The following is a 115,343-nucleotide window of genomic DNA, read 5'->3' on the forward strand; positions in this document are numbered from 1 at the left end:
TGGATCGCCCACGTTCACGCCTACACCATGTACGGCTACTTGGCGCTCACCATCCTCCTTGTCGCTTCCCTATACCTGATGCAAGCGCCGCCTAAGAGCAAGCGTTTCGGGCTTGTGTTGCTGCTCTTCATCATCATCCAAGCCGGCGTTGGCATTATGCAGTACCGCTTAGGCGTCCCACGCTGGACAGTGCCAATCCACATTGGTCTTTGCTCGTTCGTTGTGGCTTTCAGCTCCCTACTGTGGTCCACTGGACTCGTTCGCGAGGGTGGCTCCAATCTGGTTACTGGATCAGTGGAAGGCGACAGAAAGCGTGAGACTATTCTGAAGGAAAAGCAGTCCGCATAGTAGATTCGCTAGTTTTTCTGAGACCGTACAAACCTACGGTCTCTCTTTATTTGCCGCACCCACGTAATTAAAGAGTAATTCACGTCAAATTTGATCACGAGACGTCCGGGAAACCGAGTAATGCTGACAGTCCGGCCTTCAATGCGCCTGTGCCGCCTCAGCTGTTGAATTAGTGCACAATCACGGCTGGAGGCACAAAATCTGCTCATCGCGTCCTCCCCAGCTTTTAGGTGTCGATCAGAGGTTATTAAAGAAGGATCCACCGTGACCTAATCAAGCGTGGAAGCCGTCTTGATGATGACGCCTGATCAAGACAAGCGTACATCTGGCTTCCGTAAACAGGTCCATTCCAAGACGCTATATGCAAGTGGCATTATTTATCCCACCCGGTGGCTCCTATTGATTCTGCAGAGTGTTCTTGATGCAGCCACACCGCCGTTCCATGCTTAAGATTCTGGGATACAAACTTTATCCGTTAAAAGAGCGATTATTTCCTTGACATCCTAGGCACATTCGTAATTTCCGTTGAGCGAAACTTCTCCCTTTAGCTAGATGAACATATGCCTGTCAGCGACGGTCGAAAAGTAGCCCACTTCTGACGGTGGAAAAGTAGCCCAATTGTGCTTGTGGTTTACTTTAGTGCTTTGCCGCGTTCTGCGTTTACGGAAGGCAGGATATCTTCGTGACCGTTGATGCGGTAACTGGTTCCCTTGTGTGTGAGAATCTCTGCGTGGTGGACTACGCGGTCGATCATGGCTGCGGCGATTGTTTGGTCACCGAAGCATTCACCCCATCGCGAAAACGGCAGATTCGAAGTCATAATCAGCGACGCTTTCTCATACCTGGTTGATACCAATTGAAAAAACAGGTTGGCCGCTTCAGCCTCGATGGGAATGTATCCGACTTCATCGACGACAAGAAGATCGTAGCGCCCCAGCTTGGTCAGCAGTTTTGGCAGTTTCCCCGGTCATGCGCCTGGGTAAGTTTCTGCACCCAGCCAGCAGCGGTGTCAAACAAAACCCTGTAGCCCTGCCTGGCAGCGATTACTCCTAGTCCAATTGCTAAGTGGGTCTTGCCGGTACCAGGTGGGCCGAGGAAGATGACATTGTTTGCCTGGCTTATCCATGCTGAGGTTTCTAGGCGCGCAATTTTTGCCCGGTCGATGCTGGGTGGGATGGTGAAATCGAATTCTTCAATCGTCTTCACCTGAGCAAACCCTGCTCGCTTGATTCGTGCATTGGCTCCGGATTCTTGTCGGGCAGAAGTTTCAACAGATAACACCGCAGCTAATTACCCTTCAAAGCTCCACCCATCTTCACGAGCTTGTTCGGCGGTTTCGAAATAGGTAGCGCGAATACGAGGAGCTTTTAACACCTTGGAAATGTGGGATAACTCAGAATCAATCTGGCGATGATCTTTAGTCGTCATGCTGACTGCTCCCATCCTGCAATCTTGTCGTAGATACTCAAGTCAGCAGCTTCAACAGCAATATCGCACGCTCGTGGTTTCGGCGCTGCCAAGCTTTGACGCATCTGTTTAGCCAAGCGTTGATGGTCAGGATCGGTTACTGTGACGTTTTACCCCCACACCCGCTGGTGATCGGCAACAATAACTCCAGCGCTATCGGTGATGACACCCCTATTCCCCCATACACAATCAATCTAATCAAAGAACAAATACCCTTGCCATAACCTGGCGTCGACGGTATCTTCTGAAGTTGTCCACTACCAGCATCATCTGAAGTTGTCCACTACCAGCCCGGAAGGTTCTCAGATGCTCCTAGGTAAAAACGCGGCTCTAACGGCTGCACTAATTTCAACTGTCGTCACTTCTGGCGTCATTTGTGGACCGGAAGCTTTTACCGCCAACGCTAGCGATCTAACCACTCATGCCACAGTAAAAGTTGTGAATGAGACCTTCACAAAAGTCCATATCAAAAAAGCAACCAACAATGGCATGGTATTTTCCGTGGAAAATGGAACTATCACTGAAAATAACGATGGTTCTATCACTATCGCCAATAAAGACGGCAGCGAAGTAAAGCTTCGATCATCGTCCCCGCTTTCTGACGGCTCAGTAGACCAAGTCTCTTACAGGATTGATGGTAAAATCATCACAGCTTCCTATTCTAATTCACTTGTCGAAGGAGTACGTGTTCCTGTTGTTACTCAAGGCGTGGCTGGATGCGTCTTTGGTACAATCGCAACAATTGGCTCGATAGCAAGTATCCCTCTGACGGGTGACGTAAGTGCGTGGCCGGCATTTGCGGTAGCGGGCGGCACTGCGGCGATGGCCTCGTATGAGTGCGCTACGATCGGTAAGAGTTAACCTCAAAGATACCTTTACGATATCTTTTTAAATCTCTAATTTGCACGATATCTTTTTAAATCTCTAATTTCGGAATTGGATGTGAAACGATGACTGCCCAGCAGAAAAGGGACATGACTTTAGCAGTCGCGAGCTTCATTCTTGTTTGTATAGGTTTGGGAGGAATTCTTGCGTCTGAATTTTCGTATGCGACCGTAGTGATTGGTTTAGCTTGGCTAGTAACGACTGTCATAGCCGTTCGTAAAATTCACGAAATCCAGAAAAGCCGGAATTCTACAGACAGCTAAGCAGAGCGGTAAAGTAAAAGCCTAGTAAAAACTGTTACCCTCAAAGGGGTAACAATTTACGGTGTGCTGATGGGTTTTCCGGCTAAACCTGTTTCCGTAGAGGATGTCAGGAAATTTGTGTGTGAGGCTCTGATCCAAAAAGGAGTTTCACCGATAACGACAACGGTGACAACGAAGAAAAACCATGACCAGGACAAGGTCACCGAGATCAGCGAGAAGCTGATGGAAAATCCTGAGCTCGCCAAGCTGATTGGCGGGTTATCGACGTCCACCGATGACGCCAGCGACCTGGTCAAAGGCCTGTTGCAGGCGTCGATTAACGCTGGTCTGCAGGCGGAAATGGATGCCCATTTGGGCTACGGTCATTCCGACCGGAAGATGAAGGCCCAGGTTTAACCAACACAGGGTAGTAACCACCGCAACGAGTCGTACACCAAGACCGTCAATTCTGGGCACGGCGCGTTGGAAGGACCGTGCCCAGGGATCATTCCGGCACGTTTACTCCCCAGATGGTGCCCAAGGGCTCACGCCGGCTGACAGAGCTCGATGACATGATCATCTCGCCGTACGCCGGTGGGATGACAGTGCGTGATATTCAGCACCATCTTGGGTCCACCCTGGGGTAGATATGAGCCCGGATACGATCAGCACGATTACCGATGTCGTCTTAGACGTGGTCATGATCTGGCAGAACCGTCAGCTCGACGAGTTCTACCCAGTAATCTTCCTTGATGCGCTACGCGTGAAGATCCGCGATGGCCACCGTGTAGTCAACAAGGCGTGCTACATGGCGGTGGGCATCGACATGGACGGTATCAAGCAGATCCTGGGCTTGTGGATTGCTGATAATGAAGGTGCCGCCTTGTGGGCATCTGTGTGCGCAGATCTAGCCAACCGTGGCGTCCAGGATGTCTTCATCGTCTGCTGTGATGGGCTTAAAGGCCTACCGGAAGCCGTGGAGGCAACCTGGCCAAATTCGATGGTGCAGACCTGCATCGTGCACCTGATCAGGGCGGCGAACCGGTGGGTCCTATCAGGAGCGAAAACCCGTCTCCAGCGCGCTACGTGCGATCTACACGGCCGCAAACGAAGATACCGCCCGTGCCAGCTTAGATGCGTTCGAAACCTCTGAGCTTGGCCAGAAGTATCCGCAGTCGGTGAAGGTCTGGCGTGATGCGTGGGAACGGTTCGTGCCGTTTCTGCAGTTCCCGCCAGCGGCGCGCAAGGTGTTGTACACCACGAATTCGATCGAGTCACTCAATGCTGAGCTGCGCAAAGCTACCCGAAACCGGGGCCGGTTCCCGAACGATACAGCAGCACTGAAGACGCTTTGGCTGATGATGTGCAACATCGAAGACAAACGCGCTGCCAAACGCGCGAAGCAAGCCGAGCGCGCCGTTGAGTGCAACGGGTATGTTCAAGGAGCGAAGGCCAATGGCTGGAAACAAGCCGTCAACTAACTAGCTGTGGCATACCCAGACCGATTCGCGGACTACGCGTAAACCAACCCCGCACACAAACTATCGGATACTCTCCTCCCTGCCAGACACCGCCCTCGATTTGCAAACGGTGGTACGGGTTCAAGAGCCAATTCAACGCCCATCCTTCAAGCGGAAAATTAGTACTCCAGCAGCACGTGAACAGGCTCAGCTGTAAGAACTTGTAGGAAACTCGTTATCTGGAACTTGGAGGGTTTTCCTCTATAGTAAGTGCTTCTCAGATGGTTTCTACATGGAAGAAGCCACCCCGGAAATGGGATGGCCAAGATCAGGTGCGGAGTGTGGATTAGAAGAGCGTTGCGCTCCATCCAAGCATCGAGCCGATGGTTTCTAGGTTCAATAGCGCGTCTACGGAAAGACCAATAAACAGAGCTGCAAGGTAATTGTTCGAAAGAATGAACAGCTTAAGCGGTTTCACCTTTGCTCCATCCTTCACGCCCTTGTGAAGTTTTACAGCCATGATGAGGAACCAAACACCGGTGATAATCGCAGTTGCGGCGTAGACCCACCCTGCTGCTGGAATCAGGAGGAAAGTGACAATGACGGTAGCTACCGTATACCAAACAATTTGATGAGTTACTTCATGAGGCTTGCGCACTACGGGTAGCATAGGCACACCAGCTCGGGCGTAATCATCTTTGTACTTCATTGCAAGCGCCCAAGTATGGGGTGGAGTCCAGAAGAAAATGATAAGGAAGAGCACGATTGCCTGCCACCACTGATGTGGAACGCCCTCAGGGAGGTTATCAGTAATAACGGCCCAACCAACTACAACCGGCATGCAACCAGCAGCACCGCCCCACACGATATTCATATGCGTACGACGCTTTAATACCTTCGTGTAAACGAAGATGTAAAAAGCGATGGTGGCCATAACGAACAACGCAGCGAGGAGGGAATTGCACAGCAACCAGAGCCACAGGAAACTTATTACGGTCAGAGCCCATGCAAAGATAGTTGCCTGTTTGTTTGTGACAGTGTGGCGGACAAGTGGACGAGCGCGAGTGCGTCCCATCTTCTGGTCGATGTCGGAATCTGCAACCATATTGAATGTGTTAGCGGCAGCAGCCCCCATCCAACCACCGATAACGGTTAGCAGGATGAGCAGAATGTTAGATTCCCCACGCTCGGCTTGAAGCATCGCCGGAATCGTAGCAACGAGAAGAAGCTCAATAACCCGTGGCTTGGTCAATGCTATGTAAGCCTTGATTACATCCAAGGAATTTCCTCCAGTTACTATTTTTCTTTTTCAGCCCGCGGGAAGTAATTCCAGCAGGTGCATATACGCTTACAGACAATAGTCGGTTCAAACCAATCGAAAGTTCCAACGGACTAAACAAAAGTTTGAACAATACCTTCATGGTAGTGATGAGAAAAGCTAAAGCAAAACTCTAACAATCGACATCTAATTCTTAAGCTCCCCCATGTTATCCCCTTAGAGTGGCGATCCCAATTTAGACACTCCCAACCCCACTCACAACTTCTAACTAGGAAAACTGGAAGAAATCGATTATTAATAAGTGGTCGCTACATCGCGGTGAGATCGCCATAAGATGACAAGTAGACGTAGAATGTTCAAAGGAAGCATCTGGTTGTGGCAATAGACCTGCCACTAAACATCACCAGAAAAGACCACAGTTATTCAAGGACGGAATTTCGTGACTTTGACTCCTGAGCTTCAGGCTCTTACTACCCCTAACTACCCAGCGGATTGGACCGAGGTAGACACCAAGGCTGTAAACACCGCTCGCATCTTGGCTGCTGATGCAGTTCAGAAGTGCGGCTCCGGCCACCCAGGCACCGCGATGTCCCTGGCACCACTGGCGTACACCCTGTACCAGCGCGTCATGACTCTCGATCCGAACGATGATATGTGGGCGGGCCGCGACCGTTTCGTATTGTCATGTGGCCACAGCTCCTTGACCCAATACATTCAGCTGTACTTGGGTGGCTTTGGCCTCGAGTTGGACGATCTAAAGGCTCTGCGCACCTGGGGTTCCCTGACTCCTGGCCACCCTGAGTACCGCCACACCAAGGGTGTCGAAATTACAACCGGCCCACTCGGCCAAGGTTTGGCTTCTGCAGTTGGCATGGCAATGGCTGCTCGCCGCGAACGCGCACTCTTCGATCCAGAGACCCCTGCAGGCGAGTCTCCATTCGATCACAACATCTACGTAATCGCTTCCGACGGCGATCTCCAGGAAGGCGTTACCTCCGAGGCTTCCTCGCTTGCGGGCACCCACAAGTTGGGCAACCTGATCGTCTTCTGGGATGACAACCGTATCTCCATTGAAGAGCAGACCGATATCGCGTTCAACGAGGATGTAGTTGCACGCTACAAGGCTTACGGTTGGCAGGTTATTGAGATCGAAGGTGGCGAGGACATCGTTGCCTTCGAGAAAGCAGTAGAGGAAGCTAAGGCTGACACCACTCGCCCAACCTTCATCCGTGTACGCACTATCATCGGTTACCCAGCCCCTAACAAGATGAATTCCGGTTCGGTACACGGCGCTGCGCTTGGTGAGGACGAGGTCGCAGCAACCAAGGAAGCCATCGGATTTGATCCTGCAAAGCACTTCGACGTCGATGACGCAGTGATCGAACACACCCGTAAACTCGGCGAGCGCGCAAAGAAAGTTCGTGCGGAGTGGGATAAGAAGTACGACGCGTGGGCTACCAAGTACCCTGAGCACAAGGAGCTCTTCGAGCGCCTGCGTGACCGCAAGCTTCCAGAGGGTTGGGATGCGGAAGCTCCTACATTCGAACCTGGTGAGTCTGTTGCTACCCGTAAGGCTTCCGAAGCAGCACTGCAGGCATTCGGCAAGACACTCCCTGAACTGTGGGGCGGTTCTGCTGACCTCGCTGGTTCCAACAACACCATTATCAAGGGCGAGAAGTCCTTTGGCCCAGAGGAAATCACCACTGAAACCTGGACCGCTCACCCACACGGTCGAAACATGCACTTCGGCATCCGTGAGCACGCAATGGGCTCCATTATGAACGGAATCGCACTTCATGGTGGCACCCGCCCTTACGGTGGCACCTTCCTGATCTTCTCCGAATACATGCGTCCAGCTGTTCGTTTGGCAGCCCTCATGGAGACTGAGGCTTACTACGTCTGGACCCATGACTCCATTGGTCTTGGTGAAGACGGCCCAACCCACCAACCAGTTGAGCAGCTTGCTGCCCTGCGCGCCATCCCAGGCCTGTCTATCGTTCGCCCAGCGGATGCAAACGAGACCATCGCCGCTTGGCGTGCAGCCATCATGTACAAAGAAGGACCTAAGGGATTGGCATTGACCCGCCAGAACGTTCCTGTTCTAGAGGGTACCAAGGAGAAGGCTACCGAAGGTGTCGTTCGTGGCGCTTACGTACTGGTAGAGGGCTCTAAGCAGACCCCTGACGTAATCCTGATGGCCACCGGATCAGAAGTTCAGTTGGCTGTGGAAGCAGCTAAGAAGCTCGAAGAAGAGGGCACCGCCGCGCGAGTTGTTTCTGTGCCTTGCTTGGATTGGTTCCTTGAGCAAGACGAGGCTTACCGCGAGGAAATCCTCCCAGCAGCAGTCACCGCGCGTGTTTCTGTTGAGGCTGGTATCGCAATGCCTTGGTACCAGCTACTTGGTACCCGAGGTCGTGCAGTTTCTCTCGAGCACTTCGGCGCATCCGCACCATACCAGAAGCTGTTTGATGAGTTCGGAATTACCACGGACGCTGTAATCGCAGCAGCAAAAGAGTCTCTGAACGCTTAATCCGTCAAACCAGGGCCCGCATGAACATCATGCGGGCCCTTTTGTTGTATACATATACCGGCGCATTAAATACGTCATTGTGGATAATGCGCTAGGCTCATTAGGGGTAAACAATGGAGTCACTAACGGTGTCTCATCCCGAAGAATTCACTAATAGAAAGTGGTCTTTTTATATGAATGCAGTAGATTCCTTGGCCAAGGTCGGAACATCAACCTGGTTGGATGACTTGTCCCGCCAACGTCTGGTGTCTGGCAACTTAAAGGAGCTGCTAACCTCCAAGTCCATCGTCGGCGTAACCACCAACCCAGCTATCTTTGCTGGTGCTATGAGCAAGGGCAACGACTACGATGAACAGATTGCGAAGCTGAAGTCTGAAGGCGCCTCCGTTGATGAGGCTGTCTACGCCATGAGCATTGACGATGTACGTGACGCTTGCGATATCCTCGCAGACGCATACGTCGAAAGCAACGGTTACGATGGTCGCGTTTCCATCGAAGTCGATCCACGATTCTCTGAGGATCGTGACGCTACCATCACTCAAGCTCGTGAGCTATGGAAGAAGATTGATCGCCCTAATTTGATGATCAAGATTCCGGCTACTCCTGGCTCCTTGCCTGCAATCACCGACGCTCTTGCAGACGGCATCAGCGTTAACGTCACCCTCATCTTCTCTGTTGCCCGCTACCGTGAAGTTATCTTGGCCTACATTGATGGAATCAACCGCGCAGCCCAAAACGGCCACGATGTATCCAAGATTCACTCTGTAGCTTCCTTCTTTGTCTCTCGACTGGACACGGAAGTAGATCAGCGCCTGGAAGCTATTGGCACTGAAGATGCGCTCTCCCTGCGCGGTAAGGCAGGAGTAGCTAACGCTCGTCGTGCTTACCAAGTTTTCAAGGATATGTTCGCCGATGCAGATCTTCCTGACGGCGCTAATCTGCAGCGTCCACTGTGGGCTTCCACGGGCGTGAAGAACCCTGACTACTCTCCTACCCTGTACGTTTCCGAGCTGGCAGGCCCTAACACGGTCAACACCATGCCGGAAGCCACCATCGACGCACTGCTCGAAGCTGATGACGTCAACGGTGATACTCTCAGCGGCACCAGCGAAGAGGCTGAAAAGGTCTTTGAAGCAATCAGCGCTGTGGGCGTCGATTTCGGTGATGTATTCGCAAAGCTGGAGAAAGAGGGCGTAGATAAGTTCGTTCAGGCCTGGGAGGACCTCCTCGAATCAATGCGCGAGCGCCTAGCTTAAACGTTAAAAACTAAGGACCTAGTTCAAAGAACTAGGTCCTCTTCTCCTACGAAAACAAGAGCCCAACCGCAAACGGTTGGGCTCTTGTTGTCGCCTTATTAAGCGTATGCCTGAATCAGGTTTAGACCAATAATGCACGCCAGCCAGATCAAACCAGCGAAAATGGTTACACGGTCGAGGTTTTTCTCCACAACGGTTGAACCGGAAAGGTTTGACTGAACGCCGCCGCCAAAGAGGCTCGAGAGGCCACCACCCTTACCGCGGTGCAGCAGCACGAAGAGGGTCATGATGATCGATGCGATGACCAGTACGATCTGCAGTGCGAGTGCCATGGTAATCCTTATGTAAGTTACGTTGTAAAAATTCTGAGTGTGTATAGCCAACACAGTGTTACTCCGTGCAGACTATACACGACTTTTGCCCTATTCAGATAACTGCCACGGGCTATCTCGGGAGGTACCCCTCTAGCCGGAGTTACGCAAAGCGGTGGATAGACCGTTCATCGTCAACCGAATATTCTGTCCGACTAGGCGGTCTTCATCACCAGCACGGAACTTACGCAACATTGCAATCTGAATGACGTTTAGGGGCAGTAAGTAAGGGAACCTCGACCTAACTGAACGCTCCAACCGTGGATTATCATCGAGTAACCCTTCGAACCCAGTTATCTTCAGATACATGCTCTTGGTTAGCTCATACTCTTCACGGATCGCTCCGTAAATGCGTTCGGCTACTTCCCGATCTTCAACCAAATGGGAGTACATTTCGGCTAGTTTCAGCTCAACCTTGCTCATCACCTGTGCCATGTTTGATAGAACAGATTTAAAGAAAGGCCAGTTGTTGTGAAGATCGCGGAGCTGATCCAGCTTTCTACCAGAATCCTCGCCTTCACCGATCCAATCAGCTAACGCTGTACCCATGCCGTACCAACCTGGCAACATTACACGGGACTGGGACCAGCTTAGAACCCACGGAATAGCACGCAAATCGGAAATAGTCTTGGTTTGCTTACGTGAACTTGGCCGAGATCCAATGTTCAGTGCGCCGATTTCCGCGAGTGGCGTCGAAGAGGTGAAGTACTCAATAAATCCTGGGTCTTCGTGCATCAACTCGGAATACTTGCGCTGGCTTGTCTTAGCTAACACGCTCATGATCTCGTAGGCCTCATGGCGATCTTCATCGAGAGCATCAACGGGTAGCAATGTAGCCTCCATGGTGGCAGCTACTAGAGCTTCTAGGTTGCGCAAAGCAGAAGGCATTGTTCCGTATTTAGCAGAGATGATTTCACCCTGCTCGGTGATACGTACCGTAGCGTCCACCGCACCATGGGGCTGAGCCAAAATAGCGTCGTAGGAGGGACCGCCACCTCGACCTACAGTTCCACCGCGTCCGTGGAACAAGCGTATTTCGATATTGTTACGTTCGCTCCACTTTACGAGATCTGTTTCTGCAGCGTATAGAGCCCAGTTAGCGGCGAAATAGCCACCATCCTTGTTGGAATCAGAGTATCCCAACATGATCTCCTGCAAGTCTCCGCGCTGCTGGAGGTAATTACGGTACGAAGGAACCTCAAGGAGGTCCTGAAGGATCTGCGCCCCGTTTTCCAGGTCTTCGATAGTTTCAAATAGAGGCGCCACATCCATGTGGCCAGTTGGCTTCTCACCGTTAGCCTCAATCAAACCGAATTCCTTAAGGAGGATCATTGGCTCCAAGATGTCTGAAACGGACTGGCACATGGACACAATGATGTGTGGAATCATACGTGGGCCAAAGGCATCCACTGCTCTTTTGGCTTCTGCAATGAGGTCCAGTTCGCGCTGAGTCGCTTCGCTAAAGTTGAGACCCCGTTTGGGTATTAGCGGGCGCGGGCTAGCAAGCTCAGCTGTAAGGATTTCAATCTTTTCTTCCTCACTGGCGTTGCGATAGTCGCTGTGGACATGAGCCGCGGAAAAGAGTTCCGTGAGAATGTCCTCAAAGCTCTCAGAATTCTGACGCAAGTCCATTGAGTAAAGGTGGAAACCAAAGGCTTGAACGGCAGAACGAAGATCCCTCAAGCGATCATCTGCCAAAAGCTCGTCATGGCTATTACGCAAAGAAGCGTCAACGATGTCTAGGTCCGCCAGGAATTGTTCTGGGGATTCATAAGGATCGTGCTCCTTGTACCACTCACCTACTACGCTGGAATCTCCAATCTTTCGTGCGATGGTCGACATGAGACGGCCACGGATACCGTGAATAGCGCGGCGGTATGGCTCGTCCACGCGACTAGGAACATCGTTTAAGCCTCGGTCTGCGAGCTCTTCCAGCTCAGCAGTAACGCTTGTCATACGGTCCGAAAGACTGAGTTCACTTTCCAGTTCGTGAACGCATTCAACGTAGTACTTGAGGACAGTCTCCGCGGCGCGGCTGGTTGCGTAGTGAAGGGTATCAGCAGTTACGAAAGGATTGCCGTCGTGATCTCCGCCGATCCAGGAACCAGGCTTGATGGCTGCGTTAGAAATGGAGTCGATCCCATAGTTCTCCTTCGCCCCATCGAGGACCTTTGCGTTGATGCGGGGAATAGCTTTAAGCAAGCTGAGATTGTAATAGCGCAATCCAACTTCGATCTCGTCTTCAATACGAGGGCGAGCAACACGAATCAGGGCTGTCTGCCAGAGAATGGTGAGATAACGCAGGATCTCGCGCTCAACCTTATCTAAGCGAGACTTGGTAAGAGCATTTTCATCAGCGTTGAGGATAATCCGGCGTCGCTTCATCAGCGCAGTGATATTTTCCTGCGCATCGAACACCGTGCGCCGACGGGTTTCAGTAGGATGAGCGGTCAGGACTGGAGCGATCTCAGCACGCGACACTACCTCCCTGACTGCCTCGGTTTCCGTACCGTGCTCTTTAAGCAATGACCACGTATGTTCCAAGCTGGCTTCCGATGCAGGTTTGCCAGCCTCAAGATCCTTAACACGTTTTCGTGCATCAGCCATGTCTTCTACCAGATTGGCAAGCAGTGCAAAGTGGCTGAAGGACCGAGCTACGTGATTGGATTCCTGATTGCTCAGGGTATCTAGCATCGTAGCTAGATCCTCCATCTTCGCCTCGCCCTTGGCAACCTTGAATGCCATCTGGCGGGCGCTTTCAACATCATTAAATACGTCTTCGCCTTCTTGATCGCGAATCACGTTGCCTAGAAGCGCGCCTAAGTAACGGATGTCATCTTGGACTATTGCCAAGGAATCATCGATCTGCATTTTTCCTCTTTCCGTCTATAGTCAGTCCCCCAGTATAGTGACACGCCATGTTCCGGTGCCGAACTGCTGGGAACGACTTTGCAACCAAGAAAACCGCCTTGGAACTCCATAGATCCAAGGCGGTTGATTAGTTAAGGTGAAGCATTAGAAAGGGCCACCGGCCGCGTTCGCTGCGAGCTTCGCAAAATCCTCACCATCAAGGGAAGCTCCGCCGACGAGACCGCCGTCTACGTCCTCCTGACCAACAATCTCACCAACGGTGTCTGCCTTAACAGAACCACCGTAAAGGATGCGAATGCCAGCTGCCACGTCTTCCCCAGCGAGCTCTACGATGAGCTTGCGGATTGCCGCACAAACTTCCTGTGCGTCGGCCGCAGAAGCTACCTTACCGGTTCCGATAGCCCACACAGGCTCGTAGGCGATTACCGTGTTGGAGAGGTCCTCGGTGGAGAGGCCGGCGAGTGAGTTGCGAGTTTGCTCGACGACGTAATCGACGTGAGTGCCTTGCTCACGGATTTCCAATGGCTCTCCAACGCAAACGATTGGGCTCATACCCTTGCCCAGTGCGGCCTTAGCCTTGGCGGCAACCAGTTCGTCCGTCTCGTTGTGGTATTCGCGACGTTCGGAGTGTCCTACGACAACCCACGTGCAGCCCAGCTTGGACAGCATCTGTGCGGAAACTTCACCGGTGTATGCACCGGACTCATGAACTGAAACATCTTGTGCACCGTAAGTGATCTCCAGCTTGTCGCCTTCCACTACGGTCTGAACGGAGCGAATATCGGTGAACGGCACAGTTACGGCAACGTCTACCTTCTCGTAGTACTCCTTAGGCAGTGCGAAAGCGAGTTTTTGAACGGTTGCAATTGCCTGCTGGTGATCCAGATTCATCTTCCAGTTACCAGCAATCAGTGGCTTGCGTGCCATAAGTTTGTGTATTCCTTTCAATCGTGGAATCAATACTCATTCCACGGGGTGTGCGAATAAAAGGTATCTCCACGGGTGCTCAGAGCCATCGACTCTAAACACCCGTGGTTTTTAATGAGGGTTTAGGACTCCAGAACCTTAACGCCTGGCAGTTCCTTTCCTTCCAGGTACTCAAGGGATGCGCCACCGCCAGTAGAAATGTGGCTGAAGCCGTCCTCCGGCAGACCAAGAGTGCGGACTGCAGCTGCAGAGTCGCCACCACCTACAACAGAGAATGCCCCATTGGAGGTTGCTTCAATAATTGCTTCTGCTACGCCACGGGTACCTGCAGCGAAGTTCTCGAACTCGAACACGCCCATTGGCCCGTTCCAGAAGATTGTCTTAGCACCCTTAAGCACGTTGGCGAACTCTTCAACGGACTTTGGTCCGATGTCGAGAGACATCCAACCCTCAGGAATTCCATCCAGCTCAACTTCCTTGTGCTCAGCGTCTGCGGCAAAGGAGTCACAAGCGATCAGATCAACCGGCAGTACGAGCTTCTCACCATATTCTTCAAGCAGCTTCTTGCAGTTATCAATTTGCTCCTCCTGGAGCAAAGACTTCTGGACATTAATGCCCTGCGCAGCAAGGAAGGTGTAGCACATGCCACCACCGATGATGATCTTGTCCGCCTTTGTTACCAGTGCTTCAATGACGCCAAGCTTGTCAGAGACCTTAGCTCCACCGAGGACAACAGCGTACGGGCGCTCTGGGTTGTCCACAGCCTTCTTCAAAACTTCAATCTCGGTCTGTACGAGCTTTCCTGCGTAGTGCGGCAAGCGCTTCGCTACGTCGTACACAGAGGTCTGAGCGCGGTGTACAACGCCAAATCCATCAGAAACGAAAGCGCCGTTTTCAGCGGTCAGAGCGACAAGCTGGTCAGCAAACTCTCCACGCTCAGCCTCATCCTTGCTGGTCTCGCGTGGGTCGAATCGAACATTCTCGAGGAGAAGGACATCGCCGTCGTTGAGGCCGTTAGCACGCTCGTGTGCGTCCTCCCCCACGACATCGCCGGCTAGAGCGACGTACTGGTCAAGTTCCTCTGAAAGGGCCTCAGCGACTGGCGCAAGCGAGTACTTCTCATTGACCTCGCCCTTTGGACGACCTAGGTGCGCGGTGAGGATGACGCGTGCGCCTGCTTCAATCAGTGCCTTGATCGTTGGCAGAGATGCCTTAATGCGCCCTGCGTCAGTGATAACGCCGTCATCATTCAGTGGGACATTGAAGTCAGAGCGTACGAGTACGTGGCGACCCTCAACGCCCTCATCGATGAGATCCTGCAAAGTCTTAACGGACATTGTTACCTAGCTTTCATTTCGAATGGGAAACAGGAGTAATGAAGTTTTAACCCTGAGCAAGTTCAGGGCGCGTTTCCAGAGCACACGCTCACGTATTTATTTTAGGCTTCTTTACGCGCGTGTGCAGAGATACTGCAAATAAGGATGGCCCAGCTACCTTGTAAAAAAGATAACTGGGCCAAAGGCTTTACTTACCCTCAGATATTAGAGGCGCTCGCCAACGTACTCGGTGATGGTAACGAGCTGGTTGGAGTAGCCCCACTCATTGTCGTACCAAGAAACAACCTTGACCTGCTGGCCGGAAACCTTGGTCAGGCCAGAGTCGAAGATGGAAGCGTGAGGATCGGTCACGATGTCGGTGGAGACGATTGGATCCTCGGTGTATGCCAGGACGCCCTTCAGTGGGCCCTCAGCTGCTGCCTCCTTGATAGCTGCGTTAACAGCCTCAACAGAAACTTCCTTCTCAGCAACGAAGGTCAGGTCAGTTGCAGAGCCGGTGATGGTAGGAACGCGCAGTGCGTAGCCATCCAGCTTGCCCTCGAGCTCTGGGAGAACGAGTGCAACTGCCTTAGCAGCACCGGTGGAGGTAGGAACGATGTTCTGTGCAGCTGCACGAGCGCGACGCAGGTCCTTGTGAGGAGCATCGTGCAGGCGCTGGTCACCGGTGTATGCGTGAACGGTAGTCATCAGGCCGTTGACGATGCCGAACTTGTCGTTCAGAACCTTAGCCATTGGAGCCAAGCAGTTGGTGGTGCAGGAAGCGTTGGAGATGATGGTGTGCTTCTCTGGATCGTAGTCGGTGTGGTTTACGCCAACAACGAAGGTAGCGTCCTCGTTCTTCGCTGGAGCGGAGATGATGACCTTCTTTGCGCCGGCGTCAATGTGAGCCTTGGCAGCGTTAGCGTCAGTGAAGAAACCGGTGGACTCGATAACGATGTCTACACCGAGCTCGCCCCACTTCAAGTTAGCTGGATCCTTCTCAGCGGTAACGACCATCTTGTGGCCATCAACGGTGATGGACTCATCATCAAACTCAACGTCCTTGCCCAGACGACCCAGGATGGAGTCGTACTTCAGCAGGTGGGACAGAGTCTTGTTGTCAGTCAGATCGTTGATTGCAACAACCTCGATGTCAGCGCCACGCTCAGAGATAGCGCGGAAGAAGTTACGGCCGATGCGACCGAAGCCGTTGATGCCAACCTTAATAGTCACTGTAAAAGTCTCCTCAAAGTAGAGTTCATTTGTAGTTGAGTCCGCGTGTACGCGGCGGGGTGATTTCCCACATCCATGTTGCTTAGCTTGGAAGGGGAAGCTCAATCCTCAACATCGTCTTCTAGTGTACCGGCCATTCTGCGAACCTGCAGGATCAACAAAGTGCCAGTTAAAGTGCACCGTTACAGGAGGTGATCACGTTTGGGGGTACACCCTTCAACTTTTTGAGATTGGTTGCGTTTATGTCCGTTTGTTTCCGCAGGGCATCGAGACCACTCACCCCTTTACGGGGAGATATCCCCACACCAACACCTCACCCCCGCTCCCCTTTTCTTGGCACTATTTTGCAACTGTGGTTTTATTCACAAATCAACGTTTTAGCCCCGTACGCTGGAAACACTCCAGCGTAAGGGGCTAAAACTTAGTGAACTTTGGTCTAAATGTCGTTCAAAATCTCGTCAGTAACCGCCACTTGCGTGTCTGGGATACCCAACTCTTCCGCCCGCTTATCCGCCATAGAAAGCAGTCGGCGAATTCGGCCCGCCACGGCATCCTTGGTCATCTGAGGATCTGCGTAGCGACCAAGTTCTTCCAGGGAAGCTTCACGGTACTGAACACGCAACTGTCCAGCTTCAGCCAAGTGATCAGGTACATCGTCGCCCAAGATGGCCATGGCACGCTCCACGCGCGCAGCCGCTGCAACCGCTGCCCGTGCCGAACGCCTGAGGTTGGCGTCATCGAAGTTCGCCAATCGGTGGTTACCCGAGGTCTTGGTCTCGCGCGACAAACGCTTTTTATCCCACTGCAGACGCGAGGAGTGCGCACCCATACGGGTCAGCAAAGCACCAACGGCGTCCCCATCACGTAGGGTCACTTTCTCCACCCCGCGGGTTTCTTTAGTCTTGGCCGAAAGGCCAAGACGACGGGCGCAGCCCACGAGCGCTAGGGATGCTTCTTGGCACGGGCAGGAAACCTCAAGTCCTGAGGCCCGGCCTGGGTCGGAAAGCTGACCAGCAGCCATAAAGGCACCACGCCAAGCCGCCTCAGCGTCCTCAATAGTGCCGGTGATGATCTGCGGAGGTAGACCAATGACCCGATGGCCGGAGCGGGTCACCAACCCCAACTTTCGCACCAACGTATCCGCACCTTGTGATACTCGAATGAGGTAACGGGGGGACTTCCGCGTAGCTGAAGCACCCAGATCCATGACGGAGCACTCTAGCCCAAACAAGTCCTGTATCTCATTGGACGCCCGTTTCACCACGTCCTCATGATCTAGCTCCATTTCTACGATCAGCTTTTGGGAAGCGACATCCATTTTCCCAGCGAACCGAATAATTGAAGCTAGCTCAGCGTAACGTGCGCTGGTGTGGCCGACCGTAACCTTGGTCAGCTCTTTCTTAACCTGGGTGGTGAGTGAAGAAACGCGCACGTTAAGTATCTATCCTTTGCAGAAACGTCAGAATTTCATTGCCGGCCACTAACAATACTTGATTGGGAGCTAAATTCTGTAAGCAAGAAGCTTATCCGGCCTGTAAGTTAGACAAGCTCCTTTAGGGCCGACGCCAGCTTAACCGGACAATGCCTCTCTGTTGCCATGCCGTTTTCCCGCACCTCGCGCAGATCGTAGAAAGCAATCTCAGCGCCCAAGTTCTTGGCGGAGTTCTCTAAATGGCGACGATCAGAAGAATTGGGGACAGTTTCAGCATCGGCAAGAACAACATCTACCTGCAAATTTTGGGCATGCTGCTGCAAAATGTGAATGTGTCGTTCCGCAGAGAATCCGGAAGTTTCTCCCGGCTCAGCAGAAAGGTTGAGTACCACAATCCGCTTTGCACGAGTCTCCTTGAGAGCGTCAACAATGCCGGGGACCAGCAAGTGCGGAATGACTGATGAAAACCATGAGCCTGGGCCCAGTGTCACCACGTCAGCATCAAGAATCGCTTTACAGACCTCAGGGTGTGGCTGAGGTTGTTCTGGAATCAGCTTGACGCGCCGAACCGTACCGGTAGTGGAAGCCACCGCTACCTGCCCACGGACTTGACGAATAATCCGTGGATCATCATCTAAACCTGCGACATCAGCGGCGATATCTAGGGGCTCATCGCACATTGGTAGAACTCTGCCTTGGGCGCGAATGAGTTTAGCCACAGTGTCAAGCGCTTTAGCTTCGTCTTGGAGAATATCGTAGAGACCTGCGATGAGGAGATTACCCACTGCATGGCCAGCCAACGCACCATGGCCACCAAAGCGGTGCTGCAAAACAGACTCCCACATGCGCCCCTCTTCATCATCGGGTGCCAAGGCGGAGAGCGCCATGCGTAAATCCCCAGGTGGGATTTGTGCTAATTCATGGCGGATACGACCGGATGAACCGCCATCGTCAGCAACGGTTACTACTGCGGTAATTGATTCATGGTCAAGTTTTCTTACCGCGCGCAAGGTCTGAAAGAGGCCGTGTCCGCCTCCCAGACTGACAATCCTATGCAGCCCACCCGAACAGTCAGAGGTTAAGTCCGGTAGTTCGCTTGGAGGTAGATGCTGCACCATTGGTTCAGTGGTGTTGGTGTTCAAAATGGAATCCGTGCCCTTTTTATGACCGCAAGACCTGGATGCGTCTCGCTCAGTGATAGCCCTTAGTGGTGGGAATATAAAGCTTTTATTTTAGAAAACGTTGATATCACGGTGGTTGACAGTGATATCCATTTCGCCTTTTTCACGGAACCTACGGCCAAGCTCTTCTGCAATAGCCACTGAACGATGGTGTCCTCCGGTACAGCCTACGGAAACCGTCACAAACTTCTTGCCCTCGTGTTGAAAGCCAGGGTGCATGTCCTCAAAGAGTCGCTCAAAGTTCGCAAGGAATTTTTCCGCACCTTCCTGCCCCAACACATAATCCGACACCGGCTTGTCTACGCCGCGGAATGGCCGAAGTTCAGGAACCCAGTATGGGTTAGGCAGGAAACGCACATCAAACATCAAATCCGTGTCACTGGGCGTGCCATGCTTGAATCCAAAGGATTGGAAGGTGACATGCATCTTTGAGCTAGCGAGCGTGGAGAAGTTTGGCTCGATTGCCCGCCGCAGATCGTGTACAGACAGGTCCGACGTATCAATGATGACATCCGCAGACTCTTTTACTGAGCCCATGATCGAACGCTCTCGCGTGATGCCGGTGAGTAGGGTTGAACTTCCCTGCAGCGGATGCACTCGGCGAAGGTTGTCAAAGCGCTTAATAAGCACATCATCCCTGGCGTCCAGGAACAGCACGAGTGGCTTAATTCCCTCTTTGCTCAATGAGCTAATTACTGTATCAAGCGTTCCGTGGAATTCGAGGGACCTAACGTCAGAGACTATGGCCACCTTGTCTGTTGGGGCGTCAGCGTTGTTGCACACCTCAACAAAACTCTTGAGAAGCTGCGGTGGAAGATTTTGTACTACGTACCACCCCATATCTTCCAAAACACGGGCTGCAGAGCTGAGGCCAGCGCCAGACAAACCGGTGATGATGACTGTGGGGAACTTCCCATCCCCGTGATTGGAAGTAGCGTCTGCCAGTGCTTCTACGCTGTCTTTCAGAGTCCTGTTCATACCAACCAAGTGTAACGCTGTTTTCCCTCACACGTGGCTGATGTCATTTTTCCTTGTGCAGGCCGTCGAACACCGCTTGCGCGAGGGAGCTGCCAAAGCCCTTTACTTGAGCAATTTCCTCTACGGAGGCCTCCTTGAGGTTCTTTACAGAACCGAAATGCTTAACTAGATCCTTACGCCTAGTTGGCCCTAAGCCCTTGATGGAATCCAGTTCAGATGTGCGCATGCGTTTGGATCGTTGCGCACGGTGGAAGGTAATGGCGAAGCGGTGGGCCTCGTCGCGTAACTGTTGGATGAGGAACAGCGCCTGCGAGTTACGGGGAAGGATCAGAGGATCCTCATCACCAGGAATCCAGACTTCTTCCAGCCTTTTGGCAATACCGATGAGCATCACGTCATTGACGCCCAATTCATCAAATACTTCTTGGGCGGCATTAACCTGCGGAAGTCCACCGTCCACGATGAACAGCTGCGGTGGATAGGCAAAGCGTCTCTTTTCCGTTTTGCTGTTAGTGAGCTCAGCGGACTCGTCACTAAACGTGGAACCATCAAATTCTTCGGCTTCGGGAACCGCTAACTTGTCCTCTTGATGCCTGCTGAATCTACGCCGAACCACTTCCGCAATGGAGGCCACGTCATTCGAGTGGCCGTCTCCAGCTGCTTCCCTGATCTTGTACCTGCGATAATCGCTCTTTTTGGGCAACCCATCTTCAAAGACGACCAAACTGGCAACCACATCCGTTCCCTGGATGTGAGAAATGTCCGTACATTCAATGCGCAGCGGCGCCTCGTCTAGAAACAGCGCGTCTTGCAGCTGCTTTAGTGCTGCTGAGCGTGTGGTTATATCACCAACACGTTTGATCTTGTGCTGACGCAGCGCCTCAGTCGCGTTCTTCTTCACGGTTTCTGATAACGCGCGTTTGTCACCGCGCTGCGGAACACGGACGTCAACGTGCGAGCCCCGCAGCTGGCCGAGCGCCTGGGCGACGTCGTCAATGCTGGTAGGTGCAATATCCACCAGAACCTCTTTAGGAACCACGGACGTAGCACGCGAAGTTAGGCGCGCATCCGTTCCAGCAGGCGCCTTGCCAGAATGGGAGAACTGATCCACACCTCTGCGCTTTACCTCACCCATTGCCTTGACCTCACTAGAGGTAGCCAGGCGCTCCTGCTCAACGGAGTCCGAGTAGAACTGGATAAGGAAATTCTGCAGCAAATCTGCAAGTTCTTCCTCGCTGGAGCCGGTTCTTTCCACCACCCAGCCACGTTGGCCTTTAATTCGACCCGCACGAACGTGGAACATCTGGATTGCAGCTTCTAGCTCGTCCGCTGCTACTGCGACCACATCGGCATCGGTGCCATCGCCCAACACAACTGCTTGCTGCTCTGTGATCTTTTTAACCGCTGCTAGATCGTCCCGCAGGCGTGCCGCACGTTCGAAGTCCAAATCTTCGGCGGCTGCTTCCATTTGTTTGGTCAAATCACGGGTGACTGCGTCGGTGTTCCCCGACATAAAGGAGCAAAAACCATTGACGATCTCGCGATGCTCCGCCTCGCTTACCCTCCCCACGCAGGGAGCTGCGCACTTGTCTATGTATCCAAGAAGGCAAGGACGCCCTAGCTGTTCATGCCTGTTATACACTCCCTTAGAGCAGGTGCGCATAGGAAATACTCGAGTGAGAAGATCGAGCGTTTCCCGCACCGCCCACGCATGGGAATACGGGCCAAAGTACCGAACGGTTTTGCGCCTAGGGCCTCGGTAGAAGAAGGCCCGCGGTATTCGTTCGCCTACACTGACTGCTAAAACTGGGTAAGTTTTATCATCCCGATATTTGACGTTGAACTTGGGGTCAAACTTCTTAATCCAGGTGTATTCAAGCTGCAACGCCTCCACTTCAGAGGACACTACGGTCCACTCCACACTGGAGGCGGTTGTGACCATCTGCCGTGTGCGTGGATGCAGCTGAGACAGGTCTTGGAAGTAGTTCGACAGTCGAGAACGCAGGCTAATTGCTTTGCCCACGTAAATGACTTGTCCCGATGGATCCCGGAATTTATAAACACCTGGATCCGTTGGAATGGTTCCAGGTGCTGGGCGGTAAGTTGTTGGGTCAGCCACGATAAAAAGATTTAATCCTCTGGCATGTACTTTGCTTCAAGTTCACGGAATTTGGCCACAGCCTCAATGGTCTGTTTTCCGTCTGCAGCTTGCAATCCCCACATTGGCACGTACTCGAACTCAGGAAGTTCCAGGCGTGGCATGCGTGCGCCTTCTGGGAAGTAGAGACCGTAAATGACTTGCCATGGGTAGAAGCGCGAACCAATGAAATTGCGGATGTCAACGCCATCTTCATTTGCGCGAACGCGCGGACGAGAGATTCCTAGGTAGAAGACTACGGCCAGCACAATGCCTACACCTAGGTAACCCCACTGGTCAATGCGAGTCACGGTGGTGCCGGTGTCTCCCACGTTAACGACGATCGCTAGGAAAATGTGAACCGCCAGTGTGGCCACAGCCATCAAGATTGCGTATAACTTCATTCTCTTGCTGGTGACATCAATGACCCACGGTTTCGTGGAGGTCATGGCTGCGTCAGCAGCCACGTAAGCATGCATCTCAGCTTCGCTAATACCGCGGGTTGGGTTGCTGTTTTCCATCTCTTTTCCTGCTTATTCGTCGTTTCACCGTTCGACACGGTGGTCAAGCCAACAACTATACGTAAGTTAGATACTAACCCTACGCCTTTAGTTGGTCATATAACGTATCCGTACCGCACCCAAACTGTGTGACAGTAATTACTCAATGCTGCTCAGAACACGAGCAGTGTGCAGCGCGGCGATCATGGATTCTGCACCCTTGTCCTCTACTGACTGCTCGAAGCCAGCTCGATCAATGGCCTGTTGCTCGGTATCGGTAGTTAATACGCCATTACCCACAGGCGTTCCCTCGTCCAAAGCTATTCTGGTTAGCCCAGCGGTAACGGAGTCACACACGTAGTCAAAATGTGGTGTACCACCACGAATAACGCAGCCCAAGGCCACTACGGCATCGTGAGTGCGGGCTAACTTCTGCACAACTACTGGCAGCTCCAGTGCACCAACTACTCGGTAAGATGACACGGTTGCACCATGGCTTTCGCCCGTTTCCACGGCACGACGGTGCAGCTGTTCACAGATGTGTTCATTCCACATGCTCGACACCACCGCCACCTTTAACCCAGTGCCGTCTACATCTGATACCTGTGGTAGTCCCTCTTTGCTCATGAATCGTTGTCCTTCATAGGTTTCAGGATTGGTTAGCGTCGTATTCAGCTACCCACGGTAGCTCATGGTTCATGCGATCGCGTTTCGTGCGTAAATACGCCACATTGTGGCCATTGACAGTTATGGGAACGCTCACCCGATGGCTAACTTCAATCCCCAAAGATTCCATCTGCTCCACCTTAGCTGGGTTGTTAGTCATCAACGCTACCTTCCCAATACCAAGGTCCTTCAAAATCTGTGCAGCCATGGTGTAGTCCCGAGCATCCACTGGATGCCCCAACTGCACGTTAGCATCCACGGTGTCGATGCCGGTGTCTTGGAGAGCGTACGCCTTAAGTTTCGCAGTAATGCCAATTCCGCGCCCCTCCTGACCTCGCATGTACACCAACACGCCTCTTCCAGCCTTCTCAATCTGATTCAGCGCCTCGTTGAGTTGCTGGCCGCAGTCGCACCGTTGGGACGAGAAGACATCACCAGTCAAGCATTCAGAATGGACACGGACGAGCACCTCCTGGCCACCCGTGGCTGCGATATCTCCTTTAACCAAGGCAACATGTTCGATACCATCGAGCGTGGACCTGTAGCCAAACGCACGGAATTCTCCGTGGTCTGTTGGTAGGGATGTTTCCGCCTCTCGGGAGATGAGCTTCTCATTCTCCAACCGCCAGTGGCGCAACTGCTCGATACTGATCATTTTTAACCCATGCTCATTGCTGAACCGGCGCAATTCTGGACTGCGCGCCATGTCTGTTGGGTCGTCCTCACTCACCAGCTCACACAACACACCCACAGGCGCTAACCCAGCCAATCGCGCCAAGTCCACGGCAGCCTCAGTGTGGCCATCACGGGCCAAAACTCCACCGTCGCGTGCACACAAAGGAACCACGTGGCCTGGGCGGGTGAAGTCCTCAGGACCGAAGCTTGGGTCCGCGAGACGGTTCAAGGTTTCAGCACGCGAAGTAGCAGATATGCCCGTCGTCCCCGTTGCCGCATCCACAGTCACGCGATACGCGGTGTCGCGCGCGTCCTCATTCTTGGCCGTCATTGCTGGAAGGCGCAGGCGATCTAGCTCAGACTGCGTTAGCGAGGCGCAAATGTAACCAGAAGAGTAACGGACCATGAAGGCCACCAACTCTGGGGTTGCTTTTTCCGCCGCGAAGATCAGGTCGCCTTCATTCTCGCGGTCTTCATTATCTATAACTACAACAGCCTCGCCTCGGGCTATAGCCTCAACGGCTTCCTCCACGCTGTCTAGTGTGATGTCATTGTCTTGCTCAGGGTTATTCACGCTGTTTTACCTTAGTCCGCTTCCTAGCGGCTCATCATCTTTTCTACATACTTGGCCAAAACGTCCACCTCAACATTGACCTTCTGCCCCACCTCTAGCTCGCCATGAGTGGTATCTCGAAGGGTGGTGGGGATCAGCGACACCTCCAAGTAGTCTTCCCCCACAGCAGATACCGTAAGCGACGTTCCGTTTAATGCTATTGATCCCTTTTCCACTACGTAAGGCGACAGCTTAGGATCGAGGCTAAAACGCAGTACATCCCAGTGTTCAGATGGTGTGCGCGACATCAGCTCTGCGGTACCGTCAACGTGACCTTGCATGATGTGCCCACCTAGGCGGGCCGACGCTAACAAGGCCCGCTCCAAGTTCACCTTCTCACCTGGGGTCAAGGACCCCAGGGAGGTACGGTCCAAAGACTCCTGCATTACGTCAGCACTAAAGGAATCCTCAGTAAACTCTGTCACAGTCAAGCAAACACCGTTGACCGCGATGGAACACCCTAACGTGGCATCGGCGACTACCTTCTTAGCGCCAATCACTAGGCGCACCGAATCCCCCAACTGCTCTAGACGCGAAACGGTACCAATTTCTTCAACGATTCCGGTAAACATTTTCTTACTCACTTCTTCTTCAATCGCCACAAAAAATCTTCACCCAACGAGATCCCATGAAGCGGGGCAAAGCGTTTAATCTGACTGATCGTTGGTGCCAGACTTTTCCCTATTAACGGTACTCCCGCACCTAGCACTGCAGGGGCATGGTAATCATCAATAAAGTCAACAAGCCCCTCCTCAAACAAGGAAGCAAAGAGTGTGGAACCACCCTCAACCACCACGTCGCGCGCTCCCAGACGCCACAAGGTAGACAACGCTCCATCTACAGTCGCACATTGAATCACTGCACCACTACCCAGCTGAACCTCATCTGGGTCAACCATAGCGTGCGTCAAGAAAGAATCCTCGTGAAGGTTGCGCGTACCTACTACAACGCGCAGCGGCTGGTGGGCGTATTCTCCACCATTGGGCGTGCGCGCGTTCAGCCGCGGATTGTCTTCTAGAGCCGTTCCCGTACCCACGATGACAGCATCGCGCCGGGCACGATCGTAGTGAACGAACTCCCGCGCTACCTCGCCGGTTATCCATTTGCTTGTTCTATCTTGGGCAGCGATGAACCCATCTAAAGTGTGCGCCCACTTCACCGTCACTGCTGGGCGTTCGTGAGCAAGTGCAACCAACCACGGTTCCAATGCGGCAGGAGTAATCTGTGCGCAGTGCACTTCCACTCCGTGATCCTTGAGAAACTCTGCACCACCAGTAGCTTGCGGGTTTGGGTCTCCGGTGAGGTAAAAGACCCGAGCTACACCAGCGTCAATCAGCGCCTGAGAACATGGCCCCGTTCGGCCGGTGTGATTGCATGGCTCCAAGGTCACCACGGCAGTCCCGCCTCGCGCCTTATCCCCTGCGGCGCGAAGCGCCATCACCTCCGCATGAGGGCCACCGGCAGGCTGGGTAGCACCGACCGCGGCTACGGTGCGGGAGGTCCCACCAAGCAATACGCACGCGCCGACGGGTGGATTCGGGCTCGTTCTCCCCTTCACTGCGTGTCCCGCTGTTAGCGCCGCGATAGCCGCGAAATACACATCCTCGCCAAAATCGGATCGTATTCTCTGCAGATTCTCTTGATAATCACGGCCGACTAAGTATTCCAGACCTGCGTGCTCTATCCCAGACAAATAATCCGGCACGTCTATGAAAGGCGTGCCGGAGTGATCCGCGTAGAGCCTATTGATGAGCTCTAAACTCACAATTAGTCCACAGTAGCTAGACGACGAAGCTCATCTACCGCATCACGTGGAACGTCCGCACCGTAAACGGCAGAGCCTGCTACGAAGGCGTCACAACCAGCTTCAGCCGCCTCTTTGATGGTCGACGCGGAGATGCCGCCGTCGATCTCAATCAGCACGTCCAAGTTGTTGTCGTCAATGTATTTGCGTAAGGTGCGCACCTTCTCCAGCTGGTCAGACATGAACTTTTGTCCGCCAAAGCCCGGTTCAACACTCATCACCAAAGCCAGGTCAAACTCATGGAGATCCTCTAGGTAGGGCTCAATCGGGGTGCCAGGCTTGAGGGAGAAACCAGCTCGCACGCCCTTCTCGCGCAAGTAGCGCGCTAGTTCAACATGCTTGTCAGTTGCCTCGACATGGAAGATTACGCAGGAAGCACCAGCCTTGATGTAGTTATCAACCCACTTCTCAGGGTTTTCAATCATCAAGTGCACATCCAGTGGCTTGTCCGTGTGGCGGTATGCCGCAGCGGTGATGTCAGCTCCAAAACTCAGATTTGGAACGAAGTGACCGTCCATGACATCTACATGGATCCAGTCCGCGTTGGACACGGCCTCGAGTTCACGATCGAGCTGTGCGAAATCGCACGCCAAAATGGATGGGGAGATAATTGGGCGCTGAAATTCTGCAGTCATGGCAAACATTGTATAACCAATGCCCACGTTTTCATCATTAGCGACACAGCAGCCTAGGTCTGCGGGCCATATGCCCACGGCCACAAGCTACTTTTTCCGCAAGACTGCGAAGAACATTGCGTCCGTGCCATGGCGGTGGGGCCACATCTGCACTGACTTCTCGTCACCCGTATTGTCCATATTTGGTACCAAGGAGTGCGCGTCTAGTTCCTCCACAGACGCGTCGGCCGCGAGGACCGCGTCCACTATCCCCCGCGTTTCGCGGAGATCCGGCGAACAGGTGGAATAGACAACCACTCCGCCGCGGCGGACGAGATTTAATGCAGACTTCAACAACTGTGTTTGCAGTTCATTTAGTTCCGCGATGTCGCTTTCTTTCTTGCGCCACCTTGCCTCTGGGCGACGACGCAGCGCACCCAAACCGGAACACGGCGCATCCACTAGTACACGGTCAAAGCCTGGTTCGAGTCCAGGTTTACGCCCGTCGGCATGATGGACGGTCACCGGAAGCTTCTCAACGCTTCGGGAAATCAGCGTCGCCCGGTGCTCCGCTACTTCTACTGCGTCAACGTGGGCACCATCTATCTGTGCCATGGAACCAAGGAAGGCAGCTTTTCCACCTGGGCCAGCACACAGATCCAACCACCTGCCGGAATCCTCACCGACCAGTGGTGCCTCGACCACTGCCCGAGCGATCAGCTGGCTACCTTCATCCTGTACCGCGGCAAGACCTTGACGAACCGGTTCGATCTGCCCTGGGTCACCAGAGTTTAGGTATACCGCATACGGCGAGTAAGTCCCCTCCTCGCCACCGGTGATCAGGGCAAGCTCCTCCGCACTGATCTCACCTGGGCGAGCAACTAGGTGTACCTTTGGGCGCAAAGAGTCAGCAGCTAATGCTGCCTCCAACTCCTCAGTGCCCACAACCTGCTCAAAGCTCCGAGCGATCCACTCCGGATGCGCGTTGCGCCACGCAACAGCAGCGAGAGGATCCTCAGGAGAAAGTTTGTCTATCCACTGATTCGGCTTGGTGCGGGAAATGGTGCGCAAAATACCGTTAGTAAAGCCTTTAGCCTTTTCCTGACCGATAGCCTCCACCAAGCGCACGGACGTATCGACGGCCGCGTGTGACTCCACCCGGGTGAACATAAGCTGATAAGTTCCCAGCCGAAGCGCGGTCAGAACGCCCGCATGAATCTCGCTAATTCCACGGGATGAGCAGTCGTCGATCACAGCGTCGACAACACCCAAGGTGCGCAACGTGCCGTATGTTAGCTCCGTTGCGAACGCCGCATCGCGGCCCTTGATCCCTTCCTCCTTTAACAGGCGTGGAAGCGCCAAGTTAGCGTAGGTTCCGTCTACTTCCACGCGGTATACCACGTCAAAAGCTACCGCCCGAGGCAGGTCGATACCAGCAAAGATCTCACGCAGTTCACTACGCTGAGGTGTGCGGTCGCCACCGCGATTGTTGGAGCGCTTAGACTGTGGCTGGCGCTGCCGTGATCCGTTGGTCCTTGGCCCAGAGTTCTTTTTTTGACTACGTGAGCGGAATCCGCCTGTACTACTGTTCAAACTCATGCGAACTTTAACCCCTCAGTGTCTTTCTGGCCGCGAGCCCAGTCAGTTGCTTGCATCATTTTCTTACCTGGTGCCTGAATCATGCTCAATTGCACAGGAGTAGAACCGGTACCCACCAGCACGCGTTTCTTCTCAATCAGAAGTTCACCTGGAGCTAGGTGGACGCCTTCCAGTTGTTCCGGTGGGACTACGGTCACTGGCTTCAGCTTAAATCGCTGGTCCCCCATCATTGCCCACCCACCAGGTGCTGGGGTTACCGCACGCAGCTTGCGTGACAGAACCTCGGCTTCGTCACCGAAGTCAACCTGTGCATCAGCAACCAGAATCTTCGCCGCGTGAGAAGCCTCACCTTCCTGTGGCCGCGGAGTAATGTTTCCGGACTCGAGCCCGTCCACGGTCTCAACCAGTAAGTCTGCACCTGAGTAGGCCAAACGAGTCAGAAGATCATCCGCGGTATCAGTCTGACTAATCTGGTCCTTTACCACGCCGAGTATGTCACCGGTATCAAGGCCAGCATCAATACGGAAAGTGGTAGCACCGGTTTCCGTATCACCTGCAGCGATCGCAGCTTGAACGGGTCCCGCTCCCCGCCATGCTGGCAATAAGGAGAAATGCAGATTGATGAATCCTTGGGGCACCATGTCCAGCACGTCCTGCGGTAGCAAGTTGCCGTATGCCACTACAGGCGCACAGTCTACGTTGAGTTCCTTGAGACGCTTGCGGAACGCCTGTCCGTCTTCAGTACCCGCCTTAAGAGTGCTGGGTTTGAGCACTTCAATGCCGTGCTCGGCTGCAAGTGCCGCCACTGGCGATGGGTGCAGTGAACGACCGCGCCCCTTAGGGGCGTCGGGACGCGTGAGGACCGCCACGACCTCGTGGTCAGATTCCAGAAGCTTCTGCAGTGCCACGACAGCTGGTTCGGGGGTTCCGGCAAACAACAATCGCATGAAAGTAGATCCTTAAATTATCTTGATGATGAAGCTATTACTGGTTGAACCATTCCGATTGGCGAATGTGGCTCATTGCCTGCTTACGAGAATCCTTATCGAGGCGTTTTAAGAACAGAATGCCATCCAGATGGTCCGTCTCATGCTGAATACAGCGAGCCATCAAACCAGATGCAACCATGGAGATCGGATTGCCCTCCATATCTTTGCCGGTAACTCTCACCGTTTGCCAACGAGTAGTGTCCTCGGTGATATCCGGGATAGACAAACAACCCTCCGGCCCGGTTTGGGTCTCCTCTCCGATTGCTTCCCACACCGGATTGATAATGTGGCCTCGAAGCCCGTCCTCCACATGGGAACAATCAAAAACAAACACTCGCTTGAGTACGCCAATCTGGTTAGCTGCCAAACCCACTCCCCCAGCTGCATCCATGGTCTCAAGCATGTCTGCTACTAGCTTCTCCAGTTTGGCATCAAAATCCTTCACCTCTTCTGCTTGTGAGGTGAGTACTGGATCTCCGAAAAGACGAATTTCGCGGATGGTCACTTATGAGCTTCCTTACAACGTTGAATAGTAGGCACAATCTTTCTTACCCTACCCCTACCAAGTGGCTTTATCCCACTCGGATGGGGTCTATTTGAACACGCAACGGCAAGGTATCTTTCCGTGTTGCGCGACGTACCTGCGCGGCCTTGAGCGCTTGCCCCAGCTGTCCCCTGGGCCCCAAGGGGGTCCTGATCAACATGCGTTGTGCTGGGCCGTGCTCCTGATCGTCGTATTCACCAGGCAACTTGACTCCTGGTGGCAGGTCTACTGGGCCGAGAATTTCCGCGTGTTCCGGTAAGTCCGCGGAATCAATGAACGCGTCTAGGCTCTGGGCGGCACCATCGATCGCTGCCATGGCGACTGCTGGGGGGAACCGCACTTCCCTACGATCAGCTAACTCCGCCTCAGCGGCTCCAACGGGATCCCAACGGATCAGGTGCTGAACTACTCTCAAGCTCGGGTCTGCGACGATAACCACCTCACCGCCCTTTGCCCCTGAATTCACCAAGGTTGACACATGCATCCACTTCGCAAGGACATCCTCGGTAGCCCTCAAATCGGCACGGGTAAGCAACGACCACGTATCCACCAATACCGCTGCACCATATTTACCGCCGCCCTCGATGAGCGGCTCTGCGCCTGGAGTTGCCACTACGATAGACGGCTCATTAGGGATTTCATGAATGACCTTGTTACCACCCGACGTGATCACCTTGGTATTGGAAAAGGCACGACCTATTTCCTCCGCAGTGCGCCCTGCGCCAATAACCACTGAACGCAACCGATGGTTACCGCAGTTGGGGCAATTGAAATGTGTTTCTAACCTGCCACACCAACCACAAGTAGGCGTGACCGGCTCATTGTTGTGCGCCGGAGGCAAACCGATTGGACCATTACACTGTCTGCACCTTGCTGGAGCTCGACACACTCCGCAAGCCATTGAGGGCACATAACCTTTACGCGGTACCTGAAGAATCACCGGCTGGCCACGATCTAGTCCTGCTCGCAATGCTCTAAAGGCCTCGGACGGGATTCGAGCCACCCGAGCCAGAGGATCGCGTTCCAACGCTTGGTCTGAGTCAGCGACCGCATGGATGTATGGCATTCGGGCTCGGATGGCCTCCCTGCCTGCAATAAGGCTATGAATCCATCCTGACTCCACTAGCAATTGAGTTTCAGCAGTTCGAGTGGAACCCGCAATGATCAATGATGATTTCTCCATAGCAGCGCGGGTAGTCAACACCTCACGCGCATGCGGATACGGTGCGCGCTGCTCCACCAGATTTTCATCACCATCGTCTTTGATGACCATGAGCTTCAAGTTTTCCACCGGTGCGAAAGCTGCGCTGCGTGTACCTATGACGAGGCGACCTTGACCATGAATTATGGACAAATAACGCCTGTATCGGGCTTGGGGTCCTAGCGACGCCGTCAATTCAGTGACTTGCTTAGCCGACACCATAGTTCTGAGCGCTACTGAAAGCTGATCCACGTCCTTTTGATTTGGAACAACGATCAGAGCGCCACCGCCGTCCTTGACTACCTTTACCGCAAGAGAAGCCAAAGCTAGGGACCAATCGTCACCCGGCGCAATTTGCCATGCAGCTCGAGCCTGATTGCCTTCAATGACCGCGTCCACAAACGCCTCGCCATGGACATACGCGGACCATGAGGAGAGATCTGGCTCGCTCACCTCTCCCAGTTGATCCCACGGAGTGGAAGTTTCAGATTCTTCTGCCTTTGCGTGACGCGGAGGAATGGCCAACCTAATCAGGTCACTTGTCACACCCGCGTACCTTAAGGCTAGTGACTCGATTGCTTTGCGCATGGTAGCGGGATAAACAACTTCCTCCGATACAACGTTGTGTATCCACGATAGATTGCCCCTGTGATCAGATTCGCTCGTTCGGTCCAGTATGATCCCGTCAACTAGACGGCCGGCGAATTTGATACGAACGCGGACACCAGGCTTAGCCGAGGCATCTTGGTCAGAGTCAACCCGGTAATCGAATGCGCGATCTAGGTGAGAAATACCCAGCAATGGCAAGACCCGCGCTACCGGCAAGGTTGGTGCTGGTTCGCGGGTCTTAGGCATGGTCTACATCTTAATAAACGCAAGCGACATTCGTCAGAATGGAGCGTTTACCTGTAAGGATTGGCAATTACAAACCGAGGTGAGCGCGAAGGGCATCTACCCTATCGAGCCTCTCCCAAGGCAGATCCAAGTCGGTACGACCGAAGTGACCATAGGCAGCAGTTGGAGCGTAGATTGGGCGCAGCAGATCAAGATCACGAATGATGGCAGTTGGCCGAAGATCAAACACAGCACTCACTGCTTCTTGAATCTTGGTATCGCTCAGGCCTTCAGCAGCAGTTCCAAAAGTTTCAACGTACAATCCGACTGGCTTAGCACGGCCGATCGCGTACGCTACCTGAACCTCGGCGCGTTCTGCCAAGCCCGCTGCAACGATGTTCTTGGCTACCCAACGCATTGCATACGCGGCGGAACGGTCAACCTTACTAGGATCTTTGCCGGAGAAAGCGCCGCCTCCGTGACGGGCCATGCCACCGTAAGTGTCCACGATAATCTTGCGACCAGTAAGGCCAGCGTCACCCATAGGGCCACCCAGAACAAAGGAACCGGATGGGTTAATGAGGAGATTGTAATCCCCGTCAGCAACAAGGGTGTCTGCAATACCTGCATCTTGGAATACCCAATTGACAACGTGCTCGCGCAGTTGTTCAGCCAACCACTCTTGAGTTACGTCAGGATCATGCTGGGTGGAGATAACAATGGTGTCGACTGCAACTGGCTTATTATGCTCATCATATGCGAGGGTGACCTGGGTCTTACCATCTGGACGCAGGTGGTCGACAATGCCTTCTTTGCGGACCTGCGTAAGGCGACGAGACAAACGGTGAGCCAAAGCGATAGGAAGTGGCATGAACTCCTCGGTCTCGTTAGTTGCATAACCGAACATTAGGCCTTGGTCGCCCGCGCCAGCCTGATCAGACTCATCAGTAGTTGCGCCGGAACGCACCTCTTGAGAGTTGTCTACGCCGGAGCCAATCTCAGCCGACTGCTCACCAATAGCAATATTGACGCCACAAGTGCGCCCGTCGAAGCCAACCTCTGAAGAGACAAATCCAATCTCAAGCAGCTTGTCACGTACGATCTTTGGGATCTCTACATAACCGGAGGTCCGTACCTCACCTACGACATGCACCTGGCCGGTGGTCACCAGAGTTTCGACAGCCACGCGCGCACTCGGGTCGATAGCGAGCAGGGCGTCAAGGATACTGTCCGAGATAGCGTCGCAAATCTTGTCTGGGTGACCCTCAGTTACGGATTCACTAGTGAAGAGGCGGAAATTGGTCGCCTGGGAGTTCTGTGTCACAGTTGTGTCCTTAAAAGAAGTTCGGTTTGTTCGGTTAGTTGAGCATTAAATGCCATGTCCGTTTAGACTCACACAAATATAGACCAAGCTGTCTAATTTGGCAACATCCTACACACCTGGCATATCAAAAAGAGGCTCTCCGCACGGGAAAGCCTCCTTGGGGTCAACCACTTTAATCACTCAGTTGCTCTGCCACGGCCTGAAGGATCTGTGCGGCAACCTGAAGCTTTGGACCGTCAGAAATTTCCACCTCTACCCCAGCGTTGGATAACAACACGCCTCGGTTGCGCGAACGACCAAAAACCTGACCAGAAGAAACGTCGTTGCACATCAAAAAGTCACAACCTTTTCTAGCCAGCTTTATTCGTGCAAATTCCAGTGCAGAATGGGTATCATCACCCGTCTCCGCAGCAAAGCCGACGATCTTCACGCCATCCTTCAGCTCGCCACTATCACGCATGCCCACCAAGTTTTTTAGAATGTCTTCATTTTCCACCAGGCGTAAGGTGTTTAGAGACTCGTCATCTTCACCCTTTTTCAACTTGGACGTCGCCGCAGCCGCTGGGCGATAATCCGCTACCGCTGCCGACATAATGACCACATCGGCATTCTTGGAGTGCTCATACATCGCCTGAGCCATTTCGCTAGTGGACTGCACATTCACGACCTTGGCTCCGCTCGGCACGTGAAGGGAATCGGTGGCTCCGGACACGAGAGTGACCTGAGCGCCGCGATGGACTGCTACTTCTGCCAACGCGTACCCCTGTTTTCCAGAGGAACGGTTGCCGATAAAACGAACTGGGTCAATGTCTTCCTGTGTTCCACCAGCGGATATCACTACCTTCTTATCCGCCAGATCGTAAGGAAGGTCAAAGCCCTCACACACACTGCGAGCTAGTTCTGCAATCTGCTCAGGCTCGGGCAAACGACCAGGGCCGGTATCTGCACCAGTCAGCCTGCCATGAGCTGGTTCAAGAACCGTGATACCCCGATCCCTTAGAGTTCTAACGTTTGCCTGAGTAGCAGGGTTTTCCCACATCTCCGTGTGCATAGCGGGAGCCAGCACCACGGGGCACGTAGCCACCAATAGCGTGGAGGTCAGAAGGTCATCCCCCCGGCCAGCTACTACTCGCGCCATAAAATCAGCGGTAGCCGGAGCCACCACTATCAAGTCAGCTGTTTGCCCCACGTGCACATGCTGAACCTGATCAACCGCGTCAAACACATCCGTCGAAACTGGATTGCCCGAAAGCGCCTCGAAGGTGGCTTTACCTACGAACTTTAACGCGTTTTCTGTCGGTACTACGCGAACGTCATCACCATTTTCTTTGAAGTTGCGAATGAGGTGGCACGCCTTATAGGCGGCAATTCCACCCGACACTCCAACGACTACGCGGCGCGGCTGATCAGACACAGTTCATTTTCTCCAAACATTGAAAGGTCAAGGAAAGACTAATGACCTCCACCCTACCCAAAAGCCTCGAAAGTGCTTCAGGCGGATGAAGGTCAATGCTTCCTAAAGGATTCAGGAAGGAGGTGTTTTAGCCCTCCTCGTGGTCCAGGAGGCCCTGTTCAATCTCACGCAGTGCGATGGACAGTGGCTTCTCCTGAGCCTCTGGGGTGACCAGAGGACCGACAAATTCGAATACACCTTCGTCGGCCTGCTGGTAGAAGCTGTTAATCTGGCGCGCCCGCTTAGCTGCGAAAATCACCAGTGCATACTTGGAGGACACGCGCTTGAGCAGCTCATCGATCGGAGGTGCAGTAATGCCGGTTGGCGGATCAAATACGCCATCATTGCTGTCGGTCACGTTGCTCACGTTACTCACAGTCACCTTTTCTAAAGCGTTGGGTTATTTTTGACCAAGAAGAATATCACGAATCTCCGCCACGGCTTCTTCCACATCGTGATTTACTACCACGTGCTTGAACTCGTCTTGGGCCGCGAGCTCAGTCTTGGCGGTCTCCAGACGCCGCTGAATTACTTCCTCTGACTCGGTGCCACGCCCAGTTAGGCGTTCCACCAAGACTTCCCACGAAGGCGGGGCCAAGAAGCAAGTCTCACAGTCAGGTTTGACTGCTACGACGTTGCGGGCACCAACCAGATCAACCTCAACCAGAACCGGACGTCCTTCATTAAGAGCCTGATCTACAGGACCCGCTGGGGTTCCAGAGCGCTGCAATCCACCATGGATGTCTGCCCACTCGAGCATTTCACCATTGTCTATGCGGCGCTGGAACTCCTCTGGAGACACGAAGAAGTAATCCCTTCCGTCTACCTCACCGGGACGCGGATCCCTGGTGGTCATGGAGACGGAAAAGTAAAGATTTGGCACTTCTTCGCGGAGGCGATTAACCACCGTGGACTTTCCTACGGCAGATGGGCCTAGCAGAACTACTAGCTTGCCCTTTTGGTTATCGCCTGACATGGATTAGTCCTCAGAGAAGCCGAAGCGCTCGAGGAGAGCACGGCGCTGACGGTCACCTAGGCCACGCAGACGACGGGTCTGTGCGATCTCGAGCTCGTCCATGATCTCCTTAGCCTTCACCTTGCCTACCTTTGGCAGGGACTCGAGCAGTGCGGAAACCTTGGTCTTGCCAATGATCTCGTCGCTGGAAGCCTTAGCCAAAACTTCCTTCAGGGTGATGTCACCGCGCTTGAGCTGTTCCTTCAGCTCCGCACGTGCCTTGCGTGCCTCTGCAGCCTTCGCGAGGGCTTCCTTGCGCTGCTCGTCAGTCAACTTTGGAAGGGCCACGGGGTTCCTCCGATTCAAAAGATTTTTATAATTACGTTTGCGGCGCTTTAAACACCGAGGATCAACGATACACAGAATTTCCACGGTTGGGATATCAACACGAATTCCGACTGGAACTGAGAACCACATTACAGTGTTGCCTAACTGCGCAGGATCCCAGTCCAGAAAGTACCGAACAACATTATGAGAGATGTTCACGCACATTGAGAAATCGGGTGTTGAACCATCTGTGAACTATTGATTCCGACCAATAATAACACCAAGTTGCAAAAGTCTAGGTAATGGGTGTTTTTCTGAGTAAAAACGCAGGTCAGGCGAGGCGGCTGCTAAATTTCTACTTTAACCACAAAAACACTGCCTGACCTCGATTTTTACCCGAATTCTTCCGCGGCAGCTAGAGCGGCAGATCGGAGCTCAGACACGGTTGGCCCCTGCCCCAAGATTGCTCGTGAAATGTTGGCAAAAGCTAGTTCTTCCACACCTTGGGTAATCCGCGCCACGTCAGCAGGCGTAGCCCCTTGTGCACCTACTCCCGGCAGCAAAATTGGACCGTTGAGTTCACTGAGAACTGGCGGGTTTTCCAAAGTCGCTCCCACCACAACACCCACGTTCCCATAGTGGCCTGCGTCCTTATAGATCTTGTTCGTTGAAGACGCAAAATCGACAATTTGTTGGGAAATGGTTGCACCATTGGCATTACGGTGCTGTTGAAGCTCCAGCGCCTCTGGGTTGGATGTAGCAGCTAGAACAAAGATTCCCTTTCCCCGGTTGTTTGCAGCACTCAGCGCAGGCTCGAGAGATCCATACCCTAGGTATGGGGACACAGTCACTGAATCTGTTGCCAACGGCGATTGGCTATCCAACCACGCTTGCGCGTAACCAGCCATGGTGGATCCAATATCTCCGCGCTTAGCGTCGGCCACGACCAATGTGCCGGCAGCGTTGAGAGCCACGAGGGCATCTTCCAATATCGCGAACCCTCGAGAGCCAAAGGCCTCATAAAAAGCCACCTGAGGCTTAACTAGCGCCACATTGCCTGCGAACGCCTCTACACAGGTCTCTGTAAATTTCTTCAGACCATTCAGATCAATGTTTAACCCCCACTTCTTCAGCAGTGCCGCGTGTGGGTCGATGCCAGCACACAGACGGCCGTGTGCCCTACCCGCCTCTACCAATTTGTCGCCGAAAGTAGGCGTGGTGAACTCCATTTTTCTTCCTTTTTAGTTTTGCTCCGGTGTCCTATTTTTCGGTGCTGGTTCTCACTCGCTTTTGCACAAACGCCGCTGGAGACTGACTGATCTCCAGCGGCGTTCATGGTGGTGAGTTACTTCCTGCTTGGCGCGTGCTCCAGCTCTTGGAGAGCACGAACCGTTAGGTTATCTTTACGCAGAGCCTCGATACCCTGCACCGCCGCAGTGACACCCTGAACGGTTGTTACGGTTGAGATACCTGCGTTAACGGCAGCCGCGCGAATAGCGTAACCATCGTTACGTGCACCGGATGAGCCGGCTGGAGTGTTGAGGATCAGATCAATTTCTCCAGCGTTGATCAAGTCAACGATTGTGCGGCGATCACCCTTCTTGCCCTCTACTTCCTCGGAGTGCTTAGCCACGGTTTCGCACTCGACACCATTGCGGCGCAGCATAGCTGCCGTACCAGCGGTCGCGTGAATCTTGAAGCCCATAGTGGCCAAGCGCTGGATGGGGAAGATCAAGGTTCGCTTGTCGCGGTTGGCGACGGATACGAAAACATTGCCTTCCTTTGGAAGAGCACCGAAAGCACCTTCTTCGGCCTTTGCGTAAGCAGCCCCGAAGTTGTCTGCCAAGCCCATGACCTCACCGGTGGACTTCATTTCTGGGGAGAGCAAAGTGTCCAGCATCGTGCCATCCGGGCGTCGGAAGCGGTTAAACGGCAACACAGCTTCCTTCACCGCGATTGGTGCATCCAGTGGCAGGGATCCACCGTCGTAATCGGTTGGGATCATGCCCTCAGCTTGGAGTTCAGGGATGGTGGATCCAGTCATGATGCGCGAAGCTGCCTTGGCAAGATGCACACCGGTCGCCTTGGAAACGAAAGGCACGGTACGGGATGCGCGAGGATTAGCCTCAATGACGTACAGGATGTCATCCTTGAGCGCGTACTGGACGTTCATCAGGCCCTTTACACCAATACCGTGAGCAAGAGCCTCCGTGGATTTGCGAACCTTCTCAATATCCTCTGGGCCGAGGGTCATCGGTGGCAGAGCACAGGATGAGTCACCGGAGTGAATGCCAGCTTCCTCGATGTGCTCCATTACGCCTGCGAGGTACACGTTCTCACCATCGCAGAGCGCATCAACGTCGATCTCGATGGCAGAGTCAAGGAAACGGTCCACGAGCACAGGGTGATCGGAGGTGATCTCAGTTGCACGGTTGATGTAGTCCTCTAGGGAGCTCTCATCGTACACAATTTCCATGCCGCGTCCGCCGAGCACGTAGGAAGGACGAACGAGCACGGGGTAACCAATCCCCTCTGCAACTTCCTTTGCCTCTTTGAAGGAGGTCGCAGTGCCAAAAGCAGGAGCTGGGAGCCCTGCCTGCCGTAGAACCTCGCCAAACTCACCACGATCCTCAGCTAGGTTAATCGCCTCTGGAGTAGTGCCGATGACAGGCACGCCTGCGTCGCGTAGCTTCTCCGCTAGCCCCAGCGGGGTCTGGCCACCAAGCTGGACAATAACGCCAGCCACCGTTCCGGACTGACACTCGGCGTGGTAGATCTCCATGACGTCCTCGAACGTCAACGGTTCAAAGTACAGGCGGTCCGCGGTGTCGTAATCTGTGGAAACGGTCTCTGGGTTGCAGTTGACCATGACAGTTTCATAACCCACTCGGGACAATTCCAGTGCTGCGTGTACGCAGCTGTAGTCGAATTCGATGCCCTGGCCAATGCGGTTTGGGCCGGAGCCTAAGATAATGATCTTATCATTCTCTTTTTGCTCACTCACCTCGGATTCCGCGGCTGGATCGAGCTCGTAGGAGGAGTAGTGGTACGGAGTTGTTGCTTCGAACTCAGCTGCACAGGTATCCACAGTCTTGAATACTGGGCGGATGCCAAGGGACCAACGCAGGCGGCGCACGCCATCTTCGCCCGTAATCTCCGGACGCAAAGCTGCGATCTGCTTGTCAGAAAGACCGAACCACTTTGCCTTACGTAGTAGCTTCTCATCAAGGGTTGGTGCCTCTTCGAGTTCTGTGCGGAACTGAACTAGGGTTGCCAGTTCTTCCAGGAACCAAGGGTCGATACCGGAGGCCTCGTGCACTTCCTCAACGGTTGCACCAAGGCGGAGTGCGAGTTCAACATCGTACATGCGGCCCTCGGTTGGGCGTTTGAGATCCTCGAGTACAGCGGCGACGTCAGTTGCTCGCTCACCCGCAAAGTACTCGTCAGAAGTGGTCCAGAATCCTGCCTGCTTGTTCTCAAGGGAGCGCATTACCTTGCCTAGTGCCGCAATGTAGTTGCGGCCGAGACTCATCGCCTCACCCACGGACTTCATGGTGGTGGTGAGGGTATCGTCAGCACCGGTGAACTTTTCAAACGCAAAGCGAGGAGCCTTTACTACGACGTAGTCCAGGGTAGGCTCGAATGCTGCTGGGGTGACACCAGTGATGTCATTGGTGATCTCGTCCAAGGTGTAGCCGATTGCCAGCTTCGCAGCGATCTTCGCAATGGGGAAACCTGTTGCCTTGGAGGCTAGCGCGGAAGAACGAGACACGCGTGGGTTCATCTCGATAGTGATGAGACGGCCGTCAGCAGGGTTCAACGCGAACTGGATGTTACAGCCACCAGTGTCAACACCCACCTCGCGAATAATGGCGATGCCCTGGTTACGCATCTTCTGGTATTCGCGGTCAGTCAGCGTCATTGCTGGCGCTACGGTCACGGAGTCACCAGTGTGAACACCAAGGGCATCCACGTTCTCAATGGAACAGATGACCACTACGTTGTCCGCTCCGTCGCGCATGAGCTCGAGCTCGTATTCCTTCCAACCAAGGATGGATTCCTCAATCAGTACATTTGCCTCAGGCGATGCTGCGAGGCCGCCGCCGGCGATGCGCTCCAAATCATCTTCGTTAAAGGCGAGACCGGAGCCAAGGCCACCCATGGTAAAGGAAGGGCGTACAACAACCGGCAGGCCGAGTTCTCCAACGGTCTCATGAACTTCTTCCATGTTGTGGCAGACACGGGAACGTGCAGATTCACCGCCAATTTTTGCAACGATGTCCTTGAACTTCTGACGGTCCTCGCCACGCTCAATGGCGTCAATGTCAGCGCCGATAAGCTCTACACCATATTTTTCTAGGGAACCCCGACGATCCAGTGCGATAGCTGCGTTCAGTGCAGTCTGCCCACCAAGGGTTGCCAACACCGCATCAATGGGGTGTCCTTGTTCGATCTCTTTTTCAAAGATCTTCTCAATATATTCAGGCTGGATTGGCTCGACGTAGGTGTGATCAGCGAACTCTGGGTCCGTCATGATGGTCGCTGGATTGGAGTTGATGAGGGTGACACGCAGGCCTTCCTCTTTGAGAACTCGGCATGCTTGTGTACCGGAGTAGTCGAACTCGCAGGCCTGGCCAATAACAATCGGGCCGGAACCGATAACCAGGACGTGCTTAAGATCTTCGCGCTTTGGCATATTAAATACTTTCCTTGCTTTCCTGGCTACTTCTACTTCTTGCTAGCTTCTGACTCGATCAGCTCAATGAACTGGTCAAATAATGGGTTGGCGTCGTGTGGGCCTGCAGCTGCCTCAGGGTGGTACTGGACGGAGAATGCCAGCCCGTTGGTCAGTGCCACACCTTCTACCGTGTCATCGTTCAGACAGGTATGGGTTACATGAGCGCTACCGTAAGGAGTATCAAACTCTTTGAGTGCCTCGCCCTTGAGCGCGAAGCCGTGGTTCTGGGCAGTGATATCGATTTTGCCCGTCAAGTGATTAAGCACTGGCACGTTGATGCCTCGGTGGCCAAACTTCATCTTGAAGGTTTCAAGACCAAGTGCTCGGCCCAGAATCTGGTTACCGAAGCAGATACCGAAGAGAGGAATTTTGGCCTCCAGCACATCCTTGACAATGTCCACCATGGTGTCCGCCGTAGCTGGGTCGCCAGGGCCGTTGGAAATAAACACGCCGTCTGGGTTGTGCTTCTTAAGCTCGCTGAACGGAGTGTTTGCTGGAACCACCACCGTCTTAATCCCACGGCGCGCAAAGTTGCGAGGGGTGTTGGTCTTAATACCCATGTCAAAGGCTACGACGGTGTATTTCTCATCGCCCTCCGCTGGAACCTCGTACGTCTCGCCAGTCGAGACTTCCTGCGCGAGGTCAGCACCCTTCATTGAAGGCTGTGCTTTGACGATTTCTACAAGTTCCTCGTCTGATTTGCCCGCATCCTCACCTGAGAAAATTCCGGCTGCAACAGAGCCGAAATTGCGTAGGTGTCGCACAATGGCACGGGAGTCCACGTTAGCGATGCCGACGATCCCCTGGGCCACCATTTCATCTTCCAAGGAGCGCTCAGCACGCCAGTTAGAAACACGGTTGGAAAGATCACGGATCACTAGGCCCGCGACCCAGATCTTGTCACCGTGGGATTCGCCATCCTCGTCGTTCCAGCCGGTGTTACCAATCTGCGGTGCGGTGCAAACAACAATTTGGCGGTGGTAGGAAGGATCCGTCAAGGTCTCTTGGTATCCCGTCATCGCAGTAGTAAACACGGCCTCACCAAGGGTGCTACCGGTCGCCCCGAAGGACGTACCGCGGAAAATCTTGCCATCAGCAAGTACCAATACCGCTTCTGATCGTTGAGTGGACGTCACGTCACGTCGCCTTTCATTTTTGTTCGCAGGTTTAGCCTGCAGTTTCACGTTCTACTGTGTTGAATTTTTTGTCTGGTCTTTCGCCAAGACTGCATATTATTTGTTTTTACAATTATATACAGTGGCTGCGACGATGCCTAAGCTTCCGTACGAGCGGGAGCTGCCTCGCCGTTTTCGCACGTTATACGTCCTCGCAGGATGGTTGCGGTTACTTTGGCGTCGAAGCTCATCCCCTCGTATGGAGTGTTATCACTCTTGGATGCAAGCTCCTCACCGCGCACTGTCCACTCACTGCCCTCGCTTACGATGGTGAGGTTAGCGGGCTCGCCTGCCTCGATTGGCCGTCCGTGACCAGGAAGGCGCAGGATTTGCGCTGGCCTCTCACTCATAACCTTTGCCACGAAGCGCCAGTCCGCAAGACCGGAAGCAACGAAGATCTTGGCAATGATGGACATGGACGTCTCGAGCCCGAGCATGCCAGGCTTTGCTACCTCGAACTCGCAGCACTTATCTTCCGATCCGTGGGGCGCGTGATCAGTTGCCACACAGTCAATCGTGCCATCCAACAGTGCGTCGCGAAGAGCGATCGTGTCCTTCTGTTCACGCAAAGGTGGGTTCACGCGGTTCACGCCGTCGTAGGTTTCCAGGCGTTCATCAGTGAGCAACAGGTGGTGTGGGGTGACTTCGGCCGTCATCGGAATGTCGTGAGACTTGGCCCAGCGCAGTAGCTCGACAGTCCCCTCAGTGGATGCGTGACAGATGTGCACGCGGTTACCGTAGTCACGTGCCAAGATAGCGTCGCGTGCCACAATGGATTCCTCGGCAACACGCGGCCAGCCTCGTAAGCCAAGTTTCGCGGCCATCTCTCCTTCGTGTGCCACGGCCCCTTCGGTTAGGCGCGGGTCCTCGCAGTGCTGCGCCAACAGCACATCCAGACCCTTTGCATATTCGATCGCACGCCGCATAAGCAATGGGTTGTCCACACATTTGCCGTCATCGGAGAACATTCGGACCTTGGCCTCAGAACGCGCCATCATGCCGAACTCGGTGAGCTCCTTGCCCTCCAGGCCCTTGGTGATGGAGCCTACCGGGTGGACGTCGCACAAGCCGATGTTTTGCCCCTTGAACCAGACGGACTCTGCAATCACTGGTTGGTCCATGACTGGCATGGTGTTCGCCATTGTAAAAACGGCGGTAAAGCCACCGCGGGCAGCGGCGCGAGAACCAGTGAGGATAGTTTCAGTGTCCTCACGGCCAGGCTCACGCAGGTGAACGTGCATGTCCACGAATCCCGGAAGCAGCACGCCACCGTTGCCGTCAACGATCCGGTCGGCTGTAGTAACAGAGGTTCCGACTTCCTTAATCACCCCATCTTCTACAAGGACCGAAATCTCCTCACCTTCGCCGTAAGGACGAACGTTCGTTATCAGCAGGGTTCCAGGTTCTGCTTTACCGAGCTCACCGGTTGCTGGGTAGTCAGCTGGAATTGAAGTACTAGTCATATGCTTTTATCTCTCAATCTCTTCCGGCCTAGAAGCCCCTGGTATCGCTACCTGCAATGAGGGTGAACAGGACTGCCATGCGGGTGTGCACGCCGTTATTTACTTGCTGCAGGACTGCGGTGCGAGGCGCATCAGCTACGGCGTAATTGATTTCCATGCCTCGAAGCATTGGACCTGGGTGCATGATGATTGCGGAATCCTTGAGCATCTTCTCTCGGTCTTTGCTCATCCCGTACAGGGTGGCGTACTCGCGGTGGGACGGGAAGAAGCCTCCATGCATGCGTTCTTGCTGGACTCGCAACATCATCACTACATCCGCGTCCGCGATCTCTGCATCCATGTCGTAGCCGTAGCGAACCGGCCAATTTTCAACACCGGTTGGTAGCAAGGTTGGTGGAGCTATCAGTACTACCTCGGCACCAAGGGTGGAGAGTAAATCCACGTTGGAGCGAACCACACGGGAGTGCAGGCAATCGCCTACGATCACCACCTTTTTATCTTTGACATCTCCGATTCGCTGACGCATGGTCACAGCGTCGAGCAAAGCCTGAGTTGGGTGCTGATGGGAGCCGTCACCGGCGTTAATAACGGAAGGACCGTTGCCGTTTGGCGCCACCCACTCAGCGAGTTGCTGAGCAGCACCGGAGGATGGATGGCGCATGATGATTGCATCAGCGCCAATGGCTGCGAGCGTAAGACCCGTATCCTTGAGCGACTCACCCTTTTTTACGGACGATGATGACGCTGAAATATTAATGACGTCAGCGCTCATCCATTTACCCGCGGTCTCGAAAGAAGAGCGAGTACGGGTGGAGTTCTCATAGAACAAAGTGAAGATTGTTCGGCCCCGCAGAGTAGGCAGCTTTTTAAGCTCCCTACCTTCCAGCGCCTCACGAAAACGATCCGCTTCGTCCATCAAGCCAACGATCTCGTCACGACTTAGGTCTGCGATTGATAGTAGGTGCTTCATAATTGCCTACTCTCCCTTTCGGGTCAGAATGACGGCATCGCGGCCATCAATATCTCCACTGAGCACCTCAACATCCTCACCGCGGGACGTTGGGATGTTCTTGCCCACATAGTCAGCGCGGATTGGGAGCTGACGGTGTCCTCGATCTACCAGAACTGCTAACTGAACCTGTTCTGGCCGGCCAACGTCGCGCAGCGCATCAAGGCCAGCGCGGATAGTACGGCCTGAGTACAGCACGTCATCTACCAAGATGACGGTGGCGCCATCTATTCCGCCTGCTGGGATGCGGGTGGGGTGCAGTGCGCGGTGCGGTTTATTCCGAAGGTCATCCCGGTACAGGGTGATATCAAGGCTTCCTGTAGGGACCTTAACGGAGGTAAATTCTTCAATCTTGGCTGCCAGCCGGGCAGCGAGTGGGACGCCACCTGATGGAATGCCTAATAAAACCACGGTGCCTGATTGATCAGAATCAAGCGCGGTCTTTTCAATAATCTGGTGCGCGATGCGTGCGACAGTACGCGAAACATCCTCTGAACTGAGCAGCTCAGTGGTTGTCTCGTTATAAGTCTCGCTCATCGTGACCTCCTTCCCCGCCTCTCTGTGCGGTCCGTTAAAGGAAAACTCACGTGTATGTAATTGTTGCACTGAAACGCGCGGGCTCCGTACGATTTTGCTCCCGCACGTTTCGCTGGGCAGAAGCTTAGCACCGCAACCCCCGTGCGGGAAGGGAAAATTGCCACTTTCCCCCATTTGGACAGTCGCGGGATTCTCTTCGGTGCTACCGTGGGTGTTTTCCATGAAGTCGCTATAGCACAAAGGACGTTCGCCTCATGGGCCTGAAATCCACACATCTCATCCCAGCGCCGCGCCCCATCGTATGGAAGTGGCACACACGACCTGGGGCTATCACACGCTTGAGCCCGCCGTTTTTCCCCATGACTCCACGCGTCGCAGCCTCCAGTCTTGCGGACGGAACCACTATCTTTGACCTGCCTGCAGGCCTTCGTTGGGTAGCACGCCATGACCTTTCTGGTTACGAAGATGGCCGGAAGTTCACCGACGTTTGCGTGAAATCTCCCATCCGCGCACTCACTCCGTGGCGCCACATCCACACGTTTGATGACCACACTGAGGGCACTTCCATCACCGATCAGGTCATGACCCGCATACCTAGTGCCTTGATTGCGCCCACGTTCGCATACCGCCAGCAGCAGCTCATTCAGGATTTGGGCTTTGCCAAGCGATTAAACCACCAGTGTGCAGGTTCCGTTCCGCTTATCGACGACGACGCGACGCCGCTTACGGTCGCCGTCACCGGCTCCCGAGGCACCGTAGGCAAAGCGCTGGTTGCGCAGCTCCAGACGCTCGGGCACCAAGTCATTTCACTCGTTCGCCCTCAACCGGGCCGCTCATTAAAAGCACACCAGCGGGTGTGGGATCCAGCGGATCCTTCCCCAACGCTGCTGGATGGCGTAGACGCACTCGTTCACTTAGCTGGCGAGCCAATCTTTGGGCGCTTCAACGAGGCCCACAAAAAGGCCTTGTACGATTCTCGCATTCCCCCTACCGAGAAGCTTGCGAGGCTGGTAGCACACAGCGAGAGCTGCGATGTCATGGTGGGTGCGAGCGCAATCGGTTTCTACGGCCACAACCGGGGTGATGAGGAATTGACTGAACAGTCTCACAAGGGCGAAGGCGTTCTCGCCAAAATTGTTAACGATTGGGAATGCGCCACGCTGCCTGCGTCCGAGGCAGGCAAACGAGTGGTCAATGTACGCACAGGCGTGGTGTTCTCCGGCCGCGGTGGCGTACTGCCGCTGTTCAGGGCACTTTTTTCTACCGGTTTAGGAGGCAAACTAGACGGAGGCAGAGCTAACTTATCTTGGATAGCTATTGATGATCTCACAGATATTTACATCCGCTCGCTGTTTGACCCGGCCCTGGAAGGGCCGGTAAACGCAACAGCACCGAACCCAGTGACCAATGCTGAGATGACGGACACCCTGGCTAAGGTCTTGCGTCGTCCCGCAGTGTTGCCCATACCGGCCACTGGGCCACAAATCTTGCTGGGTAAGCAAGGAGCCGAAGAGCTTGCCCTCGCCGATCAAATGGTCCTGCCGAGGAAGATCATGGAACGTGGACACACTTTCCGGTACCCCCACATTTCGCAAGCTCTAGCCCATGAGGTGGGCACGGAATTGCTGTTCGAAAAAGGCTAGGATCGCTGATTTTGGTATCGTTCCATGGAGAGTAGTTCGCACTATCCAAGGAACGATACCAATGACTCAACCACCGGTTGACGAAAATTTTCAGCAAAGACAAACCGATTACGGCCCAGTTACCGTAGACCGCATTGCAGCAATCTTGCACGATGAAGGTCTGGAGCATGTGGTGGAAACAATCGAAGTCCCAGCTGAGCACTCCCCCACAGGCAACGCCGAACACCGCGAAATTGCTCGCACGGGCTTTATCAACCAATCAATCATCTTCACCGTTGAGGATGACTACTTAATCTCCACCTCCCTGTGGCGCGGCCATGCCAGCACCGAGTTTGCTGCACGAGCTCTTGCTATGACCAACGAGTGGAACCTCAATCAAATCCTGCCAGGTGCACACTTCTACGAGAATGCCAGCGGACAACTGGAATTCGCCGCCCGTCGCACTCTTCGCTGCCGCGACGGGTTGAGCACCAACCAGCTAGGTGCCTTCATCGTCTCAACCATTGACGCCTACGTATCCATCTGGAACCACTACGAGGTTTCATGGCCAGAACTGAAGAACTGGGAGGACCCAAATAATGACTAACAGCACACTTGGCCCTAACCTTGTCACTATCGAGCGACTCGCTCAGGTAATGAAGCAGTTTAACGTTGAACTCGACATTCTCAACGCAGAATCTGGCGTAGCCGCGGCAAACCTCAACGGAACTCAGTGCATGTTCGCGGTCCTTCACTCTGTGCTGATCGTTCGAGGTGAAAGGCCAACCACCTCCCCGTCACTCGATGCGGACCCCACTTACTACATGGCGTGTAACGAAGTAAATGGGGGCACTATGTACGCCACGGCAGTAATCATGGACAAGGGCCCAAACTTAGCCACCCGCGCCGAAGTCGAATCCTCCATCGTTGCAGGCATGACTGATACGCAACTAGCAGAAACAACTGCCCGGGCTATCGATAATGTTCTAGCTACACTAGACCGGATTGACGTGGTACAAAAGGAACTAGCTCAATAAAAAAGCTTCTCCCAAGTACCTCAGCAGCTCGCAGAATAATCTGCGAGCTGCTTTCCGATGCGAAGCATATACCAACTTTTTAGCTACAGATTTAGCCCGTATTCCGGTATTGTCGCCGAAAACCTGTGGCCTCTCAGCATCCAGTCAATTGCAGAAAGCCTCATGGATTCCCACACCAATGTTGCCCGCACACATGCATCATCGCGCAGCTTGGTGGCTCAAGTATTGGGAATATCGCCCCAGGAGTGCAGCCTGGCCTTCGGCAATGTTGCTGCCGAAGTTTGCCTCGAAACTACTTAAGCTTCTCTAGCTCTTTCTTTTGTTCCTCAACATCAAAGTCCGCTTTAGGCCATGCAAGGTTCATGGCACGGAGAGTCTCCAGCAATAGGTGCTTCACCACCATGCGAGCGTATTTCTTGTTGTCTCCTGGAATGACATACCACGGCGCCTCATCTGTTGAAGTTTCAGCGATAGCAATCTGGTAAGCCTGCTGATACTCGTCCCATTTCCTTCGAGCATCTAGATCGGACGGATCGTATTTCCAGAACTTGTCCTCGCGTTCAAGGCGTTCGGTGAGGTTATCGTACTGAAAATCCTTAGAGATGTGCAGCATCACCTTAATGATGTGGGCCCCAGAGTCGACGAGATCCTTTTCAAACTCGCGGATCTGCTGGTAGCGCGTTTCAATTTCTTCCAGTGGTGCCAGTTCTTCAACTCGAGCGATTAACACATCTTCGTAGTGGGAGCGATCAAAGACACCAATGAAACCGTTGCTAGGCAGTTGCTTCTTGATACGCCAGAGAAAATCATGCCGAAGTTCCTCCTCAGTTGGTGCACCAAACGCAGCAAGATGAACACCCTGTGGGTCTAATGCACCAACAACGTGGCGAATGACGCCACCCTTGCCGGAGGTATCCATTCCTTGGAGAATCAGTAAAACGGAGCCCACCTCATTGCCTGCACGGAAATTTGCGTAGAGTTTTTCCTGCAGCTCTTCAAGCTCATCGTCGATCTCAGCGAAGGCTTGGTCTAAATCCTTCTTTCCCCCAGTAAAACCCGGCGTTTCGGTTGGATCTACCTCGGAGAGTTGGAAACTTGAGCCAGCCTTCAACGCTAAGGCGTCCGTTATATCAAAACTACTCATGTGTGCCCATAGTAGTGAAAAAGGCCCAACACCATGGTGCTGGGCCGATCAGGACGATAAGTTACTCTTCCTCGTCCACTTCCTCAAACTCGATGTCCTCTGCCGACAGAAGCTCATCCAAACCGGAATCGTCTTGTTCAAGATTCTCAGGTGAGATCAGGCCATCGGACTCTGCATCGATTTCCGGCGCGGATTCACGCAGGGCATCAATGTTGTTCAAGATGGCGTCAAGAACCGCATTGATGTACTTAGGTGAATCATCAGTGGAGTACTCCGATGCAATCTCCACGGCATCAACGAGTGCAGTCTTGAGCGGCACGTCCTCATTGAAGAGCATCTCCCACACAGCCACGCGGAGAATCGCGCGGTCCACGTTAGCAATGCGTTCGAGAGGCCAGGTCGGATCAAGATGAACGCTGATGGTCTGGTCAATGCGATCGAGTTCAGCCGCCACACCCTCAACGATGACAGTGGTGTATGCGTTTACCGGAGCTACCGCGTTATCATCCACGCGGGACAACTCAATACGATCTGCAACTACTGCTACAGGGTCAACGTCACGCTGTTCTGCTTCAAAAATTACGTCTACAGCACGACGGCGCGCCTTGTACCGGGAGCCGTGACGCTTGTAATCGACTCCGCTAGATTTCCTGCTTGCGTTCACGTTAGCTGTTTACGCGAGAGAGGTAGGAGCCATCGCGGGTGTCTACCTTAAGAACGTTGCCGGTCTCAATGAAGAGTGGAACCTGGATCTCGGCGCCAGTCTCAAGGGTTGCTGGCTTGGTTCCACCGGTGGAGCGGTCACCCTGCAGGCCAGGATCAGTGTGCTGGACCTTGAGATCCATGGAGATTGGCAGCTCAGCGAACAGTGGCTCACCGTCATGGAAAGAAACCTGAACGGTGGTGTTCTCTAGCAGGAAGCGTGCGGCGTCGCCAAAGAGGTGCTCCTCAAGCTCAATCTGCTCGTAGGTCTTCTCATCCATGACAACGTAGGAGGTGCCGTCGTGGTAAAGGTAAGTCATGTCGCGGCGGTCAACGGTTGCAGTCTCAACCTTGACGCCAGCGTTGAAGGTCTTGTCGGTAACCTTGCCGGAGACAACGTCCTTCAGCTTGGTACGTACGAAAGCTGGGCCCTTGCCAGGCTTGACGTGCTGGAACTCGATAATCTGCTGCAGCTTGTTATCGATCTTGAGAACGAGACCGTTCTTGAAATCAGTGGTAGATGCCACGGGTAAATCTCCCTTGTGGGTATCGAATAAATGGTTACCAAAAATAAGCGTGTTGATTCTAGCAAACACACCCGCCATGACGCATTTTCGCCATGCTAGCCAATGATGGTGAGATCCTTGCTCAGTGCCGTCATGTTCTCCGGTGCACCTGCAGTGATGATGAGAGAATCTTCAATGCGTACGCCACCCTTTTCTGGAACATAAATGCCTGGCTCGATCGTTAGCGTCATGCCTTCAACGAGCTCACCAACGCCCGTCTTGGCAGCGCCCGGTGCCTCGTGCACGTCCAACCCTAATCCATGCCCCGTGGAGTGGACGAAGTAGTCTCCGTAGCCGGCTTTGGTGATGATGTCTCGGCATGCCGCGTCAACATCGGCGAGCTTGGCACCTGGCACAGCTGCTTCGACACCAGCTAGCTGCGCCTTAAGAACGATGTTGTAAATCTCTGCCGCAAAATCGGTTGCTTCACCCATTACGAAGGTACGAGTGGTGTCAGAGTTGTAACCGGCAAGGTGAGCACCGAAATCAATGGTGACTAAGTCACCATGTTCAATGACACGGTTGCTCGCACCGTGGTGTGGCTTCGCAGAATTAGGACCAGAAGCAACAATCGTGTCGAAGGACACGCGCTCAGAGCCAGCCTTGCGCATCCGGTATTCAAGATCGGCAGCAACCTCGCTCTCAGTGCGGCCTACAGCTAGTTCTCCCGCCGCGATCAAGTCAGCTAAGGCATTGTTTGCAAGCGTTGCGACCTCACGCAAGCGATCCTTTTCAAAGTCATCCTTGATCAAGCGGAGCTCTTCAATGACACCGGAAACCGGTACCAGCTGCACGTCCTCATTCAAGGCCTCCTGCAGCTTCTTTAACTCGGCTACGGAAACGTAATCGGCCTCGAAACCAACGCGCGCTGGTCTCTCAATTCGGCGCAGCAGCTCAGGTGCACACGACCGAGCTTCAACGCACTCAATGTCCGGAACCTCTGAGGCGATCTGAGTGGTGTATCGGCCATCAGTGGAAATGGTGGCTGACAAATCCTTAGAGATGGTCAATGCAGCGTTGGATCCAGAAAAACCGGAAAAGTACCGCACATGGGTCAGGTGGGTAATCAGCATGGTGTCTACCCGCTGTGCGGCCAGCTTTGACGCGAGCGCCCTTCGACGCGTCTCAAATCGGGTATCAGACAAAGCCATAGCTTGTACTCCTTAGTTATTCCTGTGGGTATTCCAAGGAACAAGGATACATATGAAACCTAGGATGCGAAGTACTCCAAGGCCAGTAGGTAACCCTTGATTCCTAGTCCTGCTATGACACCGCGCGCGATGGGGGAAAGATAGCTGTGGTGGCGGAACTCTTCACGCGCGTGCACATTGGAAATATGAACCTCCACAAAACCTGCACCGTCCGATACTTCGGCCAAGGCATCACGCAGGGCAACGGAGGTATGCGTGAAACCACCTGGATTAATAATCACGGGCCACCCATTATCCGCAGCTTCATGCACCCATTCAATGAGTTCACCTTCATGATTGGACTGCTTGCAGTCCACGGTGACAGACAAGGCTTCAGCCTTGTTTTTGATCATGGATTCGACGTCGGCAAGCGTAGTTGAACCGTATACTTCCGGCTGGCGCTTACCCAGCCGATTAAGGTTGGGGCCGTTGAGAACAAGAATATGCATGGGGTGTTTCCTTAAGCGCTAATAGCCTCATAGGCCGCGCGGATCTCGGCGTCATTGGCGTCCTCAATACGAGTTGGGTCGCCCACAGAGTTGATAGCAACAAAACGAATGTGGCCACCCTTATTCTTCTTGTCCACCGTCATAGCAGAATACAGCTCTTCAAAATGCCCACCCTCGTAATCGATAGGCAACCCAACGGAGGAAATGATCTCACGGTGACGCTTGAGAAGATCCTCATCAATCAAACCGCGGGCATGGGAAAGAGCGGCAATGAACATCATGCCCACCGCTACTGCATGGCCGTGGCGCCACGTGTAGTTTTCACGGAGCTCAATGGCATGCCCAAAAGTGTGTCCGTAATTGAGGATCTCACGCAATCCGGATTCCTTGAGATCAACTCCAACCACTGCTGCTTTCACCGTTACGGAACGAGCAATCAGCTCCGGCAGGTGCCCCGAAGGCTCCAAACACGCCGCGGGATCTGCCTCATAAAGTTCAAGAATCTTAGGATCTTGGATAAAACCGGTCTTGATGATCTCAGCAGATCCCGCAATGATCTCTTCCTTGGGCAGTGTCTCAAGGAAGTCCAAATCAATAAACACCCCGGCTGGCTCGTGGAATGCACCCACTAGGTTCTTGCCGGCTGCGGTATTAATTCCGGTCTTTCCTCCTACCGCAGCGTCAACCATTGCCAGCAAAGTCGTTGGTATTTGGATGACCTTAACACCTCGCATCCACGACGCTGCGATGAACCCCGCCAAGTCCGTGGCCGCGCCACCACCGAGCCCGATGACGATATCGGAACGCGAGAACTTAAGCTCTCCTAGCTTGTCCCAAGCTGCACCACACACGTCGAGGGTCTTGCCATGCTCTGCATCGGGTACTACGTGGATATGGGCTTCCAGCGACTCGCTGGAAAGCAGCTGCGCCAAATTACGGGCGTAATGCTCCACCGTTGGCTGGGTTACAATCAAGGCTTTGCGGGCTGACAGCGCAGAGGCGAAAGATGCCACCTTCTGCCCTAGGTTCTTGTCAATGACAACATCGTATGGGGATGCTCCATTAACGTTGATTGTGGTCACAGCTTGCTCCTTTACGGAAAGACGATGTGTGGTTAAACGCCGGTTTCTAAGAACCCTAGAATGTCTGCAACAACCTTCTGAGGGCTCTTGTTATCGGTTCGCGCACGGAATTTGGATACCTCCTTGTACAGAGGCTTACGCTTCTCCACCAGCTGGCGGTAATGCTCCACTGGGTCTGCTGCGGCTAATACTGGTCGTGTTGCTTCGGCCGCAGTACGTTTTGCCCCCTCCTCGGGCGAAACGTCCACCCACACAACGGTGTGGTTCTTAAGCTTCTCGCGGGTGGAATCGGTGAGGACCGCTCCTCCACCCAGACTTACTACTCCCCGAGATTCGAGAGCCTTTGCCACCTGCTCTGCTTCTAATTCTCGAAAAGCTGGCTCACCGAGGGTAGAGAAGACTTCGCCGCAGCTCTTGCCCTCCGATTCCTCGATCAGCGCGTCTGAATCGACCAATTCCGTGTGCAGCGCACTCGATAGACGACGTCCGATGGTTGACTTTCCCGCTCCTGGCGGGCCAACCAAGACCACGACCGGCTTACGCCGGCGTTTGGGTGCCACCATAGCCTCTGCTGGGTCCTCAGCCACTACAGCGTTTTCAGTAAGCTCTGCAGCCTCAGGGGTACTAGCTGCAGTTGCGAACCTTTCCTCCGCAATCATTCCAAGCAACCTTTCAGGGTATGAGTTACTCGTTATCGAAGTCGAGCTTAGACTCAACGTACTCAAAATATGAAGCTACATTGCGCTTTGTCTCAGCGAGGTTATCCCCACCGAACTTTGCCAGCACAGCTCGCGCCAGCACCAGGGCAACCATAGATTCTGCCACCACAGCGGCAGCTGGAACTGCACACACATCTGAGCGTTGGTGAATGCCCGTAGCGGCCTTACCTGTGGCCATGTCAACAGTCTTGAGCGCACGCGGGACCGTGGAGATTGGTTTCATAGCTGCGCGAACGCGGAGGGTTTCTCCGTTGGTCATGCCGCCCTCTACACCGCCAGCACGGTTGCTTAGGCGGGTGATCCTGTCGCCTTTCCGAACAATCTCATCATGGGCCTCGGAACCGCGTCGACGGGCCTCCTCGAAACCGTCACCAATTTCGACTCCCTTGATAGCTTGAATACCCATCACAGCAGCAGCCAACTGGGAGTCCAAGCGGTCATCACCAGATACGTGCGATCCTAAGCCGATTGGCAGGCCGTGCACGAGCACCTCAACGATGCCACCAAGGGTGTCACCCTGCTTCTTGGCGGACTCAATCTCAGCAATCATGGATGCCTCAGCATCCTTGTTGAACGCGCGAACTGGTGACTCATCGATAGCACCAACGTCAGCGAACGTTGGGTCCTCAGACTCGAAAACCTCAGAACGCCCGATGGAGATCACGTGAGACAGCACCTCAACGCCGAGAGTCTCACGCAAGAAGCTACGCGCCACTGTGCCTGCTGCGACGCGCGCCGCAGTCTCACGGGCTGATGAACGCTCGAGAACTGGGCGAGCCTCATCAAAGTCATACTTGACCATGCCTGAGAAGTCAGCATGGCCTGGGCGCGGACGAGTGAGCTTGGCACCGCGACCAGAATTCATGGCGGCAGCTGTTTCCTCATCCTCCATGTCCACTGGGTCCGCGGACATGATAGTGGTCCATTTTGGCCACTCGGTGTTACCAACCATGATTGCGATCGGGCTGCCCAAGGTCAATCCGTGGCGAACTCCGCCGAGTAAGGTGACCTCATCAGCCTCAAACTTCATTCGAGCGCCACGGCCGTAACCAAGGCGGCGGCGAGCAAGCTGGGAGGAAATTTCTTCACGAGTTACGGGAACGCCAGCCGGCATGTGCTCAATCATGGCAACAAGTGCCTGGCCGTGCGACTCCCCTGCGGTAGTCCAACGAAGCATGATCGCAATTATTCCATGAACTTCACAAAATTCTCCTATTTAACCGAGAAATGGCGTACCCCCATGAAAAATAATCTTCGCTAAATCCAAAAATTCAGGAGTGTGACAACAATTAAGGGGCTACATCAGTGAGGTAGCGAGGATGGCTACCGCGGCAATCATCATATGCGGGCCGTGCGCGACTGTTTCGCGGCCACTTACAATGGCGCACACACTCAGCACATTCGCTAAAGCAATAGCCCCCAGTACGCCAAATATCCCAGCCGTTGAGGCTAGCGCGCCAGTACTGAGCGCTAATTTCACGTCACCACCACCTATCTTCACCCCTACGTGCCACATCACGAGGTATAGGACCGGCCATAGTATGAGTGCAAAGAAATGGATTGGATTTCCCATTGCCGCTAAGAGCGCCCCTGTCGCCATTGTGGCTAGGAAGATCAAACTGTTGGGAAGGCGAAACTGGGTGTAGTCGTAATAGCTCAGAACGAGGTAAGTTGCCACGATAACGAGCATGAGAAAGTATGCAATCATCTTCTGTGCCTTAGAGATTGCGCCCCGTTACAGTAAACGTCGCCCAAGTAACTTTGTGAGCGAAAGCTACCTTGGACTACAGCCAGTTTAACTATCCAATCAGACCTTCGTCACTCGTTATTAGCCAGGTCTGTGTATACCCCACCTTAGAGCGAGGATTCCAGAGCTTCTCGCATAGCGGTGCGTGGCGCTGGAATACCGGTGAACTGCTCGAATTGACTATACGCTTGACACGCCAGCATGACGTGGCCACCTACGCTCGAAAAACCATTCTCTCGAGCGATCAGGGTAAGCGGCGTTGGCCACGGGTCATAGATCACATCGAAGACGGGGGCGTGAGCGAAGCATTTTTCAAATCCCGCGATCACGGCGGATGGAACAGTGGAAATGATCACGTCCGCGCGCTGACATACGGATTCGATGACTTCGTGATCATCATAATTGTGCATGACAAAGGCTGCGCCGTTTCTCGAAGCCAGACCAACTAATTCCTCGTATTTGTCTGAACGATTAAACACAGTAATGTCCCCAGATTGGAGCTCACCCAACGCCCATAGTGCTGGGCGAGCAGTTCCTCCACCGCCAATGACAACGGCACTGAATCCTTCCGGAAGCCCATGAGGAAACAGCTCCGCTAGGGCGCCAAGTACACCTTCACAGTCAGTGTTATCAGCTGTCCATCCCGATTCGGTGCGAACGAGGGTGTTCGCGGCTCCGATGAGGCTCGCCCTCTCGCTTACAGAATCCGCAAACTCAAGAGCTGCAAACTTGGCTGGCATAGTGACGGAAAAACCAGCGTAAGACTCATCAGCCTCGCCCACAACCTTAGGGAGCAACTCAGCATCACACTCGATAGCCACATATTGCCATCCCTTTAATCCTGCTGCTTCGTATCCAGCGTTGTGGAGGATTGGTGAGAGTGAGTGCTCGATGGGACTGCCTAGGACTGCAGCACGGTGCGTAACGGAGCTCATAACAATTCTTCTTCCTAAACTGACGACACCCCAACCGGTCATGGTTGGGGTGCTTGTGTCTGACATCTTTAGCGGTTGGAGTCCAGAACTCCGTTGTTGATGGATTCCTGAGTAGCGTTCTGATGCTCTTCGAAGGTGTTGGTGAATACCGTACGACCGTCCTTATCAACGGTGACGAAGAAGAGCCATTCTCCTTCCGCAGGGTTTTCCAGCGCCTCAATAGCACGCATCGATGCAGCAGAAATTGGGGTATCCGGCAAGCCGTCCTTTGCGTAGGTGTTCCACGGGGTCACACGTTCGCGGTCCTCATCCCTAGTAGCTACCTCAACGTCCTTAAGACCGTAGTTCACGGTGGAGTCAAACTCTAAGCGCATAGGCTGATCAAGACGATTGAGGATCACACGTGCCACCTTGTCGAAGTCATCGTACGGTGCTTCGCGCTCAACAAGGGACGCAGCGGTAACCAGCTCATACGGGGAAAGCCCTACTGCCTGCGAACGGTTCTCAATGTCAGTGGAAGCAAACTTTTCAGCAGAACGGGTAATCAGATCACGAAGGATCTCTTCTGCACCAGCTCCTGGATCCACTACGTACTGGCCTGGGATAATCATGCCCTCTAGACGCTTAGGATCGTTTCCGCGGGCCTTAATTGCTTCCACAGCCCACGCCGGAACACCAAGGCTTGCTGGATCAGCGGTTCCACCAACTCGCTGCAGTTCCTCTGCGCTAACGCAGTTTACTGAGCCGTCTCCACACGTAACATTGCTGATCTGGGAGTAGATGCCAAGGCGGGTGTCGCCGCCGACTACCACCACGTCCATGAGGGTGGAGCCACCCTGGATATCGAGCATGTCTACCTGATTTGCTGGGTTAAGAAGAGCTTCAACAGCAGACTGTGCGCTCATTTCCTCCTGCAGGCGGTAGAAACCAGGCTTAACGCTGCCCGCGTTAGGGTTGGAAAACGCTGCGCTCTGGAAAGCGTTATTGGAGCCCACGATTCCCCGCTCTGCGAGTTCAGGACCAAGCTCAGACAGGGAGGAACCCTCTGGAATCTCAACCAACTGGATCACTCCGTTGCCGCTTCCTTCGTAATCAGACGGGGTGCGGTTTGCCAGAGATATGCCAATGTAGATTACGGCACCAACAATCAAAACAAGGGCAGCTATTAGGACAGCGAGCCCTCGTTGGCGTCGCTTTACATACTTGGATTCCATCCGCATCAGTGTGTAAACCTTTCGGACCAGCACGCCCCGGAAAGGCTGGGGGCAGGCGGCCACTCGAACTAAATAGAGTCCGTTTAAGCGTACCCGAGGCTGAGCTTCTAACAGTGAAATCGACCTACGAAACGCCGCAAAAAATGAGAAAAAGGGGCTCATTGCCCCTTTGACTTACTGTTTATTCACCATTCAAGGCCTCGAGGTAGTTGTTTCTACCATCAAGCCACGACTGAAGAATTTCCACCGCTGCTATCTGATCAATAACCTTACGGCCGTCTTTTTCGCTAACACCAGACGCCCTTAATGCCTGCGTTGCCACGACGGTGGTCAAGCGTTCATCAGCGTACTTTACCGGCACTTCCCGGCCAAGCTTCGCCATTCTTCTACCAATACGGAACCCAAAATCCTTCGCGTGTTTGACGCTCTTCGACCCATTAGCTTGGAGATCACGAGGAAGGCCAACGACGACCTCAACTACGTTGTACTCCTCAATAAGCTCACCAAGACGATCAATATCGGCCTTATCTGAATCCTTCAAACCGGTTTCTCGAGCAACCGTTTCCAGTGGCATGGCCATACGCGCGTCACTATCTGAAATTGATAGGCCCACGCGCACGGTGCCCACATCTACGCCTAGGCGGCGACCTCGCCCCGGGTCATTTACTCCCGGGGTATCGGGGGTTGGCTTAGCCATTAGAGTGCACGAAGGAGGTCTTCGACTGCGTTGAAACCGCGGTCGGCACCCGTCGCATCAGAGCCAGAACCCTGCGCCATGTCCGGCTTACCGCCACCACGGCCACCAACGTACTGACCAAAAGTCTTGACGATGTCGCCAGCTTTGACTCCACGAGCTACTGCAGCCTTGGTTGCCGCAGCGATGAATGGGAACTTATCGTCATTCTGGGATCCCAGAACAATCACCGCTTCCTGGTCTCCCATTCGTCCTCGAATATCCATAGCCATGGTTCGCAGGTCCCCGCCAGAAACGCCCGCTGGCAACGTGAGTGCAACTACTTGGAAACCGTTCACATCCTTTGCCTTGCTGACAAAGTCCGCAGTCTGCGCCGCAAGCTGCTGCTTGTGCAACGCAGCGATTTGCTTTTCTGCTTCCTTGAGCTTCTGCGTAAGCTGAGCGACGCGATCAGGAACTTGTTCAGAAGGAGCCTTGAGTGCCGTAGCTAGGCCTTCTACCAGCGCACGCTCCTTCGACAGGTAGCGGAAGGAATCGAGACCCGTGTACGCCTCGATACGACGAACACCAGAGCCTACGGAAGCCTCACCCAAGATAGTTACTGGACCAATCTGGGAAGAGTGAGCCACGTGAGTGCCACCGCACAGCTCCATGGAGAATGGGCCACCAATTTCAACCACACGGACCATGTCGCCGTAGTTCTCACCAAACAAGGCCATAGCTCCCATGGCCTTAGCTTCTTCAAGGGAAGTCTCAATGGTGTTAACGCGCCAGTCAGTATCCACGGCCTCATTAGTGATGGACTCAATTCGCTGCAGCTGCTCAGCAGTAAGCTGATCAGTCCAGTTGAAGTCAAAACGCAGATAACCCGGCTTGTTCATGGAGCCAGCCTGCACCGCAGTTGGCCCCAGAACATCGCGCAACGCAGCGTGGATCAAGTGAGTTGCGGTGTGCGCCTGGCGGGCAGCGTGGCGCCACTTACTGTCCACAGACGCCAGAACATTGTCTCCCACAGCAAGTCCACCAGACTCAACCGTTGCCTTGTGAACCCACAGCTTCTTACCAATCTTCTGTACGTCATTGATGCGCAGGACGGTATCACCCATGGTGATAAGGCCACGGTCACCGATCTGGCCACCGGACTCAGCGTAGAGCGGGGAAACGTCCAAGATGACTTCTACCTCGGAACCGGTGGTTGCCTCGTTCAGCAGCTCTCCGTCACCAAGCAGGCCCAGAACCTTAGCCTCAGTCTCAAGCTCTGTGTAGCCGGTAAACTCTGTCGGGTGTTCATCCACGAACTCGCGGTAGATGGACAGGTCCGCGTGACCGTGCTTCTTAGCCTGGGAGTCAGCCTTGGCGCGTGCGCGTTGCTCCGCCATCAGCTTGTCAAACCCCTCAGTATCAACCTCGAGGCCTGCCTCCGCGGCCATCTCCAGCGTGAGATCAATTGGGAAGCCGTAAGTATCGTGCAAAGCGAATGCCTTGGAACCGTCAACCACCTTTTTACCTGAGGATTTGATCTCGGACGCAGCTTCCTCAAAGAGAGCAGTACCAGATTCCAGAGTGCGTAGGAAAGTGTTTTCCTCGGTCACAGCAACACGCAGGATGCGCTCACGGTTTTCAGCGATTTCTGGGTAGGACGGGGTCATGGTGTCCATGATGGTATTCATGAATGTTTCCATCGTGGCACCGGTAGCCCCCAGAAGGCGGGCGGAACGGATGATACGGCGCAACAATCGACGCAGAATGTATCCACGGCCCTCATTGCCAGGGGTAACGCCATCCAGAATCAGCATCATGGCGGTACGGGAGTGGTCCGCGATTACACGGAAGCGGATGTCGTCTTCGTGCTTGGCACCGTATTTAGCTGAAGTGAGCTTCTGCGCTGCGTCAATAACTGGACGTAGCAAGTCAGTCTCGTACACATTGTCAACGTTCTGAAGGATGCAGGCGACGCGCTCAACACCCATACCGGTATCAATGTTCTTCTTTGGCAAGTCACCCACGATCTCGAAGTTGTCCTTGCCAATACCTGCCCCGCGCTCCTTCTCCATGAACACGAGGTTCCAGATCTCAAGGTAACGGGTGTCATCCTCGATTGGGCCACCCTCCTTGCCGTGCTTTGGGCCGCGGTCGTAGTAGATCTCAGAGCAAGGGCCGCACGGACCAGGAACACCCATGGACCAGTAGTTATCAGCCATGCCAAGACGCTGAATGCGCTCGGCTGGAACACCCACCACGTTTTCCCAGATGTCTGCTGCCTCGTCATCATCCAAGTAGACGGTTACCCACAGGCGCTCTGGATCGAGTCCGTAACCGCCGTCTTCCACGGAATTGGTCAGCAGCGCCCAAGCATTCTTGATGGCACCTTCCTTGAAGTACTGACCAAAGGAGAAGTTACCTGCCATCTGGAAGAAGGTGTTGTGGCGGGTAGTGATGCCCACCTCTTCAATGTCGAGCGTTCGGACGCACTTCTGGATTGAGGTAGCGGTACCGTTGGCAAAAGGTGGTGTCTGCTGACCCAAAAAGTAAGGCTTAAATGGAACCATGCCGGCGTTGACAAAAAGCAGGTTTGGATCATCAAGAATGAGGGAGGCACTTGGCACTGCCTCGTGACCTGCCTTTACAAAGTGGTTTGTAAAGCGTTCGCGGATCTCATGTGTCTGCACGGCTAGGGGGTCCTTAATGGCTCTGTAGAAATAGTTGCTATGGGAATAATAAGGGGTAAGTAGGCGTGGGCTAAAACCGACTCAGTAACTGGAGGTAGATGCCCTCGAAATTAAGCTACGCCCACCGCCACCGCGCATATACTCTACCCTCTTCCAGCTGAAGACTGAAGCTTCCCGCAGATAGGCCACAGGCCTTAACCGAAATCAAGTTATCAAGGTTATGGCTTAGTGACAGTGACGATGAGTGCACCAAGGTTATCGGCTTCATCCACTACGGCGTATGAATACGCACCCAACGCGTAACCGTTTACTGGCACCAGTACCCCTTGCGGCGATGAGGACAAAGTGTTCTGCACTTCCCAGGTTGAAGCGCCTGCTTAGACAGATCTCCTGCTCCTGGACAACGATTGCTGCGGCCAAGCATCACCGTCTGAGCGAAACTCTATGCCCCACGAATCATGCGCCTTAGGCGTCCGAGAAACTCACTAATCCGTTTCTCCCCTCCGTGCTGTGTGGGCTCATAATAAACAGCATCCCTGAGGTTATCTGGAATGTACTGCTGCTGCACCACACCACGGGGATCGTCGTGCGGATACTTGTACCCCACCGCGTTGCCCATCTTCTTCGCACCCTCATAGTGACCATCGCGCAAATGTGGTGGCACCGGCCCGAGCTTTCCGGCTCGCACGTCCGCCAACGCGGAGTCAATAGCATTGATCACAGCATTGGACTTAGGCGCGGTAGCTAGATAAATAGTCGCCTCAGCGAGTGGGATGCGAGCTTCTGGCATTCCAATCAACTGAGCTGCCTCAGCAGCCGCAACGGCGACTCGCAACGCCTGCGGATCAGCCATTCCAATATCCTCTGCCGCATGCACAATAAGCCGGCGCGCAATGAAACGAGGATCTTCTCCCGCATCCACCATGCGGGCCAAATAATGGAGGGCTGCGTCAACGTCAGAGCCGCGAATTGACTTAATGAAAGCACTAGTGACGTCATAATGCTGGTCACCGTCACGATCATAGCGAACCACTGCCCTATCAATGTTGGCCTTAACTATTTCTAGGTTCAGCTCGCCGCCGCTCCTGACGGCCTCACTGGTGGCTTCCAAATATGTCAACGCTCGTCGGGCATCCCCACCGGCTAGAACAACTAACTGGTCAAGCGCCTCATCTGTGACACTAATTTTTCCGCCCAGACCGCGTTCAGACTCTATGGCTCGCTCTAGAACTTTCTTAATTGAGGCATCGTCCAAAGCACGCAACTGCAACAATAAAGAGCGGGACAAAAGGGGTGCAACGACTGAGAAACTAGGATTCTCAGTTGTTGCCGCAACCAGGAGGACAGTTCGATTCTCTACTGCCGCCAACAGCGCATCTTGCTGGGTCTTAGAAAAGCGGTGGACCTCATCAATGAACAGGACCGTGCGAGTGCCGTGAATAAGATCGGTCCTTGCCTTATTAATCACAGCTCGGACTTCTTTAACACCTGAGTTAAGGGCCGAGAGACCCACGAAGTTATACCCAGTTGCGGAGCTCACCAAAGACGCGATGGTGGTCTTTCCCGTACCCGGCGGGCCGTACAGGATTACGGACGCCTCGCCGGAGCCTTCGACGAGTCGTCGTAAAGGCTTTCCGGGCCCTAGCAGATGATCCTGCCCCACCACCTCATCAAGATTGCGCGGGCGCATACGTGCGGCCAGCGGAGAGTGCGCGCCAGCAAAGAAAACCTCGTGCTGATCAGTACTTTCCGTATCCCCTGGGACGTTGAATAATCCATCCATGGATTAACGCTTTGCCATAAGGTGCGCCGTGACCTCGCTTGCGAATGCTGCAACGTCCGCAAAGCGGGCATCTTCGTGACGTGACGCAAACCGTGCCATAGCTTCAAAAGTCTCCCGGAGGTCTTCCCGAATTGTCAGGCATTCCTCACTGACATTGGCACGCTGATCTGAGAAGATCTGCTGAGTGATTGGGGTCAAGCTCTCAGCGATGCGCTCTGCGTTTTCTGAGTTAACCTCGAAATCCGCGTCGAGGAGTTCATTGAAGGCATCACCATCGACTCCTAAATGCATCATGGCCAGACTGGACATAGCCCAGCCCACCATCGCCGTAACGATACGCGCACTGCGCCGCGTTGAGTTATTCACATTTGGCCATATGGCCGAGACTTCTTGTACCCACGCCTCGATGAATACGTCCGCCTCGTCATCGCTAATCGGACGCGTGAACGGGAACTGCGGGAAACCAGCAATGACACAGGCGATATCAAACGTAACGTCACGGAAGCCCGCCCACTCGTAATCAAGGAAATGAGTGCGCTCAGAAACAATGATGTTGTCTGGCGAAAGATCAAACGGGGTGAACGCGCGATGGTGGCCACTCATCAACCGGCGAGAGGCATCAGACGCGAAGTCGCTCACAATTGGGTTGATGGTGAAACCAGCATTGCGAAGAATATGCTCACCAATTTTGATCGAAGCTACGAGCAGGCGTTCCCGGAAATCATAAACGGTTATCCCGCCGGGGTGTTTGGTAAGAATTCTTTTGAGAAGGATCTGGAAATCCTGCTCTTTGTTGAACGTCGCAGCATGCATCTTGCCAATCGCTTCACCCAAATTACGCAAAATCGCTACACGGAGATCTTCGTTGCGTGTTTCCAACAACTCAGCGAAAGTGTCACCGTCACCGGAGTCAGTGATGACTAGTAGCTTCTTTTCTACATCGTGTGCCAACAACACAGGCCCAGGGCGAGAATCCTCGGACAAAGACGTGGTGAACTGGTAGGCAACGATCTCACGCATGAGCGTGGACTGGTCAAAAGCAAACCCTGTGGGTGGCATGTGTTTGAGCACAACACTGCGCTGTTGAAGGAACGGCGATGGAGCCACGCGAGCGCGCAACACAACCGCACCACCCGAGCCACTGAGCTGTTTGATTTCAGTAAGCTTCTGCGAGCCACCAAACCGTTGTGACAGCAGTTGCTCAGCGGTTTCCACAATGTCTGCGATCACAGATTCTGTGACTTCAGTACCTGCCAAGTCAGGATTCATGTTAAGGAAGCTTGTCTTAGCCACATCTGCAGACGCTAATACCTCGTCCATCATCGACGCCCCCTCATTATTCTGAGTGAACGGTTCGTTCGTAGCCACGACCTTTAGCTCCTTTCCTTAGTCCCCACCACTTTATGGTCAGGGTGCGTCCCCTTTGAACTAACCAAACCTGCACAACCGGATCCAGTTAAGACAAATAATGTGGGGTAAGCGCGAACTTTAACACCTAAGTGTAAACAGAAAGACTGTGGTTTAGCTAAGACACACACCTTAATAGCGTCTTTGCCGGATAATGGCAGCTATCCTTCAGAATTGACAGCCAGCATTGAGTTTGCCAAACAAAAGGCTCGCGGCAGATCTGAAATGATCCACCGCGAGCCGAACCTTGTGCGCTAAACCTTTTAGGCCTGCTTACCTTCGACCTTCTTAGGCTTAAAGTCCACGCCAGTCTCCTTGCGCTGCTGCGCTGGGATAGGAGCTGGTGCGTCAGTCAGAGGGTCTACACCGCCACCAGACTTCGGGAAAGCGATAACGTCGCGGATGGAGTCGAATCCACCCAGCAGAGACACAATACGGTCCCAACCAAATGCGATGCCGCCATGAGGTGGCGCACCGAATGCGAATGCATCCAGCAGGAAGCCAAATTTCTCCTGAGCTTCTTCCTCGCCGATACCCATCACATCAAAGACACGCTTTTGGACGTCGTGGCGGTGAATACGGATGGAACCTCCACCGATCTCGTTGCCGTTGCAGACAATGTCGTAAGCGTAAGCGGTAGCCTCACCAGGGTTTTCTTCAAAGTTGTCGATCCACTCTGGCTTAGGCGAGGTGAATGCGTGGTGAACAGCGGTCCACTTGGAGTGCCCCAGAGCAACATCGCCAGAAGCGGTTGCATCTGCAGCAGGCTCGAACAGTGGTGCGTCGACGATCCACGTGAAGGCCCAGTCGCCTTCCTTGATCAGGCCCAACTTTTCAGCGATTGCACCACGGGCAGCACCCAGCAAGGCACGGGAGCTCTTGGTGTCACCAGCAGCGAAGAAGATCGCATCTCCTGGCTTTGCGCCAACGTGAGCTGCAATTCCCTCGCGCTCGGCGTCGGTGATGTTCTTTGCAACTGGGCCACCCAGCTCGCCGTTTTCACCAACGGTGATGTAAGCAAGTCCCTTAGCGCCACGCTGCTTGGCCCATTCCTGCCATGCGTCGAACTGACGGCGTGGCTGCGATGCGCCACCCTCCATCACAACGGCACCAACGTACTCGTTCTGGAATACGCGGAAGGTGGTGTCCTTGAAAAACTCAGTGCACTCGACAATTTCGATGTCGAAGCGCAGGTCAGGCTTGTCAGAGCCATACTTCTTCATTGCCTCGGCGTAGGTCATGCGAGGAATTGGGGTGGTGATTTCGTAGCCGATCAGCTTCCACAGCTCGGCAACGATCTCCTCTGCAAGCGCAATAACGTCTTCCTGATCCACGAAGCTCATTTCGATATCGAGCTGGGTGAACTCTGGCTGGCGGTCAGCGCGGAAGTCTTCGTCACGGTAGCAGCGAGCGATCTGGTAGTAGCGCTCCATACCAGCAACCATCAACAGTTGCTTGAACAGCTGTGGCGACTGAGGAAGAGCGTACCAAGAGCCTGGCTTAAGGCGCGCAGGCACCAAGAAGTCACGGGCACCCTCTGGGGTGGAACGGGTGAGGGTTGGGGTCTCGATCTCAACGAAGTCGTGGGAATCGAGTACTCGGCGAGCAGCCTGGTTTGCCTTCGAACGCAGGCGCAGGGCGTTGGACTGGGCTGGACGACGCAGATCGAGGTATCGGTAACGCAGGCGGGCTTCCTCGCCAACCTCACCAGACTGCGAAGCATCATCAATCTGGAACGGCAGGGCTGCAGCCTCGTTAAGTACCTCGAGTTCAGTTACGTTAACCTCGATCTCGCCGGATGCAAGGTTTGGATTTTCGGAGCCCTCTGGGCGAGGCTCCACAACTCCGGTGACCTTGACGCAGAACTCACTGCGCAGGTGGTGTGCCTGCTCAGCTACTTCATTCTCACGGAAGACGACCTGTGCGATACCAGAGGAATCACGCAGATCGATGAAGATCACGCCACCGTGATCACGACGGCGGGATACCCAACCAGTAAGGGTTACGGTCTGGCCTGCGATGTCCTTACGGAGCTCGCCGGCGAGATGAGTGCGCAGCACGTGCACCAATTCCTTTCAATGAACGTTGAAATCATGTCAATGTAGCCACATTACTATCCGCTTTTTGGGAGCAGATTTCCTGATGCAACAAACATTCTTCTGTTGAGTACAACTGCCGTAAAAAAGTTACAGGAGTAAATTCCTGAGACGTTTTTCACAAGCGTGGTGTTCAACTAAGAGTTCTAGGGCAAATATCCTACCCCGCTCCGCGGGAAAACCTTAAACCTGCGGTCCGCAGCACCCCCTCAATGACGTCTACGTAGTGATCTCCATCTCATGACCCCGTCTGCTAGGAACCGTTCTGTCAGGGAGACAGTCTTACGATTAGCCCACACTCAGGAGACACACCGCCCCAGCAGCAACCGCTGCACCGTATACGCAAGCTTGTTGCGTGTTGACGAAATATCTTCGCAGCGCTGCAAACTTGCTGAGACATGAGATTCCCCTCAGGGATTTAGGCCAATTCCCGAGGATTCGAAATCTCAGTTATCTCTAAGGCTCGCCAACTATTGCCCATATTTTTATGGCATGATTTTGGCATGACATTTCGCTCAGGTATGAAGAAACCCTCAAACCGCGCATACACAAGTGGTGGTGGCCGCGGTGGCCGTATCGCAGCTGGCGGTGGCATTGGCTCACTGATCCTCGTGGGCCTGTTCCTGTTGCTAGGCGGCAACCCAGCAGAAGTCGGTCAAATTGTCGGGGGCGGCCAAAGCCAGGGCTCCGGCGAGTTCTCCGGTTCCCTTGATCACTGCGATACCAGCGACACAGCAAACGAGTACACCGACTGCCGTATCGAATACACCGCTTTATCCGTTGATGACTTCTGGACCGAAGAGTTACCAAAGCAGGCCAACATCGAATATCAGCGCCCAGAAGTAGTGGTGTTCGACGGTACAACCCAGTCTGCGTGCGGCACCGCATCTAACCAGACCGGCCCGTTCTATTGCCCCGGTGATAATGGTACGTACTTCGAGCCAACGTTCTTCGACTCTCTCACCCAATACGGTGGCGAGAACACACCATTTGCGCAGATGTACATCGTGGCACACGAGTTCGCCCACCACATCCAGAAATTGGAAGGCACCCTAAGCCTGTCCAACTACAACGATCCAGGAGCCGATTCTGGTGCCGTACGCATCGAGCTTCAAGCTGACTGCTACGCGGGTATGTGGGCTAACTATGCTTCTTCCGGCGAGACCAAGTGGATTGAGGAGGTTACCGAGGATCAGGTTCGCGATGCCATCACCGCCGCCCGTGCGGTTGGCGACGATAACATCCAAGAGCGTGCGACCGGCGAGGTACGCCCAGACACCTTCACTCACGGAACCTCTGAACAGCGTCAAAACGCATTTCTCACCGGTTACCGCGAGGGAAAGATGAGCGCTTGCGACACTCTTGGTCGTGATGTCTACAACTCCTAAGAGTCAGTAGTTCCACACCTCAGGAGCACTGCCTACGGTAAATCCGTAAGCGGTGCTTCTTTCTTTTCCTCAACTTCCAGTCTGTCATCCAGGCCAAGGCGCAATCGCTCTTGTTCAATGATCTGCTTTGCCAAGTCAGACTCTGAGATATCAACTGCGTCTGGTATGTCCGCCGCATTCGATTCACGAGCAAAGCGGTCAAAGATTGCACGCTTGCGGCTTGTGATCTCCAACAGCCGCTCATCAACAGTTTCGTCACCAATCAGGCGATACACGTTAACAACGCTCACTTGGCCAAGCCTATGCGCACGAGCAATAGCCTGATCTTCAATCGTGGGTTTTACCTGAACCTCAGCAAGTATCACCACAGAGGCCTTTTGGATATTAAGACCAACTCCACCGGCACCGATCTGAGCAAGTAACACATTTCCTGCTTTACCAAGCTGGTCGACTAGGTGCTGTCTCTTCACGGGCGGAACGTCACCGTTGATAATCCCAACGCACTGCGCCGCAAATTCGCCATTCAAACGATCCAAAACGTCCCTGAAGTAACTGAAGATCAACACATTGCGGCCGTCTTCTGTTGCCTCTTGGATGATTTCTCGCATCCGCTCGATTTTTGCAGATAGCGGCGTTGGTGCCATCATGGCTGCTCGACGCGCCTGCATCCAGTTTCGTCTTTCGATAGCGGCAACGTAATTCTTCTGGTCCTCAGGGCTAAGCTCTACCCATTCCAAGTGCTCTAGTTTTTCCGGGAGCTCATCTAGAACATCCACTTGGTTACGCCGCAAATATACGGGCGCGATCAACGCCCGGAAATCCTTCGGCCGCATTTTTTCGCCATCCCCCAGCAGTTCCGGGTTGATATAGGAAACTAGCTGAGCGAACTCACTAACACGGTTTTCTAACGGAGTGCCGGTCATCAATATGGCCCGCTGGGATAAGCCAATTAAACGCGCCACCGCTTGAGACCGCTGTGCCTGCGGATTCTTAATCATGTGTGCTTCATCGACGATGAGCAGGCTGCAAGCCCCAAGCTCGGTGGAGCGTACCCCCTCATAGGTAACGATGAGCACTCCGCCCTGCTCGCGCCACATCGATATGGCGTCGTCTTTCTGATTTCCGTGGCCCACGTGCACAGTGAGAGTTGTAAACTTCTCCACTTCTCGTTTCCAGTTGACGATAAGCGAAGCCGGCACAATTGCAATGATCGGCGCTTCAGCCGGTGCATGCACACCCTTCGCTGATGACAAATCATCGTTGGCATCGGAATACGAGTAATCCAGCTCGTGGATCTTGGTTGCTGGGTTTGACTTTGATTCTTCGGCGTCGGAGAAGGGCAACAGCTCGCTCAAGTAATGGCCGAATTCCTTTTGGGAATACGTGGCGCTGATGTGCGCGGCTGCTGCTAGGGCCTGAACCGTTTTGCCCAAACCCATCTCGTCACCCAAAATCACCTTCTTTTGGACCAGACAATATTTAGCGCCAAAGCTCTGATAACCGCGGAGCTGAATGTCCTTCATGGCGGAAAGGTCCAAGCTAAACGAGCGGATAGCAGTTAAAGTGCCTCCATTAAGCCCGAACCCAGTGTCTTCGCCTTTGCCAAGACCGCCGGATGCCATGAGGTTAGCTAAGAGCGTCTGGTAGTGCGCGGGGTTCGCTAGGTAGTCCGCCCAAAGATCGTCCGGTAGATCCACACTACGGCTGGGCAAGAACGTTCTCGGGGTGGCCTGAGCCCATGCGATATCTTCCACAAATTGGTCAAAATAAGAATCGCCTACTTTGACCACGAGGAAGGGCCCGCCGGTCATGGACAGTTGTTGAGGGAACTCGGAAAAATAAGAGATCAACCGGTCGCGGCGCTCTGATTGCTCGAGCGTGATCTGGTGGGCGGCACCGAAACTAGCGAGTACGTTGAGCAGCCCCATCGTCGTTGGATCTTTGGAGTCTCCAATGGTCTTAACGGGCAGTGCAGATGCTTCCGAAAAAAGAGTTTGAGCTGCTGCTTTCATCCTGAGTGCAGTTTGCTCACCAATGCCTGGTACCTGCGTGAGACGCTCTACAGACTGGTGCAAAACATCTGCTACCGTGCGCACACCAATATCATCGAGTCCGTTGAAGCGGAGTCGATCTTTCGTGACTTCCTTAAGCTTCTCGATCGGCATCGTTTGCACCAGAGCATTAGCCTTACTTACCGCAATCTGACGAAGCAAGTGTTGGGCCTCAGCATGCAGTTTGCTGATTGAGTATGGGTGTTGGTGTATTTCTCGAACAAGCTCGTGCGCCGGAACAACGTACTTGCGATCAAGGGTATCCAGCACGGCACCGGACAGCCCTAAACTACTGAGAATATGGTTCTGAGCGGCCCGAACGTAGTGTGGATCAATTCCATGGGCGCCTTCAAAAAGGGCTACGCCGTTGCTCTGCGCAGCGTGAGCTCTCTGTGCACGACCAATGATTGCCGTTGCTTTGTGCTCCACGGCCTCAAATTCTGGTGAAAACAAGAGATCATGTAGCGTTGACGCACTTGATTCCATTTGTTTTACAGATGGCCCAAAGCCGAAACTCGCGCTCAATCGGGATAGCACCCCACGCTGAAGCCTTCTCGCGTCATCAGCCAAAGCCAGTGCTTGTTCCGCTTGATCTACGTATTTACGAAGAACGCCTAGAGCAACGTCCTTCGTATCGTACGCCTGGTGTGGCGGGAAGTAGCCGTCGTTGTCGTCTGGTCGCCGATCAAACTCAGCGCGAAGAAAGAGGGCTGGCGGCCAGGTTATGGTTTGCGGGTCAAAGAGATAAAAACTACCCGTGTTGTCCCCCAAGCTCACCCGCGGCCCTAGGCGCATGTCTCCCGGATCCGCGTCAAACACGGCCAGGATGGATTTAGCCGCAAGCACATTAACTTTAACGGGCTTGACCTTGTCCAAAGTTTGCTTCAAGTGCGCAGAATCCATGGGTTTTATTATCCCCGCTAAAGGGCATGCGCGTGCAAATCTCAGGGCGCAACCTCTACAGCGCACATGCCTTCACCCTGCAATAGACTCAACGGTAGAAGGTGGCGTGTGAAAACTCACTTAAGAGATTGCGCCATGAGTGATTGCTCAGCCAGCGAACAACAGGCGCTGGCCCACTTAGCGATGTGCGGTGATACTTATGTGCTGACGTTGTTCACCGCCATTCTGGATCAATTTCAACACCAAAGATCGTCCTTAACCCAGCAATTTCATGCAGGCTAGCCCGTGGACTCATACCCAAAGGTGCAGAGCTTTATTGCACAGCGTTCCCTTTCCTGATCCAATGGTGGATTATTGGGTGTTTTCCCTTTCCGATACACTGGGTGATTATGCGTACGATCATTGTTATCTCTGCTGGCTTATCCTCACCATCTCGTACCACGAGGGTTGGCAGTGCGATAGGTAACGCGGTGAAAGCAGAACTCCAGGCAAACGATGACGACGCCGCTATCTACACCGTTGAGCTCAAAGACTTAGCGCATGATTTAGCCGACGCCATGACCGGTAACGGAAGTCTCACACCTGCACTGAAACAGACAGTTGATACCGTTGCGGGGGCAGATGCCATCATTGCCGTTACTCCTGTCTTTCAGTCCAGCTACTCCGGACTGTTCAAAATGTTCTTTGACGTCTTCTCCCCTACGGCTTTGGTGAACACTCCGGTGATTATCGCAGCTACTGCAGGTTCGCAACGTCACGCTCTTGTGTTGGAGTACGCTGTACGCCCGCTGTTCGCGTACTTGCGTAGCGCTATCGTGCCAACAGGTATTTTCATCTCTAAAGATGATGACCTCGACAACCTATCAGAGGCGCTCTCGGACCGGTTAAAGCGAGCAGCTCGGGAACTGGGATCGTTACTGGTTGGCTAACTCTGCCCCAAACATCGGTCACCTGCGCTGATAGATAAGCGACTTCTAGATTAAGTGATCCTAAACTATCGGGTCTATAATTCTTCACCAACCAACTCCCCCAGTCGCAGCTTCTCCTCCCTATACTTGGGTCAAGTTTCAAGTTAAGAGGAGAAGCATTTGTTCATTTCTGCGATCGATCTTTTCAGCATTGGTATTGGCCCGTCCTCGTCGCATACCGTAGGCCCCATGCGCGCGGCGAAGCGATTTGCTGAGAAAACCCTCCACGATCGCAGCGAGGATGCAACAATCAATTTCGTTATCCACGGATCGCTGGCCGCAACCGGTAAAGGCCATGGTACTGATCGTGCCGTCATTCTCGGCCTCGCCGGCTATGAACCGACCACCGTCCCCAGTGACTTAGAGCCCGCTTACGGTTCTGAGATTCCCACCCGTGGAACTATCAGCGGTCCGCTAGGTTGTCTTAAGTACCAGTTTTTCTCAGATCCTCAGCCCCTTGATGAGCACCCCAACGCCCTGAGTTTTTGGGTTACTGATGACAGCAGGATGGACAACCTCCCAGAATCTTGGGGCAGTGAACGAAACCCGCATCGCTACTACTCAGTCGGCGGTGGTTTCGTGCTTGACCATGAAGAGTTCACCTCTCAGAGCCGCGACAAAGATCTGGGGGCGGGTGCATCCACTCAGAAGCGCAGGGCTAGTCACCCCTATCAGTTCAACAATGCTCAGCAACTGCTCGCCATCGCAGATGAAACCGGCATGAGCATTCCCGACATCGTGATGGCCAACGAGGTTGCTGAACATGGCAGTGCCGAAGTAATAGAGGAACATCTGGACAAAGTGTGGGAAACCATGTCTGGCTGCGTCAAGGCTGGTATCTCCACTACCGGAACGTTGCCCGGCGGCCTTAACGTTCGCCGTCGCGCACCGGAGCTCTTTGAGTATGTGAACTCACACCTCCACAGAAAAGACGATGATCCACTGTGGGCTATGGAGTGGGTCAACCTCTATGCGTTAGCCGTGAATGAGGAAAATGCGGCCGGCGGACGTGTTGTCACGGCCCCTACCAACGGTGCTGCCGGAATCATTCCAGCGGTTTTGCACTACGCGCGCGATTTCCGCGATGAATTCGACGCAACCACCCACCGAGAATTCCTCCTCGCTGCGGCCGCCGTGGCCATGATTATCAAACGCAATGCCTCGATCTCTGGCGCAGAAGTTGGGTGCCAAGGTGAAGTGGGTTCAGCATCCGCCATGGCCGCAGCAGGACTCGCACAGATCTTGGGCGCAACGCCCCACCAAGTGGAACATGCAGCGGAGATTGCCTTGGAGCACAACCTAGGCCTTACCTGTGATCCCGTTGGTGGTTTGGTCCAGGTTCCGTGCATCGAGCGCAACGCTATAGGCGCAGTAAAATCCATCAACGCGGCTCGCATGGCTTGCCTGTCCAGCAGCCAGCACCTAGTTTCGCTTGACGACGTCATCAAGACCATGGCAGAAACCGGCCGCGACATGCTCACCAAGTATAAAGAAACCGCCACCGGCGGTTTGGCTGTGAACCTAGGGTTCCCAGTTAACCTCACTGAATGCTAGAACGGCCACCAGCTAAAGCTGGTGACCGTTCTTCGGAGAAGCTAAGAGACCTGCAGCTTCTGCTTGATAACCGAACCAAGGCTATCCAGCGCCACGTCTTCTTGGTGGTGCGCACGCAAATCCTTGACTGCGATGGTCCCGTTCTCGAGTTCACGGTCGCCCAATACCAGCGCAACCTTTGCACCAGCTCGATCAGCGCCCTTCATCGCACCCTTGAGACCACGATCACCAAAAGCCATGTCTGCCTTGATGCCGGAACTGCGAAGTTGCTCAATGATCTTGATCATTGCGCGTTTGGCATCAGCGCCCATGGCTACGCCGTAAACGTCCACGCGGGACCCATCCGTCATGGCCTTCTTCTCTGCTTCAAGCGCCAGCAAGCAGCGGTCAACACCAAGCGCGTAGCCAATACCGGATAGATCCTGACCACCGAGCTGTGCCATCAGGCCGTCATAGCGGCCGCCGCCACCAATACCGGACTGCGCGCCCAAGCCATCGTGAACAAACTCAAAACAAGTTTTGGTGTAGTAATCCAAACCACGGACCATGCGGGGATTGATGACATACTCCACGCCGATATCGTCCAACAGACCAGTCACGGTCTCGAAGTGTGCCTTGGCCTCGTCCGACAGGTGATCCAACATCAACGGGGCATCCGCGGTCATTTCCTTGACCTCAGGGCGTTTATCATCCAACACACGCAGTGGGTTGATTTCGGCACGGTGGCGAGTCTCCTCATCCAAAGGCAGCTTGAATAAGAATTCCTGCAGCATGTCTCGGTACTGCGGACGGCAGGTGTTATCACCTAAGGACGTCAGCTCGAGTCGGTAGCCGCTAAGGCCAATAGCCTTGAGGCTGCGATCCGCCGTGGCAATTACTTCAGCGTCCAACGCGGGATCGTCTACACCAATAGCTTCAATGCCTACTTGCTGGAGCTGACGGTAGCGACCAGCTTGAGGTCGCTCGTAGCGGAAGAAAGGACCGTAGTAGTTGAGCTTGACCGGTAGCTGGCCACGATCCATGTTGTGCTCAATGACGGCGCGCATGACGCCTGCCGTACCTTCTGGACGCAGCGTCACGGACCGACCACCGCGGTCAGCGAAGGTGTACATTTCCTTGGATACTACGTCCGTGGACTCGCCAACGCCACGTGCGAACAAGGTGGTGTCTTCAAAAACTGGAAGCTCAATGTGTTCGTAGCCCGCCAGGTGGGCCTGATGCGCGAAGGTATCCCTAACAGCAATGAACTCCGGCGATGCCGGCGGAAAATACTCAGGAATACCCTTCGGTGCGGAAATCTTTTGCAGCTTCTTTTTCTCAGTCACGAATAACAAGCTTAGTGCAAAAGCACCCAACGCAACTAGTTTCGCGCAGCCTGTAGCAAGTACGGGTTGGTCGTACGCTCTGCACGCATGGAAGTGGTAGGACCGTGGCCCGGGAGCAGCATGAGTGTATCGTCCAATTCCAACACCACATTCGTCAACGTCGCATTCATATCACTTGGCGACGACTGCGGCAGGTCCGTTCGGCCGATGGATCCTTTAAACACCACATCGCCCACGAAGCAGTACTCCTGCCCTACCAGCAGGACGCTCCCCGGCGAGTGGCCGGGAGCATGCCTGATTTCAAACTCTTGACCAGCCATGGTGACACAGTCACCGTCACCATAAAACCGAAGGTCCCCGATTGGAGTCATGTTGAAGGCGTCGAAAAGCACCTGTGACTCTGCGGACACCCCTGCGCCGTCTTTAAGCATGAAAGCATCTGATTGGTGAATGAACACGGGCACATGGTGCTGAGCCGCCAACGTACCCGCGTCACGCGTATGGTCGATGTGACCATGCGTAAGAATAATCTGATCCAGCTCTAGATCGTTTTCCACTAAGTATCCATTGATGGCCTCAGCTGTATGCATACCTGGATCCACCACGGTCACGTGTTTTCCTTCTACAACGAGGTAACAATTGGTTTGATACGGCCCAGCCGCAAAACCCATTATCTCCATGTCCGTCCCCTTTTCCTTTGCATATAAAAAAGGGCCGAGTCCTGTCAGGACCCAGCCAACTCATGAGCTACTACTGCGCGGCTTCTATAGCTGCCTTGTAGTCAGGCTCTGTACCAATCTCATCAACAAGCTGGGTGTAGGTGACCACGTGGTTCTCATCGGCAACAATGACAGCACGTGCAAGCAAACCTTCTAGTGGGCAATCATCCTGCAGCTTGAGCCCGAAGTCTACATCGGAGCGGAAAGCAGAGGCGGTGGTTACGTTCTCAATGCCCTCAGCACCGCAGAAACGGTCGAGTGCGAAAGGAAGGTCCTTGGATACGCATACTACGGCAGTGTTTTCCAGCGCAGAAGCTTCTTCGTTGAACTGGCGAACGGAGTTCTGACATACACCGGTATCGATAGATGGGAAGATGTTCAAAACAACGCGCTTGCCATCGAAATCGGAGAGCTTGACGTCTGACAGGTCGGTACCAACGAAGGTGAAATCTGGGAGTTTTTCTCCTACGGCTGGCAGATCACCGGAAGTGGTTGCAGGGTTACCTTTAAAATTCGTTTTAGCCATACTCACCACCATAGGTGCCTATGGACAGCTTTCGCCACAATTTTTCTCTGCTTCACGTGGAGAATGCCGCTATCTTGGCTAGGCCACTGCTAATTCATTGCTGAGGTAGATTTCACGCTAGAATGTGGCGGATTAGTAAACATGGCGAGCGTTCATCCCTTTTGTGTGAATTCTTGCGCAGCGAAAGATTGCCAGTTAGGTGGATATTTAAGGTGAGCACGAACGAACAGCGTCGCAAAGACGCTATGAACTCCCTAGAGAAGGAAATCAAATCCCGCGAACGCGCAGAGAAAAGGAAGCCAATGACCGTCGCAGCAGCTGCGGCTGCGGCTATCGCTGTCATGGTTGGTGGCATCGTGTACGCCACCAACCAGGGCGAAGATCAGGAAGATGTTGTTGCTTCTGAGACCACTAATGTCGAGGAAGTCACCCAAGAGCCGTTGTCCCTGCAGCGTGCTACCCCATTGGCCAAGACGGTTGAGTGCACTTATGAAGATGCTGGCGAGGCAGCTAAGGAAGTGTCAAAGCCTAAGACTTCCGATATCTCCACCGAAGGTACTGTGAGCGTAACCCTAGAAACCAACAGGGGTGATATTCCGCTTGAACTAGACCGCGCGGTTGCTCCTTGTACCACCAACGCAATTGAGCACTTTGTTGCTGAGGGCTACTACGACGACACCGTCTGCCACCGCCTGACCAACCAAGGAATTTTCGTTCTGCAGTGCGGTGATCCTTCCGGCACCGGCGCTGGCGGCCCCGGCTTTCAATTTGCCAATGAATACCCAACTGATGAGAACCCTGACGCGCAACAGCCAGTTGTGTACCCACGTGGCACCATTGCGATGGCCAACGCCGGTGCGGACACAAACGGCTCCCAGTTCTTCTTGAACTACCAGGACACCCCACTGCCACCGGCTTACACCTACTTTGGCAAGATCAACGACAAGGGCTTGGAAGTCCTTGATGAGATCGCGGCTGCAGGTATCGAGGGAAGCGCATCGGACGGCGCTCCTGCGGAGGAAGTAAAGATTGAAAAGGCTGTAGTTAACTAACTCCAACAGTCGACTCACAAGCTCTGGTGACACAAGTTGTCACCAGAGCTTATTTTTATCTTCCATTGGACACCTCGATTACCCACTGAGTTCCACCACTCCTGAATGAGTAAGCATTATTTCCAGCATCCGCATCAAAAACCAGCCCACTATCTTAAGAATTTCTTACACAAACAAACTGTTTTTGAGGCAAATTTTTCAATTAACGATCGTGTGCGCATTCACCGCATTCCAGCAGGTTATGTGAAAATTAGTCGTGAACTAGTTGATTGTGTAAATGGTGAAATTTAACTAGTATTAGCAAAGTATTTCACTCATCGTTTTGAAGGATAAGACAATGAAGCTTTTCCCACGCAAGGGTCTCATCGCAGTTGTTACCGCCACCGCGCTAACCGCAGGTTCTCTCACAACTCCAGCTTTGGCCCAGACTGAAAACGAGTCTGTTACCACATCCGCTGCAGAAACTACCGCGGCCCAGGCTCCAGCAACCACCACCGAAGCTCCGGCAACCGCCACCGAGACTCCGGCAACCAAGACGCCCCAGGCTGACAATGCCAGCGGTTCATCCTCTGAATCAGAGGGTAAGGATGCTGCCTCGGTCCTTAAAGAGATCACCGAGTGGGTTGCACTCGTCTCATCTATCGTTACCATTTTGGGCACCGTAGTTGCTCTAGTGGGTAAGATCCAAGATCTGTTCAAATAAGACTACCTTCCCTAGGTTTTTAGCATCCTGGCGAAACCAACTGCACGTGCACCTTTCTTACAGGTGACTAAAACTCGTCAACACTAGTATTGGTGTGGATCTGCACGCTGGCGATCTCCCAATGTAAAAACGCTAAAACTTCAATAAATGGCCACGCTGTGCGTGGTCATTCTTTTTTGTTCTCCCGACTTCAGGACTGGCATAAAGGTCGAATAAGACGGCTTAGGTGGCCAAATGCGTGTCCCCACAGCGTGTTTCGGTGAGCAGGGGCCGGAAAGACGTTGTACTGCTTGGCCATGTGTAAAAGCACGCGCAGTAGGGCGAAGTTTACCAATGATGTACCAGCGCTAGACACGCAGCGTTGAATGATCTGCACTATCAGAGATCACCGCGCCGTTCGAAGCCCCAAGTAAGTAACCCGGGCCGCAGCGACTGCCAGCCGTCCTGTTTGAGGTAAAAAGGCAGCCGATAGAAAACAAACCGTCAACCACATGGCGGTAGCCTACCTCGCCCGTTTTTGACGAATATCCCCACGATACAAGCCCACATTCAAACAACGTCACGTACTCAATGGAAACGTATCCCATCTCAGATACTTACTGCAGACTGACCTAGAGCTTATGAATGGGCGATTCCAGTAAATTGTTCTGGCGTAATGCTGTCGCGTCGGTATTGACAAACACCGTTAATGATACGTTCTGGGAAAACAAAAACTCGTGTCAGAAATAACGTAATGAGTTTACTAGCGCAGTCTATTCCCAGCATTAATGTACGGAACCGCCGTATGCCGGGTACCAACACAAGGTGTGCTAGTGGGTACCACGTAACCCGGCGGCCTAATCGGCGTGGACGCTAACAGGCGCCATGACCTCAACTCGGTGAGGTCATGGCGCCTCGTCGTTAAGCTTTAGCCACCGGACGTGACACGGTAGACATCAAAGACGCCTTCGGTATTTCGCAATTGAGTCATGAGAGAGCCAAGCTGCTTCGTGTCAGATACTGAGAAAGTGAAGCGGACTGTGGCAACGTGATCCTCACTGGCGTGGGAGTTCATAGCTGTGACTTGTACACGCTGCTCATTGATAACGCGGGTCAACTCCATGAGGAGGCCATCACGATCAAGGGCTTCGAGTTGCAAGGTAGCGGCGAAGACAGAACCCCCGGCCTCACTCGCCCAAGCGACGGAGATGAGACGCTCCGGCTCCTGCTTAAGTTTCTCCGCGTTGGTGCAGTCCGTGCGGTGAACGGAAACACCGCCGCCTCGAGTTACAAAACCAAAGATCTCATCGCCTGGCACCGGCATGCAGCACTTAGCTAGCTTCGCCATCACATCAGGGCTACCTTCAACCAGGACCCCATTAGCGTCACCAGAGTTAGAAATTGGCTTGGCGCTTACCAGCTCACTAAACGGCGTGCGCGATACCAGATCGTCTTCAGCCTCATCTGCATCGCCGAAAGCAGCCATCAGTCTATTGGCCACGTGGGAAGCAGAAACACTGCCTGAACCAATTGCAGTGTACAGCGCATCAATGTCCGGATAGTGAAGCTCAGTAGCTACGGACTTCATCGACGAAGCAGTAAACAACCTATGCATTGGAAGGCCGCCACGCTGCACCTCAGCAGCTAGCGCATCACGACCGGCGTCGAGGTACTCCTCACGGCGCTCCTTAGCAAACCACTGGCGAATCTTCGCCTTAGCTCGCGGCGAGACCACAAAATCCTGCCAGTCGCGCGAAGGGCCGGCGTTAGGGTCCTTGGAGGTGAAGATCTCAATACGATCGCCCGACTTCAGCTTTGTCTCTAGAGCAACCAGCTTCCCGTTCACTTTCGCGCCAATACAGCGGTTACCTACTTCAGTATGAACCGAGTACGCAAAGTCCACCGGCGTCGAGTTAACCGGTAGGTTCACCACATCCCCCTTCGGGGTGAACACGAAGATCTGCTTGGACGTTAAATCGTAGCGCAAGGAATCCAAGAATTCGTTCGGATCCGCTGCTTCCTTTTGCCAGTCTAGGAGCTGCCGCATCCAAGCCATCTGATCAATCTCGGCTTGCTCACCGGAGTTGTTGCCCTTAGTCTCCTTGTAGCGCCAGTGTGCCGCGATGCCGAATTCAGCGTTGTAGTGCATCTCATGAGTTCGCACTTGAACTTCAAGAGGCTTTCCACCGTCCGTCATCACCGTAGTGTGCAAAGACTGGTATACACCGAACTTAGGGCTGGATATATAGTCCTTGAAGCGCCCTGGCATTGCCGAAAAGATCGAATGCACAACACCAATCGCTGCGTAACAATTGGTTGGAGTATCTACCAAAACTCTGATTCCAATGAGGTCAAAGATCTCAGCAAAATCCTTACCTCTAACAATCATCTTCTGGTAGATGGACCAGTAGTGCTTTGGGCGTCCCATGACCTGAGCATCAATGTGGACCTCCTTGAGTGCATTCTGGAGCTGAGTCGTGATCTCGCGTAGGTAGCGATCACGCGAAGGCGCTCGGTCTGCTACCAAGCGAACAATTTCCTGATACTTCTTCGGGTACAAAATGGCGAAGGAGAGATCTTCCAGCTCCCACTTCACACTTGCCATACCAAGACGGTGAGCTAGTGGCGCAATAACTTCGAGAGTCTGCTTAGCCTTCTTAGCTTGCTTCTCCGGCGGGAGGAATCGCATGGTGCGCATGTTGTGCAATCGGTCAGCGACTTTAATGACCAGAACGCGCGGATCCTGGCTCATGGCCACAATCATCTTCCGGATTGTTTCCGCCTCTGCAGCTGCGCCGAGTGCAACCTTGTCCAACTTGGTCACGCCGTCAACAAGGCGCGCAACTTCCTCACCAAAATCACGCGTGAGATCGTCTAAAGAGTAGTCAGTATCCTCCACCGTGTCATGCAGCAGCGCCGCGATCAACGTGGTGGTGTCCATACCAATCTCAGCGGCAATGGTAGCAACCGCCAATGGGTGCGTAATGTATGGGTCCCCAGATTTGCGATACACACCTTCGTGCAACCGTTCAGCAGTAGCGTAAGCGCGCTCCAAGACTACTGGATCAGCTTTTGGATGGAACTCTCGATGAATGCTAAGCAGTGGCTCCAGCACCGGGTTGATCTTCACGCGGTTGCTTGTCAGACTGCGGGCAAGGCGTGCCGACATGCTCCGCATTGGATTGTTTTGTTTAGTCTTATCCTGCGGCATAGTCGGCTCCTCAAAAAGTAAACGTGCTGTATCGAAGTACATACACGTATCGTGTATCCACCACTTCACAGCACCCAGTTCGCTACGTAATGAATGCGATGATGTAAGCATCAGCTTCTGCCGCTTCTATAATACGGACGTATCAACCAAAAAAGCGACTTAGATCACTTAGATGACTAAAACAGCCCGTGACGTACGGAAAAGCAAACGCTGATCACATTCCGAATAACTAGATTTTAGTCCGTCTCGCATACGCTTTAGCGAGCATCACCTATTGTCTCCATCACACAGAGCAAGGCTCCCCACCAAGCATGCAAGCTGTGGGGAGCCTCAAGAAGATCTCTTGCCTAATTAGTCTCGATGACGGATGGCGCGTTAACCACAAACACCTCAGCATCCGAGAGTTTATCCCGGCCTTTTAGGCCCTCAACTTCAAGTACTACGGCATAGCCGGAAACCTGCCCGCCACAATTCTCAATAAGCTTGCGGGCGGCTAAAAGCGTGCCTCCAGTAGCCAACACGTCGTCGACCAGAACGACCTTTTTACCCTCAAGCTCTAAGCAGTCAGCTGGGAGCTCTAAAGCAGCGGTTCCGTACTCCAAGGTGTACTCCTGCGTATGAACAGGAGGTGGAAGCTTACCTTTTTTGCGAATCGCGAGAATGCCGGTCCCCAGTTTGTATGCAACTGCAGAGCCAAGGAGGAATCCGCGAGCGTCCAATCCACCGATCATGTCAGCACCCATACGCTGCGCAGCATCAGCTAAAGCATCCACGACACGAGCGAAAGCATCGCCATCTGCCAACACGGGAGTGAGGTCCTCAAAAAGAATGCCCTTCTCAGGGAAATCTGGTACCAGACGAGTCTTAGCTGCCAGTGCAGCTCGGGCATCCTCAAAATAACGCGTGCTGGATGTCTCTGAAGCTGGGTGTGTACTCATGTGTAGTGAAAGTCTTTCAAACAGTTGGTCAATAAGCTTTACAAAGCTTTATTGTCAACGGGCTAAGTTCCATGCAATAGAGTACCGGTTTAAGGGTAAATCGCGCTAAAAAGCGTCCGGTACTCCCCCGTTAGGGAAACCTCTAGGATTCAGACTCGCCAGAACTTGCGTACTCCCAACGGTCAAGGTTCCATCCAATACCTGTGAAATCGGAGTTCGGAATGACGTTTCCAACGTTCCTGTCCACAACGAAGATGCGCGGTTGCGTTGCTAACGGAACTGTAAACAAATCCACCCACGATTGACGTTCCGATGCGCGGATTTCCTCACCATTAGTAGATTGCGGTGCCACGGTTCCGAAGTCATAGAGGGGATCAACTGCACCAAGGAAGGCATCGATGGATCCTTCCTTGTAGGTTTCATAACCCCATTCTGTGACACTAGTGCTGGAAAGATCGCCAATGCTGGAGGCAGTCTCAGATGCATCCACGATGGTAATGCCCACTGGTTCACAGCTGGCCTTGATAGCTTCAACCATCTTGCCCTTTCGCGCATCAGGGCCGGAGTAGCCGATACGCACAGTCTGTCCTGCCATCAAGGCTGCATCGCTCGGACGCGGTGGCAATTGCCTACGTGCGACATCTGCGACCCTCTGGGCTATCGGATCGCCGTGACGCAGGATTCGAGTGGCGATTGGGCGAACCTCAGTCCCCGACGCTTCCGCTGAGGCCTCCGCGACTTTGGCTTGATCTACACAAGCCGCAAATGCCCTACGGTTTGCAGAATCGTAGAACACACCCGCGGTGGCAAGCTTTAAGTGTTCAGTAAGTACTCCCTGCTCATTAATGATGTCAAAAACGTTGTTGGGATCGTTGCGATCGAACCAATCCACATCGTTCATGGATCCGACCTCCACTATGTGGAGTTCGCCGCTATCTTTTAACTCTTTCAAATCTGTTCCACGCGGCCACACAGCAATCCGCTCTACGGTAGCCGGAGCACCCCAATAGTTCTCATTGCGTTCCATCATTACTTGGCCCTTGTCACCAACCCCAGTGACCTTGTAAGGACCGGAAGAAACTTGGAGATCTGGATCGAACTTGTCCAGGTTGAAACCATCCCGCCATACGTTAGCCACCGGTTCCAGCGCAGCTTCGTCGCGGTTCTGCAAAGCGTTATTTAGCTGCTCCATGGACATACCAACCTTTTTCGCAATCGGATGAGCCGGCAACAAGGTGCCGGGGCTAAAGAGGTGGCGCCATCGCTGGCCGAAGCCTTCCTTGAAAACGACGGTAGCTTGAGCAGAATTTGGCCGGCACTCAACACGTTCTACTTGATCCATCAACGGCAGATAGGAATTAAAAACGGTCGGCATCACGCCAGCAGTGAAAGCCAAGAGGAAAGAATCACACGTGATCAATGCGCCATCGGAGTATTTGGCCTCGGGCGAAATCTTATAAATAACGCGAGTGTTAGCACCTGGCAGCACTTGAGTGGAGACGAAATCGGAGTTGGGAATTAACTGGCCTTTAGGCCCAGTTACGTGGGACGATGGATACAAGCGACCGGACAGAACCTGTGCGTTCGTCGAGGCGCCAACTGCAGAGCCAGCATTCGTGGTGACGAGTACATCGTCAACAGCGTAACCGAAGTACCCCTCTGATCGCTCGACGGTTTCGCCTTGCTGCGAGGAACACGCGCTAACTAACAACGCTGATGACACCACCGCAGAAACAATTTTGCCCCAAGAACTGCGACCTCGTCGCGCCACGGAGTTCCTTTTAGCAGTGGAACCTAAATTATTCACGTCGAAGCTTCTCATTCCAATTTGATCAGTGTTACTTGCTGGCAATTGATCGTGTGATCAAGCTAGTAATTACGTCAAAGTATATAAGCAAGAACCAAATGGTAGCACATCAGTTAACAACCTTGCCGATAATAGCGATCTCCCCGCGGTTTCAAGGAAACGGCGGGGAGAAGTCTAAGTGAACTATGGGTCCAAGACCTAGAGGGTTAGTTTCGTCCAGGTCGCCATGTTGCACCCGTGGAATTTTGGCCATGGGCAGAAACTCTTGGCGATTCAACGGTTCGCTTGTCACCTGATGCGACCACGGTTTCCTTAGCTACACCGTTATCAACGGCAGTAGCTTCGTTCTCCGTGGTGCCCGCAGGACTTGCCCCATCGGCTGCTCCACCGCGGTAGGCGTCCACCTGATCATTGTGCTTCTTAGTTTCCTTGGTGCGGTTTTTGAGGTCTACCAAGAACGGAGTAGCCAAGAATACTGACGAAAGAATGCCCTCGATCACACCGACCAACTGAATGAGTGCCAAGTCTTTCAGCGTACCCACACCCATCAGCCATACGGCAATTACTATCAGCGCAATGATAGGTAGCGCTGAGATTACCGATGTAGAGATGGAACGCATGACAGTTTGATTGATGGCATCATTGGCGTGTTCTTCGAACTTCACCGTCCTATTGGAAAGGTATCCATCCGTATTCTCCCGGACCTTATCGAACACAATCACGGAGTCATATAGAGAGAACGCCAAAACAGTGAGCATACCGATCACAGTTGCAGGCGTTACCTCGAAACCGAAGATCGCGTAGAAGCCCGCAATCAGAATGAGGTCGACCAAAAGCGCGGCCATGGCGGCAACAGCCATCGTGCGCTGAAGGCGAAGAGCAATGTAGACGAATACAGCAACTAGGAAGACTACCAAGGAGATGAGCATACGCTCGGTAATAGTAGAACCCCATGACTCAGACACCGTGGAATCACCAATTGCGTCAGGAGTAGCGTTTCCTGCTGCATCCTTGGGCTCGTACTCCTCGTAAAGGGACGCGCGCGCATCACTGATCTGCTGATCAGTCAGGCGCTCAGAATTGATTTCCAGGATACGGGTATCACCAGAGCCGACAATCTGAACCAGTTCAGGCTCTACGCCAGTGGCCTCGATGAAGGTTTGCTCCACTTGCTCTGTTTGAAGGTCCGCAGCCGGCATGTTCATCTTGGTTCCACCGACGAAATCGATGCCAAGGCTGAAACCGCGCAGGACAATGCCCAGCAACGAAGCCACAATAAGAGCGGCAGTGATGCTGTACCAGATCTTGCGCTTCCCAACGAAGTCCAAGCCACCTTCTCCAGTAAGCAGCTTCGTGCCTAAGGAACTCTTAGCGGTAGTAGCGGGAGTAGACGTGCTCATCGTTACTTACCTCCTTCAATGGGTGATGGATCCTCTGCGGAAACTTTGGCAACTGCAGATCGCTCTCGCTGAGCAATGTCAAAGACCTTACCCATGCCGTTGGCGGATGGCTTGGCGGTCCACGGCTTGCGGGAAGCAAGGATAACCAATGGTGCAGTGAGCAAGAAGGTTACCAAAAGGTCGAATACGGTGGTCAAACCAAGCGTGAAGGCGAAGCCCTTAACCTCACCCACGGCGAGGAAGTAAATAATCACTGAGGCAATCAGGGTCACAGCGTTACCGGTAACAATGGTCGCCTTAGCACGATCCCAACCGCGAGGCACCGCAGAACGGAAAGTTCGGCCTTCACGAACTTCATCCTTAATTCGCTCATAAAGGACCACGAAGGAGTCGGCAGTCGCACCGATACCGATTACCAAACCGGCGATACCCGCGAGATCCAACGAATAACCAATCCAACGTCCGAGGAGAACGAGGGAACCGTACACCAGGACGAAAGAAAGGATCAGAGATGCAAGTGAGATGAAACCAAAGTAACGGTAGAAGAACAGGGAGTAAATAGCGATGGCAACCAGACCAACCAATCCAGCAATTAAACCAGCTTCAAGGGAAGCAACGCCCAAGGACGCTGGAACGGTGGTTGTAGTACCGCCGGACTCGCCGTTCTCGCCTGCGAAGCTCAGAGGCAGCGCACCATAGCGCAGGTTGTTAGCCAGCTCATTCGCCTCCTCTTGGGTGAACGAACCGGTGATAGCCGTAGCAGAGCCAACTGGAGTTGCTCCCTGGATTACTGGAGCTGAAATGATCTGCGAGTCAAGGGTAATTGCAACCTGCTGCTGGAGGTAATCCTGCGTTAGCTTCGCCCAAGTGGCACTGCCCTGCTCGCCGCCCTCAGATTTGAATGAGAAAGAGATCTCCATCTGAGAGGTTTGTGGGTTCATGCCGCCCTGAATCGGACGGTTGGTGTCAATTTCGTCGCCAGTCAGTCGCTTACCATTTTCCTCATCAGTTTCTCCGATGAGTAGTGGTGATGGGTCCAGTACATAAGGGGCACCGCTAGTGGTGTCACAGGTAACCAGTGGCAGACGCGGATCATCCGTGCCCTGCAGTGGATCCGGTTGGCCGGAAGTACATTGCAACAGGCTGGAAGCTGCGAACTGCTTAATTGGATCTGTAGACTGTCGATCTTCCTTGAGGACGTCAATCACCGCATTGCGGCGCTCTTCTTGCTCAAGTGAGTTCGCAGGCTCGGATGGCGCCTTCGCTGTAACGGTAGGTGCCTTCTTTTCCTCTGCTTCGGGATCAGCCTGCTGTGCTTGCTGATTCAATGCAGTGGTTACTCCGTTAAGTGACTGGTTAGCAGCCTCCGGAGTAAGAGCACCTACTTCTACCCAACGGTTAGCCATTTCCTTGACAGCAGGTAGAAGTACCGCAGCATCCGGCGTCTGTGGCTGAGCTACGGGACGGAACAGCAGCTGCGAGGTAGCACCCAATGCACGTGCCTGCTGTGTATCCTCACCAGGCACGGTAATCACCAGGGTGTCACCATCAACTACGACCTCGGCGCCAGAAACACCTAGGCCGTTGACACGGTTTTCAAGAATGTTTCGAGCTTGAGTGAGCTGATCTTCAGTTGGTTGTTCACCTTGAGGAACCAAGGTAACGCGGGTACCGCCTTGAAGATCAATGCCAAGCTTCGGGGTCGCAGATTTGTCACCGGTCAAGAAGATGAGTCCGTACACGATGATCAAGATCAAGGCGAAAAGACCAACAGCCTTCTTTGGCTTTGACTGCCACTGCGAACCCTTGCCACGCGTTTTCGAAGGCATTGGAGTTCTCCTGTATAGATATTCACTTCCCCCAGCCAAGAAAGAACTAGGGGAAATGCTTGCAATGACTCAGGGCACGCCGACCACTACTGTAATCGGTCGATGATCTGAGTTGGTTTCATGCCACCGGCACGAAACACACACACATCGGCTAATCCTACGACATAACGGCTGGATTAGAGCAACTAGTTTACTGTGTGTTGCCATAAACTTATCGAGCACTATCTGGGAATTCCGCGCCGCTATGAAGCCTAACTCTGACGCGGTACCGCTGGCTTGTCACATTAAAAAGCTAGGCGGGGCAGCTGCCCGGCCTAGCTTGACGTAGATATATAGATGATTAGACGTTTTCTGGATGGTCGTCAGCGTCTGGTGCTGCTACATGAGACTCTTCCGTGACATTAACCTTCTTGATAATTGCCATCTTCTCGAAAGTAACGTTGACTCCGCGAGAGATTTCCAAATCTACGGTATCAGCAGTAATACCGCGGACAACACCGTAGATGCCGGCGGTGGTCACAACACGATCGCCCAAGACCAAGCTTTCCTGCATCGTGCGAATTTCATCCATGTGCCGCTTCTGCTTGCGTTGCAGCATGAGAGAAGGCACTACCAGAATCACCAATAGCAGAATTAGAAGAATTGCGTTACCCATGCTCCACAGTCTGCCATAGAACCTCTTGCTGGCTAAACCACGGGTTAGAGAAGCGTTCCCATAGTTCCTTCCGGAGGCTCCAAACCGACGTGACGCCAGGCGGCTGCAGTGGCTACACGACCACGGCCTGTACGTGTGATCATGCCGGCACGTACTAAGTACGGTTCGCACACCTCTTCCACTGTTGATGCTTCTTCGCCTACGGCAATAGCCAAGGTACTCACACCAACTGGCCCACCACCATGAGACTTGACCAAGGCCTCGAGCACTGCACGGTCGAGACGGTCCAAGCCCATCTCGTCGACATCGAATACAATCAGCGCAGCCTGAGCCGCGCCTAAATCAATATGACCGTCTGAGTGGACTTCAGCGAAGTCTCGGACGCGGCGAAGGAGACGGTTGGCAATACGCGGTGTACCTCGGCTTCGAGACGCAATTTCCACGGCCGCATCATGATCAATGGATACTCCTAGAATTTTTGCGGCGCGGGATACCACCTTGGTGAGGTCTGCAGTGTCATAGAACTCCATCTGCGCGGTGAATCCGAAGCGGTCACGCAGTGGGCCCGTAAGCATGCCTGACCGAGTGGTAGCCCCCACCAAAGTAAACGGCGCGAGTTCAAGAGGAATCGAAGTGGCGCCAGGACCTTTACCGACGATGACATCGATACGGAAATCCTCCATGGCCATGTAAAGCATTTCCTCCGCCGGGCGAGCCATACGGTGAATTTCATCAATGAAGAGAACGTCTCCCTCCATCAAGTTGGACAACATCGCTGCGAGGTCACCTGCACGTTCCAATGCTGGTCCTGACGTCATGCGTAGAGACGTGCCTAGCTCATAAGCAATGATCATGGCCATGGTGGTCTTGCCTAGGCCTGGGGGGCCAGACAACAATACATGGTCTGGAGTCACGCCACGTTTTTTGGCGCCGGTGAGTACAAGATCAAGCTGGTCACGAACTTTGGGCTGACCAATGAACTCGTCAAGACTGCGGGGTCGCAGAGTGGTCTCGGTATCAAGATCAGTAGGCTGCTTGTTTGCATCAATTGCAGCATCTTTGTCGCGCAATGATGATTGAGGTGGTTCAGGAGTGCTGAACTCTGTTTTCTCTACACTAGCCATGCTATCTGCACACCCTCACTGCTCTCGGCTGTACGCCATAAATAATTAGCCCTGAAGCTCTTTGAGGCATCGCGCCCACGGAGATTCTGGCCTTACCGGTAACCATACTGTTGCGTTTCATGAAGTTTAGACGCGACAGACTACTTTCTGGTTCCCAAGATACTCAACGCAGCTCGAAGAGCTTGGGACGTCTGAATATCTGGGTTCTCAGACAGGACCTGCGACACAGCTGGTTCTGCCATTTTCTCGGTGAAACCAAGACCCGTCAGGGCTTCGATGACTTGCTCTGCGATGTGACCGCTAAGGTCAACCTGAGGTGAAGCAACCTCATGGGTAGACCCGCCAGGACTTACGTAACCAGCCACCTTATCCTTCAGATCGACCACCATACGTTCGGCCATGCGCTTACCCACGCCTGGAATTTTCTGCAATGTTTTGGCATCTGAACTGGAAATGGCTCCAGCTAGTTCTTGCGTTGTGTAGACGGACTGAGCCGCCAGCGCTAGACGCGGACCGAGGCCAGAAACTGTCTGCAAAAGGGCAAACATCTCTCGGGTTGAGTCATCTAAGAATCCATAGAGAGTCTGTGAGTCTTCCTTCACAACCATGGTGGTGAGAATGAAAGTCTCTTCACCACGAGCTAGTTGGGCCAGCGTATTAGGCGCTGCTTTGACCAAATACCCTACTCCAGCGCACTCAATGACTGCGGAGTCGAGCGATATTGTGATGACTGTTCCGCGAAGCGATGCGATCATTGTTTGTTCTTTCCTGTTGAATGATTCTGGCGTCTTCGATGTCTGGTTACTTAGTGGAGTTCATTGCGCTTCGGCGTACCGCACTTGGGTCCGGCTGTCGCTGAATCTGCTGTTTGGCAGCACCAAGGAGTCCTAGCTGTTTCTTGCGTTGTACAGCTGCCAGCTTCTCATTCTCCCTGTGGCGGGCGAGCATTGGAGCGCGCCAGCAGTGGCACACCGCTAGGGCCAGGGCGTCCGCCGCGTCTGCTGGTTTAGGAGCTTCAGTCAGGCCGAGGATACGAGTGATCATAGCGGTCATTTGTTTCTTATCAGCACGACCATTTCCCGAAATAGCCTTCTTGACCTCACTGGGTGTGTACATGTGCACATCAATGCCCCGCTGGGCGGCGGCCAAAACCAAGACGCCTACTCCGTGAGCGGTGTGCATGACAGTAGAGACATTGCCACGTTCAAAAATACGCTCGATTGCCACTACATCTGGCTTGTACTCATCCATCCATTCGTTGACGGCCTCACTCAGTTCCAGTAGGCGCTGCGAAAGTTCATCACTCGGAGGAGTTCGTACCACTCCTACAGCTACGGGGAGGACCGCCCTACCCTTTCCGGCTTGGACCACAGATAAACCACAGCGGGTCAGCCCCGGGTCAATACCCATGACTCTTAGACCTTCTGTGTTCATTTAAGCTCTCCTCAAGTGGTGCAAGCACTAGGCTCGTGTGCAACATTTCTCACAAACTTAGCACACTTTTTCGACTACCCCTTCAGAGCTAAGGCCCAGCAGCCGTAAAACCACTGGGCCTTCAATTTGTCTGAATTAATCGTTCTCGAGCTCAGCCAGTACCTCGTCAGAAAGATCCATGTTGGTGTACACGTTCTGCACATCATCAGAATCTTCCAAAGCGTCGATCAACTTGAAGATCTTACGCGCGTCATCAGCAGTGAGAGCAACTAAAACGTCTGCACGGAAATCAGACTCTGCCTGTTCTACCTCAATATCGGCTTCTCCAAGAGCTTCCTTGATAGCTTGGATATCGCTTGGAGCGGAAATGATTTCAAACATGTCTCCTGCGGCCTCAACCTCTTCAGCCCCAGCATCCAGAACAGCCATGAGCACGTCGTCTTCACTAAGCTCACCCTGCTTGACGGTTACGACGCCCTTGCGGTTAAACATGTAGGAAACGGCACCAGACTCCGCCATGTTGCCGTTGTTCTTGGTCATCGCGGTGCGGACCTCAGAGGCCGCACGGTTACGGTTGTCAGTAAGACACTCAATCAGCATGGCAACGCCGTTTGGACCGTAGCCCTCGTACATAATGTTCTGCCAGTCAGCACCGCCGGCTTCCTCACCGGAGCCGCGCTTGCGTGCGCGCTCGATGTTGTCGCCTGGCACGGAGGCCTTCTTAGCCTTCTTGATCATGTCATCAAGAGTCGGGTTACCTGCTGGGTCTCCACCACCGGTACGCGCTGCAACTTCAATATCCTTGATCAGCTTCGCCCACAGCTTGGAACGCTTTGCATCGTTCGCAGCCTTCTTGTGCTTGGTGGTTGCCCATTTAGAGTGGCCTGACATCGGCTCCCTTTCTCGATTACATAAATTCAGAAGTATGGTTCAGTGATCACGGTGGCGCATCGTTACGTCGTCACACTGCGTGCTCGGTAACGGACACGCTGACTTAAGTGCCACCGATACAACTTGGCCAATTATACGGCAGACGTGTTGAAACTCGAATTATTGACGCCTGCTGCCTACTGCCCAGGCTTGAGAGTATCCATTGGAATACTCACGGCATCCTCACGCAGGGTTCGGGTGAGACCTTCTTGAGTAGTGACCGCAACGAGTTCACCTTGGCGGTTAAATATGCGGCCGTGGGTCAGCGCCCTACCAGCGTGCGCGGACGGCGAGATCTGGTCATACAACAACCACTCATCTGCACGGAATGGACGGAGGAACCACATGGCGTGATCCAAGGACGCCATCTGCACTGGATGATCTGGGTGAGGAACCAAGGATGAGTGAAGCAAAGTCATATCTGACATGTAAGCCAAAGTGCACACGTGGAACGTGTCATCTTCAGGCAGCTTTGCCTTCGAACGGAACCACACCACCTGTTGGCTCACCGTGTACTTATTGTGTTCGAACTGGTCCTGCGGAACCATACGAATGTCCCAGTCAGTCCACTCCTGCAGCAGAGCTCGACTGTTGGGTGACATCGTTGACTCATCAAGGACTAGGTCCTCTGGTGGCGGAACCCTTCTCATAATGTCTGAATGCTCTGGGCCTACATCATCTGTGCGATGGAAGCTCGCTTGCATGATAAAGAGTGGGTGGCCATCCTGAACCGCAGTTACCTGACGAGAGACGAATGACTTGCCATCCCTGATACGGTCCACCATAAAAAGCGTTGGCTTACTGGAATCACCTGCACCCACAAAATAACCGTGGAGGGAGTGGACCCTAAGCTTCGAGTCAACGGTTCGAGTCGCGGCGACGAGTGTCTGCGCTGCTACCTGTCCGCCGAAAGTACGCTTGAAGGCGGACTTGATTGCTGGCCCACGGTAAATGTTGGAATCAATCTTCTCTAGGTCCAGAATTTCACGAATAGAGCCCATACCCTGGTGCTTACCTTTCCATTCAGCCATCTAAATACGGTTCTAGCTGTTTATACAATACGCACATCCGCTGCGCTTTGCTTCAATATGATCTAGCGTTTTGCCGTATGAGCTCTTGCGTTTAAGCTCCTAGGACATGACCCCTAAGAAAGCACACACAGTTGTTGCCACCCTAGAAATGTTTACGTGGGCATTTCTGATCTTCTCAATGATCATGAAATATTCCGGCACCACGGATGCAATCACCCCTATTGCCGGCGGCATTCACGGATTTGGCTTCCTCTGTTTTGTGGTGGTCACCATCGTCATCTGGCTTAATAACCGTTGGTCCATTGGCTGGGGCATCGCAGGTTTGGCCGTTTCAGCGATCCCATTCGCGGCGCTTCCTTTCATGATTTTCGCAGACAAGAACGGCAAATTAGAAGGCAACTGGCGAATGACCGCAGCTGACCCTACTCAGCCACAGACATTGGGTGACAAGCTGCTTTCACAGCTCATGAAACACACTGCCCGCACAGCTGTCATCTTGTTGAGCATCGTGGTGATCGTGTTTTGTATCCTGCTTTATCTGGGCCCACCGGTAGACGTGGAAGCTGTTATCGAAGGGCAATAGTCGATTTTCTCCAGTCCCAACCAAGCGTGCTTGGTTGGGACTTTTTGGTGCTGAGCACCATGTGATTGGTACGCTGTGCATTCGTGACATCCAACCCGAATCCCCTTCGGCCAGCCGCCACGGCGGCTGTGACGCCGAGCACCAGCAGTGCTGAAGAGCGTCGGAAAGCCACCCCTGCCAACCTCTTCCAGAATCGAGTCGTGCTCACGTGGTTTGCGTGGGTGGTATCTCGTGCGCTGATGATCCGCCTCATCGCGGAGGACACTGGGCCTTTTGGCGATGTCTCCTACTATTACCGGGGCGTCACCGGGATAGAGCCCACAGCGTTGCAAGAATACCCAGCCGTAGGAATCTGGCCTATTCAGGTTCTCCAGGGCTTGATGCAAAGCTCAGAGGATTCTTTCCGCATCGGCTTTGTGGTAATGTGCCTGATCCTCGATGCGCTATTCATGGGGTTCCTGATGCGGCGGCAAGACTCACGCTCTTTACCCGCTGCTTGGTTCTGGATTGCGTTCGGCGTCTGCGCCCTTCACGTCCTGGTCATGCGCCTAGATATTTTCCCCGGCATTGTGGTCGGCTTAGCTGCCTACTGCGTGGTTGGGCACCCGCGCGTTGCAGCCAGCCTCTTGGCGATTGCCACCACCATGAAGCTGTGGCCCGGTGTACTAGCAGCCGGACTAGTGCGTAATTTCCGCTCCAAGCCAACATGGAACGCGATCTTGGCCTTTGTGGGCACTTTAGTCGCATTGTGCGCGGTGGTAGCCAGCTACGGCGGCATCTCGCGCATCACCTCTCCACTAACGTATCAAGGTGATCGTGGCCTCCAGGTGGAATCTATCCTGGCGACACCGTTCACATTCCAAGCTGTAACAAACCCTAGTGGTGACTACTCGGTGACATATACCGATTTCAAGGCTTTCGAGGTTTTCGGACCTGGCGTTGAAGCGGCAGCTAGTGCCACGTCCTTACTCATGACAGTGACCGTTATGTTTGCTTTCGGGTGGGCGGTCTGGAGGCTTTTCACCCACACGTGGTCAGCCCGCGTGACGATCGTGTGGATGATCTTCATGGTCTTCGCGCTGATCGTGTCCAACAAGGTTTTCTCTCCGCAGTACATCGTGTGGGTAGGCCCACTTATCGCGATTGCACTGATCCTGTTGCCCCGCGCACGACTACTATGGGCCATCGCAGGCCTCACCCTCGCAATGGCTGCGTTGGGAACTATTGTGTATCCGTTCTACTACAACTCCATCGTTGTGTTACCTTCCGGGACCAATACCGGCGTCTACGCCCTTGCGCTTCGCAACGCATTGATGGTGTGCACCTTTATCACCAGCGGTGTGTGGCTACTGAAAGTAGCGCGCGATGAGAATAAAGACCGAGCGAAATAGAAAGCACCCATAGCAAACGCGCCTACGAACCGTCCTTAGGGTTCGTAGGCGCGTTTTGTCACGCTAGAATTCCGTGAACTCGAAGAATTCCGGAAGCTTTGCAGTGCCACCTAACCGAAGGATGCGAACCAACGGCCTCGTCCGCAAAGCTCGGGTATCAGCCACCGCCTCATTGTAAAAGCGATGAGCCAGCTGGAGCCGTGCTTCAGCATCCACGATGCGGGCTGGTGCCTTATCCCCCATGTTGGCAATGTGAGCGGAAATAGCTCGTTCCTTTTCAGCTCGATAAGCAAAGGTGGCATATCTTAAGGTCACAGACTCTGCGGCGTGCGCTGCTGGCTGCATCTGGGGATCAAGCGCTGCTACTAAAGCTGCGCGCTTATCCAACGCCGCTTGCAGAGCGAGCAACGAGGAATCAGTTCTGATATGCAGCCGGTTGAGGCGCTGAGCGGTTTGGTAAGCCCACAACACGGCCACTGTGATGAGTACCGCGCAGATAATGAGAAGCACTGATGACATGTGAATCAGTCAACCGTAACTATGTCACCATTAGCAACTGTGTCATAAACCCGGAGGATCTCTTGGACTACGCGATCCCAGTCATAGATCTCCGCGCGCTGTGTGCCAGCAATGGTGATCAATTCGCGCTTTTCTGGCGAGCTAATCAACTCATTAAGCTTTCGCGCCAAATCGACGCTGTTGCGATTTTCAAACAGCACTCCTGCTGGGTGCTCGGAGTCAGCGTCACATACGGCCGCGAACGCTTCGAGGTCTGAGGCCACCACAGCGCATCCCGCCGCCATGGCTTCCACCAGAACGATGCCAAAACTTTCGCCTCCAGTATTAGGTGCGACGTAGATATCTGCCTGACCCAAGATCCGAGCTTTTTCCTCATCAGATACTCGACCTACGTACGTAACTCCAGGATAGGGTTTAGGCTCCCCGCCGCCAATGACGGTCAAATGCACGCGATGATCCACAAAGTCCAAGGCTTTGAGGAGAATGTCGAGGCCTTTTCTCGGTTCCTCGATTCGCCCCAGAAACACCAACTCGATCGGCCTGTCTCCACGATCGCTAAAGGCCCGCGTGGTGGCTGCCTGCGCAAACAGTCTCGTATCTACGCCGTTAGGAATCAGCACTGGATCACCGCCGAGCTGCTCTACCTGCCAGCGCCGAGCCATCTCGCTCACGGCAATGCCGCCACGAACCTTTTCCAGCGAGGAGCGCAGCATTGGTAACGCTGCCTTCAAAAGCTTGGATCCGCTTGACGACGCGTGGTAGGTGGCCACGATTGGGCCTTGCGCTACGCGCAGCGCCGCCATGGAGTAACTCGGGGAATTTGGCTCATGAATGTGCAACACGTCAAAGTGACCGTCACGTATGAACGCCCGCACGTGGGCGAAAGTCCGAGGACTAAAAGAAAGCCTCGCCACCGAACCGTTGTACGGTAGCGGGATGCTCCCGCCACCCTTAACCACAAAATCCGGCACCTCGGTGTCCTCACGGCACGGGCCTATCACCTGGACCTGGTGCCCCAAAGAGATCAATTTGTATCCCAAATCAATGATGTGGGCTTGAACCCCGCCCGGCTCATCAAAAGAGTAGGGACAGACGATTCCTACACGCATCTCTTTTATATTCCCGTCAGCCAGTAGTTAAGTTTCCTTGATTGTACCCGCTTCACGATTGTGTTCCCTGTTGGTACCGCGAGGGATCAAGATCTTTCAGCCAGAGAGGCTGAAGCATATGCCAGTCCTCTGGATGAGCTTTGATATTTGTTTCCATGCGCTTCGCGATTTCCTGAACCGCCGAGGCCACACTCGTCTCCTTCACGGGCTCCGAAACACTGAAGCCCCATCCGTAGAGCTTCTTTTTCCAACCAAAGGCCCCGCGGGCTTGTTTCTCGGTAAACCAGGTGTGAACAACCAGCAGCTCGGCACCAGCTTCGATCGCTAGACGAGCAGCGCCCGTAGGCATCCTCGTTGTTTCCCCAAAAAACTCAACTTCAACTCCAGTGGCCTTTAAATCACGTTCACCAAGCAGGCAGACTATTCCGCCGGATTCTACAACCTCTCGTAGGCGCTCAAAGGGCGGCGTCTGCCCACCTTGGTGGGCTAGCACTTCAAATCCCAGGCTATTGCGGAACTCCACAAACGCTTCGAAGAGGATTTCCGGCTTAAGGCGCTCGGCCACAGTTGTGAATTTCTGGAATCGATTTACCAAGTACATTCCAGCCATGTCCCAATTTCCCGTATGAGGGAGAACAAGGACCACACCCTTACTTTTGTCTAGTGCCCTGACTAGATTCTCTACACCCACCACGCTCGTATCCAGTTGCCTCATAAGCCGCTCATCACCGGCGATTCGAGGCAGCCGGAATGCTTCCAACCAGTATCTAGCGTAGGAGCGCATGGACGCGGTAATCAATTCCCTAGTAACGTTTTCCGGCCCCACAACTCGCGCCAGATTTTTCCGCAATTGCGGCATCCCTGCGCCTCCATCAGATGCCCATTCGGCACCGCGGAAAAACACTGCACGCACCAGTGGCTCGGGTAGAGCACCAATAATTTTCCAACCAGCCAAGTAACCGTATGCTACGAGAGTGTCTTTATTCATGGCGCTACTTAACCTCAGCAGAAAATTCCTTGGCTCCCTTTGGCGCAGCGATCTTATCCTGAGCCAACTCAGACTTAGACGCGATCATCAGCCTCTGTACAACAGTGAAAACAGATCCAAGCGCAAGCAGCCACATCGCGATCTCAATCGCGTAAGGCACACCAAGACCCGTCAGGCCTATACCCACCAATCCCAAGATTAGACGCTCCGGACGTTCAATAAGCCCGCCAACCATCGTGAATCCACTTGCCTCGCCACGGGCTTTGACGTAGGAAATTACCTGAGAGGTAAAGATCACCGACATTGAAGCCGCAATCAGCGCAGGGTGAGCGTTATGGGAGAAAATTAGCCACCACGTAATAGCCGAGAACAGTACACCATCGGTAAGCCTGTCACAGGTGGCGTCCAGAGTGGCACCAAACTTGGTTCCGCCACCACTCAACCTCGCCATGGTGCCGTCGATCATATCTAGAGCAGCGAAAAGTCCAGTAAGCACGGCCGCCAAAACTAAATGACCCGTCGGTATCAACAACACAGCTACTGCCATGGCAATGAAGGCCCCTAGGACTGTGACGACGTTTGGGGTGAGCCCAGCTTTCAACAGTGCCTTTGCCACTGGTTCCACGACAACCGAAACTGGCCTGCGTCCTTTCACACTAAGCATGAGCTTCCCCTGGTGCATCGTCCATATCCGCCCACGTGCCTGCAAGAAGCGACCGGGTGTCTTTCAACAGCTGCGGCAGAACTTTCGTGCCGTCCACAATAGTCATGAAATTAGCATCACCCGTCCATCGCGGCACGATGTGCATATGTAAATGCTGGCCTACGGATCCGCCTGATGCCTTACCCAAATTGAAACCCACGTTAACCGCGTCTGGACGCGAAACTTTCTTGAGCACCCTAATGGCGGTCTGCGCAAACAGCATCAGCTCACTGGACTCCTGAAGGGTGAGGTTCTCCAGAGTTGGCTTCCTCACGGTATGGAACCACCATGAGATGACCCGAGTTATATGGGAAAAGATTCAGCACTGCGTACACAAGTTCACCGCGTGCAACAATGAGCCCATCTTCATCACTCATCTTTGGGATCTCAATGAACGGGTTCTTGCGATCTTTCTTCGTAGAAGCACCCTTGCTGGTGGCGTCATCCCCAACCTTGTTAGTGATGTAGTTCATGCGGTACGGGGCCCAAAGCCGGACAAGACGATCAGGCACACCAACCCCAGAATCGACATAACTGCCAGACAGTTGGTCCTGGATGAACTCGTTTGTACTCACGCTTGAATAAACCTTATGTAGCTTTGTGGAGTTTAACGGCACCCGCTGCACCCTCTGGGTGAAGCTAGGCGCACTGAACGGTTAAGACTCTACCGCCTTTTGGGCTGTATGCAGCTTTGAATCGCAGTTAAAGAAAGATAACGGCGTTACCCATGGGTAACGCCGTTATCAGTGGACTTAGTTAGTCACTAACCTCAATTAGCTACGCTTAGCCTCAATATTTTCCTTAGTTGGCTGCTCATTGGAGCGGGATGCTATCCATTCGGTGATGATCTTGACAGCTTCATCAACATCCACACCATTTACTTGAGTTCCATCCAAGAAACGGAACGATACAGCGTTTGCTTCAACGTCACGGGCACCGGCAAGAAGCATGAACGGTACGCGAGCTTGGGTGTGGTTACGAATCTTCTTCTGCATACGATCATCGGAAGTATCAACGTCAACGCGAACGCCATGCTCACGCAGCTTGGAAGCTACGGCCTCGAGGTGCTCGGAAAACGCTTCGGCCACAGGAATTCCTACAACTTGGTGCGGCGCCAGCCATGCTGGGAACGCGCCAGCGTAGTGCTCAAGCAAGACACCAAAGAACCGCTCGATGGAGCCGAACAATGCGCGGTGGATCATGATTGGGCGCTTCTTGGTTCCATCGCTTGCGGTGTACTCAAGGTTAAAGCGTTCTGGCAGGTTGAAGTCCAGCTGAACAGTTGACATCTGCCAGGTACGCCCAATTGCATCGCGCGCCTGGACGGAGATCTTAGGCCCGTAGAAAGCTGCGCCTGCTGGGTCTGGGACCAGATCTAGACCAGACTTATCTGCAACGCGCTGGAGGATGTCCGTGGAACGCTCCCAAATCTCGTCAGAACCTACAAACTTGTTTGGGTCCTTGGTGGACAGCTCCAAGTAGAAGTCATCCAAGCCGTAGTCCTTCAGCAAAGAGATGATGAAGTCCAGTACGGAGGTCAGCTCCTCTTCCAGCTGGTCCTCGGTGCAATAAATGTGAGCATCGTCCTGAGTGAATCCACGGGCGCGAGTCAGGCCGTGGATAACGCCGGACTTCTCGTAGCGGTAAACGGTACCGAACTCGAACAAACGCAGCGGCAATTCACGGTAGGAACGGCCGCGAGATGCGAAGATTAGGTTGTGGAACGGGCAGTTCATTGGCTTGGCGTAGTAGTCCTGAGGCTGCTTGGTGCAATTGCCGTCCTCGTCGTACTCGCCGTCCAGCTGCATCGGGGGGAACATGCCATCAGCGTAGAAGTCCAAGTGTCCAGACTTGGCAAATAGGTCGCCCTTGGTGATGTGCGGGGTGTTCACAAAAGAGTAGCCGGACTGGATGTGGCGACGGCGGGAGTGCTCCTCCATCTCCATGCGGATGATGCCACCATCTGGATGGAAAACAGGAAAACCGGATCCGATTTCATCTGGGAAACTGAACAGGTCCAATTCTTGACCCAGACGACGGTGATCGCGCTTTTCAGCCTCAGCCAGCATGTGCTGGTATTCCTCGAGCGCCTCCTTGGACTCCCATGCTGTACCGTAAATGCGCTGGAGGCCAGCATTGGATTGGTCACCGCGCCAGTAGGCCGCGGAGGAACGGGTGAGGGCAAAGGCTGGGATGTACTTAGTGGTTGGGATGTGTGGGCCACGGCAAAGATCGTGCCACTCCACCTCGTCGGTGCGTGGGTTGACGTTAGCGTAGTAGGTGAGCTCGCCTGCGCCTACCTCAGTTGCTTCATCGGAATCAGGATCGACGTTACCTTTGTCCTGGATCAGTTCGAGCTTGAATGGCTCATCCTTCAAATCCTCAGCAGCTGCTTCCGGGGATTCATACACACCACGAACGAACTTCTGTCCCTGTTTGATGATCTTCTTCATTCGCTTTTCCAGCGTCTTCAGATCCTCAGGGGTGAAAGGCTCATCGACCTGGAAGTCGTAGTAGAAACCGGAATCGATAGCAGGTCCAATACCCAGCTTGGTGCCTGGGAACTCCGCCTGAACAGCCTGCGCTAGAACGTGAGCACAAGAGTGTCGGATGACCGCGCGACCGTTTTCCGTATTAGCAGCCACCGGGGTGAACTCAGAGTCTGTTTCAGGGATGAAGGACAAATCCTTCAAGTTGCCCTCTGCGTCTTTCACGCAGACGATGGCGTTCTCGCCCTTGTTTGGCAAGTCCAACTCACGCATTGCCGCGCCCACTGGGGTGCCAGCGGCAACCGTGAAAGCGTCAAACTCTTGAACGTGAGCTACTGGTTCGTGTGCCATGTGTACATGCGCTCCTTTACTGCGCTCGCGCACCCTACGTCATACCTGGACGCACTGTGCTTTACAAAAGTTGTTTGGCCACGCGCGGATTTCTCTGCGATCATCCATGACATTTCATGAATGAAGCACGCTCCCACGTAAGAAGCGTGCTTCGTGACATTGACGATCAGTCTACAACGAATCCCTAGGATTCCAGAAGTGAAGCACCCCAGTATGCGTCACGGCTGCCGTCGGTAGCCGTTCCCGGCGGAACAGCGAACATGGCGGAGCCAATGTGCGTGATCCACTCGTTTAGGCGGTCGCCGTCGTTAAGCCTCTGTTGCACGGTGATAAATGCGGTGCGTGGATCCTTTTGGAACGCGCACCACACTAGGCCAGCGTTGGTGAGCTTGCCAGAACCAGGCACGGGAGCGTCATTGTAATTGAAAGCTCGGCGAAGCATGCGCTGGGAGGTGTCATTGTTTTCTGGAAAACTGAGAGCAACATGGGAGTTTGGATCTACCTTTGGCAGACCAAACTCATCACGGGCCTCAAAGTCTGGGTCATCAAATTCGTGTCCACCGGACAGTGGCTCTCCCTCGTCCAAGGTACGACCGATGGTTACTTCGCGGGAGTCACGATCGAGCATTTCCCAGGTGTCTAGGTTCATCTCTATGCGACGAACAACCATCGCGGTGCCCTCACGCATCCAGGCAGGGGAATCGTCGCCCTCTTTAATCCAGACCTGTTCGTCGTAGTCTTTTTCAGTAGCCGGATTGATGGTGCCATCTTTCTGCCCAAACAGATTTCGCGGTGTCTCACCCTGGGCACGCACACCTTGGGCATTGAGGAATCCCTGCTGCAACCATTTAGTCTCCACGTACTGCTGGCCCGCTCGGGTCATATGCCGGGTGGCAAACGCTAGGGTCACAGGATCATCGCAACAAATCTGCAAGACCAAGTCCGACTGCCCCCACTGCGGATCCAGCTTGTCCTTATCAAACTTAGGCATCGCATCAATCCACTCGGGCTTCTGGTCCACTTTGCCCACTACATCGAAAAAGCGAGAGCCGAAACCACAGGTGACAGTGAGGTTTGCTGGTTTGGTAGTCATCTCAGGCTCTAGGGAGCCCAACGGGTTTTGTCCCTGCGTTAGCCTCCGGGCGTCTTCCGTCCACAGACGAAGCAAGTTCTTGACCTCTTCCCTACCTACTCCAGCACGAAAGTCGAAGGCCACCATGTTCAAGAATCCGGGAGCCTTGGTGTAAATGCCCGCCTGGTGGACATCATCAAAAGCCACGGTCTCTTGCCCGATCTGGGATGCATTCTTATTTGGGTTATCAGCCTGCAGCGGCCCGCCATCCCCCGCTACTACCCCGTTGTCGTCGGCCTCATCGGCACAAGCAGCTAGTGCGCCGGCGGAGGCAAGTACGCCAGAGCCGAGAAGGAAACCACGGCGTGTGACGGTCTTTCTTTGGCTGTGCCTGCTCTGCTCTGGTTCCGGATTCTCTGCCGAACGGTTACGCCTTATGGCGACCATGGAATCATTCCTCCAATAAAAAGAAATAGCCGTCAGACTGGTGTCGCTTTCCAGACTAACGGCTATCAGTTCATGTTAGTTCGAGTGAAATCAAAGTCACGTTGATTACATTGAAGGTGCTTCGGAACTCATACCAGCGTGCTCTGCATGCTCTGAATGTTCAGTGTGTCCCATCTCGCCGCTCTCAAGGTCTCCGTAGTTCTCATCGCCAGCGCCCACACTGCGAACTGGAACCTCTGGGACGTCGACGGTGGTGCCGTCACCGAGAGTGATAGTGAGGTCTACGGTTTCACCGGCCTTGACCGGAGTCTTAACACCCATGACCATCATGTGCTCATGACCAGGCTGTAGCACGAGGGTCTCACCCGCTGGGATGGTAAAGCCGTCTTCCTTCATCCGCATCTGGCCATCCACGACCTCATGCAGTTCGAAGGAATCTGCATCGATGGTGGCGGTGAAAGATTGGACCTGAACTTCTGCATCGGTGTTGTTGATAAGTTCACCGAAAATAGCGGTCATCATGGCGCCTTCATCCATTGCCCTCACGTAGGAGTTGGCGAACGCGACGCCTTCTACCGCTGCCGCCTCACTGGTAGCCCCAGCAGAAGCCTCTGCAGGCGCCGCAACTGAGGTTGCCGTTTCTACCTTCTCGGTGGAATCAGTTTGGGAGTTTGAACATCCGGCCAGCGCCAGCGCAGAAACAGCAACGGTGCTGATGACTACCTTGGCAAGTGTGGTTTGAGACTTCATGTGAGCTTCGCTTTCTTGACTAAAACTCTGCTGAACAGGGTTCGAATACTACTGTGGGATGGGCTTACTGGCCCATTTTGTTACGTCGAATCAACAGCACAATCACAGCACCTACGGCCAAGACTGCCGCTAACGAACCGATAACGGCAGCAGCTGAGTCGAAGGATTCTTCGGTTGTTGCATTGTTGGAAGGGTTCTGATTCTCAGCGCTATGGGCTTCCCGATCGCTTTCCGACGCTAGATCCGCAGAATTCCCAGTTTCGGTGGGATCACCTTCCACGGTGAAGGTGGTCTTGCCACGGGTGGCATGGCCGTCCGAGGAAGTGATCTGGAAACCAACGGTGTACTCACCTGCGCCTGGATCTAGGTCCTCTGGCACATCGATAGTGATCGACTGCCCTTCCACCACAGGCTCACCAGTGAAGAGAATTTCCTGGTCTTGGTTCAACACGGACATGGTGTTGAACCCTTCTTTAGGAACTCCGGAAAAGTCCAAAGTGATCGAAGATGGGAACTGCTCCACCACCTGACCGTCTGCTGGGCTGCCACCGACCACGGCATCATGTGCCCACGCTGGTGCCACACCAACGCCCGCGGCTACCAGTACGGAAGCAGATGCGAAAAGGGCTGCGCCAACTCGGTTAAGCTTCAGAGATTCCATTAAAGGACTCCTTGATAGATAAGGATAAACGGGTGTAGGAGCACACCGTAGCACTGTTGATTAGGCAAAAGCCACCGCGCTGTGCCTTCTAACGGTGACTGATTAAGTAGTCGTGTCACATCAAGCAAAAGTTCCGACAATTAAGTGTGAACCACACCACTTAGCTGAGCAATACAAAAAGGGAGAGGCTACTGCCTCTCCCCAGTGGAGCGGATGACGAGACTCGAACTCGCGACCCTCACCTTGGCAAGGTGATGCGCTACCAACTGCGCTACATCCGCATGATTCTTTAGATTTAAGAGCAAGAACCGATTGCTCTGGTGCGCGATACTGGGATTGAACCAGTGACCTCTTCCGTGTCAGGGAAGCGCTCTCCCGCTGAGCTAAACGCGCATTGCTGCGAGGTGGAAACGGGAATCGAACCCGTGTGCACGGTTTTGCAGACCGTTGCCTCACCACTCGGCCATTCCACCGCGGCGTTACCGCCTCCGATACGTTTAAAACATACCTTGAGCGGATGACGAGACTCGAACTCGCGACCCTCACCTTGGCAAGGTGATGCGCTACCAACTGCGCTACATCCGCATAATCCTTATTTTTTAAAGAGCAGTGATTGATGCTCTTGTGCGCGATACTGGGATTGAACCAGTGACCTCTTCCGTGTCAGGGAAGCGCTCTCCCGCTGAGCTAAACGCGCAAAATTACGTCAAAAAATGACGTGGAGCGGATGACGAGACTCGAACTCGCGACCCTCACCTTGGCAAGGTGATGCGCTACCAACTGCGCTACATCCGCATGCACCGTTGTGGTGCGAAACAAAACTTTAGCCCACTCGTACTGTTTAATACAAATCTGCAGGTAAGGAACCATTATCTCGGATTACAGCGATGTAGTTTAGCGACCGACACTCAGCACTATGGCAGCCGCCTCTCCCCAACCCCTAGACCCGGCGCGCCTTTACCGCCAAGAAGCATTCGCGTAGCTGTTGCCCACCAGAGCAGATGGAGGCCTCTGTTTACTCATTGCCCTTTACCAAGAAGTATTCCGTGGAAACTGTTCGAACAGAATGCGGATAATATCAGGATCAGTAGTCCAGTTGAGGTTCATGTGAGGTGATCAGAAATGCGGTATAGGCAGCTTGGCGTTGAGAAGTCTGGCGTGAATGAGGATTCTGAAACTGTGCCCCATCGGTACATTTTGGATCTCATCCTCGGTCCGACCTCCCAGCAAAAGGAAGTTCGCGCAATCGCAGTGAGCTCCATTAATGGTTCAACCTCATTGGATGGAGTGTCCGGGGGACTGGGCAATGAGTTGGACTTTAAGCTCCTTATGCATCTTCGTGCGTGGGCCGACGTGGTAGTTGCGGGATCAGGGACAATTCTTCAGGAGCAGTACGGGGGCGTGAAATTGGATGAGTTCTACCGCACTTCACGTTTGGCCCGCGGACAGGAGGACACCCCGCCTATTGGCATCTTGTCTACCTCTTTACCATTCACGCCCAAATCCAAGATCTTCGTGGATACGGTTGTTCCCCCGCTGATCATTACCCCTCCCGCGAGTGCGGATAAAGCCGACAAGCTAGAACATGTATGCCAAGGCGTCATTTACTGCGATACTTCAGATCCGCCCCACATCGTCCGCAGCCTTCAAGACCGTGGTTACAACAGGATTCTGCTCGAAGGCGGCCCCACTACTTTGCGTAGTTTCTTCCTACAAGACATGGTGGACGTATTTCACCACACAATAGACCCCTCAATAGTGACTCCCACCTTACACACGTTGGTACCGTCTTCTACCTCGGCCGATAATTGCACGGAGAACCAGAAACAGGCGCAAATTAGCTTCCTCACAGACAACGTTGTGGTCACCGATGACGGAGTAGTTTTCATCCGTTACGTTCGCTCGTAGCGCGCGGTGTGTGAGACGAATGACACCCTAGGGTTCAGTTAGTCTGGTTATCATGAGCCAACCCACAGCCCTATCGCCAGATCCCGTTGAGGCATCTGCACACACCACCAAGGCGGATAAGCGCGCAGACCTACGCACGTTTGAGACCCAGAACCTCAAACGTCGCACAACCTTTGATCACCTAGGCAATGTAATTCTTTGGCCTATTGCGATCTTCCTGTTTATTCACAGGGTTTTCATCCTCGCGATCAACGGTTCGGTAACTGATGACTTCACCACGGTGCACAACGCATTGCGCCGCTTCCTCGATGGTGTACCTGTGTACAACGAAAATTATGATTTCGTGGATCCGCACTACCTGTACAACCCAGGAGCAACACTCTTACTCTCCCCCATGGGCTTTGGGGACTCTGTGTTCCTTGGGCGACTCATCTTCATCTTGATCAATGCGCTAGCGATCATTGCAGCACTGGGATTGCTCACCCGGTTGTTTGGATTCAGTCTGAAGTCGTTTGTCTGGCCCGCATCAGTGGTGGCAGCTTATCTCACCGAGGCCGTTCGCAATACGTTGATCTTTGGCAATATTAACGGCGTACTTTTGTTGGCAGTAGTTGGATTCCTATGGGCCTTGCTCAACCGCAAGAATATTGTCGCAGGCATCATCATTGGCCTCGCGATCTTGGTCAAGCCTTTGTTCCTGCCTTTGCTCTTCCTACCGCTCGTTCGCAAGCAGTGGACCACCATCGCAGCTGGCGTGACCGTTCCCGTGATTGCGAACCTGGTGGCGTGGCCGCTAGTACCTGGCGCAGGTGATTATCTCACCCGTACCACTCCGTATTTGGGTATCGTCCGTGATTACTCGAACTCGTCCTTACGAGGAATGGCCGTCTACTTCGACTTCTCTAACACCATTACCTACGCCCTACTGGGAATATTTGCGATCATCGTAGCTATTGGCGTTCTGGCTCTGTTGAAAATTCACAAAACCGATCCATTGTTGTGGGCTTGCTCTACCACTGGGCTGCTGTTGTCCGGCGTATTCCTGATCTCCTCTCTGGGCCAGATGTACTACTCCATGATGCTGTTCCCATTAATATTCACCGTGGTACTGCGCATGTCCGCCATGCACAACCCGATTGCTTGGGCGGGCATCTATCTTTGCCTCTCTCCAGATAGTTGGTCTTCTGAGCGATGGCGCGACTACGGTCGTTGGTTTGGATTCTTCCAAGCAACCGCGGGCTGGGCACTGATCGTTATCTCCATATCCATGGCCGCTATTGTCTGGCTTGTTATGCAGCCTAAGAAAGCAACAACGGCACCATCCGAGCCCCATAATGTATCCCCCACACAGGCGTTATAACGCGCCTGCGGCCAACTAGGTACACTGCAGGCATGACTGACAAACAAGATTTCAAGCTGTTTAGCGATGCCCAGTGGCGCGAGCGCCTGAACTCAGAGGAATACCGAGTGCTGAGGCAGGCTGGAACCGAACCACCACACATTGGCAAATACACCAACACCACCACCGAAGGTGTTTATTCATGTCGAGCTTGTGGGGCTGAGTTATTCCGCTCTACGGAGAAGTTTGAGTCACACTGTGGCTGGCCGTCATTCTTCTCCCCACTAGCGGGAGATCGCATCATAGAACGCGAAGACAACTCCCTAGGCATGACCCGCACCGAGGTGTTGTGCGCTAACTGCGAGTCCCACTTGGGTCATGTCTTTGCCGGCGAAGGCTACGCCACGCCCACAGACTTGCGGTACTGCATCAACTCAATTTGCCTGACACTGGAAGAAAAACCAGTCCAAGAGTAAAAATAAGCCCCAGTTCACGGATCGTGAACTGGGGCTAAAATTTTGTGTTACGGCAGAATAGCAATCAGTTCTGCCACATCATCAACACGACGGCCCGTGAGGAATGGGATTTCCTCACGCACGTGCAGACGTGCCTCGGTGTAGCGCATCTTGTGCATAAGGTCCACAATGCGGTGCAATTCAGGCGCCTCAAATGCCAGCATCCACTCGTAGTCCCCCATCGCGAAGGCGGTCACGGTATTAGCGCGTACGTCTGGGAAGTCAACGGCAGCCATGCCGTGCTCTCGCAGGATGCGGGAGCGGTCCTTTGGATCCATGATGTACCAATCGTAGGAACGAACGAACGGGTACACACTGATCCACTTCTCTGGCTCCTCACCCATAATGAAGGAAGGCAGGTGGGTCTTGTTGAATTCGCTCGGGCGATGCAGGCCGTTGCCAATCCAGAAGATCTCAACCAGTTGGCCTAGGGTGGTCTCGCGGCGGAAGTCTGCGAGAGCCTTCTGAATTTGTTCCCATTCCTGCGCATGCCACCAGATCATGAAGTCAGCGTCTGCACGGCAACCGGTGAGGTCATAGATACCACGAACCGTAACAAGCCCCTCGGTTTCCAACGTGGAGAAGTACTCCTGCGCCTGAGCAATGATCTCAGCGCGATCCGTTCCCAACGCACCAGGGATCGCCTTGAAGGATACCCACTGAGAGTAACGCTGAACCTTGTTGAGCTCGTCATAATTGAGTTCTGCAGCCACAATTAGTCCTTTTCTCCAGCACTTCCAGCTGGCTTAAGATAATCCATGTGGCGAAAAAGCACATGGTATACCTTCGCCACATTTGGTCCTTATCCATCTTAAGTTGTAGACCAACGGTTTTCCCACTCAAAAACACGCCCTCTACGTTAAAAGTGGAATATCACACTCGACCCCACCTCACCCCCGCCGCGGGGACTATTGATTAATCCCCCCTTCATCTTTTTCCGGCGCGCCTACCAGACAACGTTCCCACCTCATAGTTAGCTAGGCATGTGACTGATTCCCATGCAACTCCGATATCACAGCCGCGTGCTGTGGACGAAGACGTAGCTCTGCCGCAAGAATTCTCCCGTGCAGTGGAATCCATGCACGAAGCAAATCTACGCGCGGAGATTTCCTTGGGCACCATCCGCCCACCACAGCGTCTAGCACCATTTAGCCATGCCATCGGCCTAGAAGTAACCCACGATGAGGATGAGGTCTCTCCAGACGCTCACGGTGACGCCTTCGGGCGCCTGATCCTTCTGCATGACCCAAGCTCTGATGAAACGTGGGATGGCTCCATGCGCCTGGTGGCCTACATTCAGGCTGATATGGAAGATGCCGTAGCGAATGACCCGATGCTGCCTGACGTTGCTTGGGAATGGCTCAATGAAGGCCTAAGCCAAGAAGGCGCCGAGTTTACCAACCTAGGCGGAACCGTTACGTCAACGGCATCAGTCCGTTTTGGTGAGATCGGCGGTCCGCCGCGTGCGTATCAGATTGAGATGCGCGCTTCCTGGACAGCTACAGATAACGAGCTGGCCGCCCACGTCGAGGCCTTTGCTCACGTCCTAGCCAACGTTGCTGGCTTGCCACCCGAGGGTGTCACCCAGCTGCGCTCCTAACGCATTTAACACTCGGCTTTAGGGAAGTCAGCCAAGCCGAATTACTAGCCGCCACCTTAACTCGTGGCGGCTTTCATTTTGACAAGGAAGTCGAGAAGAGATGCCGGAAATCTTAAACATGCCCCGCGGCGGTGTCCCTCCGCTCGTCACTACTGTCACGGAGCTTGACGACGCCGCGACAAGGTTGGCCGCTGGCAGCGGCCCCATTGCCGTCGACACCGAAAGAGCCTCTGGTTTTCGGTACGACGAGCGCGCATTCTTAATCCAGATCAAACGCTCCGGAACGGGCATCATACTCATTGACCCCGTTAATCTGCGAGACGATATTCCCCATATTTTGGGTCCTGTGGTGAACACTGAAGAGTGGATCATCCACGCCGCGACCACAGACCTTGGCTGTTTGTATGAGCTGGGACTTGCCCCGAGCTACCTGTTCGACACAGAATTAGCAGGCCGGTTCTGTGGCGTCGAACGCGTGAATCTTGCTTCCATGGTGGAGAATTTCTTGGGCCACACCCTGAAGAAGGGTTATGGTGCCGCAGACTGGTCTACACGGCCACTTCCCGCGGACTGGCTCGTCTACGCTGCACTGGACGTGGAGCTGCTCATCGAGCTGAAACACGCACTCGTGCCTGTTCTTGAACAGAACGGGACCCGGCACTGGTTTGACCAAGAATGTGAGCACATCCGTCACGAGTTTTCTCAAGGGGATCCACACCCAAAGAAGACGTGGCGTGACACCAAGAGGATTTCCAAAGTGCGCAAGCCTAATCAACTAGCGGTCCTCAAAGCCCTGTGGCATCACAGAGACAAGCTTGCAGCTCGACAAGACGTGGCGTCATCGAAAATCCTCTCCGATCGGATCATGGTAGAGATCGCTATTGCCACGCCACGTACGCGTGCCCATCTCCTAAGCGTGTCTAAGAAAAATGGTAGCTACATCAAGCAGCCCGACCGATGGATAAGAGTTATCAACCAAACTCTGAAGACACCACCACAGTCGTGGCCGCGCCCATCACGGCGACGCCCAGACGACGCACCCGCTAGAAAAGATTGGGCGCACCTCAACCCAGAAGCCTTCTCCGCTCTTGAAGCAGTCAGCGCATCCTTGCAGGAGGTTAGTGATCGCTACACCGTACCGCTGGAGAAGCTGATGAAACCGGCGACGCTCCGCGAGATCTTATGGGCGCACCACGAGGGCTCCCCGTTGCGCGGAGAAAGTGATCTGAACGCAGCGTTGGATAGTCACGAGGTCCGAAGTTGGCAAAAAGAGATTGTCGCTCCCATCATCGCCACAGCGCTGGGGCTATAAAAATGACCGGTTCGAAAAGAACCGGTCATTTCTTTGTTTAGCCTTCTTGTTCGCTTAGGAAGAGCTCGTTAACCCACGCTTCTATGCTTGAGGTAACGCCAAGGGTGTCAAGACCTACCTCTGCGAGCAGTTCGCTGCGCGATTGGTGCATGGGGAATGTTTCGGGGAATGCCAAGTTACGTACTGGAGTATCCACGCTGGAGGCATTCAGCGCCTCAACCACCATAGATCCCACACCACCGTGGATGATGCCGTCTTCAATAGTGACCACCAGATCGTGATCATCAGCCATAGCCACAACGCTTGGGGCTACAGGCATAACCCAGCGTGGGTCCACAACGGTTACGGAAAAACCGTCTGCTTCTAGCTTCTCAGCAGCCTTGAGAGCGGTAGAAACCATAATGCCTGCGGCCACCAATAGGATGCTTGGTGCGTCGTCGCTGTCCTCGGTATCACTGTAACGGATGATCTCAACGCCGTCATTAAGACGTTCTTGAGCCTCAATGACGTCCGGCAGGTCTCCCTTAGGGAATCGAAGCACCGTTGGAGAGGTGATTTCTACGGCCTCCCGGAACAGCTCCTTGAGCTGTTCGCCATCGCGAGGTGCAGCCACGTGAATGCCCGGAACGATGCCGCAAATCGCCATGTCCCACACGCCGTTGTGAGAGGCGCCGTCACTGCCCGTCACTCCAGCCCGATCCAGTACCAAGGTGACTGGAAGGTTCAGCAAGGAGACGTCCATCAGCAGCTGGTCGAATGCACGGTTGAGGAAGGTGGAGTAGATGGCCACCACCGGGTGTAGACCGCCCAGAGCCAAACCAGCAGCAGAAGTCATAGCATGCTGCTCGGCAATTCCGACGTCAAAGAAGCGCTCTGGGAATTGCTCGCCGAAGGCGGACAACCCTGTCGGGCCTGCCATAGCTGCGGTGATGGCAACGATGTCCTCGCGCTCGGCACCCAGCTGAAGCATTTCCTTGCTAAACACCGCAGTCCAACCAGGAGATGAGGTGCCAACCGGTTCACCAGTTTTAGGGTTGATGACTCCCGTGGAGTGCATCAACTCGGCCACGTCGTTTTCAGCTGGCGCGTAGCCGCGTCCCTTCTCCGTCACGACATGAACGATGAGAGGACCGTGATACTCCTTCGCGTACTCCAGCGCCTCTATTAGGGATTCGATGTCATGGCCGTCCACAGGACCGATGTACTTCATCCCCAGCTCAGGAAACATCTCCGTTGGTAAGACGGTGTGCTTAACACCTTCCTTGATCGCATGAAGGGCCTCGAAGGTGCGCTCGCCTACCCATCCCATGGATTTGAGGGTGTTCTTGCCCTTATCCATGACACGGTCATAGAAGGGCTGCATGCGCAGCTCGGCCATGTTTTCCGCAAAACCGCCGATGGTTGGTGAATAGGAACGGCCGTTGTCATTGACAACCACCACGACATCGCGATCCTTGCCTGAAGCAATGTTATTGAGCGCTTCCCAGCACATGCCGCCGGTGAGTGCACCATCGCCTACAACGGCCACTACCTTACGGTTATTCTCACCTTTGATTTGGAAGGCTTTAGCCAGACCATCTGCGTAGCTTAGGGCCGCGGAGGCATGCGATGACTCTGTCCAGTCGTGCTCGCTCTCACCACGGGCAGTGTAGCCGGAGATGCCGTCTTTTTGACGAAGATTGTCAAACTTGTCGCGCCTACCCGTGAGAATCTTATGCACATACGATTGATGTGAGGTGTCAAAAATTACCGGATCCGTTGGGGAATTGAATACCCTGTGGATAGCGGTGGTCAGCTCAACCACTCCAAGATTAGGGCCTAGGTGACCACCGGTAGCGGACACCTTCTCAACTAGAAATTCCCGAATTTCACGCGCTAACGTCTCAAGCTCCGCAACAGACAACCCTTTTAAATCTGCAGGGGAATTAACTCGACTCAGAATGCTCATGATGAGAGTTTTCTAAAACCTTTCCTTGTCTTGTGCGCTAGCTTTTACAGCCGCTAGGTACAACTACTCTCACGTCTTGTATCAACAGACCGAAAGGCTTCCTACCCAGCGCGTTGATTGCGCGAGGATCACCCACAATTAGGCACGTGAATGAACACTTCCGTTCAATACTACCCCTATTTAGCGCGCAATCTTATCCAGACGTCCCCGTTGATTTATCGGGAGACAATCACACCCTTTATCCACGTGCGTAAATAAACAGTCCGATAGTTTCCATATGGTGTGTCCCGGGGAACGCGTTGAAAACTGTGAGTTTTTCCAGTGCGTACCCGTTAGATACCCACGCATGGGCGTCACGGGCAAAAGTCGCCGGATCACAGCCTATGTGGATGACTGCAGGGGGAGCCTTTTTCGCAATGGCGGAAACTACATCTTGGCCTGCTCCTACTCGGGGAGGATCTAGCACTACCACATCAGCAGATGGAAGATACGCAAGCGCCTTCTCCACTGTATCGGTGTGAAAGACTACCTGGTCTGCCACGTTGATGAGAGCTCGCGAGCCACATTCGGCGGCGTGCTTGGACGCTTCCACGGAGTGAACCTTACTTTGTGGACCCAGGGCTTTGAGTAACGCCGGCACAAAAGCGCCCACACCGCCGTAGAGATCCCATCCCACTGGGGCGTTGGACTCAGGGCCCAGCTCTTTGACCCACGCTTGAATCTGCTGACTGTACGCCGAAGCAGCGTGAATGTGCGCCTGCCAGAAAGCAGTCGCAGGAAGCTCGAAGTGCTCTCCGTCGACGGCTTGCCTGACTACACCGCTACCACGGTGGACCTTGGTCACTCTCTCACCGCGCCTGCCACGAGGTGCTTTCTTAATCTCGACCACGTGGTGTTCACCGTCATCGTCGAGGACAGAGACTACTTCTGCGCCCGGTGTGAAACGAGGCGCGTCTACCCCTACAACACCGTTGTACAGTTCCGGTGCAGCCTGGGCACACTGTTCATCAGTGACGATATCAGTGGACGACGCCTTACGTACGCCTGCCTTGCCATGTTCGTCAACACCCAAGCGCAGGCGGGTACGCCAATGGCTGTGTGGTTGCAAATCAATTGTGCTAATCTCCGGCAGCTTCTCCAGCTTGCCTACCCGCTGGAGTTGATCAATGAGCACCTTACGCTTCAGCTCTAACTCGGCATCGAGCGTGAGCTCGTGAAAGTCACAGCAACCGCCACCAGCAGCCGCGGCTCGGCACCTGCTTGCTCCTCGGAGAGGAGAAGGCTCAATGACCTCAACTAGCTCAGCACGGGCAAAACTCTTCTTTAGCTGAGTGATTCGTGCTCGTACGTGGTCGCCAGGGAAGGCTCCCTTTATGAACACGACACGCTTGTTGATGACAGCGATGCCTTCACCGCCATGAGCCATACGCTCCACGACAACATCGCAGGTGTGCCCCTTACTTAACGTGTCGGAATGATTTTCATGGGTGCCTTGATCCATTATGGCTGCGCACTTCTTTCAGTTTTATATGTGGCGGGTTACGAGTCTTGGGAAGCTGGGATACCAGAATTGGGTTGTTTCACGTCCCTGTCCGCGCTGACGTGGTCGATTGATCTGCTGGCCTTCTTCACCATGAGCACGGTGAACAAGGTAACGAGTCCTGTAAGAGGCCAGCCCATGAGCATGCGAGCGATCCACAGCGCCGAGGTGTCATCGGCGTTATATAGAAAGTTCTGAACCACAAAGCGAGCACAGAATACCACTGCCCAAGCAGCAGTGGCCCATGCGTAGGCCGCCCGTGCACCGCCTACTTGGCGCCAGCCCATGCCGTCACCGTTGATGCCCTTCCAGATCACGCCCACCAGTGGCCACCGGACAACAATGGAGATCACGAATACCACCGCGTAAATCAGCGACATCCATATACCGTAGAGGAAGTATCCTTTGGCATCCCCCATAATCCAGGCGATTCCGGCACAGATTGCCACGCCCATCAGCCCGGAGAGGGCTGGCTGCAGGTTTTCCTTCCGCACTAGGCGCCACAGGAAGATGATCACGGCCACGCCAAGTGAGGCAAGGACCGCGCCACTCAAACCCCACATGTTGTTTGCTGGGAGGAATACCAAGATGGGAAGTGTGGTCGACACCAAGCCGGAAAGCCCACCCATCTGATCAAGCAAAGACTGGTGGTTCAGTTCCTGCTCTTTTCCCGGATTGCTCTCAACACCCGGTTGCGTTCCAGAGCGGGGATCACGACTCATGGGATTGACGCGCCCTTTCTTTACGGTACGTAACGTAAATGTGCGAATAGTGAAACTCTAGTATGCCCGCTCAATACAGCACCACTGCCACGCCTCGCTGTATTACTCCAGAGCAAAGACCCCGCACCCAAGGTCCGGGGTCTTGGTGAAGCCTAAAATTTAAGATGGCTCGCTATCCGGCGCTGGCTGGGCGTTGTCTTGCGCCGCCTTCTGACGGCGCGCCATCTCTTGCTGAACCTGCTCAGCTAGCGGCTTAGGCAGAGCAACGGGCAAAGAATTACCCGCGAGGATTGGCTGGCTTCCGCGGTTAACAAATGTACGCGCAGTGATTTCGCGTACAACCTCTGCCATCTTCTCGGCAGATTCCTTCGGCGCAGCCATGGTCATGCGAAGCATCCATCGAGGGCCATCGACACCGATGATCCGAACTACACCGCCACCATTGTCCATGGTTCCAACCAGCTCACGTCCCCAAGGTCCTCGCTCGATCTCAACATTGAGGCCGTCGCGCTTCATCCCTTCGATGATGTCCTTGGTAGCTTCCTTCCACTGGCCCGCAGACGTAGGCGCGGCGAACGCTACTGGGGTAACACGTCCATGTTTAGTAAGAATGTGGAGCATCTTCGGCCCGTCTGGCCCCATCTCCACCTGTACCTCAGATCCCTTTGGAAGAGGAACCAAGAGAGAACCCAAGTTAAGAACACCTGCGGAGAAATCAGAGAAATCAAAGTCTTTGAAATCTACTTGATCACCGTCAAATGGGCCGGTGTTACCATTCACCGCATCGTGGATTGGATCTGGTTCTCCTTCTTCGAAGAAGCTTCCAGACTGATCTTCTCCAGACACAGCGAGGTCTGGCGTTGCGTCAGTGGTATTAGCGCTAGGGCCCTGAGCACTGGGATCCGCGATTGGTTCCTCTGGTTTCCCAGAGTCCTTCTTCTTACCAAAAGGCCACATTGCCATTTTCTTGATAAATCCTTTATATCTACTGATTGTTGCTTTTGTTACCAGTTTAGGTGCGCTGGGGTTTTTGCGCTTAGACGAAACGCCACGGTGGACATCAACGTGCTTCTGAGCTAATTAACGCCAGTGGAGCCGTATCCGCCTTCTCCACGAACGGTTTCATCCAGCTCGTCTACTTCTTCGAAGTCGAGGAGTTCAACTTTTTGAATGACCAGCTGAGCAATGCGCTCTCCCCTATTGATCTGTATCGGGGTTCGAGGGTCAAGGTTAATGAGGCAGACCTTTATTTCTCCGCGGTAATCTGCGTCCACGGTTCCTGGGGTGTTGACAATGCTCAAGCCTTCTTTGTTGGCACGACCAGAACGCGGATGGATCAGGCCAACAGTGCCCAGCGGAAGCGCAAGGGCAATCCCGGTACCAACCAATACCCTCTCACCTGGCTCGATCGTTACAGTTTCTGCAGAGTACAGGTCCGCGCCTGCGTCACCACGGTGTGCACGCCGAGGTAGCGGCAGGTCCCTATCCAGTCGGCGAATTTTTACTGAGCTAATGCTGTTATCAGTCATGTCTAACGGCGCTTTCTTTCACGAGTTGTTTTGCCTGCACCACCTTAGTGCATTTTGGCGACTTGGAAACGAACTTAAGTGACGTACAATGAACAATTGTGACTGCACAACCTGAGAACACCCCATCACCAAGCTCAGCCAGGATTCTGTACTCAGAACGCCAATGGGTGCCGTGGTACTGGTGGCTTCTAGCTTTTGCCCTAGTGGCCCTACTTACTGCTCAATTTGCGCTCAACCGCTCAGATCTATGGCTCTACGTCCCAGCAATTGTTTTGAGCCTAATTGCCCTGTGGGTGTTGTTTACTATGTCTAACGCCACCGTGACTGTGGAAGAAGATCCAGATGGCACAC

The 115,343-nt window shown here is 53.7% G+C and carries 98 protein-coding genes, 6 tRNA genes and 3 pseudogenes (2 of these 107 cut by a window edge); 22 read left to right on the top strand and 85 right to left on the bottom strand.

Annotated features, from left to right (window positions below):
- Positions 1–348: the final stretch of a COX15/CtaA family protein gene (locus ACXM2N_RS06365; RefSeq protein ID WP_458491048.1), read on the top strand. 606 nt of this gene lie to the left of the window's left edge; 348 of the gene's 954 nt are visible here — the last part of the coding sequence; its start codon lies off the left edge, out of view; it ends in the stop codon at positions 346–348.
- A gap of 631 nt (positions 349–979) precedes the next feature.
- On the opposite strand, the pseudogene istB reads toward ACXM2N_RS06365, so the two are convergent.
- Positions 980–1,776: pseudogene (istB, locus tag ACXM2N_RS06370) on the bottom strand (IS21-like element helper ATPase IstB).
- A gap of 345 nt (positions 1,777–2,121) precedes the next feature.
- Between istB and ACXM2N_RS06375 the strand changes: the two are divergent.
- Both ACXM2N_RS06375 and ACXM2N_RS06380 read left to right on the top strand, forming a co-directional pair.
- Positions 2,122–2,676, top strand: a complete 555-nt coding sequence (locus ACXM2N_RS06375; RefSeq protein WP_458487010.1) for a hypothetical protein — start codon at positions 2,122–2,124, stop codon at positions 2,674–2,676.
- A 452-nt stretch (positions 2,677–3,128) separates the two neighbouring features.
- A pseudogene (locus ACXM2N_RS06380) lies at positions 3,129–4,423 on the top strand (IS256 family transposase).
- Between the two features lie 325 nt (positions 4,424–4,748).
- Here the strand turns inward: ACXM2N_RS06380 and ACXM2N_RS06385 are convergent.
- The gene (locus tag ACXM2N_RS06385) at positions 4,749–5,681 is read right to left on the bottom strand and encodes a heme o synthase (protein ID WP_458487012.1); all 933 of its coding nucleotides are present in this window, start codon (positions 5,679–5,681) and stop codon (positions 4,749–4,751) included.
- Positions 5,682–6,120: 439 nt separating this feature from the next.
- Here ACXM2N_RS06385 and tkt point away from each other — a divergent pair, with 439 nt between their 5' ends.
- Together tkt and tal are read left to right on the top strand one after the other, a co-directional pair.
- Positions 6,121–8,211, top strand: a complete 2,091-nt coding sequence (tkt, locus tag ACXM2N_RS06390; RefSeq protein WP_458487014.1) for a transketolase — start codon at positions 6,121–6,123, stop codon at positions 8,209–8,211.
- A gap of 173 nt (positions 8,212–8,384) precedes the next feature.
- Positions 8,385–9,467 (top strand): transaldolase, encoded by a 1,083-nt coding sequence (gene tal, locus ACXM2N_RS06395; protein WP_458487016.1) that lies wholly within the window; start codon positions 8,385–8,387, stop codon positions 9,465–9,467.
- Positions 9,468–9,565: 98 nt separating this feature from the next.
- Here the strand turns inward: tal and secG are convergent, their stop codons facing one another.
- From secG to pyrR, 30 genes are all read right to left on the bottom strand, one after another.
- Positions 9,566–9,799, bottom strand: coding sequence for a preprotein translocase subunit SecG (gene secG, locus ACXM2N_RS06400; protein WP_458487018.1), 234 nt, complete (start codon positions 9,797–9,799; stop codon positions 9,566–9,568).
- Positions 9,800–9,931: 132 nt separating this feature from the next.
- Positions 9,932–12,709 (bottom strand): phosphoenolpyruvate carboxylase, encoded by a 2,778-nt coding sequence (gene ppc, locus ACXM2N_RS06405; RefSeq protein ID WP_458487020.1) that lies wholly within the window; start codon positions 12,707–12,709, stop codon positions 9,932–9,934.
- Positions 12,710–12,853: 144 nt separating this feature from the next.
- Complete coding sequence (gene tpiA / locus ACXM2N_RS06410; protein ID WP_458487022.1) at positions 12,854–13,636, bottom strand: triose-phosphate isomerase; 783 nt, start codon at positions 13,634–13,636, stop codon at positions 12,854–12,856.
- Between the two features lie 122 nt (positions 13,637–13,758).
- Positions 13,759–14,973: a phosphoglycerate kinase gene (locus ACXM2N_RS06415; RefSeq protein WP_458487024.1), complete on the bottom strand. Its 1,215-nt coding sequence runs from the start codon at positions 14,971–14,973 to the stop codon at positions 13,759–13,761.
- A gap of 204 nt (positions 14,974–15,177) precedes the next feature.
- Positions 15,178–16,185, bottom strand: a complete 1,008-nt coding sequence (gap, locus tag ACXM2N_RS06420) for a type I glyceraldehyde-3-phosphate dehydrogenase (RefSeq protein WP_458487026.1) — start codon at positions 16,183–16,185, stop codon at positions 15,178–15,180.
- 436 nt (positions 16,186–16,621) lie between these two features.
- Complete coding sequence (whiA, locus tag ACXM2N_RS06425) at positions 16,622–17,617, bottom strand: DNA-binding protein WhiA (RefSeq protein ID WP_458487028.1); 996 nt, start codon at positions 17,615–17,617, stop codon at positions 16,622–16,624.
- Positions 17,618–17,724: 107 nt separating this feature from the next.
- The gene (locus ACXM2N_RS06430) at positions 17,725–18,735 is read right to left on the bottom strand and encodes a gluconeogenesis factor YvcK family protein (protein WP_458487030.1); all 1,011 of its coding nucleotides are present in this window, start codon (positions 18,733–18,735) and stop codon (positions 17,725–17,727) included.
- A gap of 114 nt (positions 18,736–18,849) precedes the next feature.
- Entirely contained in the window at positions 18,850–19,776 is a 927-nt protein-coding gene (rapZ, locus tag ACXM2N_RS06435) for an RNase adapter RapZ (protein WP_458487032.1), read from the bottom strand.
- Between the two features lie 43 nt (positions 19,777–19,819).
- Positions 19,820–21,895, bottom strand: coding sequence for an excinuclease ABC subunit UvrC (gene uvrC, locus ACXM2N_RS06440; RefSeq protein WP_458487034.1), 2,076 nt, complete (start codon positions 21,893–21,895; stop codon positions 19,820–19,822).
- Positions 21,896–21,906: 11 nt separating this feature from the next.
- A complete protein-coding gene (locus ACXM2N_RS06445) occupies positions 21,907–22,434 on the bottom strand; it encodes a PH domain-containing protein (RefSeq protein ID WP_458487036.1) in 528 nt (175 codons plus the stop codon).
- Between the two features lie 138 nt (positions 22,435–22,572).
- Positions 22,573–23,040, bottom strand: a complete 468-nt coding sequence (gene ribH, locus ACXM2N_RS06450; RefSeq protein WP_458487038.1) for a 6,7-dimethyl-8-ribityllumazine synthase — start codon at positions 23,038–23,040, stop codon at positions 22,573–22,575.
- Between the two features lie 22 nt (positions 23,041–23,062).
- Positions 23,063–24,328: a bifunctional 3,4-dihydroxy-2-butanone-4-phosphate synthase/GTP cyclohydrolase II gene (locus ACXM2N_RS06455; protein WP_458487040.1), complete on the bottom strand. Its 1,266-nt coding sequence runs from the start codon at positions 24,326–24,328 to the stop codon at positions 23,063–23,065.
- A gap of 23 nt (positions 24,329–24,351) precedes the next feature.
- Complete coding sequence (locus ACXM2N_RS06460) at positions 24,352–24,939, bottom strand: riboflavin synthase (protein WP_458491050.1); 588 nt, start codon at positions 24,937–24,939, stop codon at positions 24,352–24,354.
- Positions 24,940–24,947: 8 nt separating this feature from the next.
- Positions 24,948–26,132 carry a bifunctional diaminohydroxyphosphoribosylaminopyrimidine deaminase/5-amino-6-(5-phosphoribosylamino)uracil reductase RibD gene (ribD, locus tag ACXM2N_RS06465; RefSeq protein WP_458487042.1) on the bottom strand — a complete coding sequence of 395 codons (1,185 nt, stop codon included), beginning with the start codon at positions 26,130–26,132 and terminating at the stop codon, positions 24,948–24,950.
- A gap of 2 nt (positions 26,133–26,134) precedes the next feature.
- Positions 26,135–26,806, bottom strand: a complete 672-nt coding sequence (gene rpe, locus ACXM2N_RS06470) for a ribulose-phosphate 3-epimerase (RefSeq protein WP_458487044.1) — start codon at positions 26,804–26,806, stop codon at positions 26,135–26,137.
- Positions 26,807–26,893: 87 nt separating this feature from the next.
- The gene (locus tag ACXM2N_RS06475) at positions 26,894–28,384 is read right to left on the bottom strand and encodes an RsmB/NOP family class I SAM-dependent RNA methyltransferase (protein ID WP_458487046.1); all 1,491 of its coding nucleotides are present in this window, start codon (positions 28,382–28,384) and stop codon (positions 26,894–26,896) included.
- The gene (fmt, locus tag ACXM2N_RS06480) at positions 28,381–29,331 is read right to left on the bottom strand and encodes a methionyl-tRNA formyltransferase (RefSeq protein WP_458487048.1); all 951 of its coding nucleotides are present in this window, start codon (positions 29,329–29,331) and stop codon (positions 28,381–28,383) included. Before fmt ends, ACXM2N_RS06475 begins: the two co-directional genes overlap by 4 nt.
- Before the next feature lie 37 nt (positions 29,332–29,368).
- Positions 29,369–29,878, bottom strand: a complete 510-nt coding sequence (def, locus tag ACXM2N_RS06485) for a peptide deformylase (RefSeq protein WP_458487050.1) — start codon at positions 29,876–29,878, stop codon at positions 29,369–29,371.
- A 67-nt stretch (positions 29,879–29,945) separates the two neighbouring features.
- A complete protein-coding gene (locus ACXM2N_RS06490) occupies positions 29,946–31,973 on the bottom strand; it encodes a primosomal protein N' (protein ID WP_458487052.1) in 2,028 nt (675 codons plus the stop codon).
- Between the two features lie 67 nt (positions 31,974–32,040).
- The gene (gene metK, locus ACXM2N_RS06495; RefSeq protein WP_458487054.1) at positions 32,041–33,276 is read right to left on the bottom strand and encodes a methionine adenosyltransferase; all 1,236 of its coding nucleotides are present in this window, start codon (positions 33,274–33,276) and stop codon (positions 32,041–32,043) included.
- A gap of 172 nt (positions 33,277–33,448) precedes the next feature.
- On the bottom strand, positions 33,449–34,690 hold the full coding sequence (gene coaBC / locus ACXM2N_RS06500; RefSeq protein WP_458487056.1) for a bifunctional phosphopantothenoylcysteine decarboxylase/phosphopantothenate--cysteine ligase CoaBC: 1,242 nt from the start codon (positions 34,688–34,690) through the stop codon (positions 33,449–33,451).
- Positions 34,691–34,817: 127 nt separating this feature from the next.
- Complete coding sequence (gene rpoZ / locus ACXM2N_RS06505; RefSeq protein WP_458487058.1) at positions 34,818–35,096, bottom strand: DNA-directed RNA polymerase subunit omega; 279 nt, start codon at positions 35,094–35,096, stop codon at positions 34,818–34,820.
- Positions 35,097–35,129: 33 nt separating this feature from the next.
- Positions 35,130–35,705 (bottom strand): guanylate kinase, encoded by a 576-nt coding sequence (gmk, locus tag ACXM2N_RS06510; RefSeq protein WP_458487060.1) that lies wholly within the window; start codon positions 35,703–35,705, stop codon positions 35,130–35,132.
- A 3-nt stretch (positions 35,706–35,708) separates the two neighbouring features.
- Positions 35,709–36,032, bottom strand: coding sequence for an integration host factor, actinobacterial type (gene mihF, locus ACXM2N_RS06515; protein ID WP_458487062.1), 324 nt, complete (start codon positions 36,030–36,032; stop codon positions 35,709–35,711).
- A gap of 371 nt (positions 36,033–36,403) precedes the next feature.
- Complete coding sequence (pyrF, locus tag ACXM2N_RS06520; protein ID WP_458487064.1) at positions 36,404–37,240, bottom strand: orotidine-5'-phosphate decarboxylase; 837 nt, start codon at positions 37,238–37,240, stop codon at positions 36,404–36,406.
- Between the two features lie 116 nt (positions 37,241–37,356).
- Positions 37,357–40,707 carry a carbamoyl-phosphate synthase large subunit gene (gene carB, locus ACXM2N_RS06525; RefSeq protein ID WP_458487066.1) on the bottom strand — a complete coding sequence of 1,117 codons (3,351 nt, stop codon included), beginning with the start codon at positions 40,705–40,707 and terminating at the stop codon, positions 37,357–37,359.
- Positions 40,708–40,739: 32 nt separating this feature from the next.
- Complete coding sequence (gene carA / locus ACXM2N_RS06530; protein WP_458487068.1) at positions 40,740–41,885, bottom strand: glutamine-hydrolyzing carbamoyl-phosphate synthase small subunit; 1,146 nt, start codon at positions 41,883–41,885, stop codon at positions 40,740–40,742.
- Between the two features lie 137 nt (positions 41,886–42,022).
- Positions 42,023–43,387: a dihydroorotase gene (locus ACXM2N_RS06535; RefSeq protein ID WP_458487070.1), complete on the bottom strand. Its 1,365-nt coding sequence runs from the start codon at positions 43,385–43,387 to the stop codon at positions 42,023–42,025.
- A 28-nt stretch (positions 43,388–43,415) separates the two neighbouring features.
- The gene (locus ACXM2N_RS06540) at positions 43,416–44,357 is read right to left on the bottom strand and encodes an aspartate carbamoyltransferase catalytic subunit (RefSeq protein WP_458487072.1); all 942 of its coding nucleotides are present in this window, start codon (positions 44,355–44,357) and stop codon (positions 43,416–43,418) included.
- Between the two features lie 6 nt (positions 44,358–44,363).
- Positions 44,364–44,933 (bottom strand): bifunctional pyr operon transcriptional regulator/uracil phosphoribosyltransferase PyrR, encoded by a 570-nt coding sequence (pyrR, locus tag ACXM2N_RS06545; protein WP_458487074.1) that lies wholly within the window; start codon positions 44,931–44,933, stop codon positions 44,364–44,366.
- Between the two features lie 254 nt (positions 44,934–45,187).
- Here pyrR and ACXM2N_RS06550 point away from each other — a divergent pair, with 254 nt between their 5' ends.
- The 3 genes from ACXM2N_RS06550 to ACXM2N_RS06560 all read left to right on the top strand — a co-directional run bounded on the left by ACXM2N_RS06550 (position 45,188) and on the right by ACXM2N_RS06560 (position 47,592).
- Positions 45,188–46,576: a TIGR01777 family oxidoreductase gene (locus ACXM2N_RS06550; RefSeq protein ID WP_458487076.1), complete on the top strand. Its 1,389-nt coding sequence runs from the start codon at positions 45,188–45,190 to the stop codon at positions 46,574–46,576.
- 61 nt (positions 46,577–46,637) lie between these two features.
- Positions 46,638–47,162 (top strand): YbjN domain-containing protein, encoded by a 525-nt coding sequence (locus ACXM2N_RS06555; protein WP_458487078.1) that lies wholly within the window; start codon positions 46,638–46,640, stop codon positions 47,160–47,162.
- On the top strand, positions 47,155–47,592 hold the full coding sequence (locus ACXM2N_RS06560) for a hypothetical protein (RefSeq protein WP_458487080.1): 438 nt from the start codon (positions 47,155–47,157) through the stop codon (positions 47,590–47,592). The genes ACXM2N_RS06555 and ACXM2N_RS06560 overlap by 8 nt, the downstream gene beginning before the upstream one ends.
- 292 nt (positions 47,593–47,884) lie before the next feature.
- Here the strand turns inward: ACXM2N_RS06560 and ACXM2N_RS06565 are convergent, their stop codons facing one another.
- The 17 genes from ACXM2N_RS06565 to aspS all read right to left on the bottom strand — a co-directional run bounded on the left by ACXM2N_RS06565 (position 47,885) and on the right by aspS (position 65,953).
- Entirely contained in the window at positions 47,885–48,736 is an 852-nt protein-coding gene (locus ACXM2N_RS06565) for a PPK2 family polyphosphate kinase (RefSeq protein WP_458487082.1), read from the bottom strand.
- Positions 48,737–48,797: 61 nt separating this feature from the next.
- Positions 48,798–49,400 (bottom strand): transcription antitermination factor NusB, encoded by a 603-nt coding sequence (nusB, locus tag ACXM2N_RS06570; RefSeq protein WP_458487084.1) that lies wholly within the window; start codon positions 49,398–49,400, stop codon positions 48,798–48,800.
- 1 nt (position 49,401) lies between these two features.
- On the bottom strand, positions 49,402–49,965 hold the full coding sequence (efp, locus tag ACXM2N_RS06575) for an elongation factor P (protein WP_458487086.1): 564 nt from the start codon (positions 49,963–49,965) through the stop codon (positions 49,402–49,404).
- Positions 49,966–50,060: 95 nt separating this feature from the next.
- A complete protein-coding gene (locus tag ACXM2N_RS06580) occupies positions 50,061–51,155 on the bottom strand; it encodes a M24 family metallopeptidase (protein WP_458487088.1) in 1,095 nt (364 codons plus the stop codon).
- Positions 51,156–51,214: 59 nt separating this feature from the next.
- Positions 51,215–51,643, bottom strand: coding sequence for a type II 3-dehydroquinate dehydratase (gene aroQ / locus ACXM2N_RS06585; RefSeq protein ID WP_458487090.1), 429 nt, complete (start codon positions 51,641–51,643; stop codon positions 51,215–51,217).
- Positions 51,644–51,654: 11 nt separating this feature from the next.
- Positions 51,655–52,725, bottom strand: a complete 1,071-nt coding sequence (aroB, locus tag ACXM2N_RS06590; RefSeq protein ID WP_458487092.1) for a 3-dehydroquinate synthase — start codon at positions 52,723–52,725, stop codon at positions 51,655–51,657.
- Positions 52,726–52,757: 32 nt separating this feature from the next.
- A complete protein-coding gene (locus tag ACXM2N_RS06595) occupies positions 52,758–53,288 on the bottom strand; it encodes a shikimate kinase (protein WP_458491052.1) in 531 nt (176 codons plus the stop codon).
- A gap of 121 nt (positions 53,289–53,409) precedes the next feature.
- On the bottom strand, positions 53,410–54,621 hold the full coding sequence (aroC, locus tag ACXM2N_RS06600) for a chorismate synthase (RefSeq protein ID WP_458487094.1): 1,212 nt from the start codon (positions 54,619–54,621) through the stop codon (positions 53,410–53,412).
- A 120-nt stretch (positions 54,622–54,741) separates the two neighbouring features.
- On the bottom strand, positions 54,742–55,152 hold the full coding sequence (locus ACXM2N_RS06605; protein WP_458487096.1) for a prepilin peptidase: 411 nt from the start codon (positions 55,150–55,152) through the stop codon (positions 54,742–54,744).
- Positions 55,153–55,298: 146 nt separating this feature from the next.
- Positions 55,299–56,126 (bottom strand): shikimate dehydrogenase, encoded by an 828-nt coding sequence (locus ACXM2N_RS06610; protein WP_458487098.1) that lies wholly within the window; start codon positions 56,124–56,126, stop codon positions 55,299–55,301.
- A 68-nt stretch (positions 56,127–56,194) separates the two neighbouring features.
- Positions 56,195–57,346, bottom strand: coding sequence for an endolytic transglycosylase MltG (gene mltG / locus ACXM2N_RS06615; protein WP_458491054.1), 1,152 nt, complete (start codon positions 57,344–57,346; stop codon positions 56,195–56,197).
- A 175-nt stretch (positions 57,347–57,521) separates the two neighbouring features.
- A complete protein-coding gene (gene ruvX / locus ACXM2N_RS06620) occupies positions 57,522–58,037 on the bottom strand; it encodes a Holliday junction resolvase RuvX (RefSeq protein ID WP_458487100.1) in 516 nt (171 codons plus the stop codon).
- Positions 58,037–60,703, bottom strand: coding sequence for an alanine--tRNA ligase (gene alaS / locus ACXM2N_RS06625; protein ID WP_458487102.1), 2,667 nt, complete (start codon positions 60,701–60,703; stop codon positions 58,037–58,039). The genes ruvX and alaS overlap by 1 nt, the downstream gene beginning before the upstream one ends.
- 218 nt (positions 60,704–60,921) lie before the next feature.
- Entirely contained in the window at positions 60,922–61,059 is a 138-nt protein-coding gene (locus ACXM2N_RS06630) for a hypothetical protein (RefSeq protein WP_458487104.1), read from the bottom strand.
- An 86-nt stretch (positions 61,060–61,145) separates the two neighbouring features.
- Positions 61,146–62,486, bottom strand: coding sequence for a replication-associated recombination protein A (locus ACXM2N_RS06635; RefSeq protein ID WP_458487106.1), 1,341 nt, complete (start codon positions 62,484–62,486; stop codon positions 61,146–61,148).
- Positions 62,487–62,489: 3 nt separating this feature from the next.
- Complete coding sequence (locus ACXM2N_RS06640) at positions 62,490–63,755, bottom strand: phosphotransferase family protein (RefSeq protein ID WP_458491056.1); 1,266 nt, start codon at positions 63,753–63,755, stop codon at positions 62,490–62,492.
- Between the two features lie 401 nt (positions 63,756–64,156).
- Entirely contained in the window at positions 64,157–65,953 is a 1,797-nt protein-coding gene (gene aspS / locus ACXM2N_RS06645) for an aspartate--tRNA ligase (protein WP_458487108.1), read from the bottom strand.
- Positions 65,954–66,492: 539 nt separating this feature from the next.
- Between aspS and ypfJ the strand changes: the two genes are divergently transcribed.
- Positions 66,493–67,377: a KPN_02809 family neutral zinc metallopeptidase gene (gene ypfJ / locus ACXM2N_RS06650; RefSeq protein ID WP_458487110.1), complete on the top strand. Its 885-nt coding sequence runs from the start codon at positions 66,493–66,495 to the stop codon at positions 67,375–67,377.
- Between the two features lie 32 nt (positions 67,378–67,409).
- Here ypfJ and ACXM2N_RS06655 read toward each other — a convergent pair whose 3' ends face one another.
- Complete coding sequence (locus ACXM2N_RS06655) at positions 67,410–70,331, bottom strand: DEAD/DEAH box helicase (protein WP_458487112.1); 2,922 nt, start codon at positions 70,329–70,331, stop codon at positions 67,410–67,412.
- A 389-nt stretch (positions 70,332–70,720) separates the two neighbouring features.
- Here ACXM2N_RS06655 and ACXM2N_RS06660 point away from each other — a divergent pair, with 389 nt between their 5' ends.
- Both ACXM2N_RS06660 and ACXM2N_RS06665 read left to right on the top strand, forming a co-directional pair.
- Positions 70,721–71,260 (top strand): CE1759 family FMN reductase, encoded by a 540-nt coding sequence (locus ACXM2N_RS06660; RefSeq protein WP_458487114.1) that lies wholly within the window; start codon positions 70,721–70,723, stop codon positions 71,258–71,260.
- Positions 71,261–71,419: 159 nt separating this feature from the next.
- Positions 71,420–72,853 (top strand): L-serine ammonia-lyase, encoded by a 1,434-nt coding sequence (locus ACXM2N_RS06665; protein ID WP_458487116.1) that lies wholly within the window; start codon positions 71,420–71,422, stop codon positions 72,851–72,853.
- A gap of 41 nt (positions 72,854–72,894) precedes the next feature.
- Here ACXM2N_RS06665 and hisS read toward each other — a convergent pair whose 3' ends face one another.
- The 3 genes from hisS to tpx form a co-directional block, all read right to left on the bottom strand.
- Positions 72,895–74,178: a histidine--tRNA ligase gene (gene hisS, locus ACXM2N_RS06670; protein ID WP_458487118.1), complete on the bottom strand. Its 1,284-nt coding sequence runs from the start codon at positions 74,176–74,178 to the stop codon at positions 72,895–72,897.
- Positions 74,179–74,213: 35 nt separating this feature from the next.
- Complete coding sequence (locus ACXM2N_RS06675; RefSeq protein ID WP_458487120.1) at positions 74,214–74,858, bottom strand: MBL fold metallo-hydrolase; 645 nt, start codon at positions 74,856–74,858, stop codon at positions 74,214–74,216.
- Positions 74,859–74,928: 70 nt separating this feature from the next.
- Complete coding sequence (tpx, locus tag ACXM2N_RS06680; RefSeq protein WP_458487122.1) at positions 74,929–75,423, bottom strand: thiol peroxidase; 495 nt, start codon at positions 75,421–75,423, stop codon at positions 74,929–74,931.
- A gap of 212 nt (positions 75,424–75,635) precedes the next feature.
- Here tpx and ACXM2N_RS06685 point away from each other — a divergent pair, with 212 nt between their 5' ends.
- The 3 genes from ACXM2N_RS06685 to ACXM2N_RS06695 all read left to right on the top strand — a co-directional run bounded on the left by ACXM2N_RS06685 (position 75,636) and on the right by ACXM2N_RS06695 (position 77,178).
- Entirely contained in the window at positions 75,636–76,475 is an 840-nt protein-coding gene (locus ACXM2N_RS06685; RefSeq protein WP_458487124.1) for a peptidylprolyl isomerase, read from the top strand.
- Positions 76,476–76,580: 105 nt separating this feature from the next.
- The gene (locus ACXM2N_RS06690) at positions 76,581–76,766 is read left to right on the top strand and encodes a hypothetical protein (protein WP_458487126.1); all 186 of its coding nucleotides are present in this window, start codon (positions 76,581–76,583) and stop codon (positions 76,764–76,766) included.
- A gap of 46 nt (positions 76,767–76,812) precedes the next feature.
- A complete protein-coding gene (locus ACXM2N_RS06695) occupies positions 76,813–77,178 on the top strand; it encodes a hypothetical protein (RefSeq protein ID WP_458487128.1) in 366 nt (121 codons plus the stop codon).
- Between the two features lie 907 nt (positions 77,179–78,085).
- Here the strand turns inward: ACXM2N_RS06695 and ACXM2N_RS06700 are convergent.
- From ACXM2N_RS06700 to ACXM2N_RS06750, 11 genes are all read right to left on the bottom strand, one after another.
- A complete protein-coding gene (locus ACXM2N_RS06700) occupies positions 78,086–80,368 on the bottom strand; it encodes a RelA/SpoT family protein (RefSeq protein WP_458487130.1) in 2,283 nt (760 codons plus the stop codon).
- Between the two features lie 347 nt (positions 80,369–80,715).
- Positions 80,716–81,306, bottom strand: a complete 591-nt coding sequence (locus ACXM2N_RS06705) for an adenine phosphoribosyltransferase (protein ID WP_458487132.1) — start codon at positions 81,304–81,306, stop codon at positions 80,716–80,718.
- Positions 81,307–81,448: 142 nt separating this feature from the next.
- Positions 81,449–83,077: an ABC transporter substrate-binding protein gene (locus ACXM2N_RS06710; RefSeq protein WP_458487134.1), complete on the bottom strand. Its 1,629-nt coding sequence runs from the start codon at positions 83,075–83,077 to the stop codon at positions 81,449–81,451.
- A gap of 242 nt (positions 83,078–83,319) precedes the next feature.
- Positions 83,320–84,513, bottom strand: a complete 1,194-nt coding sequence (gene secF, locus ACXM2N_RS06715; RefSeq protein ID WP_458487136.1) for a protein translocase subunit SecF — start codon at positions 84,511–84,513, stop codon at positions 83,320–83,322.
- Positions 84,514–84,515: 2 nt separating this feature from the next.
- Positions 84,516–86,342 carry a protein translocase subunit SecD gene (gene secD, locus ACXM2N_RS06720; RefSeq protein ID WP_458487138.1) on the bottom strand — a complete coding sequence of 609 codons (1,827 nt, stop codon included), beginning with the start codon at positions 86,340–86,342 and terminating at the stop codon, positions 84,516–84,518.
- A gap of 340 nt (positions 86,343–86,682) precedes the next feature.
- Entirely contained in the window at positions 86,683–86,997 is a 315-nt protein-coding gene (yajC, locus tag ACXM2N_RS06725; RefSeq protein WP_458487140.1) for a preprotein translocase subunit YajC, read from the bottom strand.
- Between the two features lie 44 nt (positions 86,998–87,041).
- A complete protein-coding gene (ruvB, locus tag ACXM2N_RS06730) occupies positions 87,042–88,121 on the bottom strand; it encodes a Holliday junction branch migration DNA helicase RuvB (protein ID WP_458487142.1) in 1,080 nt (359 codons plus the stop codon).
- Between the two features lie 140 nt (positions 88,122–88,261).
- Positions 88,262–88,876 carry a Holliday junction branch migration protein RuvA gene (gene ruvA / locus ACXM2N_RS06735; RefSeq protein WP_458487144.1) on the bottom strand — a complete coding sequence of 205 codons (615 nt, stop codon included), beginning with the start codon at positions 88,874–88,876 and terminating at the stop codon, positions 88,262–88,264.
- Positions 88,877–88,922: 46 nt separating this feature from the next.
- Positions 88,923–89,555, bottom strand: a complete 633-nt coding sequence (ruvC, locus tag ACXM2N_RS06740) for a crossover junction endodeoxyribonuclease RuvC (protein ID WP_458487146.1) — start codon at positions 89,553–89,555, stop codon at positions 88,923–88,925.
- A gap of 135 nt (positions 89,556–89,690) precedes the next feature.
- Positions 89,691–90,446 carry a YebC/PmpR family DNA-binding transcriptional regulator gene (locus ACXM2N_RS06745; RefSeq protein ID WP_458487148.1) on the bottom strand — a complete coding sequence of 252 codons (756 nt, stop codon included), beginning with the start codon at positions 90,444–90,446 and terminating at the stop codon, positions 89,691–89,693.
- 176 nt (positions 90,447–90,622) lie between these two features.
- Positions 90,623–91,486: an acyl-CoA thioesterase gene (locus ACXM2N_RS06750; RefSeq protein WP_458491058.1), complete on the bottom strand. Its 864-nt coding sequence runs from the start codon at positions 91,484–91,486 to the stop codon at positions 90,623–90,625.
- Between the two features lie 136 nt (positions 91,487–91,622).
- Between ACXM2N_RS06750 and ACXM2N_RS06755 the strand changes: the two genes are divergently transcribed.
- Positions 91,623–92,099: a DUF3817 domain-containing protein gene (locus ACXM2N_RS06755; protein WP_458487150.1), complete on the top strand. Its 477-nt coding sequence runs from the start codon at positions 91,623–91,625 to the stop codon at positions 92,097–92,099.
- Between the two features lie 83 nt (positions 92,100–92,182).
- Positions 92,183–93,490: a hypothetical protein gene (locus ACXM2N_RS06760; protein WP_458487152.1), complete on the top strand. Its 1,308-nt coding sequence runs from the start codon at positions 92,183–92,185 to the stop codon at positions 93,488–93,490.
- Positions 93,491–93,553: 63 nt separating this feature from the next.
- Here the strand turns inward: ACXM2N_RS06760 and ACXM2N_RS06765 are convergent, their stop codons facing one another.
- From ACXM2N_RS06765 to ACXM2N_RS06835, 15 genes and pseudogenes are all read right to left on the bottom strand, one after another.
- Positions 93,554–94,009, bottom strand: a complete 456-nt coding sequence (locus tag ACXM2N_RS06765) for a hypothetical protein (protein WP_458487154.1) — start codon at positions 94,007–94,009, stop codon at positions 93,554–93,556.
- A 5-nt stretch (positions 94,010–94,014) separates the two neighbouring features.
- A complete protein-coding gene (locus ACXM2N_RS06770; protein WP_458487156.1) occupies positions 94,015–95,118 on the bottom strand; it encodes a glycosyltransferase family 4 protein in 1,104 nt (367 codons plus the stop codon).
- Positions 95,119–95,170: 52 nt separating this feature from the next.
- Complete coding sequence (locus ACXM2N_RS06775; protein WP_458487158.1) at positions 95,171–96,106, bottom strand: phosphatidylinositol mannoside acyltransferase; 936 nt, start codon at positions 96,104–96,106, stop codon at positions 95,171–95,173.
- A 4-nt stretch (positions 96,107–96,110) separates the two neighbouring features.
- Entirely contained in the window at positions 96,111–96,770 is a 660-nt protein-coding gene (pgsA, locus tag ACXM2N_RS06780; protein ID WP_458487160.1) for a phosphatidylinositol phosphate synthase, read from the bottom strand.
- A pseudogene (locus tag ACXM2N_RS06785) lies at positions 96,763–97,366 on the bottom strand (HIT family protein). The gene pgsA and the pseudogene ACXM2N_RS06785 overlap by 8 nt, the downstream one beginning before the upstream one ends.
- A gap of 216 nt (positions 97,367–97,582) precedes the next feature.
- A complete protein-coding gene (gene thrS / locus ACXM2N_RS06790; RefSeq protein ID WP_458487162.1) occupies positions 97,583–99,649 on the bottom strand; it encodes a threonine--tRNA ligase in 2,067 nt (688 codons plus the stop codon).
- Positions 99,650–99,833: 184 nt separating this feature from the next.
- Complete coding sequence (locus ACXM2N_RS06795; protein ID WP_458487164.1) at positions 99,834–101,168, bottom strand: Dyp-type peroxidase; 1,335 nt, start codon at positions 101,166–101,168, stop codon at positions 99,834–99,836.
- A gap of 105 nt (positions 101,169–101,273) precedes the next feature.
- Entirely contained in the window at positions 101,274–101,918 is a 645-nt protein-coding gene (locus ACXM2N_RS06800; protein ID WP_458487166.1) for a copper chaperone PCu(A)C, read from the bottom strand.
- Between the two features lie 64 nt (positions 101,919–101,982).
- Entirely contained in the window at positions 101,983–102,579 is a 597-nt protein-coding gene (locus ACXM2N_RS06805; RefSeq protein ID WP_458487168.1) for a copper resistance CopC family protein, read from the bottom strand.
- Positions 102,580–102,784: 205 nt separating this feature from the next.
- A tRNA-Gly gene (locus tag ACXM2N_RS06810) sits at positions 102,785–102,860 on the bottom strand.
- A 37-nt stretch (positions 102,861–102,897) separates the two neighbouring features.
- Positions 102,898–102,972 (bottom strand) — tRNA-Val (locus ACXM2N_RS06815).
- A 9-nt stretch (positions 102,973–102,981) separates the two neighbouring features.
- Positions 102,982–103,052 (bottom strand) — tRNA-Cys (locus tag ACXM2N_RS06820).
- Between the two features lie 39 nt (positions 103,053–103,091).
- Positions 103,092–103,164, bottom strand: a tRNA-Gly gene (locus tag ACXM2N_RS06825).
- 40 nt (positions 103,165–103,204) lie between these two features.
- A tRNA-Val gene (locus ACXM2N_RS06830) sits at positions 103,205–103,276 on the bottom strand.
- A gap of 22 nt (positions 103,277–103,298) precedes the next feature.
- Positions 103,299–103,374, bottom strand: a tRNA-Gly gene (locus ACXM2N_RS06835).
- Positions 103,375–103,701: 327 nt separating this feature from the next.
- Here ACXM2N_RS06835 and ACXM2N_RS06840 point away from each other — a divergent pair.
- The 3 genes from ACXM2N_RS06840 to msrB are packed head-to-tail and all read left to right on the top strand — an operon-like array spanning position 103,702 to position 106,302.
- Positions 103,702–104,487 (top strand): pyrimidine reductase family protein, encoded by a 786-nt coding sequence (locus tag ACXM2N_RS06840; RefSeq protein WP_458487170.1) that lies wholly within the window; start codon positions 103,702–103,704, stop codon positions 104,485–104,487.
- Between the two features lie 52 nt (positions 104,488–104,539).
- Entirely contained in the window at positions 104,540–105,847 is a 1,308-nt protein-coding gene (locus tag ACXM2N_RS06845) for a glycosyltransferase family 87 protein (RefSeq protein ID WP_458487172.1), read from the top strand.
- Between the two features lie 32 nt (positions 105,848–105,879).
- Positions 105,880–106,302 (top strand): peptide-methionine (R)-S-oxide reductase MsrB, encoded by a 423-nt coding sequence (gene msrB, locus ACXM2N_RS06850; protein WP_458487174.1) that lies wholly within the window; start codon positions 105,880–105,882, stop codon positions 106,300–106,302.
- A gap of 47 nt (positions 106,303–106,349) precedes the next feature.
- Here the strand turns inward: msrB and hemQ are convergent, their stop codons facing one another.
- Positions 106,350–107,054: a hydrogen peroxide-dependent heme synthase gene (gene hemQ / locus ACXM2N_RS06855; protein ID WP_458487176.1), complete on the bottom strand. Its 705-nt coding sequence runs from the start codon at positions 107,052–107,054 to the stop codon at positions 106,350–106,352.
- A gap of 272 nt (positions 107,055–107,326) precedes the next feature.
- Between hemQ and ACXM2N_RS06860 the strand changes: the two genes are divergently transcribed.
- Positions 107,327–107,941: a DUF3000 domain-containing protein gene (locus tag ACXM2N_RS06860; protein ID WP_458487178.1), complete on the top strand. Its 615-nt coding sequence runs from the start codon at positions 107,327–107,329 to the stop codon at positions 107,939–107,941.
- Positions 107,942–108,041: 100 nt separating this feature from the next.
- Positions 108,042–109,253, top strand: coding sequence for an HRDC domain-containing protein (locus ACXM2N_RS06865; RefSeq protein ID WP_458487180.1), 1,212 nt, complete (start codon positions 108,042–108,044; stop codon positions 109,251–109,253).
- A 37-nt stretch (positions 109,254–109,290) separates the two neighbouring features.
- Here ACXM2N_RS06865 and dxs read toward each other — a convergent pair whose 3' ends face one another.
- The 5 genes from dxs to dut form a co-directional block, all read right to left on the bottom strand.
- On the bottom strand, positions 109,291–111,201 hold the full coding sequence (dxs, locus tag ACXM2N_RS06870; RefSeq protein ID WP_458487182.1) for a 1-deoxy-D-xylulose-5-phosphate synthase: 1,911 nt from the start codon (positions 111,199–111,201) through the stop codon (positions 109,291–109,293).
- A gap of 238 nt (positions 111,202–111,439) precedes the next feature.
- The gene (locus ACXM2N_RS06875) at positions 111,440–112,702 is read right to left on the bottom strand and encodes a class I SAM-dependent RNA methyltransferase (protein WP_458487184.1); all 1,263 of its coding nucleotides are present in this window, start codon (positions 112,700–112,702) and stop codon (positions 111,440–111,442) included.
- A 38-nt stretch (positions 112,703–112,740) separates the two neighbouring features.
- Positions 112,741–113,463, bottom strand: coding sequence for a DUF3159 domain-containing protein (locus tag ACXM2N_RS06880; protein WP_458487186.1), 723 nt, complete (start codon positions 113,461–113,463; stop codon positions 112,741–112,743).
- A 159-nt stretch (positions 113,464–113,622) separates the two neighbouring features.
- Positions 113,623–114,426, bottom strand: a complete 804-nt coding sequence (locus tag ACXM2N_RS06885) for a DUF3710 domain-containing protein (protein WP_458487188.1) — start codon at positions 114,424–114,426, stop codon at positions 113,623–113,625.
- 113 nt (positions 114,427–114,539) lie between these two features.
- A complete protein-coding gene (gene dut / locus ACXM2N_RS06890) occupies positions 114,540–114,992 on the bottom strand; it encodes a dUTP diphosphatase (RefSeq protein ID WP_458487190.1) in 453 nt (150 codons plus the stop codon).
- 98 nt (positions 114,993–115,090) lie between these two features.
- Here dut and ACXM2N_RS06895 point away from each other — a divergent pair, with 98 nt between their 5' ends.
- On the top strand, positions 115,091–115,343 hold the 5' portion of the coding sequence (locus ACXM2N_RS06895; protein ID WP_458487192.1) for a DUF3093 domain-containing protein. 278 nt of this gene lie beyond the right edge of the window; the window shows 253 of its 531 coding nt (coding positions 1–253); it begins with the start codon at positions 115,091–115,093; its stop codon lies beyond the right edge, outside the window.

Source organism: Corynebacterium sp. ZY180755, from assembly GCF_054331495.1.

Bases quoted from the DNA above. Each gene is read 5' to 3' on its own strand.
- ACXM2N_RS06375 (WP_458487010.1), top strand. From the start codon at position 2,122: ATGCTCCTAGGTAAAAACGCGGCTCTAACGGCTGCACTAATTTCAACT.
- tal (WP_458487016.1), top strand. From the start codon at position 8,385: ATGAATGCAGTAGATTCCTTGGCCAAGGTCGGAACATCAACCTGGTTG.
- secG (WP_458487018.1), bottom strand. From the start codon at position 9,799: ATGGCACTCGCACTGCAGATCGTACTGGTCATCGCATCGATCATCATG.
- ppc (WP_458487020.1), bottom strand. From the start codon at position 12,709: ATGCAGATCGATGATTCCTTGGCAATAGTCCAAGATGACATCCGTTAC.
- tpiA (WP_458487022.1), bottom strand. From the start codon at position 13,636: ATGGCACGCAAGCCACTGATTGCTGGTAACTGGAAGATGAATCTGGAT.
- ACXM2N_RS06415 (WP_458487024.1), bottom strand. From the start codon at position 14,973: ATGTCCGTTAAGACTTTGCAGGATCTCATCGATGAGGGCGTTGAGGGT.
- ACXM2N_RS06430 (WP_458487030.1), bottom strand. From the start codon at position 18,735: ATGGTGCAGCATCTACCTCCAAGCGAACTACCGGACTTAACCTCTGAC.
- rapZ (WP_458487032.1), bottom strand. From the start codon at position 19,776: ATGAACAGGACTCTGAAAGACAGCGTAGAAGCACTGGCAGACGCTACT.
- ACXM2N_RS06445 (WP_458487036.1), bottom strand. From the start codon at position 22,434: ATGGAAAACAGCAACCCAACCCGCGGTATTAGCGAAGCTGAGATGCAT.
- ribH (WP_458487038.1), bottom strand. From the start codon at position 23,040: ATGAGCAAAGAGGGACTACCACAGGTATCAGATGTAGACGGCACTGGG.
- ACXM2N_RS06460 (WP_458491050.1), bottom strand. From the start codon at position 24,939: ATGTTTACCGGAATCGTTGAAGAAATTGGTACCGTTTCGCGTCTAGAG.
- rpe (WP_458487044.1), bottom strand. From the start codon at position 26,806: ATGACTGCAGAATTTCAGCGCCCAATTATCTCCCCATCCATTTTGGCG.
- ACXM2N_RS06475 (WP_458487046.1), bottom strand. From the start codon at position 28,384: ATGAGTTTGAACAGTAGTACAGGCGGATTCCGCTCACGTAGTCAAAAA.
- fmt (WP_458487048.1), bottom strand. From the start codon at position 29,331: ATGCGATTGTTGTTTGCCGGAACCCCCGAACCAGCTGTCGTGGCACTG.
- ACXM2N_RS06490 (WP_458487052.1), bottom strand. From the start codon at position 31,973: ATGCCTAAGACCCGCGAACCAGCACCAACCTTGCCGGTAGCGCGGGTC.
- gmk (WP_458487060.1), bottom strand. From the start codon at position 35,705: ATGTCAGGCGATAACCAAAAGGGCAAGCTAGTAGTTCTGCTAGGCCCA.
- pyrF (WP_458487064.1), bottom strand. From the start codon at position 37,240: ATGGAGTTCACCACGCCTACTTTCGGCGACAAATTGGTAGAGGCGGGT.
- carB (WP_458487066.1), bottom strand. From the start codon at position 40,707: ATGCCAAAGCGCGAAGATCTTAAGCACGTCCTGGTTATCGGTTCCGGC.
- ACXM2N_RS06535 (WP_458487070.1), bottom strand. From the start codon at position 43,387: ATGACTAGTACTTCAATTCCAGCTGACTACCCAGCAACCGGTGAGCTC.
- ACXM2N_RS06540 (WP_458487072.1), bottom strand. From the start codon at position 44,357: ATGAAGCACCTACTATCAATCGCAGACCTAAGTCGTGACGAGATCGTT.
- pyrR (WP_458487074.1), bottom strand. From the start codon at position 44,933: ATGAGCGAGACTTATAACGAGACAACCACTGAGCTGCTCAGTTCAGAG.
- ACXM2N_RS06550 (WP_458487076.1), top strand. From the start codon at position 45,188: ATGGGCCTGAAATCCACACATCTCATCCCAGCGCCGCGCCCCATCGTA.
- ACXM2N_RS06555 (WP_458487078.1), top strand. From the start codon at position 46,638: ATGACTCAACCACCGGTTGACGAAAATTTTCAGCAAAGACAAACCGAT.
- ACXM2N_RS06560 (WP_458487080.1), top strand. From the start codon at position 47,155: ATGACTAACAGCACACTTGGCCCTAACCTTGTCACTATCGAGCGACTC.
- ACXM2N_RS06565 (WP_458487082.1), bottom strand. From the start codon at position 48,736: ATGAGTAGTTTTGATATAACGGACGCCTTAGCGTTGAAGGCTGGCTCA.
- ACXM2N_RS06580 (WP_458487088.1), bottom strand. From the start codon at position 51,155: ATGGCTTTGTCTGATACCCGATTTGAGACGCGTCGAAGGGCGCTCGCG.
- aroQ (WP_458487090.1), bottom strand. From the start codon at position 51,643: ATGCATATTCTTGTTCTCAACGGCCCCAACCTTAATCGGCTGGGTAAG.
- ACXM2N_RS06595 (WP_458491052.1), bottom strand. From the start codon at position 53,288: ATGGTGGCACCCAAACGCCGGCGTAAGCCGGTCGTGGTCTTGGTTGGC.
- aroC (WP_458487094.1), bottom strand. From the start codon at position 54,621: ATGCTTCGTTGGACTACCGCAGGGGAGTCGCACGGCCAGGCACTTGTT.
- ACXM2N_RS06605 (WP_458487096.1), bottom strand. From the start codon at position 55,152: ATGATTGCATACTTTCTCATGCTCGTTATCGTGGCAACTTACCTCGTT.
- ACXM2N_RS06610 (WP_458487098.1), bottom strand. From the start codon at position 56,126: ATGAGCTCCGTTACGCACCGTGCTGCAGTCCTAGGCAGTCCCATCGAG.
- mltG (WP_458491054.1), bottom strand. From the start codon at position 57,346: ATGCGGATGGAATCCAAGTATGTAAAGCGACGCCAACGAGGGCTCGCT.
- ruvX (WP_458487100.1), bottom strand. From the start codon at position 58,037: ATGGCTAAGCCAACCCCCGATACCCCGGGAGTAAATGACCCGGGGCGA.
- ACXM2N_RS06635 (WP_458487106.1), bottom strand. From the start codon at position 62,486: ATGGATGGATTATTCAACGTCCCAGGGGATACGGAAAGTACTGATCAG.
- ACXM2N_RS06640 (WP_458491056.1), bottom strand. From the start codon at position 63,755: ATGAATCCTGACTTGGCAGGTACTGAAGTCACAGAATCTGTGATCGCA.
- ypfJ (WP_458487110.1), top strand. From the start codon at position 66,493: ATGACATTTCGCTCAGGTATGAAGAAACCCTCAAACCGCGCATACACA.
- ACXM2N_RS06655 (WP_458487112.1), bottom strand. From the start codon at position 70,331: ATGGATTCTGCGCACTTGAAGCAAACTTTGGACAAGGTCAAGCCCGTT.
- ACXM2N_RS06660 (WP_458487114.1), top strand. From the start codon at position 70,721: ATGCGTACGATCATTGTTATCTCTGCTGGCTTATCCTCACCATCTCGT.
- ACXM2N_RS06675 (WP_458487120.1), bottom strand. From the start codon at position 74,858: ATGGAGATAATGGGTTTTGCGGCTGGGCCGTATCAAACCAATTGTTAC.
- tpx (WP_458487122.1), bottom strand. From the start codon at position 75,423: ATGGCTAAAACGAATTTTAAAGGTAACCCTGCAACCACTTCCGGTGAT.
- ACXM2N_RS06690 (WP_458487126.1), top strand. From the start codon at position 76,581: ATGAGTAAGCATTATTTCCAGCATCCGCATCAAAAACCAGCCCACTAT.
- ACXM2N_RS06695 (WP_458487128.1), top strand. From the start codon at position 76,813: ATGAAGCTTTTCCCACGCAAGGGTCTCATCGCAGTTGTTACCGCCACC.
- ACXM2N_RS06700 (WP_458487130.1), bottom strand. From the start codon at position 80,368: ATGCCGCAGGATAAGACTAAACAAAACAATCCAATGCGGAGCATGTCG.
- ACXM2N_RS06705 (WP_458487132.1), bottom strand. From the start codon at position 81,306: ATGAGTACACACCCAGCTTCAGAGACATCCAGCACGCGTTATTTTGAG.
- secF (WP_458487136.1), bottom strand. From the start codon at position 84,513: ATGAGCACGTCTACTCCCGCTACTACCGCTAAGAGTTCCTTAGGCACG.
- secD (WP_458487138.1), bottom strand. From the start codon at position 86,342: ATGCCTTCGAAAACGCGTGGCAAGGGTTCGCAGTGGCAGTCAAAGCCA.
- yajC (WP_458487140.1), bottom strand. From the start codon at position 86,997: ATGGGTAACGCAATTCTTCTAATTCTGCTATTGGTGATTCTGGTAGTG.
- ruvB (WP_458487142.1), bottom strand. From the start codon at position 88,121: ATGGCTAGTGTAGAGAAAACAGAGTTCAGCACTCCTGAACCACCTCAA.
- ruvA (WP_458487144.1), bottom strand. From the start codon at position 88,876: ATGATCGCATCGCTTCGCGGAACAGTCATCACAATATCGCTCGACTCC.
- ruvC (WP_458487146.1), bottom strand. From the start codon at position 89,555: ATGAACACAGAAGGTCTAAGAGTCATGGGTATTGACCCGGGGCTGACC.
- ACXM2N_RS06745 (WP_458487148.1), bottom strand. From the start codon at position 90,446: ATGTCAGGCCACTCTAAATGGGCAACCACCAAGCACAAGAAGGCTGCG.
- ACXM2N_RS06750 (WP_458491058.1), bottom strand. From the start codon at position 91,486: ATGGGCTCTATTCGTGAAATTCTGGACCTAGAGAAGATTGATTCCAAC.
- ACXM2N_RS06755 (WP_458487150.1), top strand. From the start codon at position 91,623: ATGACCCCTAAGAAAGCACACACAGTTGTTGCCACCCTAGAAATGTTT.
- ACXM2N_RS06765 (WP_458487154.1), bottom strand. From the start codon at position 94,009: ATGTCATCAGTGCTTCTCATTATCTGCGCGGTACTCATCACAGTGGCC.
- ACXM2N_RS06770 (WP_458487156.1), bottom strand. From the start codon at position 95,118: ATGCGTGTAGGAATCGTCTGTCCCTACTCTTTTGATGAGCCGGGCGGG.
- ACXM2N_RS06775 (WP_458487158.1), bottom strand. From the start codon at position 96,106: ATGAATAAAGACACTCTCGTAGCATACGGTTACTTGGCTGGTTGGAAA.
- pgsA (WP_458487160.1), bottom strand. From the start codon at position 96,770: ATGCTTAGTGTGAAAGGACGCAGGCCAGTTTCGGTTGTCGTGGAACCA.
- thrS (WP_458487162.1), bottom strand. From the start codon at position 99,649: ATGGCACACGAACCAGTAGCTCACGTTCAAGAGTTTGACGCTTTCACG.
- ACXM2N_RS06795 (WP_458487164.1), bottom strand. From the start codon at position 101,168: ATGGTCGCCATAAGGCGTAACCGTTCGGCAGAGAATCCGGAACCAGAG.
- ACXM2N_RS06800 (WP_458487166.1), bottom strand. From the start codon at position 101,918: ATGAAGTCTCAAACCACACTTGCCAAGGTAGTCATCAGCACCGTTGCT.
- ACXM2N_RS06805 (WP_458487168.1), bottom strand. From the start codon at position 102,579: ATGGAATCTCTGAAGCTTAACCGAGTTGGCGCAGCCCTTTTCGCATCT.
- ACXM2N_RS06840 (WP_458487170.1), top strand. From the start codon at position 103,702: ATGCGGTATAGGCAGCTTGGCGTTGAGAAGTCTGGCGTGAATGAGGAT.
- ACXM2N_RS06845 (WP_458487172.1), top strand. From the start codon at position 104,540: ATGAGCCAACCCACAGCCCTATCGCCAGATCCCGTTGAGGCATCTGCA.
- msrB (WP_458487174.1), top strand. From the start codon at position 105,880: ATGACTGACAAACAAGATTTCAAGCTGTTTAGCGATGCCCAGTGGCGC.
- ACXM2N_RS06865 (WP_458487180.1), top strand. From the start codon at position 108,042: ATGCCGGAAATCTTAAACATGCCCCGCGGCGGTGTCCCTCCGCTCGTC.
- dxs (WP_458487182.1), bottom strand. From the start codon at position 111,201: ATGAGCATTCTGAGTCGAGTTAATTCCCCTGCAGATTTAAAAGGGTTG.
- ACXM2N_RS06875 (WP_458487184.1), bottom strand. From the start codon at position 112,702: ATGGATCAAGGCACCCATGAAAATCATTCCGACACGTTAAGTAAGGGG.
- ACXM2N_RS06880 (WP_458487186.1), bottom strand. From the start codon at position 113,463: ATGAGTCGTGATCCCCGCTCTGGAACGCAACCGGGTGTTGAGAGCAAT.
- ACXM2N_RS06885 (WP_458487188.1), bottom strand. From the start codon at position 114,426: ATGGCAATGTGGCCTTTTGGTAAGAAGAAGGACTCTGGGAAACCAGAG.
- dut (WP_458487190.1), bottom strand. From the start codon at position 114,992: ATGACTGATAACAGCATTAGCTCAGTAAAAATTCGCCGACTGGATAGG.